The sequence below is a fragment of the Sphingopyxis sp. GW821-FHT12F08 genome (assembly GCF_058806755.1).
Genome location: NZ_JBXAQA010000002.1, coordinates 734,458 through 844,960, shown reverse-complemented (window position 1 = coordinate 844,960; position 110,503 = coordinate 734,458). Strand labels below are relative to the sequence as shown.

The 110,503-nt window shown below is 67.4% G+C and carries 107 protein-coding genes (2 of these 107 running past the window's edge); 65 read left to right on the top strand and 42 right to left on the bottom strand.

Going from position 1 to position 110,503, the window contains the following annotated elements; genetic code table 11:
• The 4 genes from AC1RNQ_RS08825 to rpsI all read left to right on the top strand — a co-directional run.
• Positions 1 to 714, top strand: the 3' portion of a protein-coding gene (locus AC1RNQ_RS08825; protein WP_493170540.1) for a COX15/CtaA family protein. The gene continues 312 nt to the left of window position 1, outside the view; 714 of the gene's 1,026 nt are visible here — the last part of the coding sequence; its start codon lies off the left edge, out of view; its stop codon occupies positions 712 to 714.
• Entirely contained in the window at positions 711 to 1,511 is an 801-nt protein-coding gene (locus tag AC1RNQ_RS08820; RefSeq protein WP_493170539.1) for a hypothetical protein, read from the top strand. Before AC1RNQ_RS08825 ends, AC1RNQ_RS08820 begins: the two co-directional genes overlap by 4 nt.
• A gap of 161 nt (positions 1,512 to 1,672) precedes the next feature.
• Positions 1,673 to 2,152, top strand: coding sequence for a 50S ribosomal protein L13 (gene rplM, locus AC1RNQ_RS08815; RefSeq protein ID WP_493170607.1), 480 nt, complete (start codon positions 1,673 to 1,675; stop codon positions 2,150 to 2,152).
• The gene (gene rpsI / locus AC1RNQ_RS08810) at positions 2,152 to 2,649 is read left to right on the top strand and encodes a 30S ribosomal protein S9 (RefSeq protein ID WP_077030649.1); all 498 of its coding nucleotides are present in this window, start codon (positions 2,152 to 2,154) and stop codon (positions 2,647 to 2,649) included. The genes rplM and rpsI overlap by 1 nt, the downstream gene beginning before the upstream one ends.
• Before the next feature lie 151 nt (positions 2,650 to 2,800).
• Here the strand turns inward: rpsI and AC1RNQ_RS08805 are convergent, their stop codons facing one another.
• The 4 genes from AC1RNQ_RS08805 to AC1RNQ_RS08790 form a co-directional block, all read right to left on the bottom strand.
• The gene (locus AC1RNQ_RS08805) at positions 2,801 to 3,841 is read right to left on the bottom strand and encodes a phosphotransferase (RefSeq protein WP_493170538.1); all 1,041 of its coding nucleotides are present in this window, start codon (positions 3,839 to 3,841) and stop codon (positions 2,801 to 2,803) included.
• On the bottom strand, positions 3,838 to 4,941 hold the full coding sequence (locus AC1RNQ_RS08800) for an Rv3169 family protein (protein WP_493170536.1): 1,104 nt from the start codon (positions 4,939 to 4,941) through the stop codon (positions 3,838 to 3,840). The genes AC1RNQ_RS08805 and AC1RNQ_RS08800 overlap by 4 nt, the downstream gene beginning before the upstream one ends.
• A 63-nt stretch (positions 4,942 to 5,004) precedes the next feature.
• Entirely contained in the window at positions 5,005 to 5,853 is an 849-nt protein-coding gene (locus AC1RNQ_RS08795) for a metallophosphoesterase family protein (RefSeq protein ID WP_493170534.1), read from the bottom strand.
• Positions 5,850 to 6,680: a diacylglycerol/lipid kinase family protein gene (locus tag AC1RNQ_RS08790; RefSeq protein WP_493170532.1), complete on the bottom strand. Its 831-nt coding sequence runs from the start codon at positions 6,678 to 6,680 to the stop codon at positions 5,850 to 5,852. The genes AC1RNQ_RS08795 and AC1RNQ_RS08790 overlap by 4 nt, the downstream gene beginning before the upstream one ends.
• Before the next feature lie 85 nt (positions 6,681 to 6,765).
• Here AC1RNQ_RS08790 and AC1RNQ_RS08785 point away from each other — a divergent pair, with 85 nt between their 5' ends.
• Together AC1RNQ_RS08785 and AC1RNQ_RS08780 are read left to right on the top strand one after the other, a co-directional pair.
• The gene (locus AC1RNQ_RS08785; RefSeq protein ID WP_493170530.1) at positions 6,766 to 7,710 is read left to right on the top strand and encodes an alpha/beta hydrolase; all 945 of its coding nucleotides are present in this window, start codon (positions 6,766 to 6,768) and stop codon (positions 7,708 to 7,710) included.
• On the top strand, positions 7,707 to 8,483 hold the full coding sequence (locus tag AC1RNQ_RS08780; RefSeq protein WP_493170528.1) for a nucleotidyltransferase family protein: 777 nt from the start codon (positions 7,707 to 7,709) through the stop codon (positions 8,481 to 8,483). Before AC1RNQ_RS08785 ends, AC1RNQ_RS08780 begins: the two co-directional genes overlap by 4 nt.
• A 91-nt stretch (positions 8,484 to 8,574) precedes the next feature.
• Here AC1RNQ_RS08780 and AC1RNQ_RS08775 read toward each other — a convergent pair whose 3' ends face one another.
• The 3 genes from AC1RNQ_RS08775 to AC1RNQ_RS08765 all read right to left on the bottom strand — a co-directional run bounded on the left by AC1RNQ_RS08775 (position 8,575) and on the right by AC1RNQ_RS08765 (position 11,629).
• Complete coding sequence (locus tag AC1RNQ_RS08775; protein ID WP_493170527.1) at positions 8,575 to 9,264, bottom strand: nucleoside/nucleotide kinase family protein; 690 nt, start codon at positions 9,262 to 9,264, stop codon at positions 8,575 to 8,577.
• A 4-nt stretch (positions 9,265 to 9,268) separates the two neighbouring features.
• Positions 9,269 to 10,009, bottom strand: coding sequence for a methyltransferase family protein (locus tag AC1RNQ_RS08770; protein WP_493170526.1), 741 nt, complete (start codon positions 10,007 to 10,009; stop codon positions 9,269 to 9,271).
• Between the two features lie 90 nt (positions 10,010 to 10,099).
• Positions 10,100 to 11,629, bottom strand: a complete 1,530-nt coding sequence (locus AC1RNQ_RS08765) for a lipopolysaccharide biosynthesis protein (protein ID WP_493170524.1) — start codon at positions 11,627 to 11,629, stop codon at positions 10,100 to 10,102.
• Between the two features lie 237 nt (positions 11,630 to 11,866).
• Here AC1RNQ_RS08765 and AC1RNQ_RS08760 point away from each other — a divergent pair, with 237 nt between their 5' ends.
• From AC1RNQ_RS08760 to zapE, 4 genes are all read left to right on the top strand, one after another.
• A complete protein-coding gene (locus AC1RNQ_RS08760; RefSeq protein ID WP_493170523.1) occupies positions 11,867 to 12,649 on the top strand; it encodes a succinate dehydrogenase iron-sulfur subunit in 783 nt (260 codons plus the stop codon).
• Positions 12,649 to 13,629 (top strand): MBL fold metallo-hydrolase, encoded by a 981-nt coding sequence (locus tag AC1RNQ_RS08755; protein WP_493170522.1) that lies wholly within the window; start codon positions 12,649 to 12,651, stop codon positions 13,627 to 13,629. Before AC1RNQ_RS08760 ends, AC1RNQ_RS08755 begins: the two co-directional genes overlap by 1 nt.
• A 414-nt stretch (positions 13,630 to 14,043) precedes the next feature.
• Positions 14,044 to 14,532 carry a PaaI family thioesterase gene (locus AC1RNQ_RS08750; RefSeq protein ID WP_493170520.1) on the top strand — a complete coding sequence of 163 codons (489 nt, stop codon included), beginning with the start codon at positions 14,044 to 14,046 and terminating at the stop codon, positions 14,530 to 14,532.
• A complete protein-coding gene (gene zapE / locus AC1RNQ_RS08745; RefSeq protein ID WP_493170518.1) occupies positions 14,529 to 15,650 on the top strand; it encodes a cell division protein ZapE in 1,122 nt (373 codons plus the stop codon). Before AC1RNQ_RS08750 ends, zapE begins: the two co-directional genes overlap by 4 nt.
• A gap of 112 nt (positions 15,651 to 15,762) precedes the next feature.
• Here the strand turns inward: zapE and AC1RNQ_RS08740 are convergent, their stop codons facing one another.
• On the bottom strand, positions 15,763 to 16,806 hold the full coding sequence (locus AC1RNQ_RS08740; protein ID WP_493170517.1) for a polysaccharide deacetylase family protein: 1,044 nt from the start codon (positions 16,804 to 16,806) through the stop codon (positions 15,763 to 15,765).
• 59 nt (positions 16,807 to 16,865) lie between these two features.
• A complete protein-coding gene (locus AC1RNQ_RS08735) occupies positions 16,866 to 17,405 on the bottom strand; it encodes a phosphatase PAP2 family protein (protein ID WP_493170515.1) in 540 nt (179 codons plus the stop codon).
• A 165-nt stretch (positions 17,406 to 17,570) separates the two neighbouring features.
• Between AC1RNQ_RS08735 and AC1RNQ_RS08730 the strand changes: the two genes are divergently transcribed.
• The 15 genes from AC1RNQ_RS08730 to AC1RNQ_RS08660 all read left to right on the top strand — a co-directional run bounded on the left by AC1RNQ_RS08730 (position 17,571) and on the right by AC1RNQ_RS08660 (position 33,316).
• Positions 17,571 to 18,926, top strand: a complete 1,356-nt coding sequence (locus tag AC1RNQ_RS08730; RefSeq protein ID WP_493170513.1) for an eCIS core domain-containing protein — start codon at positions 17,571 to 17,573, stop codon at positions 18,924 to 18,926.
• Positions 18,923 to 19,393 carry a hypothetical protein gene (locus tag AC1RNQ_RS08725; protein ID WP_493170512.1) on the top strand — a complete coding sequence of 157 codons (471 nt, stop codon included), beginning with the start codon at positions 18,923 to 18,925 and terminating at the stop codon, positions 19,391 to 19,393. The genes AC1RNQ_RS08730 and AC1RNQ_RS08725 overlap by 4 nt, the downstream gene beginning before the upstream one ends.
• Positions 19,394 to 19,585: 192 nt before the next feature.
• Entirely contained in the window at positions 19,586 to 20,548 is a 963-nt protein-coding gene (gene mdh, locus AC1RNQ_RS08720) for a malate dehydrogenase (RefSeq protein ID WP_493170510.1), read from the top strand.
• Positions 20,545 to 21,015, top strand: coding sequence for a hypothetical protein (locus AC1RNQ_RS08715; protein WP_493170508.1), 471 nt, complete (start codon positions 20,545 to 20,547; stop codon positions 21,013 to 21,015). Before mdh ends, AC1RNQ_RS08715 begins: the two co-directional genes overlap by 4 nt.
• Positions 21,016 to 21,065: 50 nt before the next feature.
• Positions 21,066 to 21,707, top strand: a complete 642-nt coding sequence (locus AC1RNQ_RS08710; RefSeq protein WP_493170506.1) for a hypothetical protein — start codon at positions 21,066 to 21,068, stop codon at positions 21,705 to 21,707.
• A gap of 47 nt (positions 21,708 to 21,754) precedes the next feature.
• Positions 21,755 to 22,645 (top strand): succinate--CoA ligase subunit alpha, encoded by an 891-nt coding sequence (gene sucD, locus AC1RNQ_RS08705; RefSeq protein ID WP_493170504.1) that lies wholly within the window; start codon positions 21,755 to 21,757, stop codon positions 22,643 to 22,645.
• A gap of 82 nt (positions 22,646 to 22,727) precedes the next feature.
• Complete coding sequence (locus AC1RNQ_RS08700) at positions 22,728 to 25,550, top strand: 2-oxoglutarate dehydrogenase E1 component (protein WP_493170502.1); 2,823 nt, start codon at positions 22,728 to 22,730, stop codon at positions 25,548 to 25,550.
• A gap of 95 nt (positions 25,551 to 25,645) precedes the next feature.
• Positions 25,646 to 26,887, top strand: coding sequence for a 2-oxoglutarate dehydrogenase complex dihydrolipoyllysine-residue succinyltransferase (gene odhB, locus AC1RNQ_RS08695; protein WP_493170500.1), 1,242 nt, complete (start codon positions 25,646 to 25,648; stop codon positions 26,885 to 26,887).
• A gap of 12 nt (positions 26,888 to 26,899) precedes the next feature.
• Positions 26,900 to 27,262, top strand: coding sequence for a gamma-glutamylcyclotransferase family protein (locus tag AC1RNQ_RS08690; protein ID WP_493170498.1), 363 nt, complete (start codon positions 26,900 to 26,902; stop codon positions 27,260 to 27,262).
• 3 nt (positions 27,263 to 27,265) lie between these two features.
• The gene (lpdA, locus tag AC1RNQ_RS08685) at positions 27,266 to 28,663 is read left to right on the top strand and encodes a dihydrolipoyl dehydrogenase (RefSeq protein ID WP_493170496.1); all 1,398 of its coding nucleotides are present in this window, start codon (positions 27,266 to 27,268) and stop codon (positions 28,661 to 28,663) included.
• 19 nt (positions 28,664 to 28,682) lie between these two features.
• Positions 28,683 to 30,020 (top strand): amidohydrolase, encoded by a 1,338-nt coding sequence (locus tag AC1RNQ_RS08680; RefSeq protein WP_493170495.1) that lies wholly within the window; start codon positions 28,683 to 28,685, stop codon positions 30,018 to 30,020.
• Between the two features lie 9 nt (positions 30,021 to 30,029).
• The gene (locus tag AC1RNQ_RS08675; protein WP_493170494.1) at positions 30,030 to 30,656 is read left to right on the top strand and encodes a trimeric intracellular cation channel family protein; all 627 of its coding nucleotides are present in this window, start codon (positions 30,030 to 30,032) and stop codon (positions 30,654 to 30,656) included.
• 102 nt (positions 30,657 to 30,758) lie between these two features.
• On the top strand, positions 30,759 to 30,989 hold the full coding sequence (locus AC1RNQ_RS08670; RefSeq protein ID WP_493170493.1) for a hypothetical protein: 231 nt from the start codon (positions 30,759 to 30,761) through the stop codon (positions 30,987 to 30,989).
• Positions 30,990 to 31,034: 45 nt separating this feature from the next.
• Positions 31,035 to 32,360, top strand: coding sequence for an oxygenase MpaB family protein (locus tag AC1RNQ_RS08665; protein WP_493170491.1), 1,326 nt, complete (start codon positions 31,035 to 31,037; stop codon positions 32,358 to 32,360).
• Between the two features lie 53 nt (positions 32,361 to 32,413).
• Complete coding sequence (locus AC1RNQ_RS08660; RefSeq protein WP_493170489.1) at positions 32,414 to 33,316, top strand: alpha/beta fold hydrolase; 903 nt, start codon at positions 32,414 to 32,416, stop codon at positions 33,314 to 33,316.
• A gap of 274 nt (positions 33,317 to 33,590) precedes the next feature.
• Here AC1RNQ_RS08660 and sppA read toward each other — a convergent pair whose 3' ends face one another.
• From sppA to AC1RNQ_RS08630, 6 genes are all read right to left on the bottom strand, one after another.
• On the bottom strand, positions 33,591 to 35,576 hold the full coding sequence (sppA, locus tag AC1RNQ_RS08655) for a signal peptide peptidase SppA (protein WP_493170487.1): 1,986 nt from the start codon (positions 35,574 to 35,576) through the stop codon (positions 33,591 to 33,593).
• A 119-nt stretch (positions 35,577 to 35,695) separates the two neighbouring features.
• The gene (locus tag AC1RNQ_RS08650; protein ID WP_493170486.1) at positions 35,696 to 36,616 is read right to left on the bottom strand and encodes an NAD(P)H-binding protein; all 921 of its coding nucleotides are present in this window, start codon (positions 36,614 to 36,616) and stop codon (positions 35,696 to 35,698) included.
• 136 nt (positions 36,617 to 36,752) lie between these two features.
• Positions 36,753 to 37,859 carry a glutamate 5-kinase gene (proB, locus tag AC1RNQ_RS08645; protein ID WP_493170484.1) on the bottom strand — a complete coding sequence of 369 codons (1,107 nt, stop codon included), beginning with the start codon at positions 37,857 to 37,859 and terminating at the stop codon, positions 36,753 to 36,755.
• A gap of 11 nt (positions 37,860 to 37,870) precedes the next feature.
• A complete protein-coding gene (locus AC1RNQ_RS08640; RefSeq protein ID WP_493170482.1) occupies positions 37,871 to 38,266 on the bottom strand; it encodes an endonuclease domain-containing protein in 396 nt (131 codons plus the stop codon).
• Between the two features lie 102 nt (positions 38,267 to 38,368).
• Positions 38,369 to 39,409: a GTPase ObgE gene (gene obgE / locus AC1RNQ_RS08635; protein ID WP_493170481.1), complete on the bottom strand. Its 1,041-nt coding sequence runs from the start codon at positions 39,407 to 39,409 to the stop codon at positions 38,369 to 38,371.
• Between the two features lie 591 nt (positions 39,410 to 40,000).
• Positions 40,001 to 40,612, bottom strand: a complete 612-nt coding sequence (locus AC1RNQ_RS08630) for a TetR/AcrR family transcriptional regulator (protein WP_493170480.1) — start codon at positions 40,610 to 40,612, stop codon at positions 40,001 to 40,003.
• A gap of 58 nt (positions 40,613 to 40,670) precedes the next feature.
• On the opposite strand from AC1RNQ_RS08630, the gene AC1RNQ_RS08625 reads away from it, so the two are divergent.
• Both AC1RNQ_RS08625 and AC1RNQ_RS08620 read left to right on the top strand, forming a co-directional pair.
• A complete protein-coding gene (locus AC1RNQ_RS08625) occupies positions 40,671 to 41,573 on the top strand; it encodes a metal-dependent hydrolase (protein ID WP_493170479.1) in 903 nt (300 codons plus the stop codon).
• Positions 41,574 to 41,684: 111 nt separating this feature from the next.
• Entirely contained in the window at positions 41,685 to 42,215 is a 531-nt protein-coding gene (locus AC1RNQ_RS08620; RefSeq protein WP_493170478.1) for a GNAT family N-acetyltransferase, read from the top strand.
• A gap of 140 nt (positions 42,216 to 42,355) precedes the next feature.
• On the opposite strand, the gene AC1RNQ_RS08615 is transcribed toward AC1RNQ_RS08620, so the two are convergent.
• Both AC1RNQ_RS08615 and AC1RNQ_RS08610 read right to left on the bottom strand, forming a co-directional pair.
• On the bottom strand, positions 42,356 to 42,802 hold the full coding sequence (locus AC1RNQ_RS08615) for an NfeD family protein (RefSeq protein ID WP_493170477.1): 447 nt from the start codon (positions 42,800 to 42,802) through the stop codon (positions 42,356 to 42,358).
• Position 42,803: 1 nt separating this feature from the next.
• On the bottom strand, positions 42,804 to 43,724 hold the full coding sequence (locus AC1RNQ_RS08610) for an SPFH domain-containing protein (protein WP_493170475.1): 921 nt from the start codon (positions 43,722 to 43,724) through the stop codon (positions 42,804 to 42,806).
• Positions 43,725 to 43,803: 79 nt separating this feature from the next.
• Between AC1RNQ_RS08610 and AC1RNQ_RS08605 the strand changes: the two genes are divergently transcribed.
• Both AC1RNQ_RS08605 and AC1RNQ_RS08600 read left to right on the top strand, forming a co-directional pair.
• Complete coding sequence (locus AC1RNQ_RS08605; RefSeq protein ID WP_493170473.1) at positions 43,804 to 44,610, top strand: HpcH/HpaI aldolase/citrate lyase family protein; 807 nt, start codon at positions 43,804 to 43,806, stop codon at positions 44,608 to 44,610.
• A gap of 315 nt (positions 44,611 to 44,925) precedes the next feature.
• Complete coding sequence (locus AC1RNQ_RS08600; protein WP_493170472.1) at positions 44,926 to 46,422, top strand: M28 family peptidase; 1,497 nt, start codon at positions 44,926 to 44,928, stop codon at positions 46,420 to 46,422.
• 148 nt (positions 46,423 to 46,570) lie between these two features.
• Here the strand turns inward: AC1RNQ_RS08600 and AC1RNQ_RS08595 are convergent, their stop codons facing one another.
• On the bottom strand, positions 46,571 to 47,944 hold the full coding sequence (locus AC1RNQ_RS08595) for a class II 3-deoxy-7-phosphoheptulonate synthase (protein ID WP_493170471.1): 1,374 nt from the start codon (positions 47,942 to 47,944) through the stop codon (positions 46,571 to 46,573).
• 246 nt (positions 47,945 to 48,190) lie between these two features.
• On the opposite strand from AC1RNQ_RS08595, the gene AC1RNQ_RS08590 reads away from it, so the two are divergent.
• From AC1RNQ_RS08590 to AC1RNQ_RS08575, 4 genes are all read left to right on the top strand, one after another.
• Positions 48,191 to 48,868 carry a cyclic nucleotide-binding domain-containing protein gene (locus tag AC1RNQ_RS08590; protein WP_493170469.1) on the top strand — a complete coding sequence of 226 codons (678 nt, stop codon included), beginning with the start codon at positions 48,191 to 48,193 and terminating at the stop codon, positions 48,866 to 48,868.
• Between the two features lie 310 nt (positions 48,869 to 49,178).
• The gene (locus tag AC1RNQ_RS08585) at positions 49,179 to 49,526 is read left to right on the top strand and encodes an ArsC family reductase (RefSeq protein WP_493170467.1); all 348 of its coding nucleotides are present in this window, start codon (positions 49,179 to 49,181) and stop codon (positions 49,524 to 49,526) included.
• The gene (locus AC1RNQ_RS08580) at positions 49,523 to 50,593 is read left to right on the top strand and encodes a glycerophosphodiester phosphodiesterase (RefSeq protein WP_493170466.1); all 1,071 of its coding nucleotides are present in this window, start codon (positions 49,523 to 49,525) and stop codon (positions 50,591 to 50,593) included. The genes AC1RNQ_RS08585 and AC1RNQ_RS08580 overlap by 4 nt, the downstream gene beginning before the upstream one ends.
• Positions 50,590 to 51,525, top strand: coding sequence for an aldo/keto reductase (locus AC1RNQ_RS08575; protein ID WP_493170465.1), 936 nt, complete (start codon positions 50,590 to 50,592; stop codon positions 51,523 to 51,525). Before AC1RNQ_RS08580 ends, AC1RNQ_RS08575 begins: the two co-directional genes overlap by 4 nt.
• A 16-nt stretch (positions 51,526 to 51,541) precedes the next feature.
• On the opposite strand, the gene AC1RNQ_RS08570 is transcribed toward AC1RNQ_RS08575, so the two are convergent.
• From AC1RNQ_RS08570 to AC1RNQ_RS08555, 4 genes are all read right to left on the bottom strand, one after another.
• Complete coding sequence (locus tag AC1RNQ_RS08570; protein ID WP_493170464.1) at positions 51,542 to 52,324, bottom strand: dienelactone hydrolase family protein; 783 nt, start codon at positions 52,322 to 52,324, stop codon at positions 51,542 to 51,544.
• A gap of 112 nt (positions 52,325 to 52,436) precedes the next feature.
• Positions 52,437 to 52,658, bottom strand: a complete 222-nt coding sequence (locus AC1RNQ_RS08565) for a helix-turn-helix transcriptional regulator (protein ID WP_493170462.1) — start codon at positions 52,656 to 52,658, stop codon at positions 52,437 to 52,439.
• Complete coding sequence (locus AC1RNQ_RS08560; protein ID WP_493170461.1) at positions 52,651 to 53,076, bottom strand: hypothetical protein; 426 nt, start codon at positions 53,074 to 53,076, stop codon at positions 52,651 to 52,653. Before AC1RNQ_RS08560 ends, AC1RNQ_RS08565 begins: the two co-directional genes overlap by 8 nt.
• Before the next feature lie 66 nt (positions 53,077 to 53,142).
• Positions 53,143 to 53,565, bottom strand: coding sequence for a hypothetical protein (locus AC1RNQ_RS08555; protein WP_493170460.1), 423 nt, complete (start codon positions 53,563 to 53,565; stop codon positions 53,143 to 53,145).
• 125 nt (positions 53,566 to 53,690) lie between these two features.
• Between AC1RNQ_RS08555 and panB the strand changes: the two genes are divergently transcribed.
• The 6 genes from panB (at position 53,691) to AC1RNQ_RS08525 (ending at position 59,100) form a co-directional block, all read left to right on the top strand.
• Positions 53,691 to 54,554 (top strand): 3-methyl-2-oxobutanoate hydroxymethyltransferase, encoded by an 864-nt coding sequence (gene panB / locus AC1RNQ_RS08550; protein WP_493170459.1) that lies wholly within the window; start codon positions 53,691 to 53,693, stop codon positions 54,552 to 54,554.
• A gap of 111 nt (positions 54,555 to 54,665) precedes the next feature.
• Positions 54,666 to 55,439 (top strand): tetratricopeptide repeat protein, encoded by a 774-nt coding sequence (locus AC1RNQ_RS08545; protein ID WP_493170458.1) that lies wholly within the window; start codon positions 54,666 to 54,668, stop codon positions 55,437 to 55,439.
• Entirely contained in the window at positions 55,439 to 56,770 is a 1,332-nt protein-coding gene (locus AC1RNQ_RS08540) for an outer membrane protein assembly factor BamB family protein (RefSeq protein ID WP_493170457.1), read from the top strand. Before AC1RNQ_RS08545 ends, AC1RNQ_RS08540 begins: the two co-directional genes overlap by 1 nt.
• A 205-nt stretch (positions 56,771 to 56,975) precedes the next feature.
• Positions 56,976 to 58,364 (top strand): ribosome biogenesis GTPase Der, encoded by a 1,389-nt coding sequence (gene der, locus AC1RNQ_RS08535; RefSeq protein WP_493170456.1) that lies wholly within the window; start codon positions 56,976 to 56,978, stop codon positions 58,362 to 58,364.
• Positions 58,365 to 58,366: 2 nt separating this feature from the next.
• The gene (locus tag AC1RNQ_RS08530; RefSeq protein ID WP_493170455.1) at positions 58,367 to 58,582 is read left to right on the top strand and encodes a sulfurtransferase TusA family protein; all 216 of its coding nucleotides are present in this window, start codon (positions 58,367 to 58,369) and stop codon (positions 58,580 to 58,582) included.
• Positions 58,583 to 58,695: 113 nt separating this feature from the next.
• Positions 58,696 to 59,100, top strand: a complete 405-nt coding sequence (locus tag AC1RNQ_RS08525; protein WP_493170454.1) for an Hpt domain-containing protein — start codon at positions 58,696 to 58,698, stop codon at positions 59,098 to 59,100.
• On the opposite strand, the gene AC1RNQ_RS08520 is transcribed toward AC1RNQ_RS08525, so the two are convergent.
• Both AC1RNQ_RS08520 and AC1RNQ_RS08515 read right to left on the bottom strand, forming a co-directional pair.
• A complete protein-coding gene (locus AC1RNQ_RS08520) occupies positions 59,094 to 60,347 on the bottom strand; it encodes a DUF418 domain-containing protein (RefSeq protein ID WP_493170452.1) in 1,254 nt (417 codons plus the stop codon). The two genes, AC1RNQ_RS08525 and AC1RNQ_RS08520, sit on opposite strands and share 7 nt — an antisense overlap.
• A 54-nt stretch (positions 60,348 to 60,401) precedes the next feature.
• On the bottom strand, positions 60,402 to 61,658 hold the full coding sequence (locus AC1RNQ_RS08515; protein WP_493170450.1) for a DUF418 domain-containing protein: 1,257 nt from the start codon (positions 61,656 to 61,658) through the stop codon (positions 60,402 to 60,404).
• A gap of 154 nt (positions 61,659 to 61,812) precedes the next feature.
• Here AC1RNQ_RS08515 and AC1RNQ_RS08510 point away from each other — a divergent pair, with 154 nt between their 5' ends.
• Complete coding sequence (locus AC1RNQ_RS08510; protein WP_493170448.1) at positions 61,813 to 62,598, top strand: Coq4 family protein; 786 nt, start codon at positions 61,813 to 61,815, stop codon at positions 62,596 to 62,598.
• Between the two features lie 68 nt (positions 62,599 to 62,666).
• Entirely contained in the window at positions 62,667 to 63,011 is a 345-nt protein-coding gene (locus AC1RNQ_RS08505) for a hypothetical protein (protein ID WP_493170447.1), read from the top strand.
• A 3-nt stretch (positions 63,012 to 63,014) separates the two neighbouring features.
• Here AC1RNQ_RS08505 and AC1RNQ_RS08500 read toward each other — a convergent pair whose 3' ends face one another.
• From AC1RNQ_RS08500 to AC1RNQ_RS08475, 6 genes are all read right to left on the bottom strand, one after another.
• Positions 63,015 to 63,416, bottom strand: a complete 402-nt coding sequence (locus tag AC1RNQ_RS08500; RefSeq protein ID WP_493170445.1) for a hypothetical protein — start codon at positions 63,414 to 63,416, stop codon at positions 63,015 to 63,017.
• Positions 63,413 to 64,153, bottom strand: coding sequence for a DUF72 domain-containing protein (locus AC1RNQ_RS08495; RefSeq protein WP_493170444.1), 741 nt, complete (start codon positions 64,151 to 64,153; stop codon positions 63,413 to 63,415). The genes AC1RNQ_RS08500 and AC1RNQ_RS08495 overlap by 4 nt, the downstream gene beginning before the upstream one ends.
• Complete coding sequence (locus tag AC1RNQ_RS08490) at positions 64,150 to 64,434, bottom strand: hypothetical protein (protein WP_493170443.1); 285 nt, start codon at positions 64,432 to 64,434, stop codon at positions 64,150 to 64,152. The genes AC1RNQ_RS08495 and AC1RNQ_RS08490 overlap by 4 nt, the downstream gene beginning before the upstream one ends.
• 61 nt (positions 64,435 to 64,495) lie before the next feature.
• The gene (purL, locus tag AC1RNQ_RS08485) at positions 64,496 to 66,751 is read right to left on the bottom strand and encodes a phosphoribosylformylglycinamidine synthase subunit PurL (RefSeq protein ID WP_493170441.1); all 2,256 of its coding nucleotides are present in this window, start codon (positions 66,749 to 66,751) and stop codon (positions 64,496 to 64,498) included.
• A gap of 86 nt (positions 66,752 to 66,837) precedes the next feature.
• Positions 66,838 to 67,128: a hypothetical protein gene (locus AC1RNQ_RS08480; RefSeq protein ID WP_493170439.1), complete on the bottom strand. Its 291-nt coding sequence runs from the start codon at positions 67,126 to 67,128 to the stop codon at positions 66,838 to 66,840.
• 231 nt (positions 67,129 to 67,359) lie between these two features.
• On the bottom strand, positions 67,360 to 68,019 hold the full coding sequence (locus tag AC1RNQ_RS08475; RefSeq protein WP_493170438.1) for a hypothetical protein: 660 nt from the start codon (positions 68,017 to 68,019) through the stop codon (positions 67,360 to 67,362).
• 85 nt (positions 68,020 to 68,104) lie between these two features.
• Between AC1RNQ_RS08475 and AC1RNQ_RS08470 the strand changes: the two genes are divergently transcribed.
• The 9 genes from AC1RNQ_RS08470 (at position 68,105) to tgt (ending at position 76,893) form a co-directional block, all read left to right on the top strand.
• The gene (locus AC1RNQ_RS08470; RefSeq protein WP_493170436.1) at positions 68,105 to 68,368 is read left to right on the top strand and encodes an exodeoxyribonuclease VII small subunit; all 264 of its coding nucleotides are present in this window, start codon (positions 68,105 to 68,107) and stop codon (positions 68,366 to 68,368) included.
• A 5-nt stretch (positions 68,369 to 68,373) separates the two neighbouring features.
• A complete protein-coding gene (locus AC1RNQ_RS08465) occupies positions 68,374 to 69,294 on the top strand; it encodes a polyprenyl synthetase family protein (protein ID WP_493170434.1) in 921 nt (306 codons plus the stop codon).
• The gene (gene coaD / locus AC1RNQ_RS08460; protein ID WP_493170433.1) at positions 69,294 to 69,800 is read left to right on the top strand and encodes a pantetheine-phosphate adenylyltransferase; all 507 of its coding nucleotides are present in this window, start codon (positions 69,294 to 69,296) and stop codon (positions 69,798 to 69,800) included. Before AC1RNQ_RS08465 ends, coaD begins: the two co-directional genes overlap by 1 nt.
• Positions 69,801 to 70,019: 219 nt before the next feature.
• Complete coding sequence (locus AC1RNQ_RS08455) at positions 70,020 to 70,712, top strand: peptidylprolyl isomerase (protein ID WP_493170605.1); 693 nt, start codon at positions 70,020 to 70,022, stop codon at positions 70,710 to 70,712.
• Positions 70,713 to 70,725: 13 nt separating this feature from the next.
• Positions 70,726 to 71,754, top strand: a complete 1,029-nt coding sequence (queA, locus tag AC1RNQ_RS08450; protein ID WP_493170431.1) for a tRNA preQ1(34) S-adenosylmethionine ribosyltransferase-isomerase QueA — start codon at positions 70,726 to 70,728, stop codon at positions 71,752 to 71,754.
• Between the two features lie 246 nt (positions 71,755 to 72,000).
• Positions 72,001 to 74,139 carry an EAL domain-containing protein gene (locus tag AC1RNQ_RS08445; RefSeq protein WP_493170429.1) on the top strand — a complete coding sequence of 713 codons (2,139 nt, stop codon included), beginning with the start codon at positions 72,001 to 72,003 and terminating at the stop codon, positions 74,137 to 74,139.
• A gap of 56 nt (positions 74,140 to 74,195) precedes the next feature.
• Complete coding sequence (locus AC1RNQ_RS08440; RefSeq protein WP_493170428.1) at positions 74,196 to 74,957, top strand: tetratricopeptide repeat protein; 762 nt, start codon at positions 74,196 to 74,198, stop codon at positions 74,955 to 74,957.
• A gap of 54 nt (positions 74,958 to 75,011) precedes the next feature.
• Complete coding sequence (locus AC1RNQ_RS08435; protein ID WP_493170426.1) at positions 75,012 to 75,500, top strand: hemerythrin domain-containing protein; 489 nt, start codon at positions 75,012 to 75,014, stop codon at positions 75,498 to 75,500.
• A 247-nt stretch (positions 75,501 to 75,747) separates the two neighbouring features.
• Positions 75,748 to 76,893 carry a tRNA guanosine(34) transglycosylase Tgt gene (tgt, locus tag AC1RNQ_RS08430; RefSeq protein ID WP_493170424.1) on the top strand — a complete coding sequence of 382 codons (1,146 nt, stop codon included), beginning with the start codon at positions 75,748 to 75,750 and terminating at the stop codon, positions 76,891 to 76,893.
• Here the strand turns inward: tgt and AC1RNQ_RS08425 are convergent.
• Entirely contained in the window at positions 76,886 to 77,053 is a 168-nt protein-coding gene (locus AC1RNQ_RS08425; RefSeq protein ID WP_493170422.1) for a NepR family anti-sigma factor, read from the bottom strand. The two genes, tgt and AC1RNQ_RS08425, sit on opposite strands and share 8 nt — an antisense overlap.
• 221 nt (positions 77,054 to 77,274) lie before the next feature.
• Here AC1RNQ_RS08425 and AC1RNQ_RS08420 point away from each other — a divergent pair, with 221 nt between their 5' ends.
• The 9 genes from AC1RNQ_RS08420 to AC1RNQ_RS08380 all read left to right on the top strand — a co-directional run bounded on the left by AC1RNQ_RS08420 (position 77,275) and on the right by AC1RNQ_RS08380 (position 86,452).
• Positions 77,275 to 78,069: a response regulator gene (locus AC1RNQ_RS08420; RefSeq protein ID WP_493170420.1), complete on the top strand. Its 795-nt coding sequence runs from the start codon at positions 77,275 to 77,277 to the stop codon at positions 78,067 to 78,069.
• Positions 78,070 to 78,110: 41 nt separating this feature from the next.
• Positions 78,111 to 80,816, top strand: a complete 2,706-nt coding sequence (locus tag AC1RNQ_RS08415; RefSeq protein WP_493170419.1) for a bifunctional [glutamine synthetase] adenylyltransferase/[glutamine synthetase]-adenylyl-L-tyrosine phosphorylase — start codon at positions 78,111 to 78,113, stop codon at positions 80,814 to 80,816.
• Positions 80,813 to 81,277: a peroxiredoxin gene (locus AC1RNQ_RS08410; protein ID WP_493170417.1), complete on the top strand. Its 465-nt coding sequence runs from the start codon at positions 80,813 to 80,815 to the stop codon at positions 81,275 to 81,277. Before AC1RNQ_RS08415 ends, AC1RNQ_RS08410 begins: the two co-directional genes overlap by 4 nt.
• A complete protein-coding gene (locus tag AC1RNQ_RS08405) occupies positions 81,274 to 82,065 on the top strand; it encodes a ferritin-like domain-containing protein (RefSeq protein ID WP_493170415.1) in 792 nt (263 codons plus the stop codon). The genes AC1RNQ_RS08410 and AC1RNQ_RS08405 overlap by 4 nt, the downstream gene beginning before the upstream one ends.
• Before the next feature lie 177 nt (positions 82,066 to 82,242).
• The gene (locus AC1RNQ_RS08400; RefSeq protein ID WP_493170413.1) at positions 82,243 to 82,881 is read left to right on the top strand and encodes a M23 family metallopeptidase; all 639 of its coding nucleotides are present in this window, start codon (positions 82,243 to 82,245) and stop codon (positions 82,879 to 82,881) included.
• A gap of 227 nt (positions 82,882 to 83,108) precedes the next feature.
• Positions 83,109 to 83,450, top strand: coding sequence for an iron-sulfur cluster insertion protein ErpA (gene erpA / locus AC1RNQ_RS08395; protein WP_493170412.1), 342 nt, complete (start codon positions 83,109 to 83,111; stop codon positions 83,448 to 83,450).
• A gap of 39 nt (positions 83,451 to 83,489) precedes the next feature.
• Complete coding sequence (gene xth, locus AC1RNQ_RS08390) at positions 83,490 to 84,263, top strand: exodeoxyribonuclease III (RefSeq protein WP_493170411.1); 774 nt, start codon at positions 83,490 to 83,492, stop codon at positions 84,261 to 84,263.
• The gene (locus AC1RNQ_RS08385; RefSeq protein WP_493170409.1) at positions 84,260 to 85,252 is read left to right on the top strand and encodes a cyclic nucleotide-binding domain-containing protein; all 993 of its coding nucleotides are present in this window, start codon (positions 84,260 to 84,262) and stop codon (positions 85,250 to 85,252) included. The genes xth and AC1RNQ_RS08385 overlap by 4 nt, the downstream gene beginning before the upstream one ends.
• A gap of 39 nt (positions 85,253 to 85,291) precedes the next feature.
• Entirely contained in the window at positions 85,292 to 86,452 is a 1,161-nt protein-coding gene (locus AC1RNQ_RS08380; RefSeq protein WP_493170407.1) for a serine hydrolase domain-containing protein, read from the top strand.
• Between the two features lie 3 nt (positions 86,453 to 86,455).
• Here the strand turns inward: AC1RNQ_RS08380 and acs are convergent, their stop codons facing one another.
• Entirely contained in the window at positions 86,456 to 88,420 is a 1,965-nt protein-coding gene (acs, locus tag AC1RNQ_RS08375; protein ID WP_493170405.1) for an acetate--CoA ligase, read from the bottom strand.
• 159 nt (positions 88,421 to 88,579) lie between these two features.
• Here acs and amaB point away from each other — a divergent pair, with 159 nt between their 5' ends.
• On the top strand, positions 88,580 to 90,079 hold the full coding sequence (gene amaB, locus AC1RNQ_RS08370; protein WP_493170403.1) for an L-piperidine-6-carboxylate dehydrogenase: 1,500 nt from the start codon (positions 88,580 to 88,582) through the stop codon (positions 90,077 to 90,079).
• A gap of 138 nt (positions 90,080 to 90,217) precedes the next feature.
• On the opposite strand, the gene AC1RNQ_RS08365 is transcribed toward amaB, so the two are convergent.
• From AC1RNQ_RS08365 to AC1RNQ_RS08350, 4 genes are all read right to left on the bottom strand, one after another.
• The gene (locus AC1RNQ_RS08365) at positions 90,218 to 91,720 is read right to left on the bottom strand and encodes an acetyl-CoA acetyltransferase (RefSeq protein WP_493170401.1); all 1,503 of its coding nucleotides are present in this window, start codon (positions 91,718 to 91,720) and stop codon (positions 90,218 to 90,220) included.
• Position 91,721: 1 nt separating this feature from the next.
• Positions 91,722 to 92,525, bottom strand: coding sequence for a crotonase/enoyl-CoA hydratase family protein (locus AC1RNQ_RS08360; protein WP_493170400.1), 804 nt, complete (start codon positions 92,523 to 92,525; stop codon positions 91,722 to 91,724).
• 206 nt (positions 92,526 to 92,731) lie between these two features.
• A complete protein-coding gene (fsa, locus tag AC1RNQ_RS08355; protein ID WP_493170399.1) occupies positions 92,732 to 93,382 on the bottom strand; it encodes a fructose-6-phosphate aldolase in 651 nt (216 codons plus the stop codon).
• A gap of 126 nt (positions 93,383 to 93,508) precedes the next feature.
• Positions 93,509 to 94,258 carry a matrixin family metalloprotease gene (locus AC1RNQ_RS08350; RefSeq protein ID WP_493170398.1) on the bottom strand — a complete coding sequence of 250 codons (750 nt, stop codon included), beginning with the start codon at positions 94,256 to 94,258 and terminating at the stop codon, positions 93,509 to 93,511.
• A gap of 136 nt (positions 94,259 to 94,394) precedes the next feature.
• Between AC1RNQ_RS08350 and radA the strand changes: the two genes are divergently transcribed.
• Genes radA through AC1RNQ_RS08330 form a run of 4 tightly spaced genes read left to right on the top strand, consistent with a single transcriptional unit; the run spans position 94,395 to position 98,641 of the window.
• Positions 94,395 to 95,756, top strand: coding sequence for a DNA repair protein RadA (gene radA, locus AC1RNQ_RS08345; protein ID WP_493170397.1), 1,362 nt, complete (start codon positions 94,395 to 94,397; stop codon positions 95,754 to 95,756).
• 10 nt (positions 95,757 to 95,766) lie between these two features.
• Positions 95,767 to 96,324: a CvpA family protein gene (locus AC1RNQ_RS08340; protein ID WP_493170395.1), complete on the top strand. Its 558-nt coding sequence runs from the start codon at positions 95,767 to 95,769 to the stop codon at positions 96,322 to 96,324.
• Complete coding sequence (locus AC1RNQ_RS08335; protein WP_493170394.1) at positions 96,321 to 96,749, top strand: iron-sulfur cluster assembly scaffold protein; 429 nt, start codon at positions 96,321 to 96,323, stop codon at positions 96,747 to 96,749. The genes AC1RNQ_RS08340 and AC1RNQ_RS08335 overlap by 4 nt, the downstream gene beginning before the upstream one ends.
• Positions 96,746 to 98,641 (top strand): cation:proton antiporter domain-containing protein, encoded by a 1,896-nt coding sequence (locus AC1RNQ_RS08330; protein ID WP_493170392.1) that lies wholly within the window; start codon positions 96,746 to 96,748, stop codon positions 98,639 to 98,641. The genes AC1RNQ_RS08335 and AC1RNQ_RS08330 overlap by 4 nt, the downstream gene beginning before the upstream one ends.
• 170 nt (positions 98,642 to 98,811) lie before the next feature.
• On the opposite strand, the gene AC1RNQ_RS08325 is transcribed toward AC1RNQ_RS08330, so the two are convergent.
• Entirely contained in the window at positions 98,812 to 101,811 is a 3,000-nt protein-coding gene (locus AC1RNQ_RS08325; RefSeq protein WP_493170390.1) for a TonB-dependent receptor domain-containing protein, read from the bottom strand.
• A 398-nt stretch (positions 101,812 to 102,209) separates the two neighbouring features.
• Here AC1RNQ_RS08325 and AC1RNQ_RS08320 point away from each other — a divergent pair, with 398 nt between their 5' ends.
• On the top strand, positions 102,210 to 104,597 hold the full coding sequence (locus tag AC1RNQ_RS08320) for a penicillin acylase family protein (RefSeq protein ID WP_493170388.1): 2,388 nt from the start codon (positions 102,210 to 102,212) through the stop codon (positions 104,595 to 104,597).
• 114 nt (positions 104,598 to 104,711) lie between these two features.
• Here AC1RNQ_RS08320 and dacB read toward each other — a convergent pair whose 3' ends face one another.
• The 5 genes from dacB to dgcN form a co-directional block, all read right to left on the bottom strand.
• Positions 104,712 to 106,187 (bottom strand): D-alanyl-D-alanine carboxypeptidase/D-alanyl-D-alanine endopeptidase, encoded by a 1,476-nt coding sequence (gene dacB, locus AC1RNQ_RS08315; RefSeq protein WP_493170387.1) that lies wholly within the window; start codon positions 106,185 to 106,187, stop codon positions 104,712 to 104,714.
• A gap of 1 nt (position 106,188) precedes the next feature.
• The gene (locus AC1RNQ_RS08310) at positions 106,189 to 107,211 is read right to left on the bottom strand and encodes a serine hydrolase domain-containing protein (protein WP_493170385.1); all 1,023 of its coding nucleotides are present in this window, start codon (positions 107,209 to 107,211) and stop codon (positions 106,189 to 106,191) included.
• Positions 107,208 to 108,704 carry an MFS transporter gene (locus AC1RNQ_RS08305; protein WP_493170383.1) on the bottom strand — a complete coding sequence of 499 codons (1,497 nt, stop codon included), beginning with the start codon at positions 108,702 to 108,704 and terminating at the stop codon, positions 107,208 to 107,210. The genes AC1RNQ_RS08310 and AC1RNQ_RS08305 overlap by 4 nt, the downstream gene beginning before the upstream one ends.
• Before the next feature lie 298 nt (positions 108,705 to 109,002).
• Positions 109,003 to 109,995 (bottom strand): N-acetyl-D-Glu racemase DgcA, encoded by a 993-nt coding sequence (gene dgcA / locus AC1RNQ_RS08300; RefSeq protein WP_493170382.1) that lies wholly within the window; start codon positions 109,993 to 109,995, stop codon positions 109,003 to 109,005.
• Between the two features lie 5 nt (positions 109,996 to 110,000).
• Positions 110,001 to 110,503, bottom strand: the final stretch of a protein-coding gene (gene dgcN / locus AC1RNQ_RS08295) for an N-acetyltransferase DgcN (RefSeq protein WP_493170380.1). It continues 532 nt past the right edge of the window; 503 of the gene's 1,035 nt are visible here — the last part of the coding sequence; its start codon lies beyond the right edge, outside the window; its stop codon occupies positions 110,001 to 110,003.

Below are 110,503 nucleotides of genomic sequence, written 5' to 3'. Positions count from 1 at the left end.
GGCGCGATGCTGATCCCGCTCGCTTGGTTCGCGTGGCGGCGCGCGATCCCGCCGGGCTATGGCTGGCGCCTCGTCGCGCTGACCTCGCTGGTCGGGCTGCAGGGCGCGATCGGCTGGTGGATGGTCGCCTCGGGCCTCGAATATCGCACCGACGTCAGCCATTTCCGCCTCGCGACGCACTTGCTCACCGCGCTGTTCCTGCTCGCGGGGCTCGTCTGGACCGCGCGCGACCTGTGGGCGCTGGCGCGCGATCCCGCCGCAAAGCCCGCGCGGCTGACGGGAACGTCGGTCGTGGTGATCGCCATTCTCCTGGTCCAGTTGCTGCTCGGCGCGTGGGTGGCGGGGCTCAACGCCGGGCAGGTCGCGAACACTTGGCCGGCGATGAACGACCGCTTCTTTCCCGACGGGATCGACTGGAGCGGCGGGGCATGGATGGCACTGACCAACGATCCCTTCCTGATCCATTTCCTCCATCGCTGGTGGTCGTGGATCGCGGCGGCGGTGCTGTTGCTGGTCGCCCGCACGCTCGCGCGGCGCGGCGAACGGCACGTAAGCGCGCTCGTCGTGATCGTCGTCGCACAAATGTCGCTCGGCATCCTGACCGTGGTCACCGGCGTGTCGCTGTGGATCGCGGTGGCGCATCAGGCGGTCGGCGCGATGCTCGTCGGGGCGACAGCGGCGGCGCTTCACCGGCTCGGCCGCGCGCCCTCATGAGCGCGCGCGGCCTGTGGGGCGGCGCGCTGGCGCTGCTGCTCCTCGCGCCGCAACCCGTGCCGGCGCTGCAAGCGCCCGAGAGTGCCGCCGCGCAGGTCTTTGCCCCGCCGCTCGGCCAGCCGATGACCTATCGCGTCACGACCCGCCGCGTCAGCCGCAGCGGCACGCTGATCAGCTTCGCGCTCGTCTATGCGCTGCAATGGCAGGGGGCGGGGCGCGGCTACCGGCTCGACGCGTCGCTGCGCCGGATCGAATCCGACGCGCGGCCCGAGCTGGTGAACAGCCTGACGGCCCTGTTCCAGCCGCTGGTCGGCGAGACGGTCTCCTACCTGGTCGATGCCGACGGGCGAAGCATCGCGCTCGCCGATCCCGCGCAACTATGGGCGCGCATCGGACAGCGGACGCAGGATCTCGCCGCAGCGGCCGCCACGCCCGAAGCGCGGCAGATCGCGGCGCTGCTCGCCGGGCTGCCCGAGGCCGAGCGCGAGAAGATGCTCACCGCCGACATCCGCGCGCTGGTCGCACCCGCGAATTCGTCGATCCCGGCCGCGGAGGGTGACGATGTCGCGATCCGGCACGAGGGGCGGAATCGCACCGTGGCCAAGTCCGAGCGCGCCGAACTCGCATCAGGCGTGCTCGACATCGATACGCTGTGGACCGTCGATACCGCCGCGGGCCTGGTCCTGATCGAACGGCGCCAGAGCTGGATGCGCGAGCCGGGCGGCGAGGCGCGGACGCTGGTCGAGGAGCGGATCCGCGCGCTGACGATGGGCGATCCCGGGGGCGATCTGAGCTAAAGGTATTATTTTACCCGTCAGCAAAGCCGCTGCCTGCTTGACTTTCGGCGCCGATATCGCCATTGGCCCGCTCCGAAGCGCCGCGGCGTCCATCCGGACCTTGCGGCGCGGTTTGTTTCGGGCGGCGTTGCTGCCCCCCATGTCTCAAGGAGGTCGCCATGATGAAGGCGCTGACCAAGACGACCGCTTCGGCCAATGCCGGTACGGTCGAAAAGAAATGGGTGCTGATCGACGCCGAGGGCCTCGTGGTGGGCCGCGTTGCATCGATCATCGCCAATATCCTGCGCGGCAAGCACAAGCCGTCGTTCACCCCGCACGTCGATTGCGGTGACAATGTCATCGTCATCAACGCCGAGAAGGTGGCGTTCACTGGCAAGAAGCTGCAGGACAAGCGGTACTACAAGCACACCGGCTATGCCGGCGGCATCAAGGAAACCAGCCCCGCGAAGATCCTCGAAGGCCGTTTCCCCGAGCGCGTGCTCGAAAAGGCCGTCGAACGCATGATTCCGCGCGGCCCGCTCGGCCGCCAGCAGATGCGCAACCTGCGCATCTTCGCCGGCGCCGAACATCCGCATGCCGGACAGAACCCCGAAGTGATCGACGTCGCGTCGATGAACCGCAAGAACAAGGTGGGTGCATAATGGCCGACGAACAGACCATGACCGATCTCAAGGATCTCGGCGGCGCCGTTGAAGGCACCGTCGCTACCCCGACGAGCACGATGCCGCTTCGCGAGAAGAAGGTCGATGCGCAGGGCCGCGCCTATGCGACCGGCCGCCGCAAGGACGCCGTCGCCCGCGTGTGGGTCAAGCCCGGCACGGGCAAGATCACCGTCAACGGCCGCGACCAGGAAGTCTATTTCGCGCGCCCGACGCTGCGCCTCGTCATCAACCAGCCGTTCGGCCTGACCGAGCGCACCGGCCAGTATGACGTCGTCGCGACCGTCAAGGGCGGCGGCCTGTCGGGCCAGGCGGGCGCCGTGCTGCACGGCATCGCGCAGGCGCTGACCCGCTTCGAACCGGCGCTGCGCAGCCCGGTCAAGGCGGCCGGCTTCCTGACCCGCGACAGCCGCGCTGTGGAACGTAAGAAATACGGCAAGGCCAAGGCCCGCCGCAGCTTCCAGTTCTCGAAGCGCTAAGAGCTTTTCCGCCGACGGGTGGAAACAGGAAGGGCGGTCCGGAAACGGGCCGCCCTTTTTGCTTGTGGGCAGAGGTTCCCAGTGGCGGCTTTGGGGTGGGGAGGAACTTGATGTCCCCTCCCGCCCGAGAAGGGACGTTTCGGGAAAACGGCTAAAGCAAATCCAAACTCCCCAGCGCCAACGCCTGCCGCGCCGGCCTTTCCGCCATCACCGCGAACATTTCGTCGCCGCGGGCCGTGCGCTCGACGCTCATCGAGGCGAAGACGGCCATGAAATAGCCGCTGAGCGCCCCGATGCGATAGTCGGTCCACAGCGCTTCGGGGTCGGCATCGATGCCCGCGGCCTTCAGCGCCGCTATCCAGTGGTCGAAGGCGGGGCGGTCGGCAGCGGCGCGTTCGAAGGGGTCGGCGATGCTGGTGCCGATCAGATAGGCGAGGTCGTTCGCGCCGCTGCCGCGCCCGAGCGTCTGCCAGTCGACCAGCCAGCAGCGGTCGCCGTCGGGGCTGAACAGGATATTGTCGATGCGCAGGTCGCCGTGGACGAGCGTCCGCGCGGCGGGTTCGCGGGTGAGGTAAGTGTCGAGTTTCTCGACGATGCCCGCGCCGATATCGAGGATGTCGGGCGACAGGCGCCCCGCATAGCGCTCGCGAAAGCCCAGATAGAGCTGCGGGAACATCGCGCGGATCAGCTCGCCATTGTCGCGCGCGATATAGGGCATATGCGCGAGCCGGACGTCGTTCCACATAAAAGCGTGGAGCCTGGCCGCGGCCTCGATGCAGGGGATGAGACCGGCAAGGCCGCGCCCCGCGAGCTGGTCGCCCTGCGCCGCCGGCGCGAGGTCGGAGAGGATCAGCAGGAATTCGACGTCGTCGTCGGCGATATCCTCGAAATAGCAGGTCGGGGCCGGGACGCCGCTTGCCTGAGCAAGGTGGCGGTACCAGCTGACCTCCTTGACATAGGTGCCGGTGAGCTTGGCGATGTTGCGGCTCGCCTCGTCGTGGCTCGGGCATTTGGCGATCACGGTCGCGGGGGCGTCGATGCCCGCCTCCCAGTCGAGCGCCAGGCGATAGCTGTCGCACATCTGCCCGGTACCGACTTTGGTCCAGGTGAAGCCGCGTAGCGCTTCGCGATGCCCGAACAGCGCGCCGAGGAACAGCGGGGTGATCGCCTCGGGCGAGGTCGGGAAGCTCATGATATCGGGTCCATCAGGCCGGTGAGGCCGGTCGGGGCGTGCGGGCCGACGAACAATTGTTCGAGCACGCCGAGACCGCGATGGACCGTGCCGCCGTCGACGAGCTCGGCGGTGACCAGCGCCTGGATATGCATCGCGAGCGGATTGCCCCAGCCGCGTTCGGCCTCGGACAGGCTGTCGAATGCTACCGCGAGTTCGGGCCCGTGATCGAGGCCGTGCCCCCAGGCGGGATGGGTGTAGCCGAGCCCGCTCATCGCGAAGACCGGGCCGGTCGGGGTCAGCGTCAGCGCGCGTCCGCTCCCGAGTTCGGTGCGCTGCGCGGCGACGCGGCGGCTGCCGGGCTGCCAGTCGAGCGCGAAGCTCGCGGCGTCGAAATGCTGTTCGCTGCCCCCATTGTCCTTTGTGTCGCCGACGATCACCGCGCGGCGGTTCCACGGATTGCCTTCGCCATCGTCGTTGCTGTGGAAGAAGAGCGAGGCGTGGTCGAAATTGCACGGCGTCCACAGCCAGAAGAACTGGTTGAAATTGCCCTGCGGCGGCGGCTGCGGTTCGGCGGCGCCGACCGGACGGATGCCCCAGCTGCGGTCGCGGGTGCCGGTCCAGCCGTCGCCGACCGGCACCCGCGCGCCATCGACAGCCAGCCAGCCCGCCCAGCGGCCGTTCTGCGTCATCCGCGTATAATCCATGAACAGCCGCGTACCGTTGCGGCGGATGAAGCGAGGCTCCAGAATCGGGAAATGGCGGCCGGTGAAGGTCAGTTCGGCGGCGAGCGGACCGTCGCCCGGCGCGATGCTCAGCGTGACGCGTTCGAGCGGCGCGTCGATGGAGATCGAAATCGGACCGACCGAAAGGTCGAGCCGCTCGCCCGTCGAGCGGCGGCTGGCGCGGAGGTTATGCTGGACGCCGTCGACGAGGACGCAAAAGGCGGCGTCGACGATGCCGAGCTGCGGATAGAAGCCCATCGCGGCGGCGAAGAACACCGACCCGTCGGAGCTGGTGCCGTTGAAGAAATAGCGGTCGTAGAAATTGCGGTCGGTGCCCGCAAAGGCCACCGGCTCGCTCGTCTGGTGCAGCGGAAAATCGTCGCCCTTGGTCAGCATCGTCGATCCTCATCCCGTTTTTTGTTGCAACCTAACGGGATGGAGCGGCGCGTCAATGCAGCGTCAATGCACCGGCGGATCGACCGGCGGCACCGCGCCCACGGGGGCGACCGGCTCGCCGGGTTCGCGCGGCGGCAGCGCGTCGGGCGGGATGGCGCCGATCTGCATGTCGGGGGTCGGCACCTTTTCGAGGTTGCGCACCCGGACGTCGATCGCGGAACCGGCGACACGCAATTCGTTGAAGCTCGGCGGGGTCGAGCGGATGCGCTGCGACAGCGTGCCGGCGCCGATCATGCGGATGGGGCCGTCGCGCGTGTTCTTCACAAGATCGAAGGCGTCGTGGACGTGGCCGGTGAGCACCGCCGCGACCCCGCGCGAGGCGAGCGCGCGGAGCGCCGTCTCGCCGCCGCGGGTGAGCGCGCGGCCGCGCGTGCCCGCCTCGACGAGCGGGTGGTGCGCGGTGACGAAGACGGTCGTGCCGCGCGGCAGCGCGTCGATCGCCGCCATCGTCTTGTCGAGCGCGCCGCGCGTCACCCAGCCCTTCGACCAGTCGAACCGCCATTGCGCGCGCGCTGTGGTCTTGAGCGGGACGACCGCGACGCGCTCCAGCTCGAGCTCGCGCTCGACCAGTCGCTCGATCCGGCGGATGCGGCGATAGGGCCAGAAGAAGCGCGCGAAGGGATTGAAATATGGGAGGTCGTGGTTGCCGACCTCGACCGTCACCGGCACGTCGAGCCGCTCGATCCAGTCGCAGGCGGCGGCGAATTCATGGGCACGCGCGCGCATCGTCAGGTCGCCGGTGATCAACACCGCGTCGGGCTGTTCGGTCTTTACGCAATGCGCGAACCAGTCGAGCGCGGTCCGGTCCTCGAGTCCGAAATGCAGGTCGCTGATGTGGAACAGGCGGGTCATGCGGTGGCGAGGAAATCGACCGCGCTCATCCCCAGCGCGAAGCGGGCGGGCGAGGGGACTTCGCCGAGCTCGCCGTCATATTCGAGGCTGATCGCCGCCGCGCTTTCGAGCAGGATCGTCTCGGCGGTCGCGATCGGCTCGCTGGGGCCGTCGCGGAAATCGCCGCCGAGCCAGGCGAGGCCGTGGCGCAGCACGTCGCCGGTGCCTTCGGTCAAGATGCCGTCGGCGGCGATGCCCTTTTCGGTCGGGGTCAGGATGACCGCCGGATAGGCCTTGCCATGGCCCGCGACGGCGACGCCCGGCGCGTTCAGCATCGTATCGAGCGCGTCGGGCGCGGCGCGGCTCGCCTCGATCAGCCCGTCCTGCCGCATCGTTTCGCGCACCTCGGCCCAGCGCGTCGCGGGACCGGCGACGACGGTGATGAAGGCCTCGCCGCGGCCGGAGCGGATCGTCGGGATCGCGCGGCGGCGGCCCTTGCCCGCGAGCGCATCGGCCAGGATATCGGGCGCGGGGCGGTCGCCGTGGAGCTGTTTCGACAGCAGGTTGAGCGTGCCGCCGGGCAGCGCCAGCAGCGCGCCGTCCCAGCCCGCCGCCCCGGTCGCGGCGGCGTTGATCGTGCCGTCGCCGGTCCACACGAGCAGCAGGTCGATCGCCTGCCGGCGCAATGCATCGGCATCGGGAATGTCGGCATCGGGCAGCACGAAGGTCGCGGCGAGCGGCGCGCCCGCGGCCCGGCACACGGCCTCTATGGTATCGCGGATCGCAGGGTCAAAGCTGCCGCTCTGGTCGTTGCAGATCAGCGCGGGGCGGGTGAAGGCGTCGGTCATCGCGGGTTCCTACGCACGAGCGCGCAAAAGGTGGCGGCTTGTTCGGCGGCGCGCGGGCCTGTAGGGCGCGGGCCAGAGGGAACCCATGGATAAGCCAGTCAAGGGACAGCGGCGGTTGATCAAATATCTGATACTCATCGGGCTGCTGATCCTGTTGTTCGGCGGCGGCACGCGGCTGATCGTCGGCGGCGGGGCGAAGTCGCTCAACCTCGGCGACAAATGGCTTGGCAATGGCGACGGCGCGACGCTGCAGGTCGCGGGCCAGCCCTATGGTTCGGGACAGCGCAACAAGCTCGACATCTGGGTGCCGACGGGGACGACGAAGAGCGATCGGCTGCCGGTGATCGTCTGGCTCTATGGCGGCGGCTGGTACAGCGGCGCGCGCGGCGATTATGGCTTTGCGGGGCGCGCTTTCGCGAAGCAGGGCTTTATCGTCGTGATCCCCGACTACCGCATCGTGCCCGAGGGGCATTGGCCCGATTTCCTGGAGGACAGCGCGGCAGCGGTCGCCTGGACCGAAAAACATATCGGCGATTATGGCGGCGATGCGGGGCGGATCGCGCTGTCGGGGCATTCGGCGGGCGCCTATAATGCGGCGATGATCGCGCTCGACCCGCAGTGGCTGAAGGCGGCGGGCAGCGATGCGTCGGTGATCCGCGGCGTGGCGGGGCTGGCGGGCCCCTATGATTTCTATCCGTTCGAAAAGGGCGGGCGCGCCGATGTCGCGATGGGCGATATAAGGCCGGTCGAAAAAACGCAGCCGATCCATTTCGTGCGCGCCGATGCGCCGCCTTTGTGGCTCGGGCATGGGACCGCCGACACGGTGGTGCGGGTGCGCAACAGCGAGCGGCTGGCGGCGGCGATGGCGAAGGTCGGCGGGTCGGCGCAGCTGCGCACTTACGATGGGCTCAGCCACAACGACCTCGTCATGGCGCTGACCGGGCCGCTGTCGTACAAGGGGCCGATCCTGACCGAGGCGACCGACTTCCTGCGCGGCGCGACCGCGAAGCGGGTGGCGCCCGCGCAATGACTGCGAAGATTTCGGCAATCGTGATGGCGGGCAGCCGGCCCGGCCCCGATCCCTTGCTCAGCGGCACCGGGGTATCGACCAAGGCGCTGCTGCCGATCGCGGGGCGGCCGATGCTGGTGCATGTCGTCACTGCGCTGCGTGCCTCGCCGCGCGTGGGACCGATCACGATCCTCGCGCAGAACAGCGCCGAGCTCGCCGCCGAGCCCGGGCTGGCGGGGCTGGCAGACCTGCATTTTTCGGATTCGGGGCAGGGGATCAGCAGCTCGCTCGCCGCCGCGCTGCCGCCGGGCGACGATCCGGTGCTGGTGACGACCGCCGACAATGTGCTGCTCACCCCCGCGATGATCGCCGAGTTTCTCGACGGCGCCGAGGGCAGCGACGTCGCGGTCGCGATGGTCGAGCGCGACGTGCTGCTCGCGCGCTATCCCGAATCGAAGCGCACCTGGCTGAAGTTCCGCGGCGGTTGGTGGTCGGGGGCAAATATGTTCCGGCTGCGCGGGCGGCGCGTCTTGCCCTTGCTCGACTTCTGGGGGCGCATCGAGCGCGACCGCAAGAAGGGGCTCAAGATCGTCGCGGCCTTTGGGCCGTGGCTGCTGATCGGCGCGTTGCTGCGGCTGTTCACGATCCAGCAGGGGGTCGCGCGCGCGGGGCTGCGCTTCGGGCTGAATGCGACCGTGGTGCCGATGAGCGATCCCGAGGCGTGTATCGATGCCGATAAGCCCGCTGATATCGAGCTGATCGAGAAGATCATGGCGGCCAAGACCGCCCTCTAATTCCGTTCGTGTCGAGCGAAGTCGAGACACGCCGAGTTCGTGCTTGCTTTCGCGTGTCTCGACTTCGCTCGACACGAACGGGGAGGGAGGTTCAGGCTGAAGTCAGCGCCCGGTCCACCGCCGCCTTCGCGATCGCCAGCTCTTCCCCATAGGGAATCGTCGCGTCGATATCGACGATCGGCGCGCCATTGAACGCCAGCAGCGGCACCGTCTCGACCTTGCGCGTGATCAGAGTGCGGTCATGGTCGGGCTTGCGCGCCATCACCGTGTCGACATCGACGTGCAGGCGGATGACGAGCGTCGGCCTGTACGCCGCCATCTCGGCATAGAGCGCGCGCTCCTCGGCCTGCATTGCGGCGAGGCGCGGGCTCGTCGCGACGCCGGCGAGGATCGGGCCGTCGTGGAGGCCGGGGACCTCGAGCTGCGGATAGCGGTCGGTGACGATCACCTTGCCCGCGCGGCGCTGTTCGATCAGCGCGTCGAACTTGGCGCGGCGCTTCTTCGATTTGTTCAGCGCATAGCGCGCCGCGAGATATCCGGGGATCGGCTCGCCGGGTTCGCGCAAGCGATCGGCGATGCCGTCGAGGAAGCGGTGCAGCGGCGGGCCGATGACCGGCCAGCGCCCGATGCGCCGCCCCTGCTCGCCCGAGCCGAGGCCGAGATAGCCGCTCTCGGCGCTCCGCGTCCGCTGGATATGCGCGAGCAAATCCGCCGACAGGGTCGACTTGCCCGACCCATCGCTGCCGACGACTGCGATCAGGGGAGCGAGATCGCTCCCCATATACTCAGCTCAGTTCCTTGAAGAAGCCGACCATCTTCAGCCCGCCGATGATGAAGCGGACGACGACGAGCGCGCCGAAGGCATAGACCCAGTTCCACTGCGGAGCGGTCAGCGCATCGAAATTGAAGTCGAGCCGCGCGAACCAGGTCAGGAACACGGTCGTCGCAAGCAGGAAGAGCTTGTTCTGTTCGCGCCAGATCATGCGTTTCCACCAGAAGGGGTATTTGGGCTTCACCCAGCCGTGGAGACGGGGGAGCAGCGCGGGGACGTCCTTCGCCCATTCGGCGTGCGCCGCGCCGAACTTCTCGCGCAGATATTCTTCCTCATAGATCGAGATGCGCTCGTAGATCAGGATCGCGAGCAGGAAGACGATCGCGCCGAACACCCAGCTGCCCGAGAGCATCGCAAGGCCGGTGAAGTTGAGGATACGCCCGACATAGAGCGGATTGCGCACCAGGCTGTAGGGCCCCGTGGTGTTGAGCTCGCTCGCCTCGGCGGCGACCTTGGCGCGGCCCGAGGTGCCGAGCGCGGCCCAGCCGCTGGTGAAGATGCGGACGATCGCACCCGCGCTCGCGACGCCGAGCGAGACCCAGAACCAGGCACAGTCGCCGAACGCGGTCCGGAACGGGCCCCAGTCCTTGCTGCACCAGGCGATCAGCACCGAGATCGCGATGGTGATATAGATATAGGTGCCGCGAATGAAGAAAAGGCGCTTGCCGCTACGCGCGAGTTCGGTCTGGTACATGTGGGTCCGCCTGTTGGCCGCAGAGGCGCGGCGTCAGAATAAAGTGGGACGTCTCTAGCGATTTTTGCGGCCAAAATAAGACCGAAACTTTCAGACCAGCCGCAGCTTGCGCGCCGTCTTGCCCAGCGACGCCCGGTCAGCATGGGGGAGGGCGAAGCGCAGCGACAGCCAGATCGCCGCGACCGCGAGCAGGATGATGAGCGGCAGCGCGATCGCATCGGGCAGGCGCCCGGCGAGCAGCGCCGCGCCGCCCGCGACGAGCGTGATCGCGATACCGCGCAGCGCGACGGCCGGGAATTGATGATCGAACGGGTGGAGCTTCTCGTTCATCGCGAGCTGGAGCATCGGGATGCCGCCCATGACGACGAGCCCGATCGACATCGCGAGCGTCACCCCGGTGAGCGCATTCATATGGCCGACGATCAGCCAGCCCGCGCCGACCGCGACGATCACCCCGACGATGCTCGCGGTGAGCTGGTGGCGGAAGGCGGCCACGACCTGGAGCACCGGCAGCGAGATGCCGAGCACCGCTTCGGCGGCGCGCGCGAAGAGCAGGATGACGACCGCGGCCTGCGCGACCTTCGCCTCATGCCCGAACAGGCTGAGCAAGGGCGCGCTGCCCGCGGCGAGCACTGCGGCGAGCGGCAGGGCGATCGCCATGATCAGCCGCGTGGCATAGGCATAGATGTCGGCGACCTGTGCGCGGTCGGCGCGCTCGGCGCTCGCCGCCAGCGGCGCGAGCACATAGACGAAGGCGATGCGGACGAGCTGGACGACGCTCGACAGCTTGCGCGCGATGGTGAAGAGGCCCGCCGCCGCCGCGCCCACCGCGCCGGGCAGGATCAGGTTGAGGATCAGCGCGGGCGCGTCGCCGAACAATCGCGCGATGACGTTCGAGGGCAGGATCGAGAGCCCGGCCCAGAAGGTGTTCTTCGCGGTCTCGCCGCCGCGCCCGCCGCGCAGCAGTTCGCCGAAGACATAGTAGCGCCGCAGCAGCCGGACGCAGAGTATGGCGGTAATGGCGAGCGAGCAGAGGTGCGCGATGAACAGGCCCTTGAGGCCGAGCCCGCCGGCGAAGAACAGGCCGGCAAAGACCAGCCGCATGATCTGTTCCCACACGATGCGCAGGCGGATTTCGGCGCCGAACACCATGCGCGCGCGCATCGCGCTGGTCGCGATCTCGACAAAGGCCCAGAGCGGCAGCGCCCAGACGAAAAGCTGGATCGCGGGGACGACGAGCGGCCGGTGCTTCGCCGCGACATTGAGGAAGGGCGCGAGGTCGGCGGCGAAGGTCGCGATCAGGCCCGCGACGATCAGGCAGGGACCGACGCCCCACAGCATTGCGGTGCGCAGCGCCGCGGCGGCGTCGGCGTCGCTCGCCGACTGCGGCACGGTGCGCTGCATCGCGCTCGTCATGCCGAGGTCGAAGAGATTTTCGAGCAGGTTGATCGTCGCCCACAGTACCGCATAGAGGCCGTAGCCAGCGAGCCCGAACATCAGCACATAGAGCGGCTGCGCGACGATCTCGACCACCGCGCCCAGCCGCGCGAGCACGGTCGTGCCGAGTCCCTTCGCGACGCTGCGGCTGGTGACGGCGGGCTGGGCGGTCTCTTCGCTCATTGCGGCGCCAGTAGCGATTGTTGAGCCAGTAAGAAAGCAGGCATCGTACCCCTGCGAAGGCAGGGGCCCATCACCGGACCGTTCGGCATGAAACGACCGGCGGTGGCGGCCTCCGCGGGCAGGAGATGGGCCCCTGCCTTCGCAGGGGCACGCGAAGGTTTTTTGCCTCCAACAACCCTTGCCCCCACTGCGCAACGGGTCTAGGCCGACCGCGACTGCATCAGGGGAGCCAGACAAATGGCCGAATTTCGCCTGCCCAAGAACAGCCGCCCGCAAAAGGGCGGCCAGACCCACAAGGCCGCGGGCGCGACCAACGTCAAGACGTTCAAAGTCTATCGCTACGACCCCGACAAGGGCCAGAACCCGCATTTCGATACCTTCGAGATCGACACCGACACATGCGGTCCGATGGTGCTCGACGCGCTGATCAAGATGAAGAGCGAGCAGGATTCGACGCTGACCTTTCGCCGCTCGTGCCGCGAAGGCATCTGCGGCAGCTGTTCGATGAACATGAACGGCAAGAACGGCCTCGCCTGCACCACCGCGATCGAGGATCTGAAGGGCGACATCCGCATCACCCCGCTGCCGTCGATGGACGTGATCAAGGACCTGGTCCCCGACTTCACCCACTTCTATGCGCAATATGCCTCGATCGAGCCCTGGCTGAAGACCAAGACCACGACGCCGAGCGGCAAGGAACGCCTCCAGTCGCCCGCCGAGCGCGAGAAGCTCGACGGCCTCTACGAGTGCATCCTCTGCGCCTGCTGCTCGACCAGCTGCCCGAGCTATTGGTGGAACAGCGACAAGTTCCTGGGCCCCGCGATCCTGCTCCAGGCCTATCGCTGGCTCGCCGACAGCCGCGACGAAATGACCGGTGAGCGGCTCGACGAGCTCGAAGATCCCTTCCGTCTCTATCGCTGCCACACGATCATGAACTGCTCGAACGCCTGCCCCAAGGGACTGAGTCCGGCGCGCGCGATCGCCGAGATCAAGAAGCTGGAAGCCGAGCGGCAGGTCTGATGCGGGGCTGGCTGCCAGCGCTATTGGCGCTGGCGCTCGCCGGCTGTGCCACCAATCCCAAGGTCGAATATGAGGACATGCCGCGCACCTATGCGCATGGCATCGGCGGGGCGACTTTCCTCGTCGGCGGCGGCTTCGATCCGGGCCGTTCGCCCGATGGAAACAGCCTGATCCTCTACGGGCCCGAAGGAGCCTTCGTGATCGACACGGGGCGCCATGCCGAACATCTGACCTCGATCAAGCTCGGGATGAGCGGGATTGGCATGACTCCCGTCGCAATCATCAACACGCATTGGCACCTCGATCATGTCAGCGGCAATCCCGCGCTGAAGGCGGCGTTTCCGGAGGTCAAGGTTTATGGGACCTCGGCGATCGACGGGGCGCTGACCGGTTTCCTTGCTAGGAGCGCCGAATCGTCGCGCCAGGCACTCGCCGACGGGACCGTCCCGCCGAGCGCGGTTGCGGAGATCGAGGGCGACCTTGCGACCATCGCGCGCGGCGCCGAGCTGCGGCCCGACGTGATCGTCGATGAATCGCGCGACATGGCGATCGCAGGGCGGCCGCTGTCGTTGCGCGTCGCGCCGCACGCCGTGACCGAACGCGACCTGTGGATCTATGACGCCGCGGAGAAGCGCGCGATCGTCGGCGACCTCGTCACCGTGCCCGTGCCCTTCCTCGACACGGCCTGTCCCGAAGGCTGGCTGGCGGCGCTCGATGCCGTCTCCGTATCGGGGGCCGAGCAGGTGGTGCCGGGACATGGGCCGATCATGGACATCGCGGCGTTCGGCACCTGGAAGAGCGCCTTTGCCGATTTTGTCACCTGCGCGCGCGGGCCGGGCGCGCTCGACGCCTGCTCGGCGGGCTGGCTCGCGGGCGCGGCGCGGTGGATCGGCCGCGATACGACGCGCGCCACGGCGATGGCCGACTATTATGGCGCGCTGATCCGCAGCGGAAAACTCGACGGCTATTGCCCGGCCTGAACGGCCGGCCCGGTCAGGGCGTGACCGGGCTTTGCGGGACCGACGTCGTGTCGGGGTCGTGCACCGGCTGCGGGCTGGGGTCAGGACTCGGGCTCGGATTGGGGCTCGGGCTCGGTTGCGGGCTGGGGCTCGGATCGGGGCTCGGTGACGGATTTTCGCTCGGAACGGACGCCATGACTTTTCTCCCCCTCGTTTCTCCTCGAATGGAGCAAAAGTATAGGGGAAGCGCTACTCATTCACAACCGAAACACCTTGCAGACGTGGCGTCAAACCGGAAAGCAATATTTTTTCATGATCTTACAGGATAGCTATCTTTACGCGCACGGTACTGTGGACGGCCCTCATATTTGACAGCGTCGCCGCGGCCATTATGCGGGGCGGATCGGCGCGCGCAACGGGACGGATAGTGAGGGCATGAACGACGGCATCGAGGAACCCAAGCGCCGCGACAATTTCAGCGCCGAGGAGATGGACGGCGGTTGGGTCAGCTGGAACCTCAAGGACCCGAGCCGCTTCAACGCCTTCATCGAGCCGCTGTCGGTGCGCGTCGAACCCGACACGTCCGACGGCCGCCCGCAGGCGCGGGTGCGGATGATCCCCGAGCGCAAGCACAGCAACCTCGGCGACAACGTCCATGGCGCGGTGACGCTCGCGCTCGTCGACATCGCGCTGTTCGCGGCGTCGCACCAGTTCGGCTCGCTCAATGCCGGCCATTCGGTGACGCTCGACCTGTCGACCCAGTTCGTCGGCGCCGGCCGGCTTGGCGAGCCCCTCGACGCGATCGTTGAGCTGGTGCGCGAGACGGGGCGGCTGATCTTCCTGCGCGGGCTGGTGGTCCAGGGCGCGAAGGACGAGCATATCATACTCACTTTCGCGGGCACGATCCGCAAGGCGAGCAAATGACGGGGGTACTCGCCGCCTATGACGCGCTGGTCGCAGGCGGCGAGCTTCAGCCCGATGCCGAGCAACGCGCCGCCGCCGAGCGGCTGAACCGGCTGCAGGAGGAGCTCGAGGCGGTGCCGCCGCGCGGCAGCCTGCTGTGGCGCCTCGCGGGCCGCAAGCCCGAAGCGCCGCGCGGCGTCTATCTGTGGGGCGCGGTCGGGCGCGGCAAGTCGATGCTGATGGACCTCTTCTACGACCAGCTCGCCATCGAGCGGAAACGGCGGGTCCATTTCCATGCCTTCATGATCGACGTCCACGCGCGGATGCGCGAGGTGCGCAAGACCGAGAGCGGCGATCCGATCCCGCAGGTCGCGGCGGCGCTGGTCGAAAATGTCCGCTGCCTCGCCTTCGACGAGATGGTGGTCAACAACAGCGCGGACGCGATGATCCTCTCGCGCCTGTTCACCGCGCTGATCGACCGCGGGGTGACGGTGGTCGCGACCTCGAACCGGCCGCCGAAGGATCTCTACAAGGACGGGCTCAACCGCGAGCATTTCCTGCCCTTCATCGCGCTCGTCGAGGCGCGGCTCGACGTGATGGGGCTGAACGGCCCGACCGATTATCGCCGCGACCGGCTGGGCGATGGGGCGCGCTGGTTCGTGCCCGCCGACGACGCAGCGAGCGCGGCGCTGTCGGCGGCCTTTTTCCGGCTTACCGACTATCCGCCCGAGGACCGCGCGCATGTGCCGACGCTCGATCTCGACGTCGGCGGGGGGCGCCTGCTCCACGTGCCCAAGGCGCTGAAGGGTGTCGCGGTGTTTTCGTTCAAAAAGCTCTGTGGCGAGGCGCGCGGCGCTTCCGATTACCTTGCGGTCGCGCGGCATTTCCACACCGTGATCCTGGTCGGCATCCCGCGCATGGGGCCCGAGAACCGCAACGAGGCGGCGCGCTTCGTCACGCTGGTCGACGCGCTCTACGAATATAAGGTCAAATTGCTCGCAAGCGCCGCGGCCGAGCCCGACGCGCTATATGTCGCGGGCGACGGCGCGTTCGAATTCGAGCGAACCGCGAGCCGCCTGTCCGAAATGCAGTCCGACGATTATCTGGCGCTCGGCCACGGTCAGGACGAGATCGCCTGAGATTCTTTTTCCGTTTAAATTGAACTGTAGCCCTGAGCCTGTCGAAGGGCGCTTCTCGGTGAGGCGCCCTTCGACAGGCTCAGGGCTACGGTGATGCGCGATTCGATCAGAGCTAGGCGAGGACCAGCAACACCCCGCCGGTGATCTTCCCCCAGCGCGACGAGTTGATCGTCACCGCGATCAGGTCGCGGACATAGCGCACTTCATGCACGATATGGCCGATCGCCTGCTCGACCGTGCGGCGCAGCGTGCGGAGCGGCTTGGGTGCGGCGACGGCGATCCGCGGCGCGCGCGCGGACGGGGCGGGCAGGGTCGCGAAGCCGCCGCTGCTCACGCGCGCATCGCCCGCGACGGCGCGGCACAGCGCTTCCATTCGTGCGATGGCGAGGCCGTTGGGCACCGCGCGGTCGCGGCTCAACAACTCGAAGCTGTGGCTGAAGGCCGAGAACTGCACCGCGCCGCTCGCCGCGCTATGGCCCAGCGCGTCGCGCATTTCCTCTTCGGACATCGCGCACAGCTGCGCGGGGCGAAAGCGGTTGGCGCGGTCCATCAGCCCGCTCACCGGGACCTCGACGACCCCCTGATGCGCGCGCATCGCAAGGTTGCCGGGGTCGAGCGATATCGCGCAGCCATGGTCCTGGTAGGCGCCGTTGAAGCTGCTGTCGAAGCGGAAGCCGAGCGTCGCGAGCGCGCGCAGCGTGTCGTCGTTGGCGCCGAAATTGCCCGCGCGAAAGGCGGTGGGCCTGGGCGCGCCCGCGCCGACGAGGATGTCGCGCGCGAGGCCGATCAGCTTCTTCTGCGCGGCGAGCGGGAAATCGCCGATGTTGCGGCCGGTATGGCGTCCCACGGGGTTGAACCGCGCGAAGGCGAGCCATTCGGTGTGGATGTGCAGTTGCACTTCGTGCCCGCGCGCGAGGATCGGCTGGACGATCCGGTCGACGATCTCGGGGCCGTAGACCAGCGCGGGCATCGGATCGACGAAATAAACCCCGGTCAGCCCGTGGTGTTCGAGCATGTCCATCTGGAAGTGGATGCCATAATCGCCCTCGCGGCAGCGGCCGAGGATCGAGCTTTCGAAATTGGCGCGCGCGTCGGCGCCCCGTTGATAGAGGCCTGCCGACAATTCGGTGTCGAAACTGATGATTGCCCGCGTCATCCCCGCGAGCCTAACAGGAACGGGGTATAGGGAGGGTTAATCGCCGCCCGCGTTCGTGGTCAGAAGCGCAGCGTTACATCGACCCCGGCGCCGTTGGTGCTGCCCCACGGGAAGATCTGCACCCGGTCGTCGGCCCTGGTCGTGATCAGATGCCCCGTCGCGGTGCCGATCGCCGCGCCGACGAGCACGTCGCCGACGCGGTGCTTGCGCGCCTCGACGCGGCTGAGGCCCACGAAGGAGGCGACGACATAGGCGGGCAGGCCGGCCTCCCAGCCGTAGCGATTGTGCAGCGTCGCCGCTGCGGCGAAGCTGGTTGAGGTGTGGCCTGAGGGGAAGCTCTTGTTATCGCTGCCGTCGGGGCGGCGCGACGGGAAGGCTTCCTTCAGCCCCTGGGTGATCAGGATGGTGCCGCCGATGCTGCCCCCCGCCTCGAGCACGCCTTCCCAGTCGCCCTGCACCGCGGGCACGCCGAAGGCGACGACGACGAGCGCATTCTTGGCGATCGTGCCGGCGTCGTCCCAGCCTTTCTCGCTGGCCTGCGCGGGGGCGGCGAAGGTCAGCGCGATTGCCATGCCGGTGGTGATCAGGGGGTAGCGCATGGATTTGCCTTGCCTTTGCTGCAGGCGCTCTCGACGCCCCGATGAGCGGTCCATAGCGCAATCGAGCGCGCCATGCGACTTTGGCGGATCGGTCCAATGCCTTGCGCCGGAATCCCGTGTATATTTACCGCGCAATATGTCCGTCGAGTCGAAAGGCGAAGCGCCATGTATCGACGCGCGATCCGGCGCAAACAGCGTATCAACAGCGGGGCAGTCGCGCCGCAACCGGCACCGTTGCGCGCGGCCTGGTCGCCGCTGACCTCGCTCGCCGGCGTGCCGTCGCGCGAGCCGCCGGTCATCGGCGCCGCGAACGACCCTGCCGAACGTCAGGCCGATGCTGCCGCCGACCAGGTGATGCGTCCGGGCGCAGAGAAAGTTGGGGCGATAACGGGGGCATCGTCCGGTGCCACGGTGCGGCGCGAGGCGGCGGGTGGGGACGCGGCCGGAGCGTCGTCCGCTGGGCCGCGGGCACGGAATGCATTGTCGGGGCTCGGCGCAGGGGCGCCACTTCCTCCGGCCGAACGTGCCTTTTTCGAACCGCGCTTCGGTGCCGATCTGTCGAAGATCCGTATCCATGCCGACAGCGCGGGCGCGGCGGCGTCGCGGGCGATCGCGGCGCGCGCCTTCACGCTCGGCACCGACATCGGTTTCGCGGCGGGGGAATATCGGCCGGGAACCGACGCGGGGCGCCGGCTGATGGCGCACGAGATCGCGCATGCGATGCAGGGCGGCGGCGCGGTGGTGCGGCGCAAATTGCTGGTCGAGAATCCGGCCGGCAAAATTGCCAATCCGACCGGCAAGGGGCTGGACCAGACCAACGCGAAGACGGGTGAAGACTATTTGCAGAAGCTATGCGCGGCGGGAGGGATCACCGTCGACGCCGCGAGCGGCATCGTCAGCGCCGCGACGGCCGATTTTTGTCCCAAGCCATATCCCGCCGATTTCGTCGGGCCGCCCGCGCCGTCGCCTGCCGACCTGTCATCGACGCCGACGGGCTGCGGCTGTCTGTGCGACGTCATCAATTCGACCCGAAACTACATCGTCCGGATCGATGACGGCGACTGGCCGCACACCGATCTGCCGACCGCGGTCCGCATGCCGATCCTGGGCACGCTGATGTGGGGGACCGACGACACGGTGGTGACGGCACCGTCGCCCAATTCGGACAAGATCTGGGGCGCCGCTTCGAAAAGCGGCAAGGAGATGCCGATCGATCCCTGGCTGGTATTGGGTCACGAATTATGCGGGCACGCCTGGCTGTCGGAAAAGGGGTTGCCCGACAGCAACGACAACCGCGGCGAAGGCGGCCACCAGGAGACGGTGGGGCGCGAAAATCTGCTTCGCGACGAGCATGGGCTGGAGAACCGCGGCGGCTTCAAGGATCCCTATTGCGGCGAATCTTTCTGGAAGGACAAGGCCGCGCCCGGGACGACCAATTGGTCGTCCTCGCTCGAACGCTGCCGCCAATGGCGCGAGAAGACCTATGGCAAGAAATACAAGATCAGCGACAAGATCCCGTGATCGCGGTGGAGATCGTCGCCGCGGCGGCGCGCGCGCTGCATTGGTCGCTGACCTACGAGGTCGTCAATCGCGGCACCGGGCCCGTGTGGATCAACGACGACGGCTTCCTCGCCTTTCGCCGCAGTGGAGGCCAGGTCCGCCTGTCGTTTGCGCGCGCGCCGATGGCGCCGGGCGCGATGCCCTTCGGCTATTTTGCGCCCGCGATGGTGAAGCTCGGCGCCGGCGAAAGTCTGCGCCGCGACCTCGCACTCGACTGGCCGCTGAGGCTCAGCAGGTTGTGGAACCCGGCGGGCGAGGCCCGGCTGCCGCCCGGCGACTATGGCGTGCGCGTCGAGATCGGCTATGCCGACACCGAAACACCCCCAGCGCCGGACGACGAGGGGCCCCTCGAGGATACCGTGCTCCGCTGGCAGAAATCATGCGTCAGCGCCGCCGTGACCTTGGTGGTTGATGCCTCGGCGGGCTGACGCTGGCGCATCTATTGCTATTGCGAACTGATTGCAAAAAAACCCGGTAATTCGGCCTTTTTGGCGGTTGTTTCCTTAAGGGAATCGGCGTAGGGCGGCGCCCAGTCTTGGGACCAGCCTGCGCTTTAGCCCGTGCGCCGGCCGGTTTTGTGCTTCATCGCCGGGCTTGCCACGAAGGGAGTGCCGCGCGCCATGGGACGCAAGAAAATCGCTTTGATCGGAGCCGGGAACATCGGCGGGACGCTGGCGCTACTCGCGGCGCAGAAGGAACTCGGCGACGTCGTCCTGTTCGACGTGGTCGAAGGCGTGCCGCAGGGCAAGGCGCTCGACCTGTCGCAGGTCGGTCCGATCGCGGGCTTCGATGCAAAGATCACCGGCTCGAACGATTATGCCGACATCGCCGGCGCCGACGTCATCATCGTCACCGCGGGTGTCGCGCGCAAGCCCGGCATGAGCCGCGACGACCTGCTCGGTATCAACCTGAAGGTCATGAAGGCCGTCGGCGAGGGCATCAAGGCCAACGCCCCCGACGCCTTCGTCATCTGCATCACCAATCCGCTCGACGCCATGGTCTGGGCGCTGCGCGAATTCTCGGGCCTCCCGCACAACAAGGTCGTCGGTATGGCGGGCGTGCTCGACTCGGCGCGCTTCAGCCACTTCATCGCCGACGAATTCGACGTGTCGGTGAAGGATGTGAACACCTTCGTCCTCGGCGGCCATGGCGACACGATGGTTCCCGTCGTCCGCTATTCGACGGTCAACGGCATCCCCGTTCCCGACCTGGTCAAGATGGGCCTGTCGAGCCAGGACAAGATCGACGCGATCGTCAAGCGCACGCGCGGCGGCGGCGGCGAGATCGTCGCGCTGCTCGGCACCGGTTCGGCCTTCTACGCGCCGGCGGCTTCGGGCATCGCGATGGCCGAAGCCTATCTGGGCGACCAGAAGCGCATCCTGCCCTGCGCCGCTTTTGTCGACGGCCAGTACGGCCTCGACGGCCTGTACGTTGGCGTGCCGGTGCTGATCGGCGCGGGCGGGGTCGAGAAGATCGTCGAGATCGAACTCGATGCGGACGACAAGGCGGGCCTGCAGGTGTCGGTCGACGCGGTGAAGGAACTGCTCGACGCGTGCAAGGCTCTGGACCCGTCGCTCGCGTGAGCCGCTGGCAGGCTTCGCTTCTACTGCTGATCGCGCCCGTCGCGGCGCGGGCGGAAGAGGCGCGCCTGCCGACGACCGAAGCGATGGTGGCGGGCGCCGATGCGTGCGCCACCCGCTCGCTCAGCGACGCCAAGATGGCGGAACGGCTCACCGGACTGGGCTGGGAAGCCAGGGACAAGGTGGATCCGGCCAAGGGCATGCGGCTTTCAACCTATGTCCGCGACGATGTGAAGCTCGTCTATTTCACCTCGCCGGAGATGAAACAGTGCATCGCGCGCGGAACCACGCCGCCGGATTTCGATCCGCAACCACTGTTGGCGGCGCTCTCGGCGAAGCTCGGCAAGACGCCGAAGGTCGACGAGCCCGGGAAGCGCTATCTCTATTTCCTGCCGCGGCTCGACATCTTGACCGTCCAGATCAAGTCGGATGCGGAGGGTCCCCATGTTGAAATGAGTGTCGTTCAGTAGCTTTGGGTTCGGGTCGTTTGTCGAATTGGGTCGCGAAGGAAGGAGTGGAAATGAAGTATTCTGTCATCCGCACCCTCGCGGCCGGCGCCGCGATGTTTGCCTTTGCGTCGCCCGCGCTCGCGGCGCCCGATATCATGTGGGTCAACCCCGGCGGCGGCCTGTCGGGGCTGGCGGTCGACGGCGCGCCCGTCGAACCGCTGAAGCCGGGCCCGCGTACCCTCGCGCAGATCGTCGAAGGTTTCGATACGCTGTGCATGAAGACCGGCTTCGACAAGCTCAAGGTCAATCCGGTGATCGCCGGGTCGGGTTGGGGTGGCGCCTATATGCCGAGCATGATGGCGATGGCGTCGGGCGAGGTCGACCTCGGTGGCTGGCAGGGCGCGGATCATTCGCTCGGCGTCGCGAAGGACGTGTTCTTCTCGCCCAATCCACAGTGCGTGCTGACGGTATCGACCGCGACGCAGTATCCCGCGGCCGAACTCTTCCCGGTGCTTACCGCGCGCTACGGCAAGCCCGCCAATTTTGCCGAGATGTTCGGCCCCGACGGCAAGCCCAACGACGCGACGCGTCCTTACTGGATTTTCGCCGCCGCCGCGCCCGACCGCGAGCGCATCCTTTTCGCCCGTTCGCTGTCGCGTGGCAGCGAGCATCGCATTCACCTGGCCCTTCTCGAAAGAAAGAAGGCGTCCTGACCACCCTTGGCCGTCCCTGTGGCCAAACCCACGGAGTTAACTGAACAATGTCCATTCTCGTCGACAAGAATACCAAGGTCATCACGCAAGGCATGACCGGCGCCACGGGGACTTTCCACACCGAACAGGCGCTCGCATACGGCACCCAGATGGTCGGCGGCGTCACGCCGGGCAAGGGCGGCACGACGCATATCGGCCTGCCCAACTTCAACACGGTCGAGGAAGCCAAGGCCGCGACCGGCGCGACCGCGAGCTGCATCTATGTGCCGCCGCCGTTCGCCGCCGATTCGATCCTCGAGGCGATCGACGCCGAGATGGAACTGATCGTCTGCATCACCGAGGGCATTCCGGTGCTCGACATGGTCAAGGTGAAGCGTGCGCTGTCGGGTTCCAAGTCGCGCCTCATCGGCCCGAACTGCCCCGGTGTGCTGACCCCGGGCGAATGCAAGATCGGGATCATGCCCGGCAGCATCTTCTCCAAGGGCAGCGTGGGTGTTGTATCGCGCTCGGGCACGCTTACCTATGAAGCCGTGTTCCAGACGACCAACGCCGGCCTCGGCCAGACCACCGCAGTCGGCATCGGCGGTGACCCGGTCAACGGCACCAACTTCATCGACGTGCTCGAACTCTTCCTCGCCGACGAAGCGACCAAGTCGATCATCATGATCGGCGAAATCGGCGGCGACGCCGAGGAGCAGGCCGCGCAGTTCCTGATCGACGAAGCCAGGCGCGGCCGCAAGAAGCCGATGGCCGGCTTCATCGCGGGCCGCACCGCGCCTCCGGGCCGCCGCATGGGCCACGCCGGCGCGATCGTGTCGGGCGGCAAGGGCGACGCCGAGAGCAAGATCGCGGCGATGGAAGCCGCGGGCATCAAGGTGTCGGCGAGCCCGTCCGAACTCGGCACGACGCTGGTCGAAGTGCTGAAGGAACGCGTCTGACCGGACGGCCCGCCGGCGCCCTTTGCCGGCGGGCCTCCCGCTCCCATATAGAACCACCCCCTACCTCCCCGTGGAAAAGCAGATGAACCTCGAGAGACAGAGCTTCGATATCGACGAGCTGCAGGCCGGCCCCAGCTGGGCACCGAAGAACTGGCCCGTGATCGACAGCGACGACCTGACCGCCGCGCTCGACCCGCAGCAGATGCAGGTCGCGGTAAAGGCCGCCGCCGCCAAGGCCGGCGCGCCGCTGTCGAACGCCGAGGTCGAACGCGCGGCGAATGATTCGATCCGCGCGATGATGCTGATCCGCACTTATCGCGTGCGCGGGCATCTCGCCGCCAATCTCGACCCGCTGGGGCTCAGCACGCGCGAACTGCCCGCCGACCTGACGCCCGAATATCACGGTTTCTCCGGCGCCGACCTCGACCGCCCCGTCTGGCTCGGCGGCGCGCTGGGGCTCGAGAAGGCGACGATCCGCGAGATCGTGGCGATCCTGCGCGCCAATTATTGCGGCAATGTCGGCCTCGAATATATGCACATCTCGGACATCGAGGAGCGCATGTTCCTGCAGGAGCGGATGGAAGGCGCCGACAAGATCATCGAATTTTCGGTCGAGGGCAAACGCGCCATCCTGAACAAGGTGATCGAGGCCGAGGAATGGGAGAAATTCCTCGCGCGCAAATATGTCGGGACCAAGCGCTTCGGACTCGACGGGGGCGAGAGCATGATCCCCGCGATGGAAGCCATCATCAAATATGGCGGCCAGTACGGCGTGAAGGAAATCGTCTACGGCATGGCGCACCGCGGGCGCCTCAACATGCTCGCGAACGTGCTCGCCAAGCCGTACAAGGTGATCTTCCACGAATTTGCGGGCGGCAGCGCGAATCCCGACGATGTCGGTGGCTCGGGCGACGTCAAATATCACCTCGGTACCTCGACCGACCGCGAGTTCGGCGGCGCGTCGGTGCACATGTCGCTCGTCCCCAACCCCTCGCACCTCGAGGCGGTCGACCCGGTCGTGCTCGGCAAGGTGCGCGCGCAGCAGGTGGTGCGCGACGACCTCGACAAGCATGAGCAGGTGCTGCCCGTGCTGATCCACGGCGACGCGGCCTTTGCGGGGCAAGGGATCGTCTGGGAATGCCTCGGCTTCTCGGGCATCCGCGGTTACAACACCGGCGGCTGCATTCACTTCATCGTCAACAACCAGATCGGCTTCACGACCAGCCCACAATTCGCGCGCTCGTCGCCCTATCCGTCGGACGTTGCGAAGGGCGTGATGGCGCCGATCCTGCACGTCAACGGCGACGATCCCGAGGCGGTGACCTTCGCGTGCAAGCTCGCGATCGACTTCCGCCAGCGCTTCAAGCGCGACGTCGTGATCGACATGTGGTGCTACCGTCGCTTCGGCCATAACGAGGGCGACGAGCCTTCGTTCACCCAGCCCTTGATGTACGGCATCATCCGCCAGCATCCGCCGGTGTCGCAGATCTGCGCCGCCAAGCTCGAGGCCGAGGGCGTGATCGACGCGGGCTGGGCCGATGCGCGGCGCGCCGAATTCACCGCGCGGCTCGAAGGCGATTTCGAAGCGGCGAAGAGCTACAAGCCGAACAAGGCCGACTGGTTCGCCGGGCGCTGGTCGGGGCTGCACGCCCCCGCCGACCCCGAAAACGCCCGCCGCAACATCGCGACCGGGGTCAGCGACAAATTGTTCGACTCGATCGGCCGCATCATGACCACGGTTCCGGACGATCTGGAAGTCCACAAGACGCTGCGCCGCGTCATCGACGCGCGCGCCGCGATGTTCGCCGACAAGAGCGACCAGGAAGTGTTCGACTGGGCGACCGCCGAGAGCCTTGCCTTCGGCACCCTGCTCAGCGAGGGGTATCAGGTCCGCCTGTCGGGCCAGGATTCGGGCCGCGGCACCTTCAGCCAGCGCCACGCCGTCTGGGTCGACCAGAAGGACGAGCGCAAATATGTGCCGCTGACCACCGTCCCGCACGGCCGCTTCGAAGTGCTCGACAGCCCGCTCTCCGAATATGGCGTGCTCGGCTTTGAATATGGCTATGCGATGGCCGATCCGAAGAGCCTCGTGCTCTGGGAAGCGCAGTTCGGCGATTTCGCCAACGGCGCGCAGATCATGATCGACCAGTTCATCGCGTCGGGCGAAGCCAAATGGCTGCGCGCCAACGGCCTCGTGCTGCTGCTGCCGCATGGTTATGAGGGCCAAGGACCCGAGCATAGCTCGGCGCGCCTCGAACGCTTCCTCCAGCTGTGCGCGGGCGACAATATCCAGGTGTGCAATATTTCGACCCCGTCGAACTATTTCCACGTCCTGCGCCGCCAGATGCTGCGTCCGTTCCGCAAGCCGCTGATCATCATGACGCCCAAGTCGCTGCTGCGCCACAAGCTCGCGGTGTCGCAGCGCTCGGACTTCATCGGCGACGCGCATTTCCGCCGCATCATGTCCGACCGCACTCCGCCCGAGGACGCGAACATCAAGCGCGTCGTGCTGTGCTCGGGCAAGGTCGGCTACGACCTGATGGAAGCGCGCGACGCCGCGGGCTTGACCGACACGACGGTGATCCGCGTCGAGCAGATCTATCCCTTCCCGGGCGAGCCCCTCGCTGTGCGCCTGAAGCGTATGCCGAAGCTCGAGGACGTGGTCTGGGCGCAGGAAGAGCCGCGCAACAACGGCAGCTGGTCCTTCGTCGAGCCCTTCATCGAGGACGCGCTGGCCAGTGCCGGGCACAGGGGCATGCGTCCGCGCTACGCCGGCCGCGCCGCCGCCGCGTCGCCCGCAACCGGCCTGATGAGCCGCCACCAGACCGAACAGTCGGCGCTGGTCGCCGACGCGCTGGGGTTGTCAGTCCGGGCGGAAATCAGGCGCGCGAAAAACAAGGCATAGAACTATAGGGTGTGCCCCTGCGAAGGCAGGGGCCCATCTTCCACCGTTTGATGATGGGCCCCTGCCTTCGCAGGGGCACGGAAAGAGAAGAGACGATGAGCACCGAAGTCAAAGTCCCGACGCTGGGCGAAAGCGTCACCGAAGCGACGATCGGCGAATGGCTGAAGCAGCCCGGCGAAGCGGTCGCGCTCGACGAGCCGATCGCCAGCCTCGAAACCGACAAGGTCGCGGTCGAAGTGCCGTCGCCGGTCGCCGGGGTGATGGGGCAGCAGCTCGCCGCGGTCGGCGACACGGTCAATGTCGGCGCGACGATCGCGACCGTCGAGGCCGGCGGCGCGGCCGCTGCGCCCGCCGCTGCCGCTCCGGCGCCCGCCAAGGCCGAAGCCGCGGCGCCCGCGCCTGCCGCGAGCGCGCCCGCTCCCGCCGAGGAGGCTGGCGACGGCGTTACCACGCTGTCGCCCGCGGTGCGCCGCCTGGTGCTCGAGCATGGCCTCGACCCGAGCAGGATCAAGGGCACGGGCAAGGACGGCCGCCTGACCAAGGAAGATGTGCTCGCCGCCGCGAACAATGCGCCGGCCGCCGCGCCCGCGCCGTCTCCCGCACCTGCGCCCGCGCCTGCCGCGTCGAGCGCGCCGGGCCGCCAGGAAGAGCGCGTCAAGATGACGCGCCTGCGCCAGACGATCGCCAAGCGGCTGAAGGCCGCGCAGGACACGGCGGCGATGCTGACGACGTTCAACGACGTCGACATGTCGGCGGTGATCGCGACGCGCGACAAATATCGCGAGAGCTTCGAAAAGAAGCATGGCGTGCGCCTCGGCTTCATGAGCTTCTTCACCAAGGCGGTCGCGCTCGCCGCGCACGACATCCCCGCGGTCAACGCGCGGATCGAGGGCGACGAGATCGTCTATCACAATTATCTCGACGTTTCGGTCGCGGTCAGCGCGCCGAACGGCCTCGTCGTGCCGGTCGTGCGCAACGCCGACAGCATGAGCTTCGCCGAGATCGAAAAGGCGATCGCCGACCTCGGCAAGCGCGCCAAGGAAGGCACGCTGACGATGGACGACATGACCGGCGGCACCTTCACCATCTCGAACGGCGGCGTTTTCGGCGGCCTGATGTCGACCCCGATCATCAACCCGCCACAGTCGGCGGTGCTCGGCCTCCACCGCATCGAGGATCGCCCGGTCGTGCGGGATGGCGAGATCGTGATCCGTCCGATGATGTATCTCGCGATGAGCTACGACCACCGCCTGGTCGACGGCCGCGAGGCGGTGACCTTCCTCAAGACGATCAAGGAAGCGATCGAGGATCCGACGCGGCTGCTGATCGACCTGTAAGGGGAAAGCGGCGTGAGCGACGCGACCGAACCTTTGTTTTCGTACGGCACGCTCCAGTATCCGGACGTGCAGCGCGAACAATTCGGTCGCTTGCTCAGCGGGTCGACCGACGCGCTTGTCGGCTTCCGGCTCGGCCGGATCGCGATCACCGACCCCGAGGTCGTCCGCAAGAGCGGCGAGACGCACCATCCGGTGCTCGCGCCCGACCCGGACGGCTCGCACCGCATCGCCGGCACCCTATATTGGATCACGAAAAGCGAACTCGAAGCGGCCGATATCTACGAGGCCGGGGAATATGAGCGGCAGCGCGTGCGGCTGGAATCGGGCGAACAGGCCTGGGTCTATGTCGCCGCGCCGGGCCTGCAGATGGAGTGAATGATGGCTGACTATGATTATGACGTGCTTGTCATCGGTGCCGGCCCCGGCGGCTATGTCGCGGCGATCCGCGCGGCGCAGCTGGGGCTGAAGACCGCCTGCGCCGAAGGGCGCGAGACGCTGGGCGGTACGTGCCTCAACGTCGGCTGCATTCCGTCGAAGGCGATGCTCCACGCGTCGGAATATTATGACGCCGCGGCCAATGGCGCGATGGCGAAGATGGGGATCGACGTGACCCCGAAGCTGAACCTGCCCGCGATGCACGGCCAGCGCCTCGATGCAGTCAAGGGGCTGACCGGCGGCATCGAGTTCCTGTTCAAGAAGAACAAGGTCGACTGGCTGAAGGGCTATGCCGCGTTCACGTCGGCCGACACGGTCGAGGTTGCGGGCAAGGCCTATCGTGCGAAGAATATCGTCATCGCCACCGGCTCATCGGTCACGCCGCTGCCCGGCGTCGCGGTCGACAACGACAAGCAGATTATCGTCGATTCGACCGGCGCGCTCGAACTGGCGAAGGTTCCGGGGCATATGGTGGTGATCGGCGGCGGCGTGATCGGGCTCGAACTCGGCAGCGTGTGGCGCCGCCTCGGCGCCAAGGTGACCTGCGTCGAATTCCTCGACCAGATCCTGCCCGGCATGGACGCCGACGTCCGCAAGGACGCCAACCGCATCTTCAAGAAGCAGGGCATCGAATTCAAGCTCAAGACCAAGGTCACCAAGGCTGAGGTCAAGGGCAAGAAGGCGTTGCTGACGCTCGAACCCGCCGCGGGCGGCGACGCCGAGACGCTGGAGGCCGACGTCGTGCTGGTGTCGATCGGACGCCGCCCGAACACCGACGGGCTCGCCCTCGACAAGGCGGGCATCGCAGTCAACGCGCGCGGCCAGATCGAGACCGACCATGATTTCTCGACGCAGGTCCCCGGCATCTGGGCGATCGGCGACGTCATTCCCGGCCCGATGCTCGCGCACAAGGCCGAGGACGAGGGCATCGCGGTCGCCGAGAATATCGCGGGGCTGACCGGCATCGTGAACCATGACGTGATCCCGTCGGTCGTCTATACCATGCCCGAAATCGCCGGCGTCGGCCTGACCGAAGAGCAGGCGAAGGAGCGCGGCGAGGTCAAGGTCGGCAAATTCCCGATGGCGGGCAACAGCCGCGCCAAGACCAACCACGAACCCGACGGCTTCGTGAAGGTGATCGCCGATGCCAAGAGCGACCGCGTGCTCGGCGTGTGGATCATCGCCAGCGTCGCGGGCACGATGATCGCGCAGGCCGCGCAGGCGATGGAATTCGGTGCGACGTCCGAAGACATCGCCTACACCTGCCACGCCCACCCGACGCACAGCGAAGCGGTGAAGGAAGCGGCGATGGCGGTGACCGGCAAGCCGATCCACATCTGACGCATTGGGGAGACGGGGTATGGCGAAGCAGTGGCTCTGGGCGGCGGCTTCGCTGGCCCTTCTTCCGACGGGCGCTGCGGCGCAGACGGCGCCCGATCTGGCGGCCGCGAACACCCGGCTGATCGCGCTGCTCGACAAAAACTATCCGGCGCTCGACGCCATCTACAAGGACCTCCACGCCAATCCCGAACTGGGTGTGCAGGAGGTCCGCACCGCGGGCATCCTCGCCAAGCATCTGCGCAGCGCCGGCTTTACCGTTACCGAGAAGGTCGGCGGGACTGGCGTCGTCGGCGTGCTCAAGAATGGCGAAGGGCCGACGATCCTTATTCGCGCGGACATGGACGCGCTGCCCATGGAGGAAAAGACCGGCCTCGCCTGGGCGAGCAAGGCGCGCGCAACCTATGAGGGCCGCGACGTCCCCGTGATGCACGCCTGCGGCCACGACACGCATGTCGCCTATCTGGTCGGCGTCGCACAGGCGCTGTCGGCGATGCGCGACAGTTGGTCGGGCACCGTCGTCCTGATCGGCCAGCCCGCCGAAGAGATTCTGAAAGGCGCGCGCGCGATGCTCGACGACGGGCTGCTGACGCGCTTTCCGAAGCCCGATTATGGCTTTGCCGCGCATGTGCTCAACGGCCCGACCGGAACGATCGGGATCAAGGCGGGCACCGCCTTTTCGGCGTCGGACAGCTATTCGATCATTTTTCACGGACGCGGCGGCCATGGCTCGATGCCGTCGGCGGCGCTCGATCCGATCCCGATCGCGGCGCGCTTCGTCACCGATGTCCAGACGGTGATCAGCCGCGAAAAGGACCCCGCGGCCTTCGGCGTGCTGACGATCGGCGCGATCAACGCCGGCAGCGCGCCCAACATCATCCCCGACAGCGCCGAGGTGAAGGTCAACATGCGCTCGCTGACGCCCGAGGTGCGCGAATTATTGAACGCGGGCACCAAGCGTTCGGCGAAGGCCGCGGCGCTGATGGGCAATGCGCCCCATCCGACGATTACCTATTTGAGCGGCACCGCGAGCCTGGTGAACGACGAAAGCATGGCCGCCAACGGCCTCGCGATCCTGAAGCCCGTTTTCGGCGACCGGCTGTTGTTCGCGCCCGCGAGCGCGGCGCCCGTTTCGGCGAGCGAGGATTATTCCGAGTTCGTCGACGCCGGAATCCCGTCGCTCTATTTCGCAATCGGCGGCTATGATCCTGCGGTGCTCGCCGACCTCAAGGCCAAGGGCCAGCCGGTGCCGACCAACCATTCGCCCTTCTTCGCGCCCAAGGCCGAGCCGGTGATCCGCAATGCGGTGTCGGCGATCGTGCTGTCAATCATCGGCGGCGTCCGCCCCGCGGCGAAATAGCGGCCGCCGATGCTCGGCCTCGACAATATGCTGCTCGTCCGGCTGCTCGACCTCGTCGGCATCGGGGTGTTTGCGCTGTCGGGGGCGCTGATGGCGGTGCGGCTGCGGCAGACTTTGGTGACCGCGATGTTCTTCGCGCTCGTCACCGGAGTCGGCGGGGGCAGCGTGCGCGACCTGCTCATCGGCGCGCCGGTCTTCTGGGTCCAGGACGGCGCGATCGCCGCGGTGTGCATCGCGATCGCGCTGGTCGTCTGGATCACCCCCGAACGCTGGTGGCAGGGGCAATTGCTCGAATGGGCCGACGCCGTCGGGCTCGCGGCCTATGCGGTGTTCGGTACCGCCAAGGCGCTCGCCTGGGGCGTGCCGCCGGTGCCCGCGCTGCTGATGGGCGTGATCACCGGCTGCGTCGGCGGCACGATCCGCGACATTCTCGCCGGGGTGCCGTCGATCATCGTGCGGCCCGAAATCTATGTCACCGCGGCGGCGCTCGCGGCGGGCCTCTATCTGCTGCTGTTGTGGTTCGGGGTGGGGACGCCGGTCGCGGCGGTATGCGGCGCAGTCGCGGGTTTCGTCCTGCGCGGCGCGGCGATCCGCTGGTCGCTCGCGTTGCCCGCCTATCGCGACCTCGCGCGCTGAGCCGTCCCGCTTCGGGACGCAATCGCCCGCGCGGCGCACGTGCTGTCAGAAAGGATTAACCCGGCCCGCCTAGCTCCGCCGCGAAAGGGGCGCGTGGGGGCCTTGGACATCTTGCTGATCAGCTTCGGCGCGGGGGTCGCACCGGCCGGTTGCACGGCCGATTGCAACGCATCCGGCACTGCCGGGGCGCTGCTGCTCGGCATGCCGCCGGTCCTCCTGCTGCTTGTCATGCGCGACCGGTTGGGGCAGATATTCGCCGCAGCGCGCAGGGCATTTGGCCAGGTTGCCGCTGTGCAATTCCGATCTTTCCCTTGGCTTCGTCCCGCTGTCTGACGGCGCCGGACTTGCCAAATGCCAAATCTGTGGCAGGTTCGGCTTATGAACATGGATGTCAGCACCATCGCCCGCCGGGTGCGCGACCAGGCCGTCGCGCTGCCCGATCTCTTTGGCCGGATCGATTTCGACCGCGCGCCCGAACGCTGGGCAGCGGAGGCGGGCGACGTCACCGAGCTGGGGCGCGTGCGCGGGGTCGATCGCGCCGACTATCTGGGTGACGCCGATCTCGTCGCGCGTATCCGCGAATATACGATGCTCGGCGACCGCTCGGGCGACGCCTATGCCGCCCTGATGCCGCGCTATGGCTTCCAGCGCAGCGTCGCGATGCTCGTCGAGGCATGCGACAAGGGCATCGATGCGGTCGCTGCCGCGCCGCCCGAACTGGCGCGGTTGATCGGCGAGATGGAGGTCGTGCCCGACTGGCTCGACATGAAACTGGTCGAGGAGGGCGCCGCCTATGAGCGCAACGCCACCGCGAACCTCGCGCCTTTCCTGATCCGCGGCGCCTTCATCGCGACCTTCCTCAACAAATATTCGGCGCTGCCGATGGCGCTCACCGGCACGCTCGGCCATGCGACCGCGGCGCGGCGGGTGAAGGAGACCGCGACCTTCTTCGCCACTACTGCGCTGCCCGGCGCGCTCGAGCGCTTCGGCCCGGGGTTCAAGGCGGCGGCGATGGTGCGGCTGATGCATTCGATGGTGCGCGTCAACATACTGTCGCGGCCCGGCCTATGGGACGTCGAAACCTATGGCATGCCGATCCCGCAGCTCGACCAGATGCCCGCGGGGCTGATCCCGGTCTATTTCCTGTCGCAGGAGGTGCTGGCGAAGGGGCGGGCCAGCTTCACCCGCGAGGAGCGGGGGCGCGTCGAGCTCGCGCGCTACCGCTGCTATCTGCTCGGCCTGCCCGAGGACCTGCTCGCCGACACGCCGCAGGAGATCGTCCGCATCTGGCGCACGCGGAGCGCGACTTTGCGCTACGAATATGACGACCGCATCTGCGGCGGGCTGCTCCGCGCGACGATGGAGGCCGAGCTGTCGAAGGACGTGTCGCCGCGCGGACGGCTCACGCGGCGCCTCGAACGCTCGGCAAGCCGGGTGTTTTTCGTCAAGGCCTTCCTGAACGGCGACGAGGAGCGCGCGGCGAGCGTCGGCGTGCCCGTCGGCAAGCGCGACCACCTCATCTATGGCGCGACGATGCTCGGGGTCGCGGGGCGCATGGCGGCGTACCGCGCGGCGTTGCGGCTGCCCGGCGTGCGCCGCCTCGCCGACCGCGACCTCATCCGCCGCATCGAGCGCCAGCTCGCCGGATACGGCCATGCCGAGTTCCGCTCGGACGCTTCCGAATATCGCCCGGCGATGGCTTGACCGCGCCGCACGGTGCGGCAAACTGACATCTGGATAAAAGGATAAGCGCAGATATGACGATCGGCGAAGCGCAGGTGAACGGCATCAAGGTCACTTATGAAGACAAGGGGCCGAAGGACGCGCCCGCGATCCTGCTGGTGATGGGGCTGGGCGGGCAATTGACGCTGTGGCCCGACGAGTTCGTCGACGCGCTTGTCGCGCACGGCTTTCGCACCATCCGCTACGACAATCGCGACGTCGGCCTGTCGACGCGCTTCGAGGCGGCGGGGGTTCCCAATCTCAAATGGATGTTCGTGAAGGCGGCGCTGCGTTTGCCGGTGCGGCCGGCCTATACGCTCGCCGACATGGCGGCCGACGGGATCGGCCTGCTCGATCATCTGGGCATCGCAGAGGCGCATATCGTCGGCGCCTCGATGGGGGGCATGATCTCGCAGCATATCGCGGCGCGCTATCCCGAGCGCACCCTGTCGTTGACCTCGATCATGTCGACGACGGGCAACGCCAAATTGCCGCGCGCCAACAAGGACGCGATGGCGGTGCTCGCCAACCGCCCGATGAGCGGCGATCCCGAGGATATGATCGCCTATTCGGTGCGCGCCGCGCGGGTGATCGGCAGCCCCGCCTATCCCGCGACCGAGGAGCGGCTGCAGCGCCGCGTGCGCACCGATTTCGAGCGCGGCTGGTATCCGCAGGGCGTCGCGCGCCAGATGGCGGCGATCGTCGCTGACGGCGACCGGCGCGCGATGCTGAAGATGATCAAGGCCCCGACGCTCGTCATCCACGGCGAGGCCGATCCGCTCGTCCCGCTCGCGGGCGGCAAGGATACCGCGGCGAACATCCCCGGCGCGCGGCTGCTGACGATCCCCGGCATGGGGCACGACCTGCCGCTGGCGCTGGTCGATACGCTGGCGGATGCGGTTGCGGGGCATGCGCGGGATTATGCTGTGGCGGCTTGAGCGGTCTCGCGTAGGAGAGGCGGGTTTCGGGCGGGAGCGGACATTCCCAGCCCCTCCTCTTCGGAGGAGGGGTGCGAGACTTACGAACTTGTTCGTTAGTCGCAGCGGGGTGGTGGCCGCGGCTGGGCGTAAGCCTTCGGCCACCACCCCGTTCGACTAAAGGCCCGGCTGCGCCGGACCAAGTCTCTCTGCCCCTCCTCTGAAGAGGAGGGGTTTTAGGTCCGTTTCCCACTCCAAAGCCGACATTGTCGCAAGTCGCGACCTACACCGTCGCTTACTTCATCAACAACGCCAGCGTTGCGAGGAAGCCCTTTGCCTCGGCCTTGCCCGGCCGCGGCACCGCGGGGAGATAGGCGCGGCAGTCGAGGCAGCTCGCCTGCACCGACCCCGCCTCGGTGAGCAGCGCGAGGTCCTGGATCACGCGGCGCTCGATCATCTGGCGGTTCATCGCCGCGATGCCGAACCAGCCGCGTGGGCTTGCCGCCGTCTCTTCGGGCTGTTCGGCGCCGGTCCACTTTGCGAGCATCTTCGAAAATTCGCTCGGTTCATTCTCGAAATATTTGGCGTGGACCTCTCCGTCGACCTTGGCGAGCTTCGCCGCGGCGGCGATCGCGTCGGGCAGCCCGCCGAACTGGTCGACGAGCCCGATCTGGCGCGCGGTGCCGCCGGCCCAGACGCGGCCCTCGGCGATTTCCTCGACCTTGGCGAGCGGCTGCTTGCGGCTCTTGGCGACAAGGCCGGTGAAGCGCGCGTAGATATCCTCGACGCTCGCCTGCGCGAGCGCGTTGAACTCCGCATTGACCCCGCCGAGGATGTCGGGCTGGCCCGACAGCGGGGTGGTGGCGATGCCGTCGGTGGTCACCCCGACCTTGGCGAGCGTCTGTTCGAAGCTCGGCAGGATGCCGAAGACGCCGATCGAGCCGGTGATCGTGTCGGGCTCGGCGAAGATGCGGTCGGCGGGGGTCGAGATCCAGTAGCCGCCCGACGCCGCGACATTGGCCATCGAGACGACGACGGGCAGCTTCTTCGCCTTGGCGGCGAGCAAGGCCTGGCGGATCTGTTCGGAGGCGAGCACCGAGCCGCCCGGCGAATCGACGCGCAGCACCACCGCCTTGACGCTGTCGTCGGCGGCGGCGTCGAGAATGTGCTGCGCGACGGTCTCGCCGCCCGCGACGCCGTTGGGTGCTTCGCCGTCGACGATCTCGCCGACCACGGGCACGACCGCGATCGCGCTGCCCGGCTGCGCGGGCGGGTTGGCGGCGACCCAATTCTCGAGCGGAATGGCGTTGTAATTCCACGGCTGGCTGTCGTCATAGGCGCCGCTGATCTCGGCGACGCGGCTGGCGAACGCCATGCGGCTGCCGAGCTTGTCGACCAGCCCGGCGTCGAGCGAGGCTTTGCTGAGGTCGTTGCCCGCGGCGCGCACTGCAGCGCCGGTGTCGGCGATGAAGGGATCGATCTTCGCCTGGGGCCGCGCCTTCCTCACATCGGCCAGCCACTGCTCCCACAAAGCGCCGGCATAGGCGAGGTTGGCGGCTTCGGCCTCGGGCGACTGGTCGCTGCGCAGAAAGGGTTCGACCGCGCTCTTGAAGGTGCCGACGCGATAGATGTTCGCGGTGACCCCCAGCCGGTCCATCAGCCCCTTGTAATAGAGACGTGATCCGCCCGGCCCCGCGATCGCGACGCCGCCGATCGGGTCGGCCCAGACCTCGCTGGCGTGCGAGGCGATCTGGTAGCTGTCGGTGGTATAGGCGGTGGCGAAGGCGAGCACGGGCTTCTTCTTCGCGCGCACCTTGTCGATCGCGTCGCCGATCTCGGCGAGCGACACCTGCCCGCCGCCGAGGAAGCGGTCGAGGTCGAGCACGACCGAGGTCACGCGCTTGTCGTCGGCGGCGCTTTCGAGCGCGTGGACGACGTCGCGGACGCGGACTTCCTTGAGGTTATTGCCGCCCGACAGCGCCGCGAAGGGATCGATCTCGGCGGGCTGTTCGCTGACGATGCCGTCGAGCTCGATCAGCAGCGCGCCCTCGCTGACCGGCAGCCCGGCGTTGGGGCGCCCTGCGAGCAGCCCGAAGAGCGTGACGAAGAAGAGCAGGAGGAAGATCAGCGCCAGCCCGTCCTTGATCGCGACGAGCAGGTTCCAGACCTTGCGCGGAAAGCTGGTCGTGCTCTTGGGCTTGTCGTCGCCGGGCAGCGGGCGGCGCACGGGGATCGCCCAGGGGCCAGCGGGATCGTTGGTGTTTGTAGTGGTGTCGGTCATGGACGCAAACCTAGGGATGCCGCCCGCCGTTGGCAATGCACGCTTCGACGGGCGGGCGATGGGGAGGGGGCCAACGACTTTTCACCAACCCCTCCTCTGAAGAGGAGGGGTCTAAAAGCTCAGAGCCACCCTTCGCGGCGATACCAGCGTACCGTCTCGGCCAGCGTCTCGCCGGTGTCGCGATCGGGGCGCCACAGCTCGGGCGGCGGGCAGGCGCCGGTGGCGGCGACCCAGTCGGGATGCGCGATATAGCGCGCGCGGTCGGGTGTCAGTTTCGCGCGGCCGCGGCGCACCAGCTTGTCGATCCGCCCGCCGGCCTTGAGCACCGCGGCGGGCACCGACAGGGTCGAGACATGGCTGCGCCCCACCGCGCGCCCGATCATCCGCGCGAAGCTGCGGTGCGACCAGCCGGTGGGTTTGCCGTCGTCGGGCTCGTAGGTCTGGCCGATACTCGCGTCGCGGTCGGCAGCGAGCGCGACGAGCAGCCGCGCGAGTTCGTCGACATAAATCGCCGACATCCGCCCTGCGGGCGGCAGCAGCGCGATGCCGCGCCGCGCCATGCGGAACAGGTCGAGCATCTCGGTGTCGCCGGGGCCGAACACCGCGGGCGGACGCACGATCGTCCAGTCGAGCCCGCTCGCCTTGACGATCGTCTCGGCGCGCGCTTTCGACCAGCTGTAGTTCGAGATACCGGGCTCGCGCGCGGCGAGCGACGAGACATGGACGAAGCGCGTGATCCCGGCGCCGCGCGCGGCATCGATGACATGGCCGGTCGCGGTAGCGTTGCCCGCCTCGAACGCGGCGCGCGTCGGCACGTTCACCACGCCCGCGATATGCATCACCGCGTCGCTGCCCGCCGCCATCGCGGCCAGGCTGTCCGGCTGATCGAGCGCGCCCATAATCCAGGTGACGCCGTCGCGCTCGGGCTGCGGCCGGCGGGTGAGTGCGCGGACGTGCCAGCCCGCTTCGACCGCGCGGCGCAACGTCGCGCCGCCGACGAAGCCGGTCGCGCCGGTCATCGCGAGGGTGGGGGCGGTCATATTCCGATCCTCCCCGGAACGGGGAGGGGGACCATGCGAAGCATGGTGGAGGGGTACGGGCAGTCCAACGCAGCGCCCGACCGATGGTGCCCCTCCACCACCCTGCGGGTGGTCCCCCTCCCCTTGCAGGGGAGGATCACAAGAGCACCATATGGTCGCGGTGGACCATCGCGGCGCGCGGGGCATAGCCGAGCGCGGCTTCCTGCGCGTCGCGGCCGAGGCCGAGGATCGCCGCCGCATCGGCGTCGGGATATTCGGAGAGGCCGCGCGCGACGACGCGGCCGTCGGGCCCTGCGATGTCGAGGATGTCGCCGCGCGCGAAACGCCCCGATGCCGCGGTGACTCCCGCGGCCAGCAGGCTGGCGCCGCCCTGCAGCGCCTTGGCTGCGCCCGCGTCGATGGTCAGCCGGCCCTTGGCGGTCAGCCCGCCCGCGAGCCAGGCCTTGCGCGCGCTCGCGCCCCTTTCGGCGACGAACAGGCTGTGGCGCGCCTCGGTCGACAGCGGGTGGTCGATATGGCCCGAGACGATCGCGAGATGCGCGCCCGCGGCATTGGCGATCCGCGCCGCGGCGATCTTCGACACCATGCCGCCCGACCCCATGCCCGAGGCCGATCCGCTGTCGGCCATCGCCTCGATACCGGCGTCGATGCGTTCGATCCGCGCAATATGTTGCGCGCCCGCCTGCGCGGGGTTGCGGTCGTAGAGGCCGTCGATGTCGCTGAGCAGGATCACCCCGCCCGCGGCGGCGGCTTGGGCGACGCGCGCCGCGAGCCGGTCGTTGTCGCCGAAGCGGATTTCCTCGGTCGCGACGCTGTCATTCTCGTTGATGATCGGCACGACACCGAGGCTGAGCAAGCGGCCGAGCGTCGCGGCGGCGTTGAGATAGCGGCGGCGATGCTCGAGATCGTCGAGCGTGACGAGCATCTGCGCCGCGGTCAGCCCTTCGGCGCCGAGCACCTCGGCCCAGACCTGGCTCAGCGCGATCTGCCCGGTGGCAGCCGCGGCCTGTGCATCCTCAAGGCTCGCGCGCCCTCCTTTCGCAAGGCCCAGCCGCCGCGCGCCGAGCGCGATCGCGCCCGACGAGACCACCGCGACCTGCTGCCCCGCCTTCACGCGCGCTGCGATATCGGCGGCGATCCCTGCCAGCCAGTCGCGCCGCACCGCGCCGTCCGGGTCGACGAGCAGGGCCGAGCCGATCTTGACGATCAGCCGGGGGCAGGAGGCGGGTGGAAACAGCGACATGGACGGTTCTTCTAGCCCTCTCCCGCTGGCGGGAGAGGGTTGGGTGAGGGTGGTGCGGCCTTCGCCGGCGTTTGCGCCAGTTCGCCCAACACCGTCGAAATCACGCCCTCCATATTCAGAAGCACATCGTTGTTCCAGAAGCGGATGACATGGAAATTCTTTGCTTCGAGAAAGGCCGTGCGCGCGGCGTCGACTTCCGCACTATGCTGTCCGCCGTCGAGTTCGACGATGAGCCTGGCCTCGATGCAGGCGAAGTCGACGATATAGGAGCCGATGCTGACTTGCCGGCGAAATTTGTACCCGTCGAGTTGACGGTTCCGGGCGCGCGACCAGAAGGCGCGTTCGGCGTCGGTGGAATTGCGACGCAGGTTGCGGGCGTTGGGGTTGGTCCTGCGTGCTATCGCCATGTCGCTCCACCCTCATCCAAGCGCCGCTAGCCGCCTGCGGCGGCAAGCTGTGCTATCCTTCTCCCGCCAGCGGGAGAAGGGGGCCGATCCATATCGGTCGGATCAAACCGGCGACCATTCCCCGTCGCCATCCTCGGGGTCTTCGCCCGCTTTGTCGCCGGCGATGATCTCGAGCAATTTGTCGAGCACCGGATCGATCCCCGCGCCGCTCGCGCCCGAGAGCGCCATCACCGGGTGGCCGCTCTCTTCCGCAAGCTCCGCCGACAGTGCCGCGATCAGTTCGTCGTCGAGCGTGTCGATCTTGTTGAGCGCGACGATCACCGGCTTGTCGATCAGGTCGGCGCCATAGGCCTCGAGCTCGTCGCGCACGATGCGGTAGCTGGTCGCGACATCCTCGTCATTGGCGTCGACGAGGTGGAGCAGCACGCGGCAGCGCTCGATATGGCCGAGGAAGCGGTCGCCGACCCCGGCGCCGTCGGCGGCGCCCTCGATCAGCCCGGGAATGTCGGCGACGACGAACTCATGCCCCTTGTGGCTGACGACGCCGAGCTGCGGGCGGAGCGTGGTGAAGGCATAGGCGCCGACCTTGGCCTGCGCATTGCTGACCGCGTTGATGAAGGTCGACTTGCCGGCATTGGGCAGGCCGACGAGGCCCGCGTCGGCGAGCAGTTTGAGGCGCAGCCACACCCACATTTCCTCGCCGGGCCAGCCCGGGCCGTGCTGGCGCGGGGCGCGGTTGGTCGAGGTCTTGTAGCTCGCATTGCCGCGCCCGCCGTCGCCGCCGCGCAGGAAGGCGAGGCGCTCGCCTTCCTTGGTGAGGTCGGCGAGCAGGCTGCGCTCCTCGTCGTCGCCCAGGATCTGCGTGCCGATCGGCACCTGGATGACGAGATCGGGGCCGCCCGCGCCGGTGCGGTCGCGGCCCGCGCCGGGGGTGCCGCGCCTGGCCTTGAAATGCTGGGTGTAGCGAAAGTCGATCAGCGTGTTGAGCCCCGCGACCGCCTCGAAGATCACGTCGCCGCCCTTGCCGCCGTTGCCGCCGTCGGGGCCGCCATATTCGATATATTTCTCGCGCCGGAACGACACGGCGCCGGGGCCGCCGTCGCCGGACTTGATGAAGATCTTGGCTTGGTCGAGGAAATGCATGGCGGGGCCTTCGGGCGCGGGAAGCTGGAACTAAACCTCTAAACCCGCTCGTGTCGAGCGAAGTCGAGACACCCCGCAACACAGCGCCGAGCCGAGAGGAATCTCGACTTCGCTCGATGCGAACGGGATGGGGAAAGCGGCCCCTTAGCGCGCGCGCAACAAAATTGCCAGCGGCGTTGATGCCGGGTTGGGGTGGGAAGCTGCCTTTGCCTTATTCCAAAGTTCAGGAAAGTTCAGCCCTGTGCGCCTCCCGAATAGAGACCTCGGAGACCGCTGTATTCGCCGAGCGGAAGAGTCGAGATCGACGCTGGCATAGCCGGATTTTTTAGGAAAGGCCTTTTTTGAGGGCGGCGGTTTTGGGGTAGTTAGCGGACGTTTAGCCCTCTCCCCTTGAGGGGAGAGGATAGCGCAGCTTGCTCCGTCAGGAGCTAGCGAAGCTTGGAGAGGGGTGCTTGGACGTCGGCGGTCGGAAACCCCTCTCAACTCCGGCTAGGCAGCAAGCTGCCAAGCCTGCGTATCTCTCCCCTCAAGGGGAGAGAGCATAACCCTGCGAACGGCCGCAACCGCCCGATACCCGCCGTTCGACCCCGCTCAGCCCCCCGGCTTGCCGCCATGCTCGGCCCAGAATTTCGCGATCCGTCCGGTGATCAGTTCGGTGGCCAGCACGCGCGAGGTGTCGCGCGGCAGGTCGAGCGCCTCAGCCATCGGTCCGCCCAGCTGCGCGTCGCCGAGTGCCATCAGCACCAGCGCCAGCGTATCTTCGTGCATCAGTCGCTTTTCATGCGCGTCGGGCGCCATGCCGTCGATCAGGCGGTGGATCGCCTCGACGATCGGGTCGAGCGCGTCGTCGTTGCCCGTCGCCGCCATCCAGGTCGCGAGCGCGCCCGCGCCCCCTTCGTTGAAGGCGTCGAACGCGAGGTCGACGATCTCGCGCACATTGCGCTCGCCCGGGGGCGATTCGGCCATCTTCTTGCCGATCGTCGCGCACACGGTTTCGGCCTGATAGGCGGCGAGCGCCTTTTGCAGCCCCGCGGCGCTGCCGAAATGGTGGAGCAGATTGGCGTGGGTGCGGTCGATCCGCGCCGCCACGGCTTTCAGCGTCACCGCCGCGGGGCCCATCTCGACCAATATCGTCCGCGCCGCTTCGAGCGCCGCCGATCGGCTCTCCTCGGGACTCAGGCGCTTCTTCGCTACTATTGACATATATGTTAATAAGCCCTATTGCTCCACCCCATGATCCCTTTCGAACGGTGACAAACATATGTCCAGCCTTTCCCACAACCCGACCCCCGCCGACCTCGCCATCACCCCGCGCGACATGCGCTTCGGGCGCGACGACCGGCAGGGGCGCTGGTGGCTGAACGACGACCCGATCGCCTCGGCGTTCCACACCGCGCTGTCGGTGACCTTCCCGCGCGGCGAGGCGATGTTCATCGAGGCGGTGAAGGCGCACCGCGAGGGTGTCCCCGAGAAATTGGCGCGCGAAATCCGCGCCTTCACCCAGCAGGAAGTGATCCACAGCCGCGAGCATGTGGTGTTCAACAAGAAGGCGGCGGAGGCGGGCTACGATCTTTCGGAGCTCGAGGACGACGTCAACCAGGTGCTCGACCTGATCAAGCAGCGCCCGCAGATCGTCAACCTGATGGCGACGATCGCGCTCGAACATTATACCGCGATGATGGCGGCGGTGATGCTGAAGGATCCCAAAATGTACGCGGGCGCCGAGCCCGAATGGGCGGCCTTGTGGAAATGGCACGCGATCGAGGAGATCGAGCATAAGGGCGTCGCCTATGACACCTGGCTGCACGCGACGAAGGACTGGAGCCGCTTTAGGCGCTGGCGTGCGAAATCGATCATGATGCTGCTCGTCACCAGCCGCTTCTGGCCGAAGCGCGTCAAGGGGATGAAGGCGCTGCTGAAGCAGGACGGGCTGACCGGCTGGCGCGTCACCGCGCGCATCTGGTGGTACCTCTTGGGCAAGCCTGGCGTGCTGCGCCGCAGCTTCCTGCCGTGGCTCAGCTATTTTCTCCCGGGTTTCCACCCGTGGAACCACGACGACCGCGCGCTGATCCAGCTCCATGAAAGCGATTATGCCGATGCGGTGATGCCGCAGCATAGCTCGGCGCCGGCGCGGCACGAGGAATTGGCGGCGGCGGCCGCCTGACCGGCTCGCGAAGGCGGAGCCTCAAAGGGCTCTCTCTCCCCATTTCCGGGGCTTCGTCTTCGCGGGACCGGCGGCTTGCTGTGCAGCGCGCGCGCTGATAGCCGGGGCGCCATGTTCACCACGCCCCCGATCATCGAGACCGCCCGCCTGCGCCTGCGCGAACATCGCCTGTCGGACAAGGCCGACCATGTTGCGATGTGGGCCGACGAACGCGTGACGCGCTTCATCGGCGGCGAACCGCGCGCGCCCGACGTCAGCTGGGGCAAGTTCCTGTCCGCCGCGGGGCTGTGGCCGGTGATGGGCTATGGCTATTGGGTCTTCGCCGACAAGGCCAGCGACCGGCTGATCGGCATGGGCGGGCTCAGCTATTTCGGCCGCGGCATCCCCGAACTGGAAGGCCAGCCCGAGGCGGGCTGGGCCTTCGACGCCGACCATTGGGGCGGCGGCCTCGCGACCGAGGCGATGGCGGCGGTGCTGGCGTGGGCCGACGCCAATCTCGACGCCGCGGATGTGCGCTGCATCATCGAGCCGGGACACGGCGCGTCCGAGCGCGTCGCGGCGAAGCTGGGGTTCGGGCTGATCGGGCAAAGCGATGTGTTGCCCGAGGTGGTGAATGTCTACGCGCGGGTGCGCGGCGCTTAATCCTCCCCGCTTGCGGGGAGGGGGACCGCCCAAAGGGCGGTGGAGGGGGTTCGCGTTCCGAGGCGGCGTTGCCTGAGGGCGCCACCCCCCTCCGTCAGTCGCTGCGCGACTGCCACCTCCCCGCAAGCGGGGAGGATCGGTCAGGCCAGCTCCACCACCAGCACGCCGCCGTCGGCGCTGACCACACGCACCTTGCTGCCTTCGGCGGCGTCCGGCCCGCGCACCGGCCATTCGCCGTCGCCGACCTTGGCGCGGCCGCGGCCGTTTTCGATTCCGTGGGTCAGCGTCAGCACTTCGCCGACCAGCCGGCCGCCGCGCTGGTTGAGCAGCGGGTCGGTGCTGGTGATCGGGTTCGCCTTCAGCCAGCGGCGCGTCGTGTAGAGCGCGACGAAGGACAGGATCGCAAAGATGACGAGCTGCAGCGGGATGCCGATCGGCAGCACCCAGGCGAGCAGCCCGGTCGCGATCGCCGCGGCGCCGAGCCAGACGAGGAAAAAGCCCGGCGCTACGATCTCGGCGGCGGCGAGCAGCACGCCGAGCGCGAGCCACGCCCAGTGCGGGTCGAGGTTGGCCAGCCAGTCGGGCATCTCACTGACCCCCGTCGCGTTTGCCGAGCGCATCCCGGGCGAGCTCGCCGATGCCGCCCAGGGTGCCGATCAGCTGCGTCGCCTCGACCGGGAAGAGGATCGTCTTGGCATTGGGGCTGGTCGCGAACTGGCTCACCGCCTCGACATATTTCTGCGCGATGAAATAGTTGATCGCCTGCGCATTGCCGCCGGCGATCGCGTCCGACACCATCTGCGTCGCCTTGGCTTCGGCCTCGGCCTCGCGTTCGCGCGCCTCGGCGTCGCGGAAGGCGGCTTCGCGGCGGCCCTCGGCCTGCAGGATCTGGCCCTGCTTCTCGCCCTCGGCGCGCAGGATTTCGGAGGCGCGCATGCCCTCGGCTTCGAGGATGTTGGCGCGCTTCTCGCGCTCGGCCTTCATCTGCCGCGCCATCGCGTTCGAGATGTCGGCGGGCGGGCGAATGTCCTTGATCTCGACACGCGTGATCTTGACGCCCCAGGGCGTCGTCGCATCGTCGACCACATGCAGCAGACGGGTGTTGATCTCGTCGCGCTTCGACAGCGTTTCGTCGAGGTCCATCGAGCCCATCACGGTGCGCAGGTTGGTCGTCGTCAGGTTCATGATCGCGAGATAGAGGTCGCTGACCTCATAGGCGGCTTTCGCTGCATCGAGCACCTGGAAGAAGACGACGCCGTCGACCGCGACCATCGCATTGTCCTTGGTGATGATTTCCTGGCCGGGAATGTCGAGCACCTGTTCCATCATATTGACCTTGCGACCGACGCGGTCGAAGATCGGCATGATGAAGTTGAGCCCCGGCTGCGCGGTGTGGGTGAAGCGGCCGAAGCGCTCGATCGTATAGGCATAGCCCTGCCGCACGGGCGTCAGCGCCCACAGCACGAACACCAGCGCCAGCACGACCCCGGCAATCGCCACATAACCCATCGTCCATCCCCTCCGCAAATGTCCACCTGCAAGCCCTTCTTTATTGCGGCTTTGGGCCCTTTGCGCCAGACAAAAGCGCATGACCGACTTCGCGCCCCGCTCGCTCCTCTATGTCCCCGGCTCGAACGCGCGCGCGCTCGAAAAGGCGCAAGGGCTCGCCGCCGACATGCTGATCGTCGACCTCGAGGATGCGGTGCCGGCGGATCGCAAGGCCGAGGCGCGCGATGCGATGCGCGCCGCGGTGACCGCGGGCTATCCGGGCAAGCGGATCGCGGTGCGGATCAACGGCACGGGCAGCGAGCATCAGGCGGCGGACATCAATGCGGTCGCGGGGCTGCCGCTCGACGCCGTCGTGCTGCCCAAGGTCGATGCGGTCGCCGACCTCGAACCCGCGCGCGGGCTGGGCTTGCCATTGCTCGCGATGATCGAGACGCCGACCGCCATCTATGCCGCGCGCGACATCGCCGCCGACGTATCGGTCGCGGGGCTGGTCGCGGGGCTCAACGACCTCGCGCACGAACTGAAGCTGCCCGACGGCATGGACCGGGGCGCGATGAGCCATGCGATCCAGGCGATTGTCCTTGCTGCGCGCGCGGGCGGCGTCCGGTGCTTCGACGGCGTCTATAATAAGATTGACGATGCCGCGGGCTTCGCGGCGGAGGCCGCCGAGGGGCGGTGGCTGGGCTTCGACGGCAAGACGCTCATCCACCCGTCGCAGGTCGATCCGTGCAACGCCGCCTTCGCACCGTCGGCGCGTGAGATCGCCGCCGCCGAGGCGCTCGTCGCGGCGGCGACCGGCGGCGCGCAGCGGCATGACGGGCGGATGATCGAGGACATGCACGTCGCGGCGGCAAGGGCGCTGCTGGAGCGGGCGGGTGGTCGGTGACTGGCATCGGGCGGTGGCTGCCGTTTCCCAGCCCCTCCTCTTCAGAGGAGGGGTAGCGAGACTTACGCGCTTGCGCGTTAGTCGCAGCGGGGTGGTGGTCGAAGGAAAGAGCCGAGCTTCCCGCACCACCCCGCTCGACTAAGGCCCGGCTGCGCCTGACCAAGTCTCTCTGCCCCTCCTCTGAAGAGGAGGGGTTTTAGCGTCTTAGAACACCCCAAAGCCGATACCGACCCACCACCCGACCTGACCAACACCCGCCCTGCTTCGACGAACGCGCCTTGCCCGGCTTTCGCGAGCATGCCATGCCGCGCGCCCATGCACGCAACTAAGTTTCGCGCCGCGATCGCGGCCGTCGCCCTCCTGGCCCTTGCCGCCCCCACCGTCCACGCCAAGCCCGTCGACGCCCCGGTCACCGAGGCCGAGCTCGCCGCCGACATCGGCGTCCTCGCGAGCGACGCCTTCGAAGGCCGCGCGCCAGGGACCGAGGGCGAGGACCGCACCATCGCGTGGATCGTCGGTCAATGGGCGAAGCTGGGCCTCGAACCCGTGCCGGGCAGCGCGACCCCCTGGCTGCAGCCGGTGCCGCTGGTCGAAAGCCAGTCGGCGTCGGGCAGCGTCAAATTCAAGGCCAAGGGCCGCGAGGTCAAGCTCGCCGACGACGGCCTGATCCTGACCGGCCGCGACCCGTCGCTGGCGCTCGCCGACGTGCCCGTGGTCTTCGTCGGTTATGGCGTCGATGGTGCGGGCAAGGTCAATGCCGACGTCGCGGGCAAGCTTGCGATCCTGCTTTATGAGAACGCGCCCTTCGGCGACAAGCTGCCGCGCTATCGCGAACGGCGCCAGATGCTCGCCGATGCCGGCGCGGCGGCGGTGCTGGTCGTCGCGCCCGACAGCCTGCCCTGGGCCGATCTCCGCGCCTCGCTCGGCAGCAAGACGGTGCGCCTCGCGAGCGCCAAGCCCGGCGCGCAGGCGAGCGGCTTCATCGCGCAGCCCGCGGTCCAGACTTTGCTCGGCAAGCAAGCCGACGCGGCGATAGCCGCGGCGAAGAGTGCCGATTACCGCGGCCTCGTGCTACCGCTGACCGCCGATCTGTCGGCGACCACGTCAGTGCGCCCCTTCGCCAGCCACAATGTCATCGCCAGGCTGCCCGGCGCCAGGCCCGACGGCAAGGCGGTGCTGTTCCTCGGCCATTGGGACCATCTCGGCATCTGCGGCGAAGAAGGCGACGCCGACCGCATCTGCAACGGCGCGGTCGACAATGCGAGCGGCATCGCGGTGCTCAATGCGGTCGCGAAGCGCCTCGCGGCCGGCCCGCGCCCCGACCGCGACATTTATTTCATGGCGACCACGGCGGAGGAAAAGGGGCTGATCGGCGCTTATCATTTTGCCGACCACGCCGTAGTGCCGCTGACCGATATTACCGTCGCGCTCAACATCGACACCATCGCCATTTCGCCGCGCGGCACGCCGGTCGCGACGATCGGGCGCGGGCGTCCGGCCTATGATGCGGTGATCCGCAAGGTCGCGGCCGACCTCGGCCGCAAGCTCGACGAGGATGGCGAGGCCGATGCCTTCGTCCAGCGGCAGGACGGCTGGGCGCTCGGCGCCAAGGGCGTGCCGTCGCTGATGGTCGGCGGCAGCTTTTCGGACATGCCGCTGCTCGAGGCGTTCCTGGAGAGCGACTATCACCGCGCGGCCGACAATTTCAGCGACAAGATCCCGCTCGGCGGCGCGGCGGAAGACGCCGACCTGCACGTCGCGCTCGGGCGCGTGTTCGCGGACACCAAGGCGTGGAGCGGGGCCGAGAAATAACACGTCGCCCCCGCGCAGGCGGGGGCCGCTGGCAACCTTGCGCTAGGCCGATGGCGGCCAGTTAAGGGTTGGACATGCCCCGCATGTCCAAGGATTGTCCGGGGGACAATCCGACCCTTCACTCCTGCGCGGGGGCGACGAATTATTGCTAAGCCGCCTGCTTCGCCCGCTCGGCCATTTCCTGGTTGAGCATTTCCGCGAGCAGGAACGCCAGCTCCAGCGACTGCCCCGCGTTCAACCGCGGATCGCAATGCGTGTGATAGCGGTCGGCGAGGTCCATCTGGGTCACGTCCATCGCGCCGCCGGTGCATTCGGTGACATTCTGGCCGGTCATCTCGATGTGGATGCCGCCGCCATGCGTGCCTTCGGCGCGGTGGACGGCAAAGAAGCCGCGCACTTCGGCGAGGATGCGCTCGAACGGGCGCGTCTTGTAGCCGTTGGGCGTCTTGATGACATTGCCGTGCATCGGGTCGCACGACCAGACGACCGGGTGCCCCGATTCCTTCACCGCGCGCACCAGCTTGGGCAGATGCGCCTCGATCTTGTCGTGGCCATAGCGGGTGATCAGCGTCATGCGGCCCGCGACATGATTGGGGTTGAGCGTGTCGAGCAGGCGCAGCAGCACGTCGGGCTCGAGGCTCGGCCCGCATTTCATGCCAACCGGATTGCCGATACCACGCAGATACTCGATATGCGCCGAGCCTTCGAAGCGCGTGCGGTCGCCGACCCACAGGAAATGGCCCGAGGTGTCGTACCAGCCGCCGGTCAGGCTGTCCTGCCGCGTCAGCGCCTGCTCATAGGGGAGCAGCAGCGCTTCGTGGCTGGTGTAGAAGCTGGTGCCCTTGATCTGCGGCACCGTCTCCGGCGTCACCCCGCACGCTTCCATGAAGGCGAGCGCTTCGGAAATCCGCGCCGCGGTTTCCTGATATTTCTTGGCCCAGGGGCTGCGGTCCATGAAGTCGTGCGTCCAGGCGTTGACCTGGTGCAGGTTCGCATAACCGCCGCCGGCGAAGGCGCGCAGCAGATTGAGCGTCGCCGCCGACTGGTTATACGCCTTGATCATGCGCTGCGGATCGGGGGCGCGGCCCGCGGCCTCGAACGCGATGTCGTTGATGATGTCGCCGCGATAGCTCGGCAGCTCGACGCCGCCGATGTCTTCCATGTCGGCCGAACGCGGCTTGGCGAACTGGCCCGCCATGCGGCCGAGCTTTACCACGGGCATTTTCGACGCAAAGGTCAGCACGACCGCCATCTGGAGCAGCACGCGGAAGGTGTCGCGGATGTTGTTCGGATGGAATTCGGCAAAGCTCTCGGCGCAGTCGCCGCCCTGGAGCAGGAAGGCCTTGCCCTCGGCGACGCGGCCGAGGTCGCGGGTCAGGTCGCGCGCTTCGCCCGCAAAGACCAGGGGCGGATAGTTCGACAGCTCGCGCTCGGCTGCGGCGAGCGCGGCATCGTCGGGGTAGGTGGGAAGCTGGCGGGCTTCGTGCGAGCGCCAGCTGTGCGGCTGCCATTGCTGTGTCATAACCGAAAAAATCCAAAATCCGAATCGCGCGCCGCCATGGCGCGAACCCGCGCGGGAGGCAAGGATAAGGAAATTAGCATCGGCGGGGCTTTTGCGCACCTATGCTTTTCTTTGCCGCCAAAAACTGATAGTTTGCTATGGTTTTTGGGGCATGCGCCCGGGGGCTGCGCGGCCGGGCGTTCGGTAATCCGTAACCTTATACACTTAGTGACCCTGGTGTAGAGGCCGCATAACGAAAAGATGGATATGGCGAGTTTGGATCCCGCATGGCTGGGGTACGGTGCGCTGCTCGCGGTCCTCGCGACCAGCTTTGCGCTGCGCCTCGTGCATGTCCGGATCGGACTGGCGATCGCCGCGATATTCACGCTGCCGATCGCGCTGTTGCACTGGCCGGGCCCCGGCTACTCCCTGCTCCTGCTCTTGATCCTCGTGGTCAACCTGGGGCAGGCAGTGCGCGGGCGGATCGGCGACAGCCAGATCCGCTTCACGCCCGAGGAACAGGAGCTGCGCCGGCTCCATTTCGACAAGCTGGGCGCGGGCGACGTCCGCCGCCTGATCGACCATGGCCACTGGATTTCGGCGCGGCGCGGCGAGGTGCTGATCCGCGAGGACCAGGCCGCGCCCAGCCTCTTCTACCTTGCCGACGGCACCGCGACGATCCGCCGCGAGGGCGCCGACGTCGGGACGCTGGCCGGCGGCGCGCTGATCGGCGAAGCGACCGTGCTCGACGGCACGCACGCGACGGGCACGGTGCTGCTCGCCAGCAACGCGCGGCTGTGGTTCATGCCCGCCGCCGCGCTGCGCGCCTATCTCGGCGCCAATCCCGACATCGCCGCGGCGCTCCACGAAGGCTTTGCGCGCGCGCTTCGCGGCAAGCTCGCGAGCGCCAACGCCCGCATTGCCGACATGCCGCCCATCGCTTAGGGCCTGAATCCGCGAATTGCGCGTTCGAGGTTTGAAGCGATTTTGTTCAGGGCGAGGAGGCAAGGCGCAGGCATATGTCGATATGTCCAGACTTGCCGACGACGCCCTGGGCAAAATCGGTCAAATCCCGAAGGGACGTCGAAATGGCTTCGATATTGGGTTCGCGCGGCCTTGCGGGTAGCGCCGCTACCCGCTGCAACCGCCCGAACCCAATATCTTCGCCATTTCGACGCCTCGAGCGTGCAATCCGTGGATTCAGGCCCTAAGCTCTGCCGCACTATTGTCATCGGCAGCTTCTAGCGTGGGTTTAATGGCACTGACTCTCTACGGAATTCCCAATTGCGACACGGTGAAAAAGGCACGGCGCTGGCTCGATGCGGTGGGGGTTCCGCACGCGTTCCACGATTTCCGCAAGGACGGGCTCGATCCTGCGAAGCTGCAGTTCTGGATCGACGCGATCGGCTGGGAGAAATTGCTCAACAAGGCCGGAACGACCTTTCGCCAACTGCCCGACGCGGACAAGGCGGGGCTCGACGCGGGCAAGGCAAAGGCGCTGATGCTGGCGCAGCCCGCGATGATCAAGCGGCCGGTGGTCGAGGCCGGCGACGGGGTGAGCGTGGGCTTTTCGGCCGACGAGTGGCAGAAGCGCTTTGCATGATCCGGCGCCCGGCCGCGCTGTTCGCGCTGCTGCTCGCGGCGTGCGGGGCTGACCCGATGGCCGCGCAGGCCCCCACGCTCGACGGCAAGCCGGCGATCCTGATCGCGCACCGCGGCGCTTCGGGGGAGCGGCCGGAGCATACGCTGGAAGCGTACAAGCTCGCGATCGAACTCGGCGCCGACTATATCGAGCCCGACCTGGTGCTGACCAGGGACGGCGTGCTCGTCGCGCGGCACGAGAATGAGATTTCGGAGACGACCAACGTCGCCGACCATCCCGAATTCGCGGCGCGCAAGGCGGTGAAGACGATCGACGGGCAGGAGTATACCGGCTGGTTCACCGAGGATTTCACCCTCGCCGAGCTCAAGACGCTGCGCGCGAAGGAGCGGCTGCCGCAGCTTCGTTCGACCGACTATGACGGGCGCTTCGAGGTGCCGACCTTCGACGAAATCCTCGATCTGCTCGTCGAAGCCAACAAGGGCCGCAAGGTTCCGATCGGCGTTTATCCCGAGACGAAGCATCCGAGCTATTTCACTGGCATCGGCCTGCCGCACGAGGCGGCGCTGCTCGCGGCGCTCGAAAAATATGGCTATCGCGGTCGCGCCGCGCCGGTCTTCATCCAGAGCTTCGAAGTCGCGAACCTGAAAGCGATCCGCGCGACGAGCGACCTGCCGCTGATCCAGCTGATGGACGCCGAGGGCGGCCCCGCCGACGATGCGAAGACCAGCTACGCCGAGATGGCGACGCCGGCCGGCCTGAAAGCCGTGGCGGCCTATGCCGACGGCATCGGCCCGAACAAGGCGATGGTGATCCCGCGCGGCGCGCTCGGCACGCTCGGCGATCCGACCAGCCTGGTCAGGGACGCGCACGCCGCGGGGCTCAAGGTTCATCCCTGGACTTTTCGCCGCGAAAATTATTTCTTGCCGCTGGGCGACAAGACGGGCCTGAACCCGGCGGGGCATGGCGACCTGGGCGCCGAGATTTCGGCCTATCTGAACACCGGCATCGACGGGCTGTTCAGCGATAACAGCCGCGAGGCCGCGACGGCGATGAAAGGCGTAAAATGACCGATCGCCCGCTGGGCCCAAGCGGCCTTTCGATCCGCCCCTTCGTGCTCGGCGGCAATGTCTTCGGCATGACCGCGGGCCGCGATGCGAGCTTCGCGGTGCTCGACCGCTTCGTCGAACGCGGCGGCGGCATGATCGACACCGCCGACGTCTATTCGGCGTGGGTCCCGGGGCACACGGGCGGCGAGTCCGAGCGCATGATGGGCGCGTGGCTCAAGGAAAGCGGCGCGCGGGGCGACGTGCTGATCGCGACCAAGGTCGGGATGATGCCGGGCGGCCTCAAGCCCGACCGGATCCGCGACGCGGTGCAGGGGTCGCTCGATCGGCTCGGCGTCGAGGCCATCGACCTTTATTTCGCGCACAAGGACGATCCCGACGTGCCGCTGGACGAGGTGCTCGGCGCCTTCGCCGAGCTGCAGGATGCGGGCATCGTGCGCGCGATCGGCGCCTCCAACTATTCGGCCGACCGGCTCGCCGAGGCGCTGCGCGTCGCCGATGAGAAGGGCCTGCCGCGCTTTACCGCGATGCAGCCCGAGCTAAACCTGCTGGACCGTTGGCAATATGAAGGCGCGCTCCAGGACCTGTGCGTCGCCGAGGGGATCGGCGTCATCACCTATTTCAGCCTCGCTTCGGGCTATCTGTCGGGCAAGTACCGCAGCCTCGACGACATCGGCCATCGCGCGCGCGGGCCCCGCGTCAAACCCTATATCGAAGGCAAGGGCCCTGCGATGCTTGCGGCAATGGACGCTGTCGCCGCGGAAGCCGGCGCAACGCTGTCTCAGATCGCGCTCGCCTGGGTCGCGGCGCAGCCGGGCGTGACCGCGCCGATCGCCAGCGCGACGAGCGTCGAACAGCTCGACGAGATCATCGGTAGCGAGGATGTGACGCTGAACGAAGATCAGCTCGCGGCGCTGACGGCCGCCGGGAACTAGATTCACCGTAGCGGGCCTAGTCCAGCGCGCAGCTTTGGCCGCTGATCGCGCGCTCGCTCAGAAACGCATCGATCGCCGCGAGCGCGTCGGCGTGCGCCCTGGCATCGAAATCCTTCTCGATCTTGGGACTGGCGGGGTCGTCGACCGGGTGCGCGACGTCGAAGCGATGCTTGGCGCCCGGATAAAGTTTGACGACGAACGGATATTCGTCGTTCTTCACGCGCCCCTCCGCCAGCGCCTCGAGCCTCTTCGCGGGCGCGGTGCCGTCGCCGGTGCCTTGCAGCGCGAGTACGGGCATGCGCTGCGGCCAGGGCGAGGGCTGGCCGCCGACCGAGGGATAATAGACGATCGCGGCGCGGATGCCGCTGTCGGTGCCGCTGGCGCTCGACGCCAAGGTCAGCGCGCCCTCGCCGCCGCGCGACCAGCCGACGACGAGGCCGGGGCAGCGCATGTCGAAGCGCCCCTGCTCGCGCAATCGGCGCAGCGCATCGACCGCGATCGCGGCGCGCTTCTCGCCCGCCGAACCCGCGGGGTTCAGCCGCTTGAGCGCGAAGTCGTCGTCGATGATCGCGACGTCGATGCCGCGCTGGTTGAGGAAGGTCGCGAGGTCGGCATATTGGTTGCCGGGAACCAGCGCGCCGATCCCCGCCGCGCGCGGGAAAAAGATCGCCCAGGGCCGCGGTTTCGTTGCGGTGTCGACGGTCTGGAGGCGGATGTCGGCGGGAAGCGGCATCGTCATCTGCGTCGCCGCGGGAGCGGCGATCAGCACGGCCGATAGAAGCAACGCAAGGCGGCGCATCGGGGCACTCCTTTCGAGAGGCCATATTACGCCGCTTTCGCCTCGGTGCCAAATGGAGGTGCGGCCCCGGCCCCGGGGAGAGCCGGTGCCGCACCCGCGCGGCCGCGCTGTCTCAGCTCTTGCCGTCACTCCACTGGAACACCGCTTCGAGTGGCTTGTCGAAGGTGCGCGCGATGCGGAAGGCGACTTCGAGCGAGGGCGAATATTTACCCTGTTCGATCGCCGCGATCGTCTGGCGGGTCACCCCGACCCGGTCGCCGAGCTCGCCCTGCGTCATCTCGCCGGCGAGGAAGCGTAGGGTGCGGATGTCGTTGGTGAAGGGAAGACTAGCCATGCCAGCCCCTCCGGTAGCTGACGAGCACGACGACGCTGTTCACCAGTTCGGCGAAAACGATCGCGAACAGGCCGGCGTTCGCCAGCGGCACCCCGCGCTCGACGAAGGGCATATAGACCCCGACGACCATCATCCCCACCAGCAGTACATAATAGGCCGCGGTGGCGCCGCGCCGGCGGATCGCGCGGTCGCGTTCGTCGGCGCGCGCCCGCTCGGACTTCGGTGCCTGCGCCGACAGGATGATGGTGCCGACGATGACGGTGACCGCATGCGCCACGGCGATCGATCCGAACAGCCACAGCATCGGAAACACCTCGCGCCCGGCGGGATGGCCCGAGAGGAGAAGCCCGAAATAGAGGGTGTAGGCGGCGACCATCGCGATGACGTTCAGCCAGGCGGTCTTTTCACGGAAGTTCATTTGGTGGTCTCCGGTATCGGCGCCGGCAAGCTGCCGGGCGGATTCGAGGATCGCGGGGGACATGGCTCAATAGCCCCGGCGATAGAGGTAGAGCTGGGTGCCGATGCGCACGAGTTCGGCCACGACGAGCGTCGCGAGCATCATGTTGAGCTGCTGCGCCTGGCTGACCCCCCAGAAGATCAGGAAGATGTTGACCCAGATACCGACGACGAGCGGATAATAGGCATAATGCGTGCCGCGCATGTGGAAGCCGCGGTCGCGCTCGTCTTCCTTGACGTCGACTTCGCCGCGGTTGCGGATCGCGAGGAAGGCCGTGGCCACCGTCATCGCGACGATGATCGCGATGGTGACGGGCACGAGCAGCCCGGCGGTCGCCCACACGCCCGCCGGGGTGTCGGCGATCTGCCAGGGATAGACGAGGAAATACCAGCCGAACGCGGCGGCCATCGTCACCAAGGTGACCCAGTGAATCTTCTCGCGGAACGCCATTTCGAACTCCATGTCATATGATTCGAACTCTATGTATAATATTTTTAACATAGAGTCAAACAGGGATGACATGACATGGCTTTGCGGCTTTCGCGCCGGGGCATAAGCCGCTAAGCCGCCGCCCCATGTCCACCATCTCCAAAACGCTCACCTTCGACACGTCGACGAGCCGCGCCAACCCGACGCCGCAGCCGATGAAGCGCCTGACGGTGCCGCGGATTCGCCAGCGCAAGGGCGGCGAACCGATCGTCATGCTCACCGCCTATACGGTGCGCCAGGCGCAGCTGCTCGACCCGCATTGCGACATGCTGCTGGTCGGCGATTCGCTGGCGCAGGTGATCTACGGCCTGCCGCACACCGTCGGGGTGACGATGGACATGATGGCGCTGCACGGCGCCGCCGTCGTGCGCGGCAGCTATCATGCCGCCGTCATCGTCGACATGCCCTTCGGCAGCTATGAGGGCAGCCCCCAGCAGGCGTTCGACAATGCCGCGCGGCTGCTCAAGGAAACCGGCGCGGCGGCGGTGAAGGTCGAGGGCGGCAAGGTGCTGGCGCCGACGATCGAGTTCCTGACCCAGCGCGGCATCCCGGTGATGGGGCATGTCGGGCTGACCCCGCAGGCGGTGAATATCCTCGGCGGCTATGGCGTCCGCGGCAAGAGCGAGGAGGAAGCGCGGTCGATTGTCGAGGATGCGGTCGCCGTGGCGCAGGCCGGCGCCTTTTCGATCGTCATCGAGGGCGTGCTCGAATCGATCGCAATCGAGATCACGGGAAAGGTCGATTGTCCGACGATCGGCATCGGCGCATCGGCGCAATGCGACGGCCAGGTGCTGGTCACCGACGACATGCTCGGCATGTTCGAACGCGTGCCGAAGTTCGTGAAACGTTATGGCAATATGGCCGATGTCGTCACCGGCGCGGTCAAGGATTATGCGGCCGAAGTCAGGTCCCGTTCATTCCCCACCGAAGAACAGATCTACGCCGGATAAGCGGCGCGAAGCGGTGGCGCCCGGCCGAGTGAAAGGCTTGGCCTTTTCGGGCGCCGTCGCTAAGGAAACCACCGGCCGCGCCGTCGCGCGGCCCGGACATGGAGGATATGCGTGGCGCTGAGCCCGACGAACAACGCGGCCCTGATGCAGGAAGTGGACGACGCCGTCCGCAAGGACCGGCTGGACAATATCTGGCAGCGGTTCGGGCGCTGGATCGTCGTGGGCGTGATCGCGGTGCTGCTCGCCTTCGGCGGCTACCTCTATTGGGGCCATAGGCAGGAGGAAGCGCGCGGCGAGAATGCCGAGCTGCTGCTGGGCGCGCTCGACAAGGCGAAGGCCGGCCAGCCGACCGCGGCGACCGCCGAGCTCACCAAGCTCGAAGCCGACGGCGGCGACGCCTATCGTGCCGCAGCGCTGTTCCAGCAGGCGAATATGAAGGCCGAGCGCGGCGACGTGAAAGCCGCCGCGGCGCTGATGGCCAAGGCTGCCGCAGACACCAAGCTCGACCCGTCGCTGCGCGACCTGGCGCTGCTGCGCCAGACCGCGTTCGAGTTCGACACGCTGAAGCCCGAGGTGGTGATCGCGCGGATGAAGCCGCTGGTCGACGCCAAGGATCCGCCGTCGAGCTTTTTCTCGAGCGCTGCCGAGCTGAGCGCGATCGCGCATTACCAGCTGGGCCAGTATAAGCAGGCGGGGGCGCTGTACGGCCGCATCACCGATGCCCCGAACCTGCCCAAGTCGCTGCAGTCACGCTCGGCGCAGATGGCGGGCATGCTGGGCGTCGACACCGTCAAGGATCGCGCGGCCGAGAGCGCCGCCAAGGACAAGCAAGCCGGGGTCGCGCCCAAGACGGCCACCGCCGGACCAGCTGAGGAAAAGAAATAATGCGTAAAGCCAAATTTGCCGGCGCGGCGCTGATCGCCCTGTCGCTCGCCGGTTGCGGCGTGTTCAAGGGCGACGGCGGGCCGAAGACCCCGACCGTCGGCGAGCGTGTGTCGATCCTGTCGAACGACAACAGCGTCAAGGTCGATGCCGCCACCGCGTCGGTCGCGGTCGTGCTGCCCGAACCGCAGGTCAATGCGAACTGGGCGCAATCGGGCGGCAACGCGTCGAAATCGATGGGCCACCCGGCGCTCGGCGCGTCGCGCAGCCAGATCTGGACCGCGAGCATCGCGGGCGGCAACAACAAGCAGCGCCTCGCCTCGTCGCCGGTCGTATCGGACAACCGCCTGTTCGCGGTTGGCACCGACGCGGTCGTCTATGCCTTTTCGGCCGACACCGGCGCGGCGCTGTGGCGCGTGTCGATCGGCAGCACAGGCAAGGATTTCGAGGATTCGCTGTTCGGCGGCGGCGCGTCGGTCGACGGCAATGTCGTCTATGCGACCAGCGGCGTCGGCGACGTCGCCGCGCTCAATGCGACCGACGGATCGGTGCTGTGGAAGGTCAAGCCCGCGGGGCCGCTGCGCGGCGCGCCGACGATTGCCTTCGGCGGCGTCTATGTGATCAGCCAGGATAACCAGATCATCGCGCTGAACGCCGCCAATGGCGCGGTGCTGTGGCAGGCGACGGCGTCGCTCGAGGCGGGCAGCATCTTCGGCGCGGGTTCGCCCGCCGCCGGGCAGGGCACGATCGTCGCCGGCTTCTCGTCGGGCGAGGTTCAGGCCTATCGCTACGAGAATGGACGCGACCTGTGGGAAGACGCGCTGGCGCGCACCTCGATGGCGCTGTCGGTGTCGACTTTGTCCGACGTCGACGCCGATCCGGTGATCGACCGCGGCCGCGTCTTCGCGCTGGGGCAGGGCGGGCGCATGGCGAGCTATGAACTCGTCACCGGCCAGCGCAGCTGGGAAATCTCGATCGCGGGTATTTCGACGCCCTATGTGGTCGGCGAGTGGGTCTATGCGATGACCGACGATGCCAAGCTGCTGTGCGTCGCGCGCGCGACGGGCAAGGTCCGCTGGATGCAGCAACTCGCGCGATTCCGCGTCGAGACCGAGAAGAAGAAGAAGGACCCGATCCGCTGGACCGGCCCGATCCTGGCCGGCGGCCGGCTGATCGCGGTGAACAGCGAGGGCCAGCTTGCGGAATTTTCGCCCACCGACGGATCGGTGATCACGACGACCGAGTTCGAGACGCCGCTGTCGCAATCGCCGATCGTCGCGAACAATGTCCTCTATATCTTGGCGGACGACGGGCGCATCACCGCCTGGCGCTGATCAGGTAAGCAGAATTTTTGATCCGTTCGTGCTGAGCCCCTCGACTGCCTTGCAGTCGCTCGGGAGAGCCTTGTCGAAGCATCGTTCTTCTTTTCGACGTGGAAAGAAAGAACGGCCCTTCGACAAGCTCAGGGCGAACGGTTAGATATGGGTGTGTGTTCCGTGCTGGACTTGGCTCGGAGCAAGGAAAAATAGGAATTATGAGATGGCGCGATCCGCAACGATCGCCATTGTCGGCCGGCCTAATGTCGGCAAATCGACGCTGTTCAACCGGCTCGTCGGCAAGCGCCTGGCGCTGGTCGACGACCAGCCCGGGGTGACGCGCGACCGGCGCGAGGGCGACGGCGAACTGCTGGGCTTGAAGTTCACCATCGTCGATACCGCGGGTTTCGAGGATTATGATGCCGCGACCCTGCCCGGGCGGATGCGCGTGCAGACCGAAAAGGCGGTGCGCGAGGCCGATGCCGCCTTGTTCATGATCGATGGCCGCGCGGGGGTGACCCCGCTCGACGAGGAAATTGCGCGCTGGCTGCGCAGCGAGGACACGCCGATCATCCTGCTGGTCAACAAGGCCGAGGGCAAGCAGGGCGAGAACGGCCTGATGGAAAGCTATTCGCTCGGCTTCGACAATCCGGTCGCATTGAGCGCCGAGCATGGCGAGGGCGTCGTCGACCTGTTCGATGCGCTGCGCCCGATCGTCGAGGGCTTCGACACCGAAGCCGAGGCCGCCGCGCCGCCGGTGGTCGAGGGCGAGGAAGACGAGGACGCGCCGCTCGGCCCGATGAAGCTCGCGATCGTCGGGCGGCCGAACGCGGGCAAATCGACGCTGATCAACCGCATGATCGGCGAGGACCGGCTGATCACCGGACCCGAGGCGGGGATCACGCGCGATTCGATCCGCGTCGACTGGCGTTGGGAAGACGACGGCGAGGTCCACGAGATCCAGCTGTTCGACACCGCGGGCATGCGCAAGCGCGCCAAGGTCGTCGACAAGCTGGAGAAATTGTCGGTGATGGACGCGCTGCACGCGGTCGATTTCGCCGAGGTCGTGGTGCTGCTGCTCGACGCGACCAAGGGGCTGGAGGCGCAGGATCTGCGCATCGCCGACAAGGTGCTGCAGGAAGGCCGTGCGCTGATCGTCGCGCTCAACAAATGGGACGTCGCCGAGGATCCTTCGTCGCTGTACAACGGCGTGCGGGGTGCGCTGGACGACGGGCTCTCCCAGGTCAAGGGCGTGCCGGTGCTCACCATCTCGGGCGCGACGGGCAAGGGGATCGACACGCTGGTGCGCGTCGCCTTCGAACAGCGCCAAATCTGGACCAATCGCGTCTCGACCGCGAAGCTCAACCGCTGGTTCGAAGGCGCGGTCGAAAACAACCCGCCGCCGGCACCGGGCGGCAAGCGCATCAAGCTGCGCTACATCACCCAGGCGCGGACGCGTCCGCCGACCTTCGTCGTGTTCGGCACGCGCACCGATGCGCTGCCGGGCAGCTACGAGCGCTATCTGGTCAACGGCATGCGCAAGGAACTGGGGTTCCAGGGCGTGCCGGTGCGACTCAACTTCCGCAACTCGCGCAATCCCTATGACGAGTGATGATGGTTGACGATTTGGCGGCGGTGACCGTCGATGCGCGGGGAATGCGCTGTCCCTGGCCCGCGCTGCGGCTGGCGCGCGCGATGCGGGCCGCTTCGGCGGTGATGCTGCTCGCCGACGATCCGCAGGCCGGGCGCGAGATTGCGGCGCTGGCCGCCGAACAGGGCTGGTCGGTCGCCGCGGAGGCGGACGATCGCTGGCTGGTCCGCCGCAGCTGACCCAAAACGGGCCGCATTCGGTTCGGCTTCCCGAATCGTAACGGCCTTTTAACCGGGTTCGCGGCATGACGGGTGCGGGACCACGGACCAAATTACTGCCAAGGGACAAACGAGTGGACGATATCCTGGTCGATTGGGATGAATTCCGCGCGACGCGCACCCAGCTCGGGGCCGCCTTCGTGCGGATTTTGGGCTATTTTCGCGAGGACGGCACCAAATCGGTCGCCGCGATCGAGGAAGCCATGCGCGCTCGCGACGCCCGCGGCCTGGTGATGCCCGCGCACACGCTGAAGGGCGAATCGCGCCAGTTCGGTGCCGAAAAGCTCGCCGAGCTGGCCGAGGATATCGAAACTTTCGCGCGTCACTGCGTCGAGGCGCAGATCAGCCCCGAGGAATATCTGCCGCGCGTCGTCGAATTGCGTCCGCTGTTCGAAAAGACGCTGGCCGAGCTGGAGCGCGAAGCCAATCCGCTCGTCCAGCGCCGTCCTTCGGGCTTCGGCCGCGCCGTCGGTTACTGAGCGGGCGCAACCTTCCGCATCGGCTGGAGCGACCCGCGCGCGAGGCTGCGCCACAGCCATTCGAGCGGGCCGTAGCGGAAGCGGTCGAGCCAGGGCTTCGACCAGAGCAGCATGACCGCCCACATCGCGATGCAATAGAGATAGAGCGTCCAGCGGCCGACGTCGCCGAACAGCCCCAGCCCGTAGCCATAGAAGATCGTCGTCATCACGATGCTGGTGCCGAGATAGTTGGAGAAGGCGGCGCGGCCCGCCGCGGCGACGCGCGCGATGAAGGGGCTGGTGGCCGCCTGCCGGATCAGCAGCACGAGCAGCGCGGCATAAGCGATCGTCATCATCAGCCGCCCGGGACCGGCCCAGGCCATGAACGCGTTGACCGCGACGATATAGTCGAAGCCCGAGCGCCACTGGATCCAGCCGACGATGAGGGTCAGCAATATGCCCGGCGGCAGCCAGCGCAGCGCGGTGCGGCGATAGGCTTCCAAGGTCCATGACCCGGTGAGGAAGCCGTTGCGGAACAGCGCCATGCCGAGCATCATCAGCGGCAGCGTTTCGAGCATCGTCATCAGCACGCCGACGACGGGATTGGCGGCGCTGCCCAGCCGCTCGTCGAGGATCGGCCGATAGGGGCCGCGGTAGAGTGCGAGTTCGTCGGTCACTTCCTGGTCGATCTCGCCATATTCCTCGAGCAGGTCCTGGCCCGCTTCGGCCATCGGCGAGGCGGGGTTGTCGGCCTGCGTGGCGACGAACAGCTGTGCGCCGAAGAAGAGCGAGGTCAGCACGACGCCGAGGGTGAACAGGCCGAGCGCCCATTTGATCAGCCGCCGTGCCTCCCATTTGCGGAAACCGAAGGCGATGCAGCCGACGCTCGCATAGAGGAAGAGGATGTCGCCCCACCAGATGAAGAAGAAATGGCAGAGGCCGAACACCCCGAGCCACGCCATGCGGCGGTAATGGACCGCGCGGGCGCTCTGGCCGTTCGCTTCGGCGCGGTCCACGATCAGGAGCATGCTCGCGCCGAACAGGATCGAGAAGAGCCCGCGCATCTTGCCGTCGAAGAGCAGGAAGCCGAGGCCCCACGCGGCGATGTCCGACGGGGTTTCGCCGCCATAGGCCTGGGGCGAGACATAGGCCATTTCGGGCATCGCGAAGGCGACGATGTTCATCGCCAAAATGCCCATCACCGCGAAGCCGCGCAGCGCGTCGAGGGTGATCAGGCGGTCGGCTGGAACTTCTCGATCGTCGCGCATATGCCCTCCACTGTATTATCTGTATAATACAGATGCGGCGCGCCGCGTCCAGTCCTAATCAGGCCCGGCGGCCTTGCGCATCGGTTGCAGGCTGAGGCGCGACAGGCTGCGCCACAGCCATTCGAGCGGACCATAATGATAGCGCTGGAGCCACGGCTTCGACCACAGCAGCATCGCCCCCCACATGCCGAAGCAGAAGAGATAGAGCGCGGTCCGCCCGACGCTGCCGAACAGCCCCAGCCCATAGCCGTAGAAGATCGTCGTCATCACGATGCTGGTGCCGAGATAGTTGGTGAAGGCCATGCGTCCGGTCGCGGCGAGGCGCTCGCGGGTAGAGGGGCTGGCGGCAGTCTTGATCAGCAGCATGATCAAGGCGGCCCAGCCGACCGTCAGCAGCGTGTCGAACGGGACCGACCAGACGATCGATGCGCCGAAGACCGATATCGCGCTGAACTCCGCGTTCACCTGGTACAAGGCAAGCGCGACCAGCGGCGGCACGCCGATCAGGAAGCATCGCACTGCCCATTTGCGATAGCGCGCGACATCCCATTCACCAGTCAGCATGCGCGACTTGAACAGCGCCATGCCGATCAGCATCAACCCCATCGTTTCCCACGAGAACATCGCGATGAAGAAGAGCGGGTCGCCGCCCATCTCGCCCGTCCGGTGTCCGACGATAGAGCCATAGCTGCCGAGGTAGATCGCGATTTCCTTTGCATAGGCCGGCGTGCCCGGCCCCATGTCGCCGTTCATGTCGGCGAGTGCCTGTTTCATCCCGGCCATCGTTTCGGGGGGCAGCGTGCCCGCTTGGGCCATGCTGAGCATGGTCCAGAAGCTGCCCGGCAGCGCAAGTGCGACCAGGAAGAAGGGGATCGACCAGAGCAGAAGCGCCCGGACCGACAATTTGCGGAACAGGAAGAGCAGCAGGCCGCAAATCGCATAGAGGAACAGGATATCGCCGAACCAGATCAGGTAGAAATGGATGAGGCCGAAAATCGCGAGCCAGAACATACGCGAATAATGTGCGTCCACGGCGCTGCGCCCGCCGCTGGCCGCGCCTTCGATGACGAGCAGGGTGCTGGCGCCGAACAGCATCGAGAACAGGCCGCGCATCTTCGAATCGACGAAGACGAAGTTGAAGAACCAGGTGGCGAGGTCCAGATCGGCGGGCGGTCCGCCGGCGGCGGGATTGGAATAGGCCGGGAAAGGCAGCGCAAAGGCGACGATGTTCATCGCCAATATGCCCATCACCGCGACGCCGCGTATCGCGTCGAGGCTTTCATAACGTGGCGCCGCACTGCCGCTCGTCATCCCCATTCCCCCTCAGGACCGGCACAGAGCTATCGCCCCGCTCGGGCAGCGTCGAGCGGTTTCTTTCCGGTGCCGGGCCGTCGTTCATCAACTATTGACATCTATGTCAGTAATGCTAGGTAGCAATCAGCAACGATTCGAGACGAGGCTTCCCATGACGACCCCGACCATTTTCTCTCACCCCGACCGCGTTCCCGCGAAGTTCCGTCCACTGAAGGCGTTCCGGCACTTCCGCAATCTCATCAAGGACAAGGAAGACACCGAGCAGGTGTTCCACATCTTCGAGAATCTGCCGCGCAAGGGCTTCATGGACGACGCGCGCGCCTTCGTCGAAAGCGAAAAGGGCCGCCAGTTGATGGCGAGCGAGCCCTATCTGCCCGACCTGCTCGACGATCATGGCTGGATCGACGCACTGCCCGAAGGCAGCGTCGGCCACGCCTATGTCACCTTCATGCGCCGCGAAGGGCTGTCGGCCGCGGGGCTCGTCGCCGAGGCCGACAAGATGGGCCGCCCGAAGTTCGACGACCAGATCCAGTGGTACGCCAACCGCCTGCGCGACACGCACGACCTGTTCCACATCCTGACCGGCTATGGCCGCGACGCGCTCGGCGAACAGTGCGTGCTCGGCTTCACTTATGGCCAGACGGGCAATTACGGCAATTTCTTCATCGCCTATGCCGGCGGCTACGAGCTGAAGCGCAGCGTCAAGGGCGATGCGCCGGTGATGGGCGCGATCCGTCAGGGCCAGCGCCACGGCAAGGCGTCGCAGGCGATCATCGAGCAGGACATCCGCTCGCTCCTCGCCGAGCCGCTCGAAGCCGCGCGCGCGCGGTTGGGGATCGGCGAGCCGACGCTGTATCAGGAAGCGCACCGCGCGTATCGCAGCCGCGGCATCGATCCGTATAATTTCCTCGCGTCGCAGGCGGCGGTCGCGGCCTGATCCTCGCGGCTTGCGAACCGGTCCGGCCGCGCTAAGGTCGGCCCGGGTCGCGCCATCGGGGAATTACGATGTTTCTTATGCTTATGGCCGCGCTCGCGACGCCGAGCCCGGCACCCGCCTGCGCCTTCAACCCGGCCAATGGGGCGATCACCCATGCCGCAGAGCCGACGCCGGCGTTCGAAGCCGCGGGGCTGAAATGGTTCATCGAGAACGAGGTGCTGCGCTTCGCGGGTGGGACCTATGCCAAATATGGCCTGCCGCGGCAGCTGGCGCCGATGGAGATCGAGGCTGCGGGCGATAGGGGCGATGTGCCGATCTTCATCGAGGCCGGCAATTATGTCGAGGCGCCCGAGGTCGTCTATGTGATGGTGAAATCGGCGGATTGCAGCTTTCAGCCTTACGCGCGGGAGTGAGCCTCAGCGCAATTCCTTGCGGATCATCAGCTTCAGGCCCGACCAGACCGCGTCGACCGCGCAGACCTTCACATCGACCCAGCCCATCGGCAGGCAGATTTCTCGGATGACATCCTCGGTGATGTCGGTCGGGACTTTCGACGCCTTCTTGGGCCAGCTCGCCCAGACGAAACCCGCGGGATCGATCAGGGCGCGCAGCTCGGTAAGCAGGCGTTCGAGTTCGGCGCGGTCGGTGGTGAAGATGTGCGCGGCCTGGAGTCCGGCTTCGGGTGCGGCGCGTTCGTCCAGTGCGATATCGCCGATCTCGGCGCGCACGCTGGCGGGCATTGCGTGGAACCAAGCGGTCACCCCGTCCTTCAGCGACAGCTTCTTCGCGAGCGGCGTGCCCGAATAGCCCGTCGTCATTTGTCCAACCGGGCGATCAGTGCCTGTGCGGCGGCGGGATTGCGGACCTTCGCGCCCGAGATGAAGAAAAGGAAGACGTCGCGGTCGCCCTTGGCCCAGTCGCGGGCCTGCCGGGCCCATTTGTCGAGCGCCTTGTCGTCATAGCCGGTTTCTACATTCTCCTCGCTGCGTTGCAGCCGCGCGTAGGTGAAGTCGGCGGTCTGTTCGTCTATGCAGGGGAATTCGTCGCTGTCGGCATAGACGATCGCCATGTTCCGTTCGCGCAGCATGTCGACGAACGCCGGGTCGCGGAAGCTTTCATCGCGGACCTCGATCGCATGGCGCAGCGGCAGGCCGTCCTGCGTATCGGGCAGCAGGTCGAGGAAGCCCGCGAAATCGTCGCGGTCGAATTTCTTGGTTGCCATGAACTGCCAGTGGATCGGGCCGAGCCGGTCGCCGAGGCGGGTGAGGCCCTGCGTCAGGAATTTCTCGATCGAGGCGGCGCCTTCCTTCAGCACCTTGCGGTTGGTCGTGAAGCGCGACGCCTTGACGCTGAACTTGAATCCGTCCGGCACCGACTCGGCCCAGTTCGTGAAGGTTTCGGGCTTCTGGCTGCCATAATAGGTGCCGTTGATCTCGATCCCGGTCAGGTGCTGGCCGGCATATTCGAGCTCGCGCTTCTGCGCGAGGCCGGCGGGGTAGAAGGGGCCGCGCCAGGGTTCGAAGGTCCAGCCGCCGATGCCGATGTGGATGCTCATTTTTTCATCGCCTGCCGAAGCTCATCATCTATCCCGGACCATAAAGTCTCCGGCTTAAGCACCAGCTCAACGCCTTGGTATCGTGCACCGCATACAATCTGCCTGAACCACGAGAGATATGACCACTCTCGCGGCTTGGGACTGTAGAGACAACGCCGCTCGGCATCCCAGTGAACTTCCATCGCTTCGCGATAGATATACGGGAAAGTCGCTGTCGCGGGCCTCACCCACAGCGACCCATTTTGATCTATCCCGACCTCTTCAATCGCATCGATCCGCATTGTGCCTCCATAAACATCATGCAGGCTGATTGGATGAATTTCCAGATGTTACGGGCGGCGATCAGGCGAGGGCCGCATCCGCCCCCATCAGCGCTGGGAAAAAGCCTTCATGCGCCTCGCGCAGTTCGGCGAGCGTCACCTGATGGTCGCTGCCCTCCAGTTCGAAGACGATGCGGTCCTTGATCGTGCGTCCGACCGGATCGACCGGCACGTCGGCGCGGCCCGCGGCGTCGAGGAAGTCGGCGAGGCAGGTGTCGCACACGGTGACCAGATACAGCCCTTGGTCCTCGCCGAAGAAGCTCTCGGCGATGCCGAACGGCTGTTCTTCGCTGACCAGCACGCCGATGTTCGATTTGAGCGCCATTTCGGCGAGCGTCACCGCGATGCCGCCGTCGGACACGTCGTGGCAGGCGGTGATCCAGCCGGCGTTGATCGCACCGCGGATGAAGTCGCCGGTGCGCTTTTCGCAGCGCAGGTTAACCTCGGGCGGCGGGCCTTCTTCGCGGCCATGGATTTCACGCAGCCACACCGACTGGCCGAGATGGCCGGCGCGTTCGCCGACCGCGAGCACGATGTCGCCGGTGCGTTTGAAGCCGATGCCGACCGCTTTGTTCAGATCCTCGATCACCCCGACGCCGCCGATTGCGGGGGTCGGCAGGATCGCGCTGCCGCCGCCGGTCGCCTTGCTCTCGTTGTAGAGGCTGACGTTGCCCGACACGATCGGATAGTCGAGCGCGACACACGCCTGCGCCATGCCGTCGAGGCAGCCGACGATCTGCCCCATGATTTCGGGACGCTGCGGGTTGGCGAAGTTCAGGCAGTTGGTGATCGCGAGCGGGGTCGCGCCGACCGCGCTGATGTTGCGCCAGGTTTCGGCAACCGCCTGCTTGCCGCCCTCGACCGGGTCGGCGTAGCAATAGCGCGGGGTGCAGTCGGTCGACATCGCGAGCGCGCGGTTGGTGCCGTGGATGCGGACGAGCGCGGCGTCGCCGCCGGTCTGCACCGTGTCGGCGCCGACCTGGCTGTCATACTGCTCCCAGATCCAGCGACGGCTGGCGATGTCGGGGGTGCCCATCAGCGTCTTGAGGTCGGCCGCGACATCCTTCGTCTCGGGGACGTTCGTCAGTTCGGCCTGCTTCGGCGTCGGGACGTGCGGGCGGTCATAGAGCGGCGCGTCGTCGGCGAGCGGCGCGAGCGGGATGTCGCAGACGATCTCGCCTTTATGCTCGAGCACCATGCGGCCGGTGTCGGTAACGGTACCGATGACCGCGAAGTCGAGTTCCCATTTGTGGAAGATCGCGGCGGCGAAATCCTCACGCCCGGGCTTCAGCACCATCAGCATGCGTTCCTGCGATTCGGACAGCATCATTTCATATGCCGTCATGCCGGTTTCGCGCTGCGGTACGTCGTCCATCTTGAGATGGAGGCCGACGCCGCCCTTCGACGCCATCTCGACCGACGAGCTGGTGAGGCCCGCGGCGCCCATGTCCTGGATCGCGACGATCGCGTCCGACGCCATCAGTTCGAGGCACGCCTCGATCAGCAGCTTTTCGGTGAAGGGGTCGCCAACCTGTACGGTCGGGCGCTTTTCCTCGGCATCCTCGCCGAAGTCGGCCGACGCCATGGTTGCGCCGTGGATGCCGTCGCGGCCGGTCTTCGACCCGACATAGACGATCGGATTGCCGACGCCGCTGGCGGCCGAATAAAAGATCTTGTCCTGCTCGGCGATGCCGACGGTCATCGCGTTGACGAGGATGTTGCCGTCATAGGCCTTGTGGAAATTGACCTCGCCGCCGACCGTCGGCACGCCGACGCAATTGCCATAGCCGCCGATGCCGTGGACGACGCCCGAGATCAGATGCTTCATCTTCGGATGGTCGGGGCGGCCGAAGCGCAGCGCGTTGAGGTTCGCGACGGGGCGCGCGCCCATGGTGAAGACGTCGCGCAAAATGCCGCCGACCCCGGTCGCTGCGCCCTGATAGGGTTCGATGTACGACGGGTGGTTGTGGCTCTCCATCTTGAAGATCGCGGCGAGCTTCTTGCCGCCTTCGCCTTCGCCGATGTCGATGACGCCGGCGTTCTCGCCGGGACCGCAGATCACCCAGGGCGCCTCGGTGGGCAGCTTCTTCAAATGGAGGCGCGAGCTTTTGTAGCTGCAATGCTCGGACCACATGACCGAGAAGATGCCGAGCTCGACGAGGTTCGGTTCGCGCCCGAGCGCGTGCAGGACACGCTCATATTCTTCCGGAGACAGGCCGTGTTCGGCGACGATCTCGGGGGTGATGACGGAGGCGGGCGCGGTTGCTGTCTGAGTCATGGCGCGCCTTTAGCGGGGCGCGCGCCATTGGAACAGACCCCATGAGGCCCTTGCAGGCGATAAATGGGGCCTGTTCCGGTCGGAGATCAGCGCGCGGCGAGGACGGTGACCGAGGCCTTGAGCGGCTCGACGTCCTTGAGCGAGAATTCGACCTGCTGCGAGCCGACGGTGCCGCGCACCTTATGGGTGCCGACGCGGAGCGAGAAGCGCTTCCCGGTCGCTTCGTCGACGCCTTCGATAATGCGGCGCTCGCCGACGGTCTTGATCGTGTAGCTGTAGATGCGGCCTTCGTGCTCGAAGCGGCGAGCCTCTTCGGCATGGGCGGCGGCGGGAAGCGCCGCGAACAGCGCGACGGCGGGGAGGATGAACTTTTTCATGATGCAAGTCCTTGTCTGGATGAACAAAACTTGCCTTTATGCCCCTCTCTTCTTGTGCAGTGCAGCATGACGGCGCTGCGGAGTCGCGGCAATTGCAAATAATGGAATCGCGATTGCGTGCGGTGACGTGGGGTCAGGCGCTGCGCGGGAGCAGGGTCAGCACCAGCCAGAGCGCGTCGAGCAGGCCGAACACCAGCGCGGTCGCGACATAGGCGGCGACGGCTTGCAGGCTCATGCGGTGGCGGCTCGCGGCCGGCGGTCGGCGCCGGCCCAGGCGGCGGTCGCGGCGAGCAGGGTGTAGGCGAAGAGCATCGTCGCAGGGATCGCGAGCGAATAGGCGGGCTCCTTGGGGCCGAACCAGTCGACCGCCTGTACCAGCGCGAGCAGCGCGGCGAGGATCCACAGCCGGCGGCTGCCCACCGGCGCCCGCGTGCGGCGCGCGTAATAGAAGAGCGCGGCGCCGATGAAGGCGAGCTCGAGCGGCATTGCGATCGCGGGATGGTTCCAGAGGCCAAGCCCGAGCTTCGGCGGCGCGCCGAACACAGTGAGGTCGGGAATATGGACGAGGAGATCGACGAACCAGTGCGACAGCACGACCAGCGCCGCGCCGATCGCCGCGGCGCGCCGCTTCGTCGCGAACAGGACGAGCGCGCCGAACCCTGCGGCCCACAACAGGCTCCCGATCAGGCTGTGCGTATAGGGCATGTGGTGGAGGTCCATCGGGTTCATCGCGGTGATGCCGGGTTCGATCCGCATCGCCTCTATGCCGGGCACGAGCAGCGCGGCGAAGCCGATGTCGACGAGCTGCGCGGCGACGAACAGCGTTCCGAGGCCCGCGGCTTTCGGCCGGGCGGCGGCGACCAGCGCCGGGGCGAAATGGCCGATGAACATGGTGGCGGATGCTAGGGCCGTGGCGGGCGGCGTCAAGCGCGAGTGCACTTGACCATCGGGGGGCGAAGGGGCCAAAGCAGGCGTCATGACGGACACCCCCGATAGCCCCGCCGAATCCGCAATTTCCTCGCTGTCGTTTGAAGCCGCGATGGGCGAGCTCGAGACGATCGTGCGGCGGCTGGAAAGCGGCGACGTCAGCCTCGAGGAATCGGTCACGCTCTACGAACGCGGCCATGCCCTGCGCGGCCATTGCGAAGCGCGGCTCGCCGCGGCGCAGGCGCGGATCGAGCAGGTGAGCCTCGGTGCCGACGGCCGCGCAGCGGGCACCGCGCCGTTCGGCGAGGGCTGAACCCGATGGCGGTCGCGGAGGGGGAGATCGATGCCGGCGCGCGGCTGGTCCACGCCGCACAGGCCGATGTCGCCGAGGCGATCGACCGGTTGTTCGACCAGTTGCTGCCCGTTCCCGACGACCCGCGCGACCGGCTGTACGAGGCGATGCGCCATGCCGCGATCGGCGGCGGCAAAAGGCTCCGCCCGCTGCTCGTCCGCGCGGCGGGCGACCTTTATCATGTCGACCGCGCACCCAGCCTGCGCGTCGGGGCGGCGGTCGAGGCGATGCACGTCTATTCGCTGATCCACGACGACCTGCCGTGCATGGACGATGACGACCTTCGCCGCGGCAAGCCGACGGTGCATAAGGCGTTCGACGAGGCGACCGCGGTGCTCGCGGGCGACTCGCTCCATGCGCTGGCGTTCGAATGGCTCGTCGATCCGGCGACCCACGCCGACCCGTTCGTGCGCAGCGAACTGATCCGCGAGCTGTCGCGCGCCGCCGGGCCCGCGGGCATGGCGGGCGGGCAGATGATGGACCTCGCCGCCGAGACTGCGCAATTCGACCTGCCGACGGTGACGCGGCTGCAGCAGCTGAAGACCGGCGCGCTGATTGCCTTTTCGGTCGAGGCGGGCGCGATCCTCGCGCGCATTCCGGCCGAGGGGCGCACGCCCTTGCGGGGCTATGCGCGCGACATCGGGCTGGCGTTCCAGATCGCCGACGACATCATGGACGTCGAGGGCGACGAGCAACTCGCGGGCAAGGCGCTGCACAAGGACGAGGCCGCGGGCAAGGCGACCTTCGTCACGCTGATGGGGCTCGACCGCGCGCGCGAGCAGGCGCAGGCGCTGGTCGACCAGGCGGTCGCGCATCTTGCGGGTTTCGGCGAGGAGGCGACGCTGCTGCGCGCCATCGCCTCTTATATCGTGGAAAGGGATCGCTGATGCGGGTGGGGGTTTATCCGGGGACGTTCGACCCGATCACGCTGGGGCATATGGACATCATCCGGCGCGGGGCCAAGTTCGTCGACCGGCTGATCGTCGGGGTCACGACCAACATCGCCAAATCGCCGCTGTTCGACGACGATGAGCGCATTGCGATGGTCGAGGCCGAGCTCGCGGGGATCGACGGCGATATCCAGGTCGTCGGGTTCAATTCGCTGCTGATGGACTTCGCCGACGCGCAGGGCGCGTCGATCGTCGTCCGCGGGATTCGCGGCGTCACCGATTTCGAATATGAGTATCAGCTGACGGGCATGAACCGCCAGCTCAACGCCCGGGTCGAAACCGTCTTTCTGATGGCCGACGTCAGCCTGCAGCCGATCGCGTCGCGGCTGGTCAAGGAGATCGCGATATTCGGCGGCGACATCCACAAATTCGTCACCCCGACGGTGCGCGACGCCGTGGTGGCGCGCATCGCCGAACGCGGACTGCGCCAAGGCATGGCATGATGATCGAATTCGGCACCGGGCCGGTGCCGCCTCCAAAAGCGCGTCCCAATCATTGAGCGTTCAGCTTTTTCCCGCTAGGGCGCGCCAGACGGGGCGCAAATTGCAGTTTTTCACAAAGGCCGATCCAGCATGACTTTCACTTTCCGCCCTCTGATCCTGACGGCGATGGCGTTCGGCCTTGCGGCTTCGGCCGTCGCACAGGAAGCCCCGCCGGCGCCGATGCCCGACGGCAGCGTGCCGCCCTCGGCCCCGGCCGAGGCGCCCGTGACGCCGCCTGCCGAAACCCCGGCACCTGCGGCCGATGCGGCGGCAGCGACCGCGACGCCCGCGGCACCGGCGATGACGCCCGATCAATATATCAACAATCCCGAATATATGCTCGACCTCGACCTCTCGACCGGCGGGCGCGTCGTCATCCAGCTCTATCCCAATGTCGCGCCGAACCATGTCGAGCGCGTCAAGCAGCTGGCGCGCGCGGGCTTCTACGACGGGGTCAAGTTCCACCGCGTAATCGACGGCTTCATGGCGCAGACGGGCGATCCGACGGCAACCGGACAGGGCGGCTCGCAGCTCCCCGACCTCAAGGCCGAATTCAACGCGTCGCCGCACCTGCGCGGCACGCTGTCGATGGCGCGCGCCGAGAGCGAGGACAGTGCGAACAGCCAGTTCTTCATCATGCTGCAGCCGCGCTTCGCGCTCGACCGGCGCTACACCGCCTTCGGCCGCGTCGTGTCGGGCATGCAATATGTCGATGCGATCCAGAAGGGCGAACCGCCCGCGGTGATGTCGCGCATGGTCCAGGTGTCGGTCGCCGCCGACAACAAGCCGGTGCCCCCCGCGTCGGCGTTGACCGAAGCGCAGCCCGCGCCGGCCGAGATCACCGCCGACCAGCTCAACGCGCCGATCCAGTAAGGAGAGGCGCGCGATGCGCGTCGACGCCTTCGATTTCGACCTGCCCAGCGAGCGCATCGCGCTCCGCCCCGCGCGCCCGCGCGATGCGGCGCGGATGCTCGTGGTTGCGGACGGGGCGATAAGCGATATGGGCGTGCGCGACCTGCCGTCGCTGCTGCGCGCGGGCGACTGCCTGGTGTTCAACGACACGCGGGTGATCCCCGCGCAGCTTGAAGGCACGCGCGGAGAGGCGAAGATCGGCGCGACCTTGCACAAGCGCATCGACCTCCGCCGCTGGCAGGCGTTCGTGCGCAACGCCAAAAGGCTGCGCGTCGGCGAGCGCGTCGATTTCGGCGCCGGGGTCGCGGCGGTTGCGGAGGAGCGGCTCGCCGACGGCAGCTTCGTCCTCGCCTTCGCGGGTGACGAGCCGGTCGAAGTCCTGCTCGAACGCGCGGGCACGATGCCGCTGCCGCCCTATATCGCGGGCAAGCGCCCGACGGACGCCGAGGATCGCAGCGATTATCAGACGATGTTCGCGAAGGAAGACGGCGCGGTCGCTGCGCCGACCGCGGCGCTGCATTTCACCCCCGAGCTGTTCGCGGCGCTCGCGGCGGCCGGGGTGAAGAGCGAGACGCTGACGCTGCATGTCGGCGCCGGGACCTTCCTGCCGGTCAAGGCGGACGACACCGACGACCATGTGATGCACGCCGAATGGGGCCGCATCGAAGCCGACACTGCGGCGCGGCTGAACGCCGTGCGCGCCGCCGGCGGCCGGCTGATCGCGGTCGGCACGACGAGCCTCCGCCTGCTCGAAAGCGCCGCGGGCGAGGACGGTACGATCGCGCCTTTCGCGGGCGACACCGCGATCTTCATCACGCCGGGCTATCGCTTCAAGGCGATCGACGGGCTGATGACGAACTTCCATTTGCCGAAGTCGACGCTGTTCATGTTGGTTAGTGCGCTGATGGGGCTGGAGACGATGCAGGCGGCCTACCGCCATGCGATCGAAAGCGAATATCGCTTCTACAGCTATGGCGACGCGAGCCTGTTGCTGCCCGATTAGAGGCTGTCCTGCTCCGATCGAATCACCGTGGCGCTGAACCTGTCGAAGGGGGCTTCCCGGATAGGCGCCCTTCGACAGGCTCAGAGCTGCGGTGCGATTTGCATGGGCCGCGCTCCAGCCCCGATCCTTAGCCATTTACGGATTTTCAAGGCCTATCCCCTAAAGGCTCCATATTGGTGGGGACCAGTATGATGATGCGAGATGCATAGGCCGGCGCGTTGCCCGGAGGACCGGGAGGAACGGGCGGTGCCAGACGGCGGCGGGCGTGGATTTCTGGGCAAGTTCGGCGGCGCCCGCGCGGCGCCGCGCGGCGAGGGCGTGCCGAATATCCAGGCCAGGGAAGCGCTGCTGCTCCTCCGGAATTACGAGGAAAGCGGGCAAGGCTGGTTCTGGTCGACCGACGCCAACGGGCGGCTGACCTATATCACCCCGTCGGTCGCCGAGCAGATGGGGCGGAGCGCCGCCGCGCTGGCGGGCGCGAGCTTTGCCGAGCTGTTCCTGCCAGCCGGAAGCCATGGCGAGCGCCAGCGCACCTTGCCCTTCCTCTTGACCAAACAGTCCAAATTCGACGAATTGCCGCTGCGCTGTGCCTTTGAGGGCGACCGCTGGTGGGCGGTGTCGGGGCGGCCGCATTTCGACGCCGGGGGGCGCTTCACCGGCTATCGCGGCAGCGGCGTCGACATCACCGAACAGCGCCGCTCGGCCGAGGATGCGTCGCGCCTTGCGATGTACGACAGCCTGACCGGGCTCGCCAACCGCTTCAACATTTCGAAAAAGCTCGACACGACGCTCGCCGCTTTTGCGCAGCAGCAGCGCTCGTGCGCGATCATGCTGCTCGACCTCGACCGCTTCAAGCAGGTCAACGACACGCTGGGCCACCCCGCGGGCGACGCGCTGCTCAAGCAGGTCGCGGGCCGCCTGCTCAAGATCGTCGGCGACAAGGAAATGGTCAGCCGGCTGGGCGGTGACGAGTTCCAGATCATCCTGCCCGACATCGAGGATCGCGGCAAATTGGGCGAGATGGCCGCCGACATCATCGCGAGCCTGTCGCAGCCCTATTCGGTCGAGGGCAGCCGCTGCATCATCGGCGCGTCGGTCGGGGTCGCGATCAGCCCCTTCGACGGCGACAACAGCGACAACCTCGTCCGCAACGCCGACCTCGCGCTCTATGCCGCCAAGGGCAACGGGCGCGGGCGCTTCGCCTTCTATTCGAGCGATCTGCACCAGGCCGCCGAGGATCGCCGCGCGCTCGAGGAGGATTTGCGCGACGCGCTGGCGCGCGGCGAAATGGAGCTGTCGTACCAGCCGATCGTCCAGGCCAGGACCAATGTCGTCACCGGCATGGAGGCGCTGGTGCGCTGGACGCACCCCGAGCGCGGGCCGATCTCGCCCGCCTTGTTCATCCCGATCGCCGAGGAAGCCAATCTGATCTGGGCGCTGGGCGAATGGGTGCTGCGCAAGGCGTGCGACGATGCGTCGCGCTGGCCGGGGGCGATGCGCGTCGCGGTCAATGTCTCGCCGATCCAGTTCGCCAATGCCGAACTGCCGCGGATCGTCGCGCATGCGCTCGCCGCGAGCGGGCTGCCGCCCGAGCAGCTCGAGCTCGAGATCACCGAAAGCGTGTTCCTGGGCGATTCGGCCGAGACGAGCCAGATGTTCAAGGCGCTGAAAGGGCTGGGCGTGCGCCTCGCGCTCGATGATTTCGGTACCGGCTATTCGTCGCTCGGCTACCTCCAGTCGGCGCCGTTCGACAAGATCAAGATCGATCAGAGCTTTGTGCGCGGGGCGACCGAGCCGGGGTCGCGCAACGGCGCGATCATCGCGGCGATCGTCGCGCTCGCCGAGGCGCTGGAGATGGAGACGACCGCGGAGGGGATCGAATCGCTCGACCAGCTCGACCTGATCCGCAAGCTCAACGTCAGCCATGTGCAGGGTTTTGTGTACAGCAAGTCGGTATCGAACGACGAACTGCTCGGCCATGCCGAGACGGGCAACTGGATGATCGAGCCCGCGGGGCCGGCGCGCCAGCGCAACGGCCGCTTCCAGATGTTCCGCAAGGTCGGCGCGATCCACGGCAATTACCGTTACACCGTGGTGATGCGCAACCTGTCGGCGACCGGCGCCTTTATCGAGGGGTTGATCGACGTGCCGCTGGACACGCAGTTCGTGATCGATTTCGGCGAAGGGCAGCTGGTCACCGGCACCGTCCGCCGGTCGAAGAAGCACCAGCAGGGCATCGAGTTCGAACAATCGATGGTGAGCGACGGCAATGGCGGGCTGTGCACGCGGCACCGCGTGTCGCCCTATCTGATCGCCGCGGCGAGCCAGCAGGCGGGGATCGCGCTGCCCAGTTTTACCACGACGAGCGACTGGGCGGCCAAATGATCGCGGGCCTTTTCAGGGCCTAGCGCTTTGCCGATCATGCTGTCACAAGACGCGGCATGAGGGATATTCGCAACATCAAAGCCCTGGGCGCCGTCGCGCTGGCCTGGGCCCTGCTCACTGCCGCATCGACCGGTCCGTCGACCGGCGAACAGGTCGCCGACCTGCTCGACGCGGGCAAGCCGATCGAGGCCTTTTCGCTCGCGCAGGCGAAGGCGAACGAGGGCGATGCCGAGGGGCAGTTCGCGCTCGGATGGTTCTACGACAATGGCGAGCATATGACCGCCGACAAGGCGAAGGCGGCGGGGCTGTACCGCCAATGTGCCGATGCGGGGCTGAGCCAGTGCCAGTGGCGGCTGGGCGTGATGCTCGACACCGCCGACGGCGTCGCCGAGGATTCCGCGGCGGCGCTGGCGCTGATTTCCAAAGCGGCGGCGCAGGGCAATGGGCAGGCGCAGATGAGCCTCGCGGTGATGCACGCCAATGGGCGCGGCACGCCGGTCGATTATGCGAAGGCGATGGAAAATTACCAGGCCGCGGCGAAGGCCGGCCAGCCGCACGCCTTTTTCGGCGTCGGGCTGCTCTATCTCGAGGGGCAGGGGGTCGCGAAGGACGGCGAGACCGCGGCGGCGTGGTTCTCGGTCGCGAATTTGCTCGGCGACGCGCAGGGCAAGGCGACCAGCGAGCGGCTGCTCGCGGGGCAGAAGAACGAGGTGCTCGACCGCGTCGCGGCGAAGGCCAATGCGATCTACGCCGAATATATCGGCCCGCTCGCGAAGGCTGCGGCGCCGGCCACTCCGCCCGCGCCCAAGACGCCCTGACGGAACCGGGCGCCACCCCGTCCGTTCTCCTGTCGACCAACGACGGAGACGATCATGGCGGAAAGCAAGATTTTCGAGCGGCTGAAGGCCGACCACGACCGGCATCGCGACCTGCTCGACCGGATCGACGAGACGCATGGCGACAGCGACGAGCGCGAGCAATTGTTCGAGGCGTTCCGCGTCGAGGTGACCGCGCATGCGGCGTCCGAAGAGTTGTCGCTCTATGCGACGATGATGGCCAAGCCCGACCTGCGCGAAGACGCGCAGCACAGCGCGAGCGAGCATAAGGAAATCGACGAGATGCTCACCGAGCTCTACGAGATGGACTTCGCCTCGACCGGCTGGCTGACGCGCTTCCGCACGATGAAGCACCGTTACCTCCACCATATCGAGGAGGAAGAGGACGAGATGTTCCCCGCCGCCGAGGAAGGGCTGAGCCAGGCGCGCAAGGAGGAAATCGCGGAGATTTTCGCCAAGGAGAAGCCGAAGGAAAAGGCGAAGGCGGCCGAGGAAGAGCCGTCGAGCGAGGATGAGCGGGAGTAGGGGGCGGGAGCGAGGATTATGCTCTCTCCCCTTCAGGGGAGAGATACGAAGGCTTGGCAGCTTGCTGCCTAGCCGGAGTTGAGAGGGGCTTCCGATCGCTGGCGGTCATGCCCCTCTCCAAGCTCCGCTAGCTCCTGACGGAGCAAGCTGCGCTATCCTCTCCCCTGAAGGGGAGAGGGCTATATGTCCGCTCGCCGAACCACCCCCACCTCGACTTTTCCCCCCACCCCCGCCATAGGCGCGCGCCATGACGACAAGATTCGCCTTTTCGGTCGCCGCGACCGACGGCGCTGCGCGCACGGGTACGATCGCGATGCTGCGCGGCGAGATTCGCACCCCCGCCTTCATGCCCGTCGGCACCGCCGCGACGGTGAAGGCGATGCGGCCCGCCGAAGTGCGCGCGACCGGCGCGGACATCATCCTCGGCAACACCTATCATCTGATGCTGCGGCCGACCGCCGAACGCATGGTCCGGCTGGGCGGACTCCATAAATTCATGGGCTGGGACCGGCCGATCTTGACTGACAGCGGCGGCTATCAGGTGATGAGCCTGTCGGCGCTGACCAAGCAGAGCGAGGAGGGGGTGGCGTTCAAGAGCCACCTCGACGGGTCGCGGCATATGCTGACCCCCGAACGCTCGATGGAGATCCAGCGGTTGCTCGGCAGCGACATCGTGATGGCGTTCGACGAATGCCCGCCGAACGGTGTCGACGCCAAGCGCGCCGCGGCGAGCATGGAACGCTCGATGCGTTGGGCGGCGCGCAGCCGCGCCGGCTTCGACGCGGGCGAGGAGCATGCTGCGCGGTCGGCGCTGTTCGGCATCCAGCAGGGCTCGCTCGACGAAAAATTGCGCGCGCGCTCGGCCGCGGCGCTGACCGACGTCGGCTTCGACGGCTATGCGATCGGGGGGCTCGCGGTGGGCGAGGGGCAGGAGGCGATGTTCGGCGTGCTCGACTTCGCCCCTGGCCAGCTTCCTGCCGACAAGCCGCGCTACCTGATGGGGGTCGGGAAACCCGACGATCTGGTGGGTGCCGTGGCGCGAGGTGTGGACATGTTCGACTGCGTGCTGCCGACGCGCTCGGGCCGCAACGGGCAGGCCTTCACCTGGGAAGGGCCGGTCAATATCCGCAACGCCAGGCACGCCGAGGACAAGGGTCCGCTCGATGCCGCGTGCGGCTGCCCGGTGTGTTCGACCTGGTCGCGCGCCTATCTGCATCACCTCGTCCGCGCGGGCGAGATGCTGGGCGCGATGCTGATGACGCAGCATAATCTGCATTTCTACCAGGATCTGATGGCGGGAATGCGCAGCGCGATCGCCGAAGGGCGCTTCGCGGCCTTCCAGTCGGATTTCGAGGATCGCTATCGCCGCGGCGCGGCCCGACGAGTCAGTTGAGCTTGTTGAGCAGGTCCATCATCGAATCTGGGATATTCTCCTCGATCGCCGACTCATAAGCGCGACGCAGGGCGATGTTCACGTCCTGCGCCTTTTTGGGCATTTTTTTGTCGGCGTCTTTTCCGGTGGCCTTGGCTCGGGAACCGGTTTCAGACGACATTATCGTGACATCCAATGGACATGGGGCCTGTAGCTAACCGCGCGGCGAGCAAAGCGCAATGACGCTTTGTTCCTTCCCCATGAAACCAATTTGCGGCTAAATCGTTCCGTGACAGCGCAATAATATCGGGCGTGGCGGGCGTGCGCGCGCCTTTCGCCGGGTTTTGCGCCCGGTATTCGAATGTTTCGGGGCAGGCAGCGACCTGTTTTAGGAGGTAATATATGTCATTGGGTCAGGCGATCGCGCCGCATCTTCCCTATCTGCGCCGCTACGGGCGGGCGATTTCGGGAAGCCAGCAAAGCGGCGATGCACTGGTCGCGGGCCTTTTGCAGACCTTGGTGGCGAATCCCGGGGCGGTCGACACCAGCGCCGACCTGCGCATCCAGCTCTATCGCATGGTGCACGACAATTTCGGCCTCGTCGCCGAGCAGGCGGGAGCTTCGGATGAACCCGCGGCGGCTGACATCGCGATCGCCGATGCGCGGCTGCGGCGCATTCCCTCGCTCGCGCGCCAGGCGCTGCTGCTGACTGCGGTCGAGGGGTTCAGCGAAGACGAGGCGGGGCGGATCGTCGGGCGCGACGCCGGCACGGTGCACGCCCTGATCGCGCAGGCGCTGGACGAGATCGAGCGTCAGACGCGCGCGCGAATCCTGATCATCGAGGACGAGCCGATCATCGCGATGGACATCGAAATGATCGTCCGCGACCTCGGCCACGACGTCGTCGCGGTCGCGACCACCCATGCCGAGGCGGTCGCCGAGGCGCAGAAGCACAAGCCCGGCCTCGTCCTCGCCGACATCCAGCTCGCCGACAACAGCTCGGGGATCGAGGCGGTGCAGGAAATCCTCGCCGAGGTGAAGCTGCCGGTCATCTTCATCACCGCCTTTCCCGAACGGCTGCTGACCGGCGACCGCCCCGAGCCGGCGTTCCTGCTCACCAAGCCGTACCAGCCCGCGACGCTGCGCGCGGCGATCTCGCAGGTGCTGTTCTTCGACGAGAGCACGGTTCCGGCCTGACGCCTTGCCATGCGCAGATGCGCGGGCGATAGCGGCGGGCGATGACCGCACCGGATTCTTCCGCGCGCCAATCGGCGCTCGATCGCCTGACCGCCAACGCGCCGTTCCTCGCGCGGCTCGCCGAAATCCATGCCGACGACGTCGCGCGTTTCCTGCGCGAGGGCACCGACGCGGCGCTGGTCGCGGTCACGGCGCCGCCGGTCGACGACGACATCATGGTCGGCCTGCGCCACTGGCGCGGGCGGATGGCTTTGCTCCTCGCGCTCGGCGACCTGTCGGGCGAGCATGATGTGACGACGACGACGCGGCATTTGTCGGCCTTCGCCGACGCCGCCTGCGACGCCGCGCTTGCCGCCGCCTTTGCCGAACGCACGGACGAGGACGCGCGCGGGCTGTCGGTGATCGCGCTTGGCAAGCTCGGCAGCCACGAACTCAATTACTCGTCGGACATCGACCCGATATTGATCTTCGATCCCGAGACGATGCCGCGCCGCCAGCGCGACGATCCGACCGAGGCGGCGGTGCGCATCGCGCGGCGGATGACCGAGATCCTGTCGGCGCGTACCGCGAACGGCCATGTGCTGCGCGTCGACCTCCGCCTCCGCCCGCACCCCGAGGTGACGCCGATCGTGCTGCCGGTCGATGCCGCCATATCCTATTATGAATCCGAGGCACTGGCGTGGGAGCAGGCCGCGTTCATCCGGTCGCGCGCCTCCGCAGGCGACCGCGCATTGGGCGGTGAATTCCTGTCGGCGATCCAGCCCTTCATCTGGCGCCGCAGCCTCGATTTCCGGCAATTGAAGGAAATCGGCGCGATGAGCGACCGCATCCGCGACCATTTTGCGCAGGGGCAGGCCTTCGGCCCCGGTTACGACCTCAAGCGCGGGCGCGGCGGCATCCGCGAGATCGAATTTTTCGCGCAGGTCCATCAGCTGATCTACGGCGGTCGCGACCCGTCGCTGCGCGTGCCGGCGACGGTCGGCGCGCTCGCCGCGCTCGCGAAGGCGGGACGGATCGATGCCGATATCGCCGAGCGGCTGACCGGCCATTATGCGGTGCTGCGGCGGGTCGAGCATCGGCTGCAGATGATCGAGGACCAGCAGACGCACTGCCTGCCGCTCCAGCCCCCCGCGCTCGACGCGGTGGCGCGGCTCGACGGGCACGCCGACGGCGCGGCGCTTCTCGCGATGCTCGAGCCCGTCACTGCCGATGTCGCGGCCTGTTACGACCGGCTGGTGCTCGAACGCGCGGCGACGAACGGGCTGCCGCGCGACGAGGGCGAGCTGGCGGGCGCGCTGATGGCGGCGGGGTTCGAGCCGGCCGACGCGGCGCTGCGCACCATCGCGGAATGGCGCGGCGGCAAGCTGCGCGCGCTGCGCACGCCCGCCGCGCAGGATGCGCTCGAAACCGTCCTGCCCGGGCTGGTCAAGGCGCTGGGCGCCGCGCCCGATCCCGAGACGGCGCTGACGCGCTTCGACAAGCTCGTCTCGGGGCTGCCGAGCGCGATCAATTTCTTCCACCTGCTCGCGGCGCAGCCCGAGCTCGCGAAGGTCGCGGTGCGCGTGCTGACGCTCGCCCCGACGCTGGCCGAGGCGCTTGGCGCGCGGGTCGAGCTGATCGAGGGGCTGATCGACAAGCGCGCGTTCGAGGCGCCCGCGACCAGGGCCGAGCTGCTCTCCGAATGGGCGCCGGGGCTGGCGGGGCTCGATTATGAGCGGCTGCTCGACCGCGTGCGCGACCGCGTCGGCGAGCGGCGCTTCGCCTATGGCGTGCAGCTGATCGCGGGTGCCACCGACCCGATGATGATCGCCTGCGGCTATTCCGAACTCGCCGAGGCGGCGCTGCAGGTGCTCGCCGACGCGACGGTCGCCGAGTTCGTCGAAGCGCACGGGCGGATCGCCGACAGCGAACTCGTCGTGCTCGCGCTGGGGCGGCTGGGCGGGCGGGCGCTGACGCACGCGTCGGACCTCGACCTCATCTATCTTTTCACCGGCGATCATCTCGCCGAATCGGACGGGCGGCGGCCGCTCGGCGCGACCACCTATTACAACCGCCTCGCGCAGCGGCTGACCGGCGCGATGTCGGTGCCGACCGCGGCGGGCAAGCTCTATGAAGTCGACACGCGGCTGCGGCCCCAAGGCGCGCAGGGCCCGCTGGTCGTCACGCTCGACAGCTTCGAACGCTATCAGCGCGAGGAGGCGTGGACGTGGGAGCATATGGCGCTGCTCCGCGCGCGGGCGGTCTATGGCTCGGATCGCGCGAAGGCCGCGGTGCAGCGGATCATCGACGCGCTGCTCGCGATTCCGCGCGATCCTGCCAAGCTCGCGCAGGATGCCGCCGGGATGCGCGGCAAGATGGCGGCGCACAAACCGCCGAAGGGCGCGCTCGACATCAAGGGCGGGCTGGGCGGGCTCGTCGACCTCGAGTTCGCGATGCAGGTGACGCAGCTGTCGAGCGGGCGCTGCCACGACCCCAATATCGGTTCGGCGCTCGCCTGCCTGCGGATCGAGGGGCTGGCGCCGGCGGAGATTTGCGACGCGCACGGGCTGCTCGCGCGGATGCTGGTGATGCTGCGGCTGACCGCGCCCGACGGCGAGCCCGCGACCCCGGCGGCGCGCCAGCTGGTCGCGGCGGCGTGCGGCGAGCCCGGCTGGCCGCAACTGCTTGCCGCGCACGATGCGGCGCGGCAGGAGATCGCGAACTGGTGGGCGTCGATTCGCCCCGATCATCAGGAGAATGAGCCATGACCCTTGCCATCGGTGATGCCGTGCCCGCCGTTACGCTGCTCGACGCCGACGGCGCGGCGATCGACCTGAAGGCGCTGAAGGGCGCGCCGTTGGTGGTCTATTTCTACCCCAAGGCCGATACTCCGGGCTGCACCGTCGAGGCGCAGGATTTCACGCGGCTGGCGCCCGAATTCGCGAAGCTCGGCGCGCAGGTGCTCGCGGTGTCGCGCGATGCGCCCGCGAAGCTCTGCAAATTCCGCGACAAATATGGGCTGACCGTGCGCCTCGCTTCGGACGAAGACGGCGCGGTGTGCGAGGCGTTCGGGACCTGGGTCGAGAAGCAGAATTACGGCCGCACCTATATGGGGATCGAACGTTCGACCTTCCTGTTCGGCGCCGACGGCACGCTGGCGAAGGAATGGCGCAAGGTGCGCGTGAAGGGCCATGCCGAGGCGGTGCTGGAGGCGGCGAAGGCGCTTTGACGACCTTGGGCGAAGCCGCGCGCGCGGTGCTGCTCACCGCCGACCCGCACGCCAAGAGGCGCGCGGCGCGCGGGCTGGCGCGTGCGTGGCGGCGGGGCTCGCTTGCGCATCGCTGCGAGGTCGCGATGCCCGACCGGCCCGCCTGGCCCGCCGAGCCGCAGCTGCTGCCGCCCAACCAGATGCCGCGCCGCCGCAAGGGCGGGTCCGACCGCGGGCGGATCGCGATGCTCCACGCGCTCGCACATATCGAGTTCGTCGCGATCGACCTCGCGGTCGACCTGATCGGGCGCTTCGGCGGTGAATTTCCGCGGGGCTTCGTCGACGACTGGATCGCGGTCGCGGCCGACGAGGCGATGCATTTCGCGCTGATCGACCGGCGGCTGCGCCAGCTCGGCAGCCATTATGGCGCGCTGCCCGCGCATGCCGGGCTGTGGGAGGCGGCCGAGCAAACGAGCGATGATGCGCTGGCGCGGCTCGCGATCGTGCCGATGGTGCTCGAGGCGCGCGGGCTCGACGTTACTCCGGCGATGATCGAGCGGTTTCGCGGCACCGGCGACGTCGCCTCGGCGCTTATCCTCGAACGCATCTATGCCGACGAGATCCGCCATGTGACCGCGGGCACAGTCTGGTTCGAATGGGCGTGCGAGAGAAGGGGATTCGCACCGGCGTTAACCTGGCAAAGCCTCGTAAAATCGCGATTTCGGGGAGTGTTGAAGCCGCCGTTCAACGACTCGGCGCGTCGTGACGCCGGTTTAACGCAAGAATACTATGCCGTTGTTGCTTCGTAAGGCCCGCCCCCGCAGACAGGCTGCCGGGCGGATGATCAATCATCCAAAAGCAGACTAAACCGGCACCAATGGCCGTTCCGGACCATTGGCGACAAGGCAGATGCGGGGTCGTAAGTGATTAACACTCTTCTGGCGCAAAAGTTTCATTTTGGGCTGATCTTTTGTGCCACCGCGCTGATGGGCGTGAACGCCCCGGCGGCTCATGCCGCAGAAAACAGCGCCGATGCGAGCATCGTCGTACCCGACGAACCCGATGACGACAGCTTCGACGCGGGCGTGCCGCAGGTCGGCGAAGATAGCGAAGCGCGTGCGATCTTCCAGGCGTGGAAGCGCCTCGACACCGGGCTGACGCAGAGCCTGGGCGTTTCGGTCCCGTCGCGGGTGCCGATCCAGAACATGTCGCTCTCGTCGTCCTACGGCATGCGCGTCCACCCGATCACCGGCAAGGTCGCGCGCCACAACGGCATCGACATCCCGGCGCCGCACGGCACCCCGATCTACGCCACCGCCGACGGCACCGTCGGCCGCGCCCAGCGCCTAGGCGGCTATGGCAATTACGTCGAAATCGAACATGGCAACGCGATCCAGACGCGCTACGGCCATATGTCCTCGTACATCGTCCGCCCCGGCCAGCAGGTGAAGAAGGGCGAGATCGTCGGTTATGTCGGCTCGACCGGCCGCTCGACGGGCAATCACCTGCATTATGAAGTCCGCATCGAAGGCGCGCCGGTCAATCCGATGCCCTTCTGCCGCCAGGATTCGATGGCGATCGCGGCGATCACCGGTGACAAGCTCGCGATGGGCGGTCCCGAATAAACAAGTTTCCAGGGTCGGAGAGGAGGGGCGCCCAACGGTTCAAGCCGGGGCGCCCTTTTTCTTTTGGGTGCCTGGGATGGCGGGTTTCGGGCGGTTGCGGACAACGCCGGTCCTCCCCGTGCGGGGGAGGATCGGCAACGTCCGCTCCCCACCCCAAAGCCGCCACCCGCGCAACACCTATCCCAGCAACCCCTTCCATTCGCGCCCGCACGCCCTATCTTCACCCCATGGCCACGCAGCTTTCCGATATCACCCTGTCCCCTGCCGCCGCGGCGCGCGTCCGCTGGATCGCGCAGCGCAAGGGCAACACCGACGCCGCGTTGCGGCTCGCCGTCGATGGCGGCGGCTGTTCGGGCTTCACCTATCGCTTCGGGCTCGCCGAGAGCATCGACGCCGGCGATATCGTCACCGAGACCGATGGGGTGAAGCTGGTCGTCGATCCGGTCAGCATCGACCTGGTGCGCGGCTGCGTCGTCGACTTCGTCGATTCGCTCGGCGGATCGTCGTTCAAGGTCGAAAATCCCAACGCGGCCTCGGGCTGCGGCTGCGGGTCGAGCTTCTCGATCTGACGCCTTTCGCGGGGCGCCGCATGCTGCCATAGATGCGGCATGAAAATCGCGACCTTCAATATCAACGGGATCAAGGCGCGGCTGCCGCGCCTCATCGAATGGCTCGAGGAAACCCAGCCCGACATCGCCTGCCTGCAGGAACTGAAGTCGAGCGACGAGACGATGCCGACCAAGGAGATCGAAACGGCGGGTTACGGCTTCCTCTATCACGGGCAAAAGGGCTTCAACGGCGTCGCGATCCTCGCCAAAGGCACGATGCCGGTCGAGACGCAGCGCGGGCTGGCGGGCGAGGCCGAGGACGAGCAGTCGCGCTATCTGGAGGCCGACGTGCACGGCCTGCGTGTCGGGTGCATCTATCTCCCCAACGGCAATCCGCACCCGGGTCCGAAGTTCGATTATAAGCTCCGCTGGATGGCCCGCCTGCGCGAGCGTGCGAAGGAACTGCTCGCCGCCGAGATCCCGGCGATCCTGACCGGCGACTATAACGTCATCCCCTACGACGACGATGTGTGGGACCCGCGCGGGCCAATGGCGGGTGACGCGCTGATGCAGCCCGAATCGCGCGACGCCTGGTTCCGCCTGCTCGGCGACGGCTGGACCGACGCGGTGCGCAGCCGCCATCCCGCGGGCGGGGTGTGGACCTTCTGGGACTATCAGGCGGGCGGCTGGCAGCGCGACCATGGTTTTCGCATCGACCATCTGCTGCTGAGTCCGGCACTCGCCGACCGGCTGATCGGCGCGGGCGTCGACAAGGACCATCGCGGCCGCGAGAAGGCAAGCGACCATGCGCCGACCTGGGCGGTGCTGGGATGAGCCTGTTGTCCGCCGCGAAGCTGGCGGACGCGCCGCTCTTCGCCGGACTCGACGCGGCTGAGCTCGCCGAACTCGCCGACGGTTTTTCGCCGCGCCATTTCGCCGACGGCGCGGCGCTGCTGGTCCAGAACGAGCGCGCCGAAGGGCTGTATCTGGTCGACGAAGGCCGGGTCGATATCGGCAAGCGGCTGCCGGGTGGCGGGCTGGCCTTGCTCGCCAGGGTCGGCCCCGGCGAGGTGATCGGCGACATGGCGCTGATCGGCCGCGACCTCAAGCGCTCGGCGATGGGCATCGCGCGTGGGCCGGTGGCGAGCTGGTACCTGCCCGCCGACCAGTTCCGCGCGGCCTTGGCGCGGCTCCAGCCCGCGTCGCTGCGGCTGCAGGCGGCGCTCGGCGAGCTGATCGCCGCGCGCGTCGCGGGCAAGACGCGCGATATCGCCGCGCTGCTCGCGAGCGAACCCGACAGCTTCACGCCGCGCCCGCAGCGCGCGCTGGCGCCGGTCGTCGAGGAGGATTTCGCGGCCGAGGCGTTCCTCGCCAAGCTGCCCTGCTGCGCGGAGATGAACCCGGCGCAGCGACAGGCCTTCTGGGATGCGGGGACGCGGATCGACGTGGCGGCGGACGGCGACCTTGCCGCGGTGGGCGCGGCGTCCGACGGCTTGTGGCTCGTCGTGCGCGGCGCGGTGCGCAGCGCGCTGCCGCACAAGGATGGCGTCTATCAGCTGACGATCACCGGCCCCGGCCAGCTGGTCGGGCTGTCGCCGCTGCTGCTGGGCGCGCCGCACGACCGGATGCTGCGCACGAGCGAGCAGGCGACGCTGCTCCGCTTCGAGCGCGACACCTTCCGCGAGATGCTGGGCACCGGTGACGCGCTGAGCCGCGAGGTCGGGGCATCGGTGAACGCTGATCTGGTCACTGCGCTTGACGCGCTCGACCAGGTCGAGGCACGCATCCTCGCGATGCGGCGCGGGCATGCGGTGGCGGCCTAGCTTATGACTGCGTCGCGCTGGATCGCCACCGCATTTTGCTTGATCTCCGCGCATCCCGCGGCAGCAGATGAGCAAGGATTCGACAAGGCGCTCAAGGATTTTCGCGCGCTCCATAGCGCGGAAGCCCGCCGCGCGAATATCGCCGGCAGCAGTTTCTATTTCGTGCGTGACGGGCGCGTCGTGGCCGCCGACCATCTGGGCGAGCAGGATGCTGAGGCATATGTCCCGGTCGATTCGCGCACCGTCTATCATTGGGCGTCGGTGACCAAGACGATGACCGGCATCGCGATCATGCAGCTGCGCGATCGCGGGCTGCTGTCGCTCGACGATCCGGTCGTCAAATATGTGCCCGAACTCGCCGCGGTGCATAATCCGTACGGTGATACGGGTGCGATCACCCTGCGCCAGCTGATGAGCCACAGCGCGGGGTTCCGCAGCGGCACCTGGCCGTGGCGCGACCATGGTTGGCAGCCGTTCGAGCCTGCAAGCTGGTCGCAGCTGGTAGCGATGTTGCCGTACACGCAAGTCGAGTTCAAACCGGGCAGCCGCTTCGGCTATTCGAACCCGGGCATCGTCTATCTCGGCCAGGTCATCGAGCGGCTGTCGGGCGAGGACTATGAAGTCTATATCGACAAAAATATCCTGAAGCCGTTGGCGATGCACGACAGCTATTTCGACCGCACGCCGCCGCACCTGCTGCCGCACCGCTCGCACAGCTATACTATCCGCGACGGCAAGCGTGCCGCGGCGCCCTTCGATGTCGACACCGGCGTGACGGTGTCGAACGGCGGGCTCAACGCGCCGATGCCCGACATGGCAAAATATGCGGCGTTCCTGCTCGGCGACCCGGCGCGACAGGCCGATTACGACTTGGTGCTGAAGCGGTCGTCGCTCGAGGAAATGTGGGTGCCGCAAATCGCGGCGGGCGAGGATTTTACGCAGGGCCGCATGGCGAAGACGACGCAGAGCGGGCTGTCCTTCTTCGTCGATCGCAGCGCGGGCGTGCGCTTCGTCGGCCACAACGGCGACCAGAACGGCTTTCGCGCCTATTTGAGCCTCTGCCCCGACCAGCGGGCGGGAACGTTGCTGGCGTTCAACACCGAAACAAAGGGCGTCGAGAACAGCCCCGCCAATCGCGACACCGCCGAATCGCGGATCGCGCTGGCGACCGATCGCCTGTGCGAGGCGCTGGCGAAGTAGCGCTTACCGGTTCTTCCGCCCCGCGATCAGCCCGTCGACGAGGCTCGGGTCGGCGAGCGTCGAGGTGTCGCCCAGCGAGCCGAAATCATTTTCCGCAATTTTCCTGAGGATGCGGCGCATAATCTTGCCGCTGCGTGTCTTGGGCAGGCCGGGGGTCAGGTGGATATGGTCGGGGGTCGCGATCGGGCCGATTTCCTTGCGGACCTGTTGCTTGAGCGCGGCGGCGACTTCCTCGGTCGCCTCGACCCCGGCGTTCAATGTGACATAGGCGTAGATGCCCTGGCCCTTGATGTCGTGCGGGAAGCCGACGACCGCGGCTTCGGCGACATCCGCGTGCAGCACGAGCGCGCTTTCGACCTCGGCGGTGCCCATGCGATGGCCCGAGACGTTGATCACGTCGTCGACGCGGCCGGTGATCCGCCAATAGCCGTCGGCGTCGCGGCGGCAGCCGTCGCCGGTGAAATATTTGCCCTTGTAGGTCGAGAAATAGGTCTCGGCGAAGCGGCCATGGTCGCCATAGATCGTCCGCGCCTGCCCGGGCCAGCTGTGCGTGATGCACAGATTGCCCTCGGCAGCGCCGCCCGTCTGTTCATCGGCGAGCACACCGCCCTCGGCATCGACGAGTTGCGGACGGATCCCGAAGAAAGGCTTGCCGGCGCTACCGGGCTGCGCAGGATGCGCGCCGGGCAGGGTGGTGATCATGATGCCGCCGGTCTCGGTCTGCCACCAGGTGTCGATAACCGGCACGCGGCCCTTGCCGACGGTGTCGCTGTACCAGCGCCACGCCTCGGGGTTGATCGGCTCGCCGACGCTGCCGAGCAGGCGGATCGACGACAGGTCGTGGCGCGTCACATAATCGTCGCCCTCGCGCATCAGCGCGCGGATCGCGGTGGGGGCGGTGTAGAGGATGTTGACCTTATGCTTGTCGACGACCTGCCAGAAGCGGTCGTGGTCGGGATAATTGGGCACCCCCTCGAACATCAGCGTCGTCGCGCCATTCTGAAGCGGGCCATAGACGACATAGCTGTGGCCGGTGACCCAGCCGATGTCGGCGCTGCACCAGAAGATCTCGCCCGGACGATAGTCGAAGCCGTACCAGAAGGTCGTCGCGGTCCACACGCTGTAGCCGCCGACCGTGTGGAGCACGCCCTTCGGCTTGCCGGTCGAGCCCGAGGTGTAGAGGATGAACAGCGGGTCCTCGGCCTTCATCGGCTCGCACGGGCAGTCGGCGGGGACATCAGCCGACAGCGCATCGTACCAATGGTCGCGGCCTTCCTTCATGTCGACGTCGCCGCCGGTGTGCGAAATGACGAGCACTGCCTTGACGTCCACGCGCTCCAATGCCTTGTCGACATTGGCCTTCAGCGGCACGACCTTGCCGCCGCGCAGCCCTTCGTCGGCGCAGATCACCCAGTCGCTCGCGCAATCCTCGATGCGGCCGTGGATCGCCTCGGGCGAGAAGCCGCCGAAGACGACGCTGTGGACCGCGCCGATCCGCGCGCAGGCGAGCATCGCGACCGCGCCCTCGGGGATCATCGGCATATAGATGGTGACGCGGTCGCCCTTCCGGACGCCCAGCTTTTTCAGCGTGTTGGCGAAGCGGACGACGTCGGCGAGCAGCGCCTTGTAACTGATCGTGCGCGTCTCGCCGTCGGGGGCGTCGGGTTCGAAGATGATCGCAGTGCGCTCGCCATGCCCCGCGGCGACGTGGCGGTCGATCGCATTGTGGCAGAGGTTGAGGACGCCGTCCTCATACCATTTGATCGACACCGGGTCGTAGGACCAGTTGGCGATCTTCGTGGGAGGCGTGATCCAGTCGAGGCGCTTGGCCTGTTCGGCCCAGAAGGCGTCGGGGTCGGCGACGCTCTGGGCGTAGAGCCGGTCATAGTCGGCTGCGGTGCAATGGGTGTTCGCGGCGGCGTCGGCGGGGACGGGGACCAAAGGTTCGGAGGGGGGTAGGTCGGACACGGCAGCTCTCCTCTATTTGCTCTCCCCTTAGCCGCTCGTATCGCGCGAAGTCGAGATGCCCGTCGGTCGCATACGACTTCGGGGCGTCTCGACTGTGCTCGACACGAACGGGAAGGGGAGAGTAGACGGCGTGCAACAGCGATTTGGAAAGGATCGATAATGGCCGGGATCGGCGAAGAGGTTGGGAATCTGCTCGATGGGCTGGGCGTCGACCGCCGCGCGTGGAGCGAAGGGTCGATGCTGTCGGTGACGCCGCTGACCGGCGAGCAGGTGGCATTGGTGCGCGTCGCCGACAGTGCGGCGATCGACGAAGCTCTCGACAGTGCGACCGCGGCGTTCCGCGCCTGGCGCCACGTCCCGGCGCCGCGCCGCGGCGAGTTGGTGCGGCTCTTCGGCGAGGAATTGCGCGCCGCGAAGGATGATCTCGCGAAGCTGGTGACGATCGAGGCGGGCAAGATTCCGTCCGAGGGTGTGGGCGAGGTGCAGGAGATGATCGACATCTGCGACTTCGCGGTCGGGCTGTCGCGCCAACTCTATGGCCTGACGATCGCAACCGAACGGCCGGGGCACCGGATGATGGAGGTCTGGCATCCGCTCGGCGTCGTGGGCGTGATTTCGGCGTTCAACTTTCCCGTCGCAGTGTGGGCGTGGAATGCGGCGCTCGCTTTGGTGTGCGGCAACAGCGTGGTGTGGAAGCCTTCCGAAAAGACGCCGCTGACGGCATTGGCGACGCAGGTGATTTTCGAGCGCGCGGTGGCGCGCTTCGGCGATGCGCCCGCGGGACTTTCGCAGCTGCTGATCGGCGGGCGCGAGGCGGGCGAGGCGCTGGTCGATGACCGGCGCGTGGCCTTGCTCTCGGCGACGGGGTCGACGCGGATGGGCCGCGCGGTCGCGCCGCGGCTCGCCGAACGCTTCGCGCGCTCGATCCTCGAGCTCGGCGGCAACAACGGCGTGATCGTGGCGCCGTCGGCGGACCTCGACCTGGCGCTGCGCGGGGTGGCGTTCGGCGCAATGGGGACCGCGGGGCAGCGCTGCACGACGACGCGGCGGCTGTTCCTGCACGACAGCATCTACGACGGCTTCGTCGCCAAGCTGAAGGCGGCCTATGCCAGCGTCGGGGTCGGCAATCCATGGACAAGCGATGTGCTCGTCGGGCCGCTGATCGACCGGGCGGCCTATGAGATGATGCAGGAGGCGCTGGCGGCCGCGGTGCAGGCGGGCGGTGTCGTCCATGGCGGCGAGCGGATGGGCGAGGGGGCGAGCTATTATGTGAAGCCGGCGCTCGTCGAAATGCCATCACAGAGCGGCCCGGTGCTCGACGAGACCTTCGCGCCGATCCTGTACGTCATGCGCTACTATGACCTGGATGCGGCGATCGACGCGCATAATGACGTGGCCGCCGGACTGTCGTCGGCGATCTTCACCACCGATATGCGCGAGGCGGAGCGCTTTCTTGTCGCGAGCGATTGCGGGATCGCCAACGTCAATTTGGGCACGAGCGGCGCCGAGATCGGCGGGGCCTTTGGCGGCGAGAAAGAAACCGGCGGCGGCCGCGAAAGCGGCTCGGACAGCTGGCGCCAATATATGCGGCGCGCGACGAACACGGTGAATTATTCGGACGCGCTGCCGCTGGCGCAGGGGGTTAGTTTCGAGTTGTAAATCCTCCCCGCTTGTGGGGAGGTGGCGGCGCGCAGCGCTGACGGAGGGGGTTCGCATCGGGGCGCGACGTCGCGTCAGCCTGCCCGCCCCTTCCACCACCCTTCAGGCGGTCCCCCTCCCCGCAAGCGGGGAGGATTTTTAGTTCACCCGCCAGCCGAAACGGTCGTTGCCCAGCGCCACGACCTGTCCGGTGGTTCCCACGGGTTCCCTGGTTCCGTCGGTCAAAAACGCCAGCATCGCCGCGTCGCTCACATCGACATGCGCTAGCGTGCGCTGGCCTTCGGGTGCGCGCGCGACCACCACGCCCGCCTTCGGCGCGCCGTCGCGGCCGTAGAAGATTGTGTAGCTTTCGATCGTCGCCGGGCCGGCATAGTCCTTGACCAGTTCGGGGACAGGGCCGCGCTTTTGTTCGGCCTCGGCCTGATAGTCGAAATCCTGCGGGAAGCTGGCGGCGGCGATCGGCTCGCTGCCGAGGACGATGCAATGATTGTCGGTCGCGAAGCCGCCGTTGGCGAAGAGGAAACCGGTGCGGCCCTCCTGGCGCAATTTCTCGACCATCGAGACCACCGCGTGGCTCATATAATTGGCGATCGGGCCGCCGCCGAAGGTCAGGCCGCCGAACACCGTCGCGGGGCGGTCCCACGGCCAGCCGAGGATGCGCCGCGCCATCTTGGGCACGCAGGGAAAGCAGCTGTAGAGTTCGACGCAGTCGAAATCCTGGGCGGTCATGCCGTTCAATTCGAGCGTGCGGGTGATCGAGGTCTCCATGCTGACGCTGCCGTCGTAGCGGTCGCGGTGGAGGATGCTCGCGGGCTCCTTCGCCGCGGCGCCCATGCCCACGTAAATGAGCCGGTCCTCGGTGATGCCGCGGCGGCGCGCTTCGGCGAGGCTGGTCACGATGAAGCCCGCGCCCTGGTTGACCGACGAGTTGGCGACCATCAGCTTCGAATAGGGGAAGGCGATCGGGCGGTTGCGCTCGTTCACTTCGAGGATGTCGGCGGGCGAAGCGGGCTTGCGAATCCATGCGCCGTCGTTGGCGGCGGCGACTTCGGAGAAGCGCGACCAGATTTCGGCGCTTTCGAACTGCGCCTCCTCGAGGCTCTGGCCCCAGGCGGCGCGCGTCGCATTTTCATAGAGCGGGTAGACGTCGACGGGCGCCGACAGGCCGTGGACCTGCGCATAATTGGGTTCGCGGCGCGTCGCGACCTGGCGGACGGCGTTATAGCTTTTGTCTTCGCCCTTCGCTGCCTTGGCGGCGCGGCCGGCGGCGGTGCGCAGTGCCTCGGCGCCGACGATGGCGGCGAGCTTTACTTCGCCCGCGCCGATCCGGTTCGCCGCCTCGTTGAGCAGGCGAATCGGGGTGTCGCCATGCGGGGCGTCGGACTGATAGTTGATCGACGGGCTCGCGCCGATTGCGGCGGCGAGCGGTTCGGGCAGCTTGCCGAGGCTGTGAAAGCTGATCTGGTCGACGATCGCGAGGCTGTCGATCTCGCTGAGTGAGACGCCGGCGTCCTTGGCGGCGATATTGAGCGCCGCGACCATCAGGCCGAGCGAGTCGAGCCCCTGGTCGGGATCTTCGGGGCGGTCGTTGACCTGGCCAACGCCGATGATGACGGGAATGCGATCGGGACCGGCTGCCATCTCAGCGCGCTTTCCACTCGGGCTTGCGCTTCTGCGCAAAGGCGAGCGGGCCTTCGCGCGCGTCCTCGCTGCGCATCAGCGCGTTGCGCTCGATCGTGTTATGCTCCCAATAGGCCGCGTCCGAGGCGATGCGGCCGTCCTGGATGCCGAGTGCGACGCGCTTCGACACCTGCACCGAGAGCGGCGCGTTGGCGGCGATCTTCTCGGCGAGCGCGAGCGCGGTGGGGAGCAGGTCGGCGAGCGGGACGACGTGATTGACCAGCCCGAATTCGGCGGCGCGCGCGGCGGGGATCGGGTCGCCGGTGAGCATATATTCCATCGCCAGCTTGCGCGGCAGTTGTTGCGCCAGGCGGAAGGCGCCGCCCGCTGCGGCGAACAGCCCGACCTTGACCTCGGGCAGGCCGAATTGCGCATGATCGGCGGCGACGATGATGTCGCTCATCAGCGCGATCTCGCAGCCGCCGCCAAAGGCGAAGCCGTTGACCGCGGCGATGATCGGTTTCGAGATCGGGTGCGACACCATACCCGCGAAACCCCACGCCTGCTGCGCCGGGTCGGCGGGCGCGAGATGCTCGCCTCGCGACAGCGCGACGAGGTCGGCGCCCGCGCAGAAGCTCTTGTCGCCCGCGCCGGTGATCACGACGACGCGGATTTCGGGGTCGTTTTCGGCTTCCTCGAGCGCGGTCCCGATGCCGGCATGCACCGCGGCATTGACCGCGTTGCGCGCCTCGGGGCGGTTGATCGTGACGATCAGGATATGGCCCTGGCGTTCGGTGAGGATGGCGGGGACGGCAGTGTCAGTCATCGAATCTCTCCCTTTGTCGCGGGAGAGTATCGGCGCGGGTTGACGTTTACGTCAACTGTAATCCTCCCCGGCACGGGGAGGGGGACCGCCCGCGAAGCGGGTGGTGGAGGGGGTTTGCGTCCTGACGCAACGCTGCGTCGGAACGAGAACCCCCTCCGTCAGCGCTGCGCGCTGCCACCTCCCCACAAATGGGGAGGATCTTGTTATCAGATCGACTGCCCCGTCTTCGCCCAGTCGGCAAGGAAGCCCTCGATACCCTTTTCGGTCAGGATATGCTTGAACAGCCCCTTGATGACCGACGGCGGCGCGGTCATCACATCGGCGCCGATCTTGGCGGCTTCGAGCACATGGATACCATGGCGCACGCTGGCGACGAGGATCTCGGTCTCGTAGCCGTAATTGTCGTAGATCAGCCGGATATCCGAGATCAGCTGCATCCCGTCGAAACCATTGTCGTCGTGGCGGCCGACGAAGGGCGAAACGAAGGTCGCGCCGGCCTTGGCCGCGAGCAAGGCCTGCGCCGCCGAGAAGCAGAGTGTGACATTGACCATCGTGCCGTCGCCGGTCAGCGCCTTGCAGGTCTTGAGCCCGTCGATCGTCAGCGGCACCTTGATGCAGACATTGGAGGCGATCTTGCGGAGGATTTCGGCCTCCTTCATCATTGTCGCGTGATCGAGCGCGACGACCTCGGCCGATACCGGGCCGTCGGTCAGTGCACAGATTTCGCGGGTCACTTCCTTGAAGTCGCGGCCCGACTTGGCGATCAGCGACGGGTTGGTGGTGACTCCGTCGAGCAGGCCGGTCGCGGCGAGCTCCTGGATGTCGGCGATTTCGGCGGTGTCGGCGAAGAATTTCATGGCGCGGGGCGATCCTTGTGCGGGCGGTTTCGATTCGCCCCCCGCCTATCACGCGCCGGCGCTGGCGTCCAAGCTTGGAGCGCCAGCGCCGGCCCCGGAACAAGATCACCGATGTCGGCCGCCCTCTCAGGGACGATGCGAACTGAACGGCTTCATCAGCACGATCGGCGTGCCGTTGATATTCTTGAGCTCCCCACGCCACGCGGCCTTGTAGAGCGCCTTCAGGTCGGCCCGGTCTTGGTCGGTCAGGATACTCGCATCACCATAATTCATGATGCTGAACTCGTTGTCCTTGCCGAAGAGTTCAGCCGGCCATGCGGTTTCCGACACATCGGCAAAAAAGTGCCGCAGGCCGAAGATATGGCCGAGTTCGTGGACCAGCGTTTCGACCTGCTCATGGTGCGGCTGGTCGAACATCTTTGGATAGATGACGAGTTCGTGCTGACCGGCGTCGGGAAAGAAGGCGCTGGCCAGCACGCAGCCGCCGCCGAAATCGCAGTCGTCGGCGTTTCGGACGGCGATTTCGAAGTCCCAAGCATCGGCGCGTTCACCGAAGCGGACGGGCGCGGCGTCGCCCCATGATTCGAGCGCCTCGCCGAGGAGCTGGCGGATCGTCGCCACGGTCGCTCCCGGATCGGGTAGCCGGTTTAGCGAGCGGGGCTGGAAGCGGTATCGCAGCAGGACATTTTCGTCCCACAGCGGGATGAAGCCGCCCGAGGCGTCGACTCTGAGGTCGAACGGCGACCGGGCTTTCGGTGTCGCGTAGCCGAGCGAGTCGGTGCCGCACACATGGCGGTTGCCAAAGAAGTGAACGGCGGCTTCGGCCTTGGGCGGAATTTCTGCTTCGTTGCGGGGGCGGTTCTTGTCCTTCGGCATGATGGCTCTCCTGCTATGCGCCTCGATGGGGCATGGAGATCCTAGTCGCCGTGATGGTCGCCATGCGCGTGACGGCCGTCACGCGACCTGCATGAAAATGATGGCGTTCCGCCTTTGTTCCGATTAAGCGGGCGGCATGGCCAAAGCGAAGCGTCAATATGTCTGCCAGAATTGCGGTTCGGTCACCTATCGCTGGCAGGGGCAGTGCGCCGATTGCGGCGAGTGGAACACGCTGGTCGAGGAAGCCGGCGAAACCGCCTTTTCGGCGAAGCACGACCTCAGCAAGGGCGGCCGGACGATCGCGCTCGAGGCGCTCGACGCGCACAGCATCATGCCCGAGCGGATGCTGTGCGGGATCGCCGAGTTCGACCGCGCGATGGGCGGCGGCTTCGTCGCGGGGTCGGCGACGCTGATCGGCGGCGATCCTGGGATCGGCAAGTCGACCTTGCTGTTGCAGGCCGCGGGGCGGCTGGCGCTCGCGGGCAAGGCGGTCGTCTATATCAGCGGCGAGGAAGCGGCGGCGCAGGTGCGACTGCGCGCGCAAAGGCTGGGACTCGGCAAGGCGCCGGTGCAACTCGCGAGCGCGACCTCGGTGCGCGACATCCTCGCGACGCTGGGCGGCAGCGATCCCGATTTCATCGTCATCGATTCGATCCAGACGATGCACAGCGACCTGATCGAAGGCGCGCCGGGGACGGTGAGCCAGGTGCGCGCGTCGGCGCAGGAACTGATCCGTTTCGCCAAGGACAGCGGCGCGGCGCTGGTGCTCGTCGGCCATGTCACCAAGGACGGGACGATCGCGGGGCCGCGCGTACTCGAGCATATGGTCGACACGGTGCTGGCGTTCGAGGGTGAACGCAGCCACCAATATCGCATATTGCGCGCGGTCAAGAACCGCTTCGGCGGCACCGACGAGATCGGGGTGTTCGCGATGGGCGAGGGCGGGCTGGGCGAGGTCGCCAACCCGTCGAGCCTGTTCCTGACCGACCGCAGCCGCGACGTGCCGGGGTCGGTGGTATTTCCCGCGCTGGAGGGCACGCGCCCGGTGCTGGTCGAGGTGCAGGCGCTGACCGTGCGGCTGGCGAGCGGGGCGACGCCTCGCCGCGCCGTCGTCGGCTGGGACAGCGGCCGGCTCGCCATGGTGCTCGCGGTGCTGGAGGCGCGCTGCGGGCTGCAACTCGGCGGAGCCGAGGTCTATCTCAACATCGCGGGCGGTTACCGGTTGACCGATCCCGCCGCCGATCTTGCGGTCGCGGCGGCGCTGATCTCGGCGTTCAGCGAGCGGCCGGTGCCCGCCGACGCGATCGTCTTCGGCGAGCTGTCGCTGTCGGGCGAGGTGCGGCCGGTTTCGCACGACGGCCTGCGGCTGCGCGAGGCGGCGAAGCTCGGCTTTTCGACGGGCTGGGGACCCAAGGGGATGAAAGGCGTCGGCGGGATTTCGGTCACCGGTTTCGCGCGGCTCGGCGAACTCGTTGACCTGATGCTCGGGCGCGACTAGCGACCGGCGAATGGGAAGTTTGACGGCTTTGGACATTTTTGTGCTGCTGCTGGTTGGCGGCGGTGCGGTGCTCGGTTTTTCGCGCGGACTGGTGCAGGAGGTGACGACGCTCCTCGCCTGGGTGCTCGCGATTCTCGCGGTGCGCCTGCTCCACGGCACGGTGACCGGGCTGGTCGCGGACTGGGTCGGGACCGAAGGCGGCGGCGCGGTGCTTGCCTTCGTGATCCTGTTCGGCGGCGTCTTCGCGCTCGCCAAATGGGGATCGCGTGCGATGGGACAGCGCAGCCGCGCGTCGATCGTCGGCGGCTTCGACCGCGGGCTCGGCGCGGGCTTCGGCGCGGTGAAGGGGCTGCTGATCGCGACGATCGGCTTCATGCTCGTCACGCTGCTCTACGACATCGGTTACGGCAATGCGCAGCGTCCGGCGTGGATGACCGCGAGCCGCACCTATCCGGCGCTCAATGCGATGAGCTCGGCGATGAGCAAGGTCATCGCCGAACGCCGTTCGGCGGCGCGCGAGGCCGAGGCCAATGGCGATAAGGACGCGTCCGGCGCAGACGCGAAATGAGCGCGCCGCTCTATAATCGCGACATATTGGCGCTGGCGGTTGCGACCGCCGAATATCTGCCACTGCCGGGCGCGCGCCATCATGCATCGCTCCGCGCACCGCTCTGCGGCAGCCGCATCCTGCTCGACCTCGACACCGACGATGCGGGGCGGGTGACGAAGGTGGGCATGCATGTCGAGGCGTGCGCGCTGGGCCAGGCGTCGGCTTCGCTGCTCGCGCGCCATGCGGCGGGCAAGGGGCTGGGCGAGATTCGCGCCGCGCGCGCGGCGATCGCGGGCTGGTTCGGCGGCAGCGGCACGCGGCCCGACTGGCCGGGCTTCGACCTGCTGGCGCCGGCAAAGGATTATCCCGCGCGGCACGGCGCGATCCTGCTGCCTTTCGATGCGGCGATTGCCGCGCTCGAAACGCAGGCAGCGCGCGCATGACCCTGTTGCTGCTGACCGCCGCGGCCTCGAATATCGCCGCCGAAAAGGCGGGCGAGACCGCGACCGACACGATGCTCTTCGAGGGCGCGATCCTGCTCGGGGTCGCGACGCTGTTCGTGATGCTGTTCCGCCGCCTGGGGCTCGGCGCGGTGCTCGGTTATCTGATCGCCGGCGCGCTGGTCGGGCCGCACGGGCTGGGCCTCGTCGGCGGCGGCGAATCGAAGCTCGCCTTCGCCGAGCTCGGCATTGCCTTCCTGCTCTTCCTCGTCGGGCTCGAACTCCATCCGCGGCGGCTCTGGGAACTGCGCCGCGCCATCTTCGGGCTCGGCATGGCGCAGGTCGTGATTTCGGGACTGATCCTCACCGCGCTGATCCTCGCCACTTTGGGCTTCAGCTGGCAGGCGGCGCTCGCGCTTGGCCTGCCGCTCGCCTTGTCGTCGACCGCGCAGGTGCTGCCCAGCCTCAAAAGCTCGGGGACGATCAACTCGCCCTTCGGCGAAAAGGCCTTTTCGATCCTGCTGTTCCAGGATCTGGCGATCGTGCCGATGATCACCATCGTCGCGGCGCTGTCGCGCGCGCCCGCCGATCCCTCGGCGCCGCCGGGATGGCAGATGGCGCTCTATACCGTCGGCGCGATCGCCGCGCTGGTGCTGGTGGGGCGTTTCGTCCTCAATCCGCTGCTTCGGCTCGTCGGGCGCTACGGCGAGCGCGAGCTGTTCGTGGTGGTCGGCCTGCTCGTCGTGCTCGCGAGCGCGGCCTTCATGCACAGCCTGCACCTGTCGACCGCGCTCGGCGCGTTCATCGCGGGGGTGATGCTCGCCGATTCGCCGTACCGGCACGAGATCGAAGCCGATGTCGAACCCTTTCGCCTGATCCTGCTCGGGCTCTTCTTCCTCGCGGTGGGCATGGTGCTCGACGTCGGCGCGGTGCTGGAGCGGCCTTGGCTCGTGCTGGGCCTCGCGGCGGGGCTGGTGGCGGTCAAGATCGCGGTGCTCACCGGCATCGCGCGGATCTACGGCATGGCGTGGAAGGCCGCGCTGGGGCTCGGGCTGCTGCTGAGCCAGGGCGGCGAGTTCGGCTTCCTGCTCTTCACCCAAGCCGCCGACGCGCTGCTGATCGCGCCCGAGGCTGCCAGCCTGTTCAGCGCGGTGGTGACGCTGTCGATGGTCTCGACCCCCTTCCTGATGCTGTTCGCGCGCAACCTGGAGTTCGCCCCCGACCGGAGCGGCAAGGGGCTGGCGGGCCCCGAGCATGCGCCGCGCGGCTCGGCGCTGGTGATCGGCTACGGGCGCTTCGGGCAGATCGTGTCGCAGATGCTGCACGCGGTCGATTGTTCGGTGACGCTGATCGACAAGAAACCGAGCCAGATCGAGCTGTCCGAACGCTTCGACACCAAGGTCTATTTCGGCGACGGGCTGCGGCTCGACCTGCTGCGCCGCGCGGGTGCCGACGAGGCGAAGCTGATCGTCTATTGCATCGACGACCGCAGCGTCGACGCCGACGCGCTGCGCCCGGTGGTCGAGGCCTTTCCGCACGCCAGGATCCTCACCCGCGTGTTCGACCGCCGCCAGCTGATCGCGATCGACGGCGCGGGGGCGACGGGCGCAGTGCGCGAAGTGTTCGAAAGCTCGATCGCGCTGGGGCTGATGGCGCTCGAACAGCTCGACATCGACCGGCGCGAGATCGAGGATGTCGAAGCGGCGCTGCGCCACCTCGACGAGGTGCGGCTGGGCGCGCAGATGGCGGGCGGCGACCTGTCGGCGGGCATGGATCATCGCTTCCAGCCGGGCGGCAGCCGCGAGGGGACGAGCATCCTGGAAAAGCTGCGCGAGACGCGGCGCGCGGCGAAGCTGGCGAAGGAAGAGGTCGAAGCCGCTTTCGACGCGAACTAGCGCGCGCCGACCACGGCACCCGCGCCGAGCGCTGCGATGGCGAGCGCGGGCGCGCCGGTGATCGCCATCGCGAGAATTGGGTTGCGGCGGCGATGACGGCCTCGGTATCCAGAAATGAACAAAAAAGGGGCGGACTCTCGCCCGCCCCTTTTACTTGGGTTTGCTGTGCGTCAGTCCAGCTTGAAGCGGACGCCGACGCGGTAGGTACGGCCCAGGAGGTCCGAGAAGGTGCTGTTCGCGGCGAGGCCCGTTTCGGGCAACCGCAGCGGGTCGGCGTCGAACAGGTTGGTGACGTTGAAGAAGAACTCGGCCTCCGACGCGTTCCCGACCTTGATCTTCTGCGTCAGGTTAAGATCGACGTAGAAAGTGCCTTTGACGCGGTTGTTGTCATAGGTCGGGAACTGGCTGGTCGAGGTCGGGCACCCGCTGGTGCATTCGATCGCATTCGCCAGATATTTACCCGAGCTCACGCCGCGGCCGGTGACGGTGCCCGAGAAGGTCGGGGTCGAATAATTGACGTTCGCGCGGAAGATCCACTTGGGCGTGCTGAATTGACCGCCGTTTGCGCCCACCGTGTTGACCGGCGTCGTCCCGGCGATGCCGGTCTCCGACAGGTTTTCGATGTATCGGGTCGCGGTGCCCTTGAGCGTGATGCTGCTGTTTTCACCCACGGGCAGGCGATAGGCGGCATCGAAGTCGATGCCGCGCACCAGCCGGCGCACATAGTTGAAGGGCTGGGTGCGGATCAGCAGATAGGGCGTGGTCGGGGTCGAGCGAACCGGATCGGTGGTGATCGCGTCGCAGAAAGCCTGAATGCCTTCGTTGCAGCGGTTGACCACTTCCTGTGCGCTGATCGAATCGATCGCATCCTCGAGGTCGATCCGGAAATAATCGACCGATGCCTGGAAGCCCGGCAGGAAGCGCGGCGTGATCACCCCGCCGATGTTCCACGAATCGGCCTTTTCGGGCTCGAGCGCGGGGTTGCCGGTCGTCAGCCCCGAATAGGGGAAGAATTGCGGGCCGTTGGCGAGGTCCGGGGTGAAGGCGGGGTTGCGCACCGAATCGCTGTTCGCGGTGCCGGCCTGGAACAGCTCGTTCAGGTTCGGCGCGCGAATGTCGCGCGAGCGCGTCACGCGCAGGCGGATATCGTCGATCGGCGCCCAGGTCGCACCCAGTTTCCAGGTGGTGACATAGCCCGAGGTCGAATAGTCGGTCGCGCGCACCGCGCCGTTGAATTCGAGGCCGAAGCCCAGCGGGATCAGCGTTTCGAGATAGGCTTCCTTCACATTGTAGCTGCCGCGGAACGGCAGGTAATTGCCGACCGACCAGCGGTTTGAGGTGGTGCCGTTGGGATTGATGATCGGCTGGAACTCGGCGGGCACGCTGCCGCGAATCTTTTCTTCGCGATATTCGCCGCCGATCGCGATGCTGACGTCGCCCGCCCAGGTCGCGAAGGGGGTCAGCGACAGGTTGGCGCCGGTGACATATTGTTCGAGCACCTGCTTGCGGAACGGATCGCCGAGCACATAGTCGATAGCCGCCGGATCGGCGACGCCGATACCGAGGCGGTTGAGCGGCACGCAACTCGGGTCGTTGTTGGTAGCATCGGCATCGACGTTGATCAGGCACTGGATCGAGCCGACCGCATAGCCGCCGGTATTGCCGGCCGGCGCAAAGGCTGCATTGGTGGCCTGCGTCATCTTGGCGACGTGCATGATGTTGCGCAGCTGTTCGCGCACGTCGGAACGGCCATATTGGCCATAGATGTCCCAGCGCGCCGACTTGCCGAACGCGTCGAATTCGCCCTCGGCGCCGATGACATAGCGCTGGACCTGGCGCTTGTTGTTGATGCCGCGGAACGGCAGGTCGGCGGCCGTGGTCGTGATGCTGACGCTGGTGACGCCCGCGAGCCGCTGGGCGCCGAGCGTCTGCAGCGCGAAGGCGTTACAGGTGATCGGGGTCGGGACGACCGTACAGCCGGTGGTGTTTAGCGTCGCCGAGCCGAGATTGGGGCCGGCGTTGAAGAAGACTTCCTGCTTGTTGAACGAGCCCTCGGCGAACAGCGTGACGCCGTCCGAGACATCGAAGCTGACGCGGCCGTAGAAGCCGTAGCGATCGTCCTTCGGGGCGAGGCCGATGCGGCGGCCCGAATCGTTGACGCGCCAGTCGCCGCCGACCGTGCGCGTGACCGCGGCAGCGCCGCCAAGCGCGGGCGAGTTGAACGAGCCATATTGGAACGGGATGACCTGGCCGTTCTGGCCGAAATAGAGACCGCGCAACCCGTTGTTGTTGCCCGCCGAGCCCGTGATGAAGCCGCCTGGCGCCTGGTTCGTCTGGCCGGCATTCTCGCGGAAGGTGATGAAAGCAGGCTGGCCGTTGGTCGCGGTATAGGCCGGGTTGGCAAAGGCCAGATAGCCCTTGTGGTTCCACGGCCGATCGTTCGGGTCGACTTCGTAGATGCCGTCCTGATGCGCGATCTCGGCGTTGAAGACGACATGGCCGCGGCCGTCCGCGAAGGATTTGCCGCCCGCGATGCTGCCCGAATAGTTGAAGCCGTCGCCGACATGGGTGATCCCCATGTCGCCGGTAATGCGCAGCCCCTCCATCTTCTTGTTGAGGATGAAGTTGACCACGCCGGTGACCGCGTCCGACCCATAGGCCGACGATGCGCCGCCGGTGACCAGCTCGACGCGCTCGATCAGCGCCTGCGGAATGGTGTTGATGTCGACCCAGCCGAAGATCGTCGACCCGACCGACCGCCGCCCGTCGACCAGCACCAGCACCCGGCTCTCGCCCAGATTGCGCAGGTTGAGCGCGTTGATGCCCGCCGAGCCGTTCGAGATGTTGAGGCGCGAGTTGGCCGGCTTGGTCGAGCCCGCGAGCTGCGGCAGCTGGTTGATGAAGTCGGCGATATTGTTCGACGGCGAGGTGTTCTGGATATCCTCCTGCGTCATCACGATCACCGGCGTGGGGGCCTTGAACCCGTCGCGGGCGATGCGCGAGCCGGTGACGACGATCTGGTCGCCGGCCGCCGCTTCGTCGCTTTCCGCCGGTGCGGCGGTGTCCTGCGCCATTGCCGGAACGCTGTGAACCAGCGCCAGTGCGGTCATCGCCGCGCCGAACCCGATGTTGCGGCCCAGCGACCCACGAACTCGTCCAAAATTACGCATTATTACCGTCCCCTTTGTTGCCGTAAGGCTGAGCCGCACGTCGCGCATCGCGTGCTTTGGCTCGCCCTGTCGTCCCACCTGACCGCCTGGCGGAGCGTCGCTCCGTCCCTTCATTTTTTCTTGGGTAATCACCGTAACCGGCCGGCAACGGCCGCGACCGGGGGCCGCGGATGTCCGGCTTCGTGACGCGGAGGTTACAGGGTGGTTGCAGCCGGTCAACTGCTCCGCCGCTAACCTTGCGATATGGACATATAGCCCGAGGATATAGGGTTGTCGCGGCGCGGCGATATGCGGATAGCTTGCAGTTATAGGGGGCGGCCCGCTTGTTATGGGGTCGCGGCATGGTGCTGCGATAGGGTTTTGTTTCGCGATCGTCATTCACAATCGGGGAGGGCCTGTTGATCCAGCGCCGCGCATTCTTGCTGGCTTCCGCCGCGCTTGTCGCGATGCCGGGCAGCCTGCTCGCGAAACCGCGGATCAAGGGCGGCACGCGCAATATCAGCCTGTCCGGCGCGCGGGCGCCGATCGAGGTGGTCGAGGACGAGCTCGGCGTGCCGCATGTCCGCGCCGCCTCGCTGCACGATGCCTTTTTCGGGCAAGGCTATCTGGTTGCGCGCGACCGGCTGTTCCAGATCGACATGGAGCATCGCCGCGACATGGGGCGCATGGCTGAAGCGTTCGGCCCGCGCTTCGTCGCTGCCGACAAGGCGGCGCGGCTGTTCCTCTATCGCGGCGATGTCGAGGCCGAGCTCGCGGCGCTGCCGCCGGACGTGCTCGAATGCGCGCGCGGCTATGTCGCCGGGGTCAATGCCCGGATCGACGAGCTTGCCGCCGACCCGTCGCTGCTGCCGCTCGAATATGGCATCCTCGGGATCGGTCCGCTGCGCTGGGACGTGCGCGACCTGGTGCGCGACCGGGGGATCAGCATGGGCGACGCCGACGACGAGGTGCGCCGCGCGCAGCTTCAAGCGCGCGGCCTGCTCGACGCCGACCAGTTGATGGTCCCGCTGCGCCCCGCCTGGTCCTTCACCGTTCCCGAGGGGCTCGACGTCGCGGCGGTGAGCGAGGTCGACCTCGGCCTGCTTGATCCCGCCAACCGGCCGGGGGGCTTCGAGCCGCTGCAGGAAGCGTGGCTCGACCCCGAAACGCGCCGCGAAGACCGCTTTGCGCTCGGCAGCAACGCCTGGACGATCGCGCCGTCGCGCAGCGCGACGGGGCGGCCGATCCTCGCCAACGACCCGCATCTCGGCATCGGCGGTTCGAGCCCGCGCCACATGATCCATCTGACCGCGCCGGGGCTCGACGTCATCGGCGCGGGCGCGCCGGGGCTGCCCGGGATCATGCAGGGACACACCGACCGCTTCGCCTTCGGCCGGACCAATTTCCACATCGACCAGACCGACCTGTTCATCCTGCGCACGAAGGAAGGCAATCCGAACCTTTATTGGCACATGGGTGAATGGAAGGCGTTCGAGACGGTCGAGGAAGACATTGCGGTCAAGGGCGCTCCGGCGGAGCGCGTGGTCCTGCGCTATGCGAGCGGCCGTCCGATCGTATCGGAGGATGCGGCGCGCCACCGTGCGGTCGCCTTTGCCACGGTCAGCGCGCTGCCCGGCGCGAACATGCGCTTCGCGATGATCGCGATCAACCTGTCGAAGGATTGGGCGTCGCTGCGGCAGGCATTCAAGCTGCACGTGTCGCCGACCAATTTCCATTATGCCGACATCGACGGCAACACCGGCTGGCAGACGATCGGCTTCACCCCGCGCCGGCCGAAGCATGACGGCCTTTTCCCCGCGCCCGGCGACGGCGACTACGACTGGACGGGCCTATTGCCGGTCGAGGATATGCCGCACGTCTATAACCCGGCGGAGGGCTGGTTCGCGTCGGCGAACCAGATGAACCTGCCGGCGGGCTATCCGTATCGCGAGCGGATCATCAGCTTCAGCTGGAGCGATCCCTTTCGCTACGATCGGGTCGCCGAAGTGCTGCGCGCGCAGCCGAAGCACCGGATCGCCGACAGCATCGCGCTCCAGCACGACGTCCAGTCGCTGCCCGCGCGTGCGCTGCTCAAACTGCTGCCGACTGCTCCATCGGCCGAAGCCGCTCCCGCCGCGGCGCTACTGCGCCGGTGGGATTGGGGGATCGAGGCCGACAGCGCCGCCGCTTTGCTCTATGAAATGGTGATGCTGGCGCTGTTGGCGGACTTCCGCGAGCGCATCGTTCCGGCGGGAGCGAAGGACCTGATCCCGTCGGTCAACCTGTCCGAAATGCTGCGCATCCTTGCCTCGCCCGACAAGAGGCTGGGCGCGGACCCTATCGTCGAACGGGACGCGATGATCGATCGCGCGCTGGTCGCGGGATGGAACCGCGCGGTCGTGCTCGGCGGGCCCGATCCGGCGCGCTGGAAATGGGGCGACCTCCACCGCGTGACGATCGCGCATCCGCTGGCGACGTCGAACCGCGCGATCGCGGCCGCCTTCCCCAAGATCGAGGGCGGCCGGTCGGGCGGCGACGGGACGACGCCGATGGCGCGCGGCTTCAATGCGAAGCGCGGTTTCGACGTCTCGCACGGCGCCAGCTATTTGTTCGTCGCCGACGTCGGCGCGTGGGACAACAGCCGCTTCCTGCTGCTCCCCGGCCAGTCCGCCGACCCGCGCTCGCCGCAATATCGCGACTTTTACCCGCTATGGCTCGCGGGAACGATGCAGCCCTTGTGGTTCAGCAAGGCGGCGGTCGACCGCCACGCCGCGGCGCGGCTGGTCCTGACGCCCATCCCGGATTGACCGCTGCTTATTTGCACCGTTTGCCCTGAGCTTGTCGAAGGGTCGCTCTTTCTTTCGGGCGCGGCAAGAAGAAGGACGGTGCTTCGACAAGCTCAGCACGAACGGAGTTTGAAGTTAGAGCGCCTCGGCGATCGCGACCAGCGCGCGGTCGACCGCGGCGGTTGCTTGGGCGTCGGTGTCCTCGGGCATGTCGTTCGCCAGTGCGGAGAAGATCAGCATCTTGCCGCTGCGCGTCGTGAGATAGCCCGAGAGCGCGCGCGACGCGTTGAGCGACCCCGTTTTCGCGAAGAGCTTGCCCTCGAGCAGCGTGCCTTTGAAGCGGCTCTTCAAGGTGCCGTCGCGCCCGGCGATCGGCAGCGTCGCGCGCCAGTCCATGCTCCACGGCTGGCGCGCGATCCAGCCGAGCAGGCCGACCGCGGCGCGCGGGCTGAGCCGGTTGTAGCTCGACATGCCCGACCCGTCGGCGAAGTGATAGCCGGCCGCGGGCAGCCCCGCCCCGGTCATCACCCGCTGCATCACCGCCTGCCCGTCGGCGATCGAGCCGCTGCCCGCGTGCCGCGCGACGCGGCGCAGCATCAGTTCGGTGTGGAGATTCTGGCTCTCCTTGTTGATCCGCACCATATTTTCGGCGAGCGACGGCGCGGGCAGTTCGGCGAGCATCGCGGGTTCGGCGGGCAGGGTGGCTGGCGTATCTTTCCGCTTCTCGGGATCGTCGGCGGCGGTCAGCGGGCGATGGCGGGCTTCGATCTGGCCGTCGACGCGCACGCCGCGCGCGCGCAGCAGTTCGCCGAGGCGCCACGCGGCATAATGCGCCGGATCGTCGATGCCATAGCGCAGCGTCAAAGGTCCCGCCTCGACACCGACCGTGCCGGTCAGGCGCAAGACGCGGCTGTTCGGCATACGGTCGGCCTCGATCTCCTCTTCCTTGCCCGCGACGGTCACGACCCGGTTTTCGATGGCGTAATAGCCGGGCGCCTGCACGCTCGGCGCGGCGCCGATCGCGCCCGGTGCCAGTTTCACCACCAGCTCATTGTCGTCGAGCGTCAGCGCCGAGGTGCCGGTGCCGTAGCGCGATGCGATATTGTTCCAGCTCATCCCCAGACTCCAGCGTTCGTCGGGGAACCAGCTGTCGTCGCCGGTGATGTTGCGGACATGGCGGGTCCTGGCCGCGACCGCGTCGGCGAGCGTCTGCAGGCAGTCGGCCTTGCAGCCGTCGGCGCTCGACAGCAGCGCGTCGCCGCGGCCGTGCAGCACGACGTCGACCTTGCCGTCGGCGTGCGTTTCGAGCCGCACGCCGGTGCCCTTCGCCGCCTGCTGGAGCAGCGGCAGCTCGGCATAGGCGATCGCAGTGGTGAACATCTTGGTGTTCGATGCGGGGATGAAGCGCTGGTCGGCGGCGATCGAGACCAGTATCTCGCCGTCGAGGGTGGTGACGAGCATGCCGAAGCGCGAGCCCGGCGGGCCTTCGGCGAGTTTCTGCTCGACCGTCGTCTGGAGCGAGACGGGGGCCGTCTGCGCTCTGGCCGCGGTCAGCGAAAGCGACAGCGCGAGGGCCGAGGCGAGGGCGAGGCGTGCGATTATTGGCGTCATATTAAATCCGTTCGTCCCAAGCTGTGATGACCGCATGGCCCACCGCGGGGCGGAGCGCCACGATGCCGCTGTCGGCGTGGCGGGTCGGATGGACCCGGTTGGTGAGCAGGGTCCAGCCGAGGCCGCGCCTGAAATCGAGCCAGAGGCCGGTGCCGGTGAAGCCGGTGTGGCCGATGGTGTGGCCCGAGCAGGCGTCGCCGCCGTGCCATCCGGCGAAGGCGCGCTCCCAGCCGCAGGTGCGGTGGCGGTCGCCCGCGGTGCGGATTTCGGCCAGCATCGCGGGCGACAGGATTTCGCCGGCCATCAGCGCGCGCGCGAAGCCCAGCACGCCGTCGACCGTGCCGAACATTCCGGCGTGACCCGGGGCGCCGCCGAGCGCGAAGGCGTTTTCGTCGTGGACCTCGCCCTTCATCACGCGCCCGCGCCAGCTGCAATGTTCGGTGGCGACCGCGGGGCCGGGCGGCGGGCCGAAACCGAGCCCCTCGCCGAGCGGCCAGGCGGACAGCGGGGCGCCGGTGAGGCGCTCGATCGCGATGCCGAGCAGGATGAAATTGATGTCCGAATAGACGGGCGGCCCGTGGCGCCATTCGCGCTGGAGCACGAAGGCGCGCAGCCGCGCCGGGTCGCCGCCATAGGTATAGATGGGCTCGACCGCGGGCAGGAACGTCCGATGCATCAGGCAGTCGCGGAAGGTCAGCTTGCGCTCGGCGGCACCCGCGACGTCATATTGGCGGAGGTCCGGGATTGCGTCGGTCAGCGGCCGGTCGAGGTCGAGGCGGCCTTCTTCGGCGAGTTTCAGGATCATCACCGTGGTGGCGATCACCTTGCTGAGCGAGGCGAGGTCGAACCAGTGCTCGCGGGTCAGCGCCTCGCGCTCGGGGACGAGCGCGGCCATTCCGGCGAAGCGCACCGCGCTCGCACCGTCGGCGCCGACCACGCCGAACGCGGCGCCGGGGATGCGGCCGCTTCGGGTCGCTTCGAGCGCGGGCGCGAAGCCCGCTTCGCAGACGGCCTCGATCGTCATGCCAGGCGCTCTTTCACGCGGACGATGATGGGCAGAAGGAAGATCGCCGCGAAGCTCAGCGCGCCCGACAGCAGGAAGAAGCCGTCATAGCCGATCTGCGTCTGCATCGACCCCGACGCGCCCGCGAGCAGGCGCGGCAGGAGGAAAGCGAAGCCCGAGAGCAAAGCATATTGCGCGCCCGGATATTTCGGGCTGACCAGCATCGACAGATAGACGACGAACACCGCACCCGCATAACCATTGCCGAACTGGTCGACCGCGACCGAGGTATAGAGGACGAACGACGACGGCTCGCTGTGCCAGAGCCAGACATAGATCCAGTTGCCCGCCGCGGCGGTCACCGCGCCGATGCCGAGCGTCCAACCGAGCGACAGCCGCGTCGACAGCCAGCCGCCGAGCGCGACCCCCGCCATGCTCGCCGACAGCGCGACGACCCCGTCGGCGACGCCGATCTGATGCAGGCTGTAACCCCTGTCGTTCCACAGCGGGTGCGAGAGGGTCAGCGTGAGCACGTCGCCCATCCGGTAGAGCGAGACGAAGGCGAGCAGCGCGAGCACCGCATAGCCATAGCGCCAGAACAGCTCGACATAGGGCGCGGCGAAGGTCGACATGGCCGCCGGCGCGCCCGCCGGCATCCGATTGATGCGGGGAAGGGCGAGCGCCAGCGCGACGAAAGGCAGCAGCGCGATGCCGAGGACGATCGGCGTGACATTGGTCTTCGCCGAAATGCCGGCGCCTTGCGCGGCCGAGAGCAGCGCCCAGCCGAGCAGGGCGGTGACGATCGCGCCGGCGAGCACCACGAGCAGGCTGGTCAGTGTTCCCGCCACCAGCGCCTGCGCGCGGCCGCCGGTGCCTTCGCGTTCGGGCCGCATCGCCGCGAGGATGGGGAAGGGCAGGAAGGCCGCGAAGGCGATGACCAGATAGGCCCAGGTCCAGTCGGACCAGGCCGCGACGAGGATCGCGCCGCTGCCCGCCGCGACCATCGCGCTGCGATAGCCCCATAAATTGGCGGCGACGATCGGTGCCTGCTCGGCTTGCGTCGGGGCGAGTTCGATCCGCCAGCCGTCGGCGGCAACCTCGAGCGTCGTCGTCCAGAAGGCGAGCAGGACCGCGAACAGCGCGGTCAGCGGCAGGCTCTTGTCGCTCGAGGTGAAGGCCATCGCGACCATCGAGAGGAAGATGCCGAGTTGCGACAGCATGATCCACCCGCGCCGCCGCCCCCAGAAACGCGCAAAGCCCGGCACGTCGTATCGCTCGATCAGCGGCGCCCAGGCGAATTTGAAGGTCGGCAGCAACGCGATCCACGCGAAGAAACCGATGATCACGATGTCGACGCCATGCTTCGACAGGCGCAAAGTCAGCACTGCGTTGAACATGTAGAAAGGCAGGCCGGCCGAAAAGCCGAGCAGCAGGTAGAGACCGAGCAGGCGCCGCGCGGAGGGCTTGGCGGGGGTTTCCGTCGGGAGGGTGGCGGGGATGGCGGCGGCGATCATTTGTCCCTCGCGCACGTCGGAACCAAATGATCCTCCCCGGAACGGGGAGGGGGACCAGCGAAGCTGGTGGAGGGGCACAGGCTGGTCCTCTTACCGGCGAAGTGGCGCACCACAGATTCGTTGCCGGACATGAGGGGCATTTTCGTTGGGCGCGGCGTAAACCTCGCGTGCCCCTCCACCACCCTTCGGGTGGTCCCCCTCCCCGTTCCGGGGAGGATCGGCGATGGCCGCTCCCCACTCCAAAACCGTCGCAGGACCACAGCCCCGCAACCCTCGCCCCCGTTTTGCCCCGATGCCGTCAAATCCCACCCCAGAAGCCGGGTTGCGGCGGCGACAATATGCCGTTCGCTGCGCTGACCCCGCCCGGACGATCCTCGGCAAGCCAGAGCGGTCCGTCAAGGTCGACGAAGCTGCTCTGCGCCGCGATCGCCCAGGCGGGGGCGATCGACAGCGACGAACAGATCATGCAGCCGGTCATCACGCCGAGTCCGCGCGCACGCGCCGCCTGCGCGAGGTCCAGCGCAGCGGTGAGGCCCCCGGTCTTGTCGAGCTTGATGTTCACGACGCCATAGCCATCGGGCAGGCCATCGAGATCGGCCGCGACATGCACCGCCTCGTCGCCGGCGATCGGGATCGCCGAACGGAAACCGGCGAGATCGCCATCGGCATCGGCGGGCAGCGGCTGTTCGAGCAGGTCGATGCGAAGGTCGAGCAGCAAATCCTGCAGGCTGCGCACTTCGGCGATGGTCCAGCTTTCGTTGGGGTCGACGATCATCCTGGGATTGGGTGCGGCCGCGCGAACGGCCCTGATCTGCGCTACCGGATCGTTGCGATCGACCTTGACCTTCAGCAGCGGGGCGTCGGCGAGCGCCGCCGCGGCGGCGGCCATGCGATCGGGCGCGTCGAGGCTGATCGTCATCGCGGTGACGATCGGGCGCAGCGGCCTTTCGAGCCCCAGCGCCGCCGTGATATCGCTTCCCGCGAGCCGCAGTTCGAGATCCCATAGCGCGCAGTCGACCGCGTTGCGTGCCGCGCCCGCGGGCATGGTTTCGAGCAGTTCCTGTCGTGTGCACCCCTGCTCGATCGCATCGCGTGCCGCCTCGATCGCAAGGATCGTGCTTTCTTCATCCTCGCCATAGCGCGGATAGGGCACGCATTCGCCGCGCCCGGTGACGCCGTCCTGTATGAGCGCGACGGTGACCACCTGCGCCGCGGTCTTCGTCCCGCGCGAGATGCGGAACGGCGTGTGCAGTGGCAAAATCTCGCCGGCGACAGTCAGGGTGCGGCGCATGGCGTTCAGGCGGTTGCCGCGACGCTCGACGCCGCGACTTCGGTCCCGAGCAGACGGTCGAGGATCGACTCGACCCCGAAACGATAGGGGTCGCTGGTCGGCAGTTCGAACTCGGCCTCGATGCGCGCGCACAGCGCGCGCGCCTCATCCTCGGGCATCGCCGAGGTGTTGAGCGCGATGCCGACGACGCGGACATCGTCGTTGGTGAGCCGCGCGGCGTTCAGATTGGCCTCGATCGTCTGGGCGATGCCGGGCAGCGGATAATGCGGCAGGCCGCGCATATGCGGGCGCACCGGGTCGTGGCAGAGGACGAGCGCGTCGGGCTGAGCGCCGTGCAGCAGCCCCATCGAGACGCCCGCGAACGAGGGGTGGTAGAGCGAACCCTGTCCCTCGATCAGGTCCCAGCCGTCGTCGTCGCGCGCCGGCGACACCTGTTCGATCGCGCCCGAGATGAAGTCGGCGACCACGGCGTCGAGGGGGACGCCGTCGCCCGCGACCAATATGCCCG

Excerpts from the sequence above, each read along its gene's own strand:
- AC1RNQ_RS08820 (WP_493170539.1), top strand. The coding sequence starts at position 711 with ATGAGCGCGCGCGGCCTGTGGGGCGGCGCGCTGGCGCTGCTGCTCCTC.
- rplM (WP_493170607.1), top strand. The coding sequence starts at position 1,673 with ATGAAGGCGCTGACCAAGACGACCGCTTCGGCCAATGCCGGTACGGTC.
- rpsI (WP_077030649.1), top strand. The coding sequence starts at position 2,152 with ATGGCCGACGAACAGACCATGACCGATCTCAAGGATCTCGGCGGCGCC.
- AC1RNQ_RS08805 (WP_493170538.1), bottom strand. The coding sequence starts at position 3,841 with ATGAGCTTCCCGACCTCGCCCGAGGCGATCACCCCGCTGTTCCTCGGC.
- AC1RNQ_RS08800 (WP_493170536.1), bottom strand. The coding sequence starts at position 4,941 with ATGCTGACCAAGGGCGACGATTTTCCGCTGCACCAGACGAGCGAGCCG.
- AC1RNQ_RS08795 (WP_493170534.1), bottom strand. The coding sequence starts at position 5,853 with ATGACCCGCCTGTTCCACATCAGCGACCTGCATTTCGGACTCGAGGAC.
- AC1RNQ_RS08790 (WP_493170532.1), bottom strand. The coding sequence starts at position 6,680 with ATGACCGACGCCTTCACCCGCCCCGCGCTGATCTGCAACGACCAGAGC.
- AC1RNQ_RS08785 (WP_493170530.1), top strand. The coding sequence starts at position 6,766 with ATGGATAAGCCAGTCAAGGGACAGCGGCGGTTGATCAAATATCTGATA.
- AC1RNQ_RS08780 (WP_493170528.1), top strand. The coding sequence starts at position 7,707 with ATGACTGCGAAGATTTCGGCAATCGTGATGGCGGGCAGCCGGCCCGGC.
- AC1RNQ_RS08775 (WP_493170527.1), bottom strand. The coding sequence starts at position 9,264 with ATGGGGAGCGATCTCGCTCCCCTGATCGCAGTCGTCGGCAGCGATGGG.
- AC1RNQ_RS08770 (WP_493170526.1), bottom strand. The coding sequence starts at position 10,009 with ATGTACCAGACCGAACTCGCGCGTAGCGGCAAGCGCCTTTTCTTCATT.
- AC1RNQ_RS08765 (WP_493170524.1), bottom strand. The coding sequence starts at position 11,629 with ATGAGCGAAGAGACCGCCCAGCCCGCCGTCACCAGCCGCAGCGTCGCG.
- AC1RNQ_RS08760 (WP_493170523.1), top strand. The coding sequence starts at position 11,867 with ATGGCCGAATTTCGCCTGCCCAAGAACAGCCGCCCGCAAAAGGGCGGC.
- AC1RNQ_RS08755 (WP_493170522.1), top strand. The coding sequence starts at position 12,649 with ATGCGGGGCTGGCTGCCAGCGCTATTGGCGCTGGCGCTCGCCGGCTGT.
- AC1RNQ_RS08750 (WP_493170520.1), top strand. The coding sequence starts at position 14,044 with ATGAACGACGGCATCGAGGAACCCAAGCGCCGCGACAATTTCAGCGCC.
- zapE (WP_493170518.1), top strand. The coding sequence starts at position 14,529 with ATGACGGGGGTACTCGCCGCCTATGACGCGCTGGTCGCAGGCGGCGAG.
- AC1RNQ_RS08740 (WP_493170517.1), bottom strand. The coding sequence starts at position 16,806 with ATGACGCGGGCAATCATCAGTTTCGACACCGAATTGTCGGCAGGCCTC.
- AC1RNQ_RS08735 (WP_493170515.1), bottom strand. The coding sequence starts at position 17,405 with ATGCGCTACCCCCTGATCACCACCGGCATGGCAATCGCGCTGACCTTC.
- AC1RNQ_RS08730 (WP_493170513.1), top strand. The coding sequence starts at position 17,571 with ATGTATCGACGCGCGATCCGGCGCAAACAGCGTATCAACAGCGGGGCA.
- mdh (WP_493170510.1), top strand. The coding sequence starts at position 19,586 with ATGGGACGCAAGAAAATCGCTTTGATCGGAGCCGGGAACATCGGCGGG.
- AC1RNQ_RS08710 (WP_493170506.1), top strand. The coding sequence starts at position 21,066 with ATGAAGTATTCTGTCATCCGCACCCTCGCGGCCGGCGCCGCGATGTTT.
- sucD (WP_493170504.1), top strand. The coding sequence starts at position 21,755 with ATGTCCATTCTCGTCGACAAGAATACCAAGGTCATCACGCAAGGCATG.
- AC1RNQ_RS08700 (WP_493170502.1), top strand. The coding sequence starts at position 22,728 with ATGAACCTCGAGAGACAGAGCTTCGATATCGACGAGCTGCAGGCCGGC.
- odhB (WP_493170500.1), top strand. The coding sequence starts at position 25,646 with ATGAGCACCGAAGTCAAAGTCCCGACGCTGGGCGAAAGCGTCACCGAA.
- lpdA (WP_493170496.1), top strand. The coding sequence starts at position 27,266 with ATGGCTGACTATGATTATGACGTGCTTGTCATCGGTGCCGGCCCCGGC.
- AC1RNQ_RS08680 (WP_493170495.1), top strand. The coding sequence starts at position 28,683 with ATGGCGAAGCAGTGGCTCTGGGCGGCGGCTTCGCTGGCCCTTCTTCCG.
- AC1RNQ_RS08675 (WP_493170494.1), top strand. The coding sequence starts at position 30,030 with ATGCTCGGCCTCGACAATATGCTGCTCGTCCGGCTGCTCGACCTCGTC.
- AC1RNQ_RS08665 (WP_493170491.1), top strand. The coding sequence starts at position 31,035 with ATGAACATGGATGTCAGCACCATCGCCCGCCGGGTGCGCGACCAGGCC.
- AC1RNQ_RS08660 (WP_493170489.1), top strand. The coding sequence starts at position 32,414 with ATGACGATCGGCGAAGCGCAGGTGAACGGCATCAAGGTCACTTATGAA.
- sppA (WP_493170487.1), bottom strand. The coding sequence starts at position 35,576 with ATGACCGACACCACTACAAACACCAACGATCCCGCTGGCCCCTGGGCG.
- AC1RNQ_RS08650 (WP_493170486.1), bottom strand. The coding sequence starts at position 36,616 with ATGACCGCCCCCACCCTCGCGATGACCGGCGCGACCGGCTTCGTCGGC.
- proB (WP_493170484.1), bottom strand. The coding sequence starts at position 37,859 with ATGTCGCTGTTTCCACCCGCCTCCTGCCCCCGGCTGATCGTCAAGATC.
- AC1RNQ_RS08640 (WP_493170482.1), bottom strand. The coding sequence starts at position 38,266 with ATGGCGATAGCACGCAGGACCAACCCCAACGCCCGCAACCTGCGTCGC.
- obgE (WP_493170481.1), bottom strand. The coding sequence starts at position 39,409 with ATGCATTTCCTCGACCAAGCCAAGATCTTCATCAAGTCCGGCGACGGC.
- AC1RNQ_RS08630 (WP_493170480.1), bottom strand. The coding sequence starts at position 40,612 with ATGTCAATAGTAGCGAAGAAGCGCCTGAGTCCCGAGGAGAGCCGATCG.
- AC1RNQ_RS08625 (WP_493170479.1), top strand. The coding sequence starts at position 40,671 with ATGTCCAGCCTTTCCCACAACCCGACCCCCGCCGACCTCGCCATCACC.
- AC1RNQ_RS08620 (WP_493170478.1), top strand. The coding sequence starts at position 41,685 with ATGTTCACCACGCCCCCGATCATCGAGACCGCCCGCCTGCGCCTGCGC.
- AC1RNQ_RS08615 (WP_493170477.1), bottom strand. The coding sequence starts at position 42,802 with ATGCCCGACTGGCTGGCCAACCTCGACCCGCACTGGGCGTGGCTCGCG.
- AC1RNQ_RS08610 (WP_493170475.1), bottom strand. The coding sequence starts at position 43,724 with ATGGGTTATGTGGCGATTGCCGGGGTCGTGCTGGCGCTGGTGTTCGTG.
- AC1RNQ_RS08605 (WP_493170473.1), top strand. The coding sequence starts at position 43,804 with ATGACCGACTTCGCGCCCCGCTCGCTCCTCTATGTCCCCGGCTCGAAC.
- AC1RNQ_RS08600 (WP_493170472.1), top strand. The coding sequence starts at position 44,926 with ATGCACGCAACTAAGTTTCGCGCCGCGATCGCGGCCGTCGCCCTCCTG.
- AC1RNQ_RS08595 (WP_493170471.1), bottom strand. The coding sequence starts at position 47,944 with ATGACACAGCAATGGCAGCCGCACAGCTGGCGCTCGCACGAAGCCCGC.
- AC1RNQ_RS08590 (WP_493170469.1), top strand. The coding sequence starts at position 48,191 with ATGGCGAGTTTGGATCCCGCATGGCTGGGGTACGGTGCGCTGCTCGCG.
- AC1RNQ_RS08585 (WP_493170467.1), top strand. The coding sequence starts at position 49,179 with ATGGCACTGACTCTCTACGGAATTCCCAATTGCGACACGGTGAAAAAG.
- AC1RNQ_RS08580 (WP_493170466.1), top strand. The coding sequence starts at position 49,523 with ATGATCCGGCGCCCGGCCGCGCTGTTCGCGCTGCTGCTCGCGGCGTGC.
- AC1RNQ_RS08575 (WP_493170465.1), top strand. The coding sequence starts at position 50,590 with ATGACCGATCGCCCGCTGGGCCCAAGCGGCCTTTCGATCCGCCCCTTC.
- AC1RNQ_RS08570 (WP_493170464.1), bottom strand. The coding sequence starts at position 52,324 with ATGCGCCGCCTTGCGTTGCTTCTATCGGCCGTGCTGATCGCCGCTCCC.
- AC1RNQ_RS08565 (WP_493170462.1), bottom strand. The coding sequence starts at position 52,658 with ATGGCTAGTCTTCCCTTCACCAACGACATCCGCACCCTACGCTTCCTC.
- AC1RNQ_RS08560 (WP_493170461.1), bottom strand. The coding sequence starts at position 53,076 with ATGAACTTCCGTGAAAAGACCGCCTGGCTGAACGTCATCGCGATGGTC.
- AC1RNQ_RS08555 (WP_493170460.1), bottom strand. The coding sequence starts at position 53,565 with ATGGCGTTCCGCGAGAAGATTCACTGGGTCACCTTGGTGACGATGGCC.
- panB (WP_493170459.1), top strand. The coding sequence starts at position 53,691 with ATGTCCACCATCTCCAAAACGCTCACCTTCGACACGTCGACGAGCCGC.
- AC1RNQ_RS08540 (WP_493170457.1), top strand. The coding sequence starts at position 55,439 with ATGCGTAAAGCCAAATTTGCCGGCGCGGCGCTGATCGCCCTGTCGCTC.
- der (WP_493170456.1), top strand. The coding sequence starts at position 56,976 with ATGGCGCGATCCGCAACGATCGCCATTGTCGGCCGGCCTAATGTCGGC.
- AC1RNQ_RS08530 (WP_493170455.1), top strand. The coding sequence starts at position 58,367 with ATGGTTGACGATTTGGCGGCGGTGACCGTCGATGCGCGGGGAATGCGC.
- AC1RNQ_RS08520 (WP_493170452.1), bottom strand. The coding sequence starts at position 60,347 with ATGCGCGACGATCGAGAAGTTCCAGCCGACCGCCTGATCACCCTCGAC.
- AC1RNQ_RS08515 (WP_493170450.1), bottom strand. The coding sequence starts at position 61,658 with ATGACGAGCGGCAGTGCGGCGCCACGTTATGAAAGCCTCGACGCGATA.
- AC1RNQ_RS08510 (WP_493170448.1), top strand. The coding sequence starts at position 61,813 with ATGACGACCCCGACCATTTTCTCTCACCCCGACCGCGTTCCCGCGAAG.
- AC1RNQ_RS08505 (WP_493170447.1), top strand. The coding sequence starts at position 62,667 with ATGTTTCTTATGCTTATGGCCGCGCTCGCGACGCCGAGCCCGGCACCC.
- AC1RNQ_RS08500 (WP_493170445.1), bottom strand. The coding sequence starts at position 63,416 with ATGACGACGGGCTATTCGGGCACGCCGCTCGCGAAGAAGCTGTCGCTG.
- AC1RNQ_RS08495 (WP_493170444.1), bottom strand. The coding sequence starts at position 64,153 with ATGAGCATCCACATCGGCATCGGCGGCTGGACCTTCGAACCCTGGCGC.
- AC1RNQ_RS08490 (WP_493170443.1), bottom strand. The coding sequence starts at position 64,434 with ATGCGGATCGATGCGATTGAAGAGGTCGGGATAGATCAAAATGGGTCG.
- purL (WP_493170441.1), bottom strand. The coding sequence starts at position 66,751 with ATGACTCAGACAGCAACCGCGCCCGCCTCCGTCATCACCCCCGAGATC.
- AC1RNQ_RS08480 (WP_493170439.1), bottom strand. The coding sequence starts at position 67,128 with ATGAAAAAGTTCATCCTCCCCGCCGTCGCGCTGTTCGCGGCGCTTCCC.
- AC1RNQ_RS08475 (WP_493170438.1), bottom strand. The coding sequence starts at position 68,019 with ATGTTCATCGGCCATTTCGCCCCGGCGCTGGTCGCCGCCGCCCGGCCG.
- AC1RNQ_RS08470 (WP_493170436.1), top strand. The coding sequence starts at position 68,105 with ATGACGGACACCCCCGATAGCCCCGCCGAATCCGCAATTTCCTCGCTG.
- AC1RNQ_RS08465 (WP_493170434.1), top strand. The coding sequence starts at position 68,374 with ATGGCGGTCGCGGAGGGGGAGATCGATGCCGGCGCGCGGCTGGTCCAC.
- coaD (WP_493170433.1), top strand. The coding sequence starts at position 69,294 with ATGCGGGTGGGGGTTTATCCGGGGACGTTCGACCCGATCACGCTGGGG.
- AC1RNQ_RS08455 (WP_493170605.1), top strand. The coding sequence starts at position 70,020 with ATGCCCGACGGCAGCGTGCCGCCCTCGGCCCCGGCCGAGGCGCCCGTG.
- queA (WP_493170431.1), top strand. The coding sequence starts at position 70,726 with ATGCGCGTCGACGCCTTCGATTTCGACCTGCCCAGCGAGCGCATCGCG.
- AC1RNQ_RS08440 (WP_493170428.1), top strand. The coding sequence starts at position 74,196 with ATGAGGGATATTCGCAACATCAAAGCCCTGGGCGCCGTCGCGCTGGCC.
- AC1RNQ_RS08435 (WP_493170426.1), top strand. The coding sequence starts at position 75,012 with ATGGCGGAAAGCAAGATTTTCGAGCGGCTGAAGGCCGACCACGACCGG.
- tgt (WP_493170424.1), top strand. The coding sequence starts at position 75,748 with ATGACGACAAGATTCGCCTTTTCGGTCGCCGCGACCGACGGCGCTGCG.
- AC1RNQ_RS08425 (WP_493170422.1), bottom strand. The coding sequence starts at position 77,053 with ATGTCGTCTGAAACCGGTTCCCGAGCCAAGGCCACCGGAAAAGACGCC.
- AC1RNQ_RS08420 (WP_493170420.1), top strand. The coding sequence starts at position 77,275 with ATGTCATTGGGTCAGGCGATCGCGCCGCATCTTCCCTATCTGCGCCGC.
- AC1RNQ_RS08415 (WP_493170419.1), top strand. The coding sequence starts at position 78,111 with ATGACCGCACCGGATTCTTCCGCGCGCCAATCGGCGCTCGATCGCCTG.
- AC1RNQ_RS08410 (WP_493170417.1), top strand. The coding sequence starts at position 80,813 with ATGACCCTTGCCATCGGTGATGCCGTGCCCGCCGTTACGCTGCTCGAC.
- AC1RNQ_RS08400 (WP_493170413.1), top strand. The coding sequence starts at position 82,243 with ATGGGCGTGAACGCCCCGGCGGCTCATGCCGCAGAAAACAGCGCCGAT.
- erpA (WP_493170412.1), top strand. The coding sequence starts at position 83,109 with ATGGCCACGCAGCTTTCCGATATCACCCTGTCCCCTGCCGCCGCGGCG.
- xth (WP_493170411.1), top strand. The coding sequence starts at position 83,490 with ATGAAAATCGCGACCTTCAATATCAACGGGATCAAGGCGCGGCTGCCG.
- AC1RNQ_RS08385 (WP_493170409.1), top strand. The coding sequence starts at position 84,260 with ATGAGCCTGTTGTCCGCCGCGAAGCTGGCGGACGCGCCGCTCTTCGCC.
- amaB (WP_493170403.1), top strand. The coding sequence starts at position 88,580 with ATGGCCGGGATCGGCGAAGAGGTTGGGAATCTGCTCGATGGGCTGGGC.
- AC1RNQ_RS08365 (WP_493170401.1), bottom strand. The coding sequence starts at position 91,720 with ATGGCAGCCGGTCCCGATCGCATTCCCGTCATCATCGGCGTTGGCCAG.
- AC1RNQ_RS08360 (WP_493170400.1), bottom strand. The coding sequence starts at position 92,525 with ATGACTGACACTGCCGTCCCCGCCATCCTCACCGAACGCCAGGGCCAT.
- fsa (WP_493170399.1), bottom strand. The coding sequence starts at position 93,382 with ATGAAATTCTTCGCCGACACCGCCGAAATCGCCGACATCCAGGAGCTC.
- AC1RNQ_RS08350 (WP_493170398.1), bottom strand. The coding sequence starts at position 94,258 with ATGCCGAAGGACAAGAACCGCCCCCGCAACGAAGCAGAAATTCCGCCC.
- radA (WP_493170397.1), top strand. The coding sequence starts at position 94,395 with ATGGCCAAAGCGAAGCGTCAATATGTCTGCCAGAATTGCGGTTCGGTC.
- AC1RNQ_RS08340 (WP_493170395.1), top strand. The coding sequence starts at position 95,767 with ATGGGAAGTTTGACGGCTTTGGACATTTTTGTGCTGCTGCTGGTTGGC.
- AC1RNQ_RS08335 (WP_493170394.1), top strand. The coding sequence starts at position 96,321 with ATGAGCGCGCCGCTCTATAATCGCGACATATTGGCGCTGGCGGTTGCG.
- AC1RNQ_RS08330 (WP_493170392.1), top strand. The coding sequence starts at position 96,746 with ATGACCCTGTTGCTGCTGACCGCCGCGGCCTCGAATATCGCCGCCGAA.
- AC1RNQ_RS08325 (WP_493170390.1), bottom strand. The coding sequence starts at position 101,811 with ATGCGTAATTTTGGACGAGTTCGTGGGTCGCTGGGCCGCAACATCGGG.
- dacB (WP_493170387.1), bottom strand. The coding sequence starts at position 106,187 with ATGACGCCAATAATCGCACGCCTCGCCCTCGCCTCGGCCCTCGCGCTG.
- AC1RNQ_RS08310 (WP_493170385.1), bottom strand. The coding sequence starts at position 107,211 with ATGACGATCGAGGCCGTCTGCGAAGCGGGCTTCGCGCCCGCGCTCGAA.
- AC1RNQ_RS08305 (WP_493170383.1), bottom strand. The coding sequence starts at position 108,704 with ATGATCGCCGCCGCCATCCCCGCCACCCTCCCGACGGAAACCCCCGCC.
- dgcA (WP_493170382.1), bottom strand. The coding sequence starts at position 109,995 with ATGCGCCGCACCCTGACTGTCGCCGGCGAGATTTTGCCACTGCACACG.